This window comes from Microbacterium sp. NPDC055665 (assembly GCF_053618035.1).
In genome coordinates this window covers 391,157-500,981 of record NZ_JBSHGY010000002.1, presented here as the reverse complement: position 1 = coordinate 500,981, position 109,825 = coordinate 391,157, and the positions used below count along the sequence as shown (strand labels likewise).

Sequence of the window (109,825 nt, the reverse complement as noted above, 5' to 3'; positions counted from 1 at the left end):
CCACGGTGTCGAGACCGTCGAAGACGAGCTCGTGGCGGTCGGCCGCCTGCTCCTGCGACTCGAGGACGAAGCTGCCCTCGTAGGTCCAGTCCACCAGGCCGATCCACGCCAGGGCGGACTCGTTGTCGTCGAGGTACGGGTCGGGGATGAGGCCCGCGCGCAGCAGGTCGAGATGCACCACACCTGGGACGACGGCGGGGATCCAGGCATCGGGCACCTGTGCGGGACCGGCGCTCGGACGGACCCGCCAGCGATCGGTGAGCGGGCGGCGGATGAGGGGAAGGGCGGACGCGACGCTCACGGGACGGCTCCTGCTTCGAGGCCCCTGCAGTTCCCGCTCTGGAAGGAGCATGAAGGCGACGGGGGTGGGGGATGACGACGGCTCCAGCTTCGCAGCTTCGTCGACCGGGAGAGGGATTTGCGGCACGCGTCGGGTGAAGTCGTCGATGTCTGCGCCCAGCCGGTCCACGCCGGCACCATCGTTCCGCGTGGGCTACCCGGCGACCCTGGTCGTGCCTTCCCGGAAACGGATGCGGATCACCGGGAGCGGGCCTGCCGGCCGAGCCTGCGGGATCGAGATGACCAAGTTGCCCAGGGGGTCGTCGTCCCGGGCGTGCCCGGGATCGACGATGGCTCGGAAGGGGAGGTCTTCTCCCGTCGTCAGGAGCTCGACGCCGAGCACGGAATGAGTCCGGACGCCCCGCACGGTGGCGGTCTCGTCCGGCCAGGCGACGAGGTGCAGGTACAGGTCGTCCGCGTTCCTGGTCGACGGGCCGTAGAACTGCCAGGGCTCGAGCCCCGGTCGCGCGCCGATCACGCTTTCGCGGTGGGTGCGCATCCAGTCGGCGATCTCGTGCAGCGTCGCCTCTTCCTTCGCCGGCAGAGCGCCGGTGATGCTCGGCCCCACGTTCAGCAGGAGCGAGCCGCCGTTCGCGACGCAGTCGACGAGTGTGCGGATGAGATGCGCGGTGGTCTTGTAGTCCTGGTCGTCCGGATCCCAGCCCCACGTGTCGTTCATGGTGATGCACGCTTCCCATGCGTCGTGGAGAAGCTCGGCAGGGATCGACTGCTCCGGCGTGACGTAGTCGCCGATTCCGGGGAGGCGGTCGTTGAGGACGACATCAGGCTGAAGGGACCGGATGTGCCTCTCCAGATCCGCGCTGTCCCATTCCTCTGCCGTGCGCTCCCACCCGCCGTCGAACCACAGCAGATCGATGCGCCCGTAGTTCGTGAGCAGCTCGGTGAGTTCCGCCTTCATCCGTTCGCGATATCCGGCCCACTGCGCGGGCGTCGCGCGCGGGTACTCCTCGAACCCGTACGGTGCGAAATCCGCGCGCCAGGCCGGGTAGTCGGGGTCCGACCAGTCGGAAACCGAGAAGTAGAGCCCGATGCGCAGTCCCACCTCCCGGAAGGCATCCACGTAGTCGCGGACGAGATCGCCCCCGCGCGCCCCATAGGGAGACGTGGAGATGTTGAGCGGCGTCGCCGCACTCGGCCAGGACGCCCAGCCCGAGTGATGCTTCGTCGTGAAGACGGCGTACTGCATCCCCGCCTCCCTCGCCGCATGGGCGATCGCCCGAGGATCCCACTCCCGTGGATCGAATCGGTCGGCCTCGGCGAAGTAGTCGACGGCCCGTCGTGCGTGCACACCCGAGCCGTCGTCGCTGGTGAGCCCGACCATCGGCCAGGACAGGTCGACTCCGAGCTGACTCGCCTGATCGAAGTGGATGAACAGTCCGAACGAGGCGGAGCGGAACCACTCCAGGCGGGAACGGTGGGCGGAACTCGCGGCGTGAGGTGCCGGAGTGGCATGCGTGGCGGTGGGCATCTGCTCTCTTCGTCCAGGGCGTGGTCGGGGTTTCGCCGCCCGCAGATGCGAGCACTTGACAAGGCGACGCGCATCAATTTACGCTCGCCAGCAACGTTTAGGCAACCGGTTACCTAAATATCGGTTGGGTCATGAGACAACCCTCGACGATGTCCTCGCTTCCCGATAAGGAGATCCTTCGATGAAGAAGCCGCAGCAACGAATGATGCGTTCCGCCAGTGCCTTCACCGCCGTCGTGACGGTGCTGGTTCTGGCCGGATGCACATCCGGCAGTCCGTCGACGACGACCGCAGACGGTCGGACCGTCCTCAAGGTGTACGGCTGGAAGGGCGGCGAAGGTGAGCCCGCGAATGTCGCCGAGATCAACGCGGCCTTCGAGAAGGCCAACCCCGACATCGAACTCGCGTTCGAGGCGATCCCCGCGAATGAGGCCTATTCGCAACGCGTGTAGCCGGAGCTGCTGGCCGGCAACGCTGCCGACGTGATCATGCTCGACAGCAACCTTCTCGCGACCTGGGGGAAGTCGGGATACCTCGCAGACCTGTCCTCGGCGTCATGGGCCGACGACATCACGCCCGAGGTCGAGAACTTCGCGACCTACGACGGTGATGTGCTCGCCATGCCCATGGAAGCCATCGGGGTCGGCCTGTACTCGAACACGGAACTGCTCAGCGAGGTCGGCGTGACCGAGGTGCCGAAGGACTGGGACGGTTTCGTCGATGCGCTCGCCAAGCTGAAGGCTGCCGGCCATGTCCCCATCACCCTTCCCGACAAGGCGGGGTGGACGGGCGCGATGGCGTTGCTCAATGCCGCGGCGACGACCGTCGACGAGGACTGGGACGAAGAGTTCTACCGGGGTGATGCGAGCTTCTCGGACTGGAAGCCGGCTGTCGAGCAGCTGCTCGACCTGCAGGAGCAGGGTCTGATCGATTGGAAGACCGAGCTCGGCGAAGACGAGTGGTCGCAGGGCGTCGACGACTTCACGGCGGGCGACACGGGCTTCTGGCTCCAGGGCGCATGGAACCTCGGCGGTGTCGCCGAAGCCGGCGTCGACAGCCGGTTCACCGCGTGGCCCGGTGGGGCGGCGGGGGTCGACCCCAACGAGCTGCTGTTCGTCGGCACGATGTGGGGTGTCAACGAGGCGTCCCCCGTGAAGGAGGCCGCCGAGAAGTACGTGGACTTCTGGTCACAGCCCGAGAACCTCGATCTGTTCCTCGAGGCGGAGAATGCGATCTCTCCGTTCACATCGGGCACGAGCCCTCAGACCGACGCGACGGCCGAGTTCCTCGCGTCCTACCAGGCCGGGAACTACCGCTTCATGCAGACGAACACCTGGATGGCGGGAGACGTGCAGACGCAGATGGGCTCTCGCCTGCAGGCGCTGTTCCTCGACGAGATCACCGTCGATGAGTTCCTCGACGAGATGGACGGGATCGCGAAGAAGGCGGAGTAGTCCCGTTCCTGGGTGCGGCCGCCCTGTGTGCGGCGGCCGCACCGCACTCGCTGAAGGTGTGTCATGATCTCCAAACGTCCCCTCGTCGCTCTCGGGTTCCTTCTTCCCGCGCTCGTCGTCTACGGGCTCCTCATCCTCTACCCGCTGGCCAACGGCCTCTGGCTCAGCTTCACCGACAGCAGCGGCGGTCCTCGGGCGGACTTCGTCGGGTTCGAGCAGTACTCGCGACTGCTCACCGACGGGGAGGTGCTCCGAGCGGTGGGCACCACCGTGATCTACGCCGTCTTCGTCGTCGTCTTCCAGAACCTGTTCGGGCTGCTTCTGGCCAGAGCGCTCTACAACCGGCCGCGCATCCGCAAACCGGTCAGCGTCCTCATCCTCATGCCGACGCTCGTCGCCCCGGTGATGGCATCGTTCATCTTCTCGTACCTCTATGCACCCGATGGAACGATCAACGAGGTGCTCCGCGCCCTCGGGCTCGACTCCCTCACCCGAATCTGGCTGGGGGAGCCGGGCACGGCACTGGGCGCCGTGGCCCTGGTCAACATCTGGATGTTCGCCGGATACTCCGCGGCCATCTTCCTGGCCGGATACCTCGCGTTGCCCGCCGACGTGCTGGAAGCCGCCGACCTCGACGGTGCGACGGGATTCCGCCGCTTCCGCACGATCGAGTGGCCCCTTCTCGCACCGTCGCTCACGGTGAACATCACGCTCTCCCTCATCGGTTCGCTGAAGGTGTTCGAGTTCCCGTTCGTGCTCACCAACGGCGGTCCCGCGGGGTCGACCACCACGCTCACCCTCCTCGTCTATCGCAAGGTCTTCGGCGGGGCGGGCGAGTTCGCCTACGGAGTGACGATCGCGGTCCTCCTTCTCGTCATCGTCGTCGTGCTCAGCAGTGTCGCCACGTCGGTGCTGCGCATGCGCGAGAAAAGGATCTGAGCCCATGTCCGCATCTCTCCCCGCACCGACCGGTTCACGCGACCACCGACTGTGGAACGCCGGTAAACGGCGGCTCGGCGACATCGGGCTCATCATCGGAGTCGCCCTGCTCGTGACGCCGTTCGCCTTCGCGGTGCTGACCGCGATCCGACCGGCCGCTGACGTGTCGGCGAATCCACTCGGCTGGCCCGAGCACCTCACCCTCGACAACGTCGTGGATGCCTTCCAGCGCATCAACTACGCGCAGAGCGTCGCGAACACCCTGATCATCCTGGTGACCTCCTGCGTGCTGACCGTCGCCTTCGGGGCCATGGCCAGCTACCCGCTGAGCCGGATCGGACGCTCCTGGACGAACACCACATACCGCGTGTTCATCATCGGGACCACGATCCCGATCTACGTGCTCATCGCGCCGCTGTATCTGCTGGTGCGTGATCTGCACATCCTGGGCACGCATCTCAGCGTCATCCTCGTCTACACGGCCATGAACCTGCCGATCGCCGTGTTCTTCTACACCAGCTTCATGCGCCAGGTGCCGACGGAGCTGGAGGAAGCCGCAGCGATCGACGGTGCGGGTCCGCTGCGCATCTTCTTCGTCGTGATCTTCCCGCTGCTCGCTCCCGTGACGGCGACCCTGGTGACGTACATCAGCCTCGTCGTATGGAACGACCTGATCGTGCCGCTCGTGTTCCTCCAGGGCGAGCAGAACCGCACGATCATGGCCAATGCCTACGCCCTGATCGACCCGAACACGGTGGAGCCCACGACCCTGTTCCCGGCAGCGCTGCTCGGTGTCCTGCCTCTCGTTCTGGTGTTCAGCTTCCTGCAGCGCTACGTCGTCGCCGGCATGTCGGCGGGTGCCGTGAAGACCTGACCTCCGGTCCGAGCGCCCGCTCGGACCTCTGAAGAAAGGAAGAGAAAATGCATTCTGCTCCAGCCGCCATCGCGGCAACACGACAGAAGCCGCGTCACGTGAGGACCGCAGCCGCAGCGGCGATCGCTGCCGCCGTGGCGTTCCTGGCCCTGATCGGGCCCGGAGCGCCTCCCGCTCAGGCCGATGATGCGTCGTACTTCGTCGACTGCGCAGCGACGGCCAACGGGACCGGCACGCAGGACAGCCCGTGGAACTCGCTCGCCGCGATCCAGGCTCCCGGTGGGTCTTTCGCCGCCGGGGACTCGATCAGACTCAAAGCCGGCACGACCTGCACGGGTTCTTTCACCGCGTCGGGAAGCGGCACTTCTGCGAAACGGATCGTCCTGGGCAGTTACGGCACCGGAGCGAAGCCGATCATCAACGGGGGAGGCGCTGTGGAAGCACCCGTCACCCTGCGAGACGTCAGCTACTGGACGGTCGAAGGCCTGGAGGTGACGAACATCGCTGCGGAGGAAGGGAAGCGCAGCGGCGTGCTGGTGGAGAACACCGGCAACGAGGTGGAGGCCGGCATCACCATCAAGAACCTGGATGTCCACGACGTCACCGGCCGCTCGGACCGAGACGCCGCCGACCGCTACGTCTCGGCAGGAATCCAGGTTCGTCTGCCGGCCAAAGCCAGCGGACTCACGGGATCCTTCGATGGGGTCACCATCGAGGACAACGCGATCCGGGACGTGAAATCGATGGGCATCGCGGTCGTCGGAGCCCCGAACGGGAACGATACGATCAACCACAACCGCAACGTCGTCATCCGCGGCAACTCCGTGGTTCGCGCGGCCGCGGACTCGATCCTGGTCGGCGTCTCCATCGACCCTCTGGTCGAGCGCAACGTGAGCTATGACGCCGGACAGGGCGCGGTGAACCGTAAAGCCATCGCCGGCATCTGGGCCTATACGAGTGCGAATCCGGTTCTTCAGTTCAACGAGTCGGCCCGCACCCAGCCGGGACCCGACTCGATGGGGTGGGACTGCGATTGGGGCATCACCGGTTCCTGCACGTACCAGTACAACTACAGCCATGAGAACGCCGGAGGGTTCTACCTCGAGTGCCTCACCTGCTTCGGTCCGGCACAGACCGACACCCCCAAGCTGGTCGTGCGGTACAACGTCTCCCAGGGCGAGGGGATCGTCAACGCCGGCAGCGGAGCCAACGCCGATGTCAAGCTCGAGATGTACAACAACACGCTCTACAACCCCGGCGGCGCGTTCGACATCCGGCTTGCCGCGAACTCGCTGGTCGCCAACAACATCTTCGTCGGCTCGAGCCTGACCCGGTTCGACACCGACCGGGGGATCACGGTCGACCGCAACGTCTACCACGGGTTCAACGGCCCCACGGCAGACGTCAACGCCATCAACGCCGATCCGCTGTTCGCCGACCCGGGCAAGGGCGGCGACGGTCTCGGCACCGTCGACGGCTACAAGCTGACGGCCGGATCGCCCGCGATCGCCGCCGGTCGGGTCATCCCCGGCAATGGAGGCCGCGACTACTGGGGTAACGCGGTGCCGGAGACGACAGGCCCGAACATCGGCGCCTACAACGGCGCGGTCGTGCCGAAGGGCGAGTAGTCGCCTCACCGCCGGGTGTTCGAGCGGTCGGAGCATCGATCGTTCGAACACCCGGGGGTATCAGAACCGACGCCGTGACTACGGCCGAGATGGATAGGAGACGACAGTGAGACGACCGTATGTCGCGGCGTGCATCGCCCTTCTCATGGCGCTGGGATTCACTGCGTGTGCTCCCGCCCCCGCACCGCCGGGTTCCACGAAGGACACCGCGATGACGGTGAACGGCACACCGGTTCATGCGGATGAGTTCCGGTACTGCGTCGGGCAGGTTCGCGCCACCGTGTGGGATACCGCGTCCAAGAAGGGATGGGCCGTGGGCGACGCGGACCCGGTGCGCGACAGCCGCGCGGGCGAGCTTCTGGTCGACCGTGCAGCTGCGCGGTGCACCGACGGAGTCGTCCGTCGACAGGGCGCGGTCGCCCTCACGCTCATCGACGATGCGTCCTTCGAGAGCCTGGTCGAGCGGTGGAGCGCCGACAACGCTGCCCGGGAGGCGGCCGCTCAGGCAGGGGAAGTGCTCTACGGGCCGGTGGAGAAGACCCTCGAGCAGTACGAGTTCCAGGAGATGGCTGATGCGGCATCCGAGCAGGAGAAGGCGGACGCCGCGGCGTTGACGGATGATCCGGAGGCCCTGGACGCCGCGATCCGTGCTCGACCTGACGCGGCCGAAGGCCTGGACATGGCCGATACCGCCGATCGCACGATCGCCGCGCAGGTCGTCGCGCGGGAGATGTTCGATTCCGCACTCGCGCAGGCGGTCTCCGACGCCGAGGTCACGATGAACGAATCCTGGCTGTCCGGGCAGTCGATCTCGGACCTCGCCGGGTCATAGAGATGCGCGCTGCTCGGAGGCCCGTGGGATCCTGAGAGGATGAGGAGCGGGGAGGGAGCGCGATGAGGCCAGTCACCTTGAAGGATGTCGCGGCGGAGTCGGGTGTCTCCGTCCCCACCGCGTCGCGCGTGCTCAACGGCGGCGGACACGTCTCCGCCGAGACGAGGCAGCGGATCCACGAGGCCGCGCGCCGACTGGACTTCCGGCCCAATGCGCTGGCCCAGTCGTTCGCGCTCGGCCGCAGCTTCACGGTCGGGGTGCTCGCCCAGAAGGCATCGGGCAACTTCTCGACTCCGGTCATCACCGGAATCATCGGGGAGCTCAGCAAGCACGACGTCGCCGTGTTGGTCTACGACGACGAGGACAATGTCGCCGCCCGGCCGCAGAATCTCCGCACGCTGCAGGCACGCCGTGTCGACGGGATCATCGTGGTCGGTGACGGCACAGACGTTCCGTTCCCCTCGATCTCGGAGTCGTTCCAGACGCCGGTGATCCACGTCTTCGGACTCTCGGACAACCCGGAAGACACCTGCTTCCTTCCCGATGATGTGCAGGCCGGGCGGCTCGCCGCCGCGCACCTCCTGCACCAGGGGAAGAGGAGGATCGCACACGTGACCGCGATGGCGTACTCGCGGGCGGTCCAGGATCGTCTGAGCGGTTTTCGCGCCGAGCTCGGTGACGCGGGCGCGGAGATCGCGTTGTCGGAACCGCTGTTCGGAGACTGGACCATCCCGTGGGGCTACCGAGCGGGTCTCGAGCTGCTCGAACGCCGGGGCGAGTTCGATGCCGTGTTCTGCGGCAACGACTACATCGCTCTCGGCGTTGCCCGTGCCTTCGAACAGGCGGGGGTCCGGGTCCCGGACGACGTCGCGTTGGTCGGCTACGACAATTGGTCGAAATACAGCGGGAGCCCCGATCGATTCCTCACCTCGGTGGACCCTCGGCTGAACAGCCTGGGCAGGATGGCGGCCGAGGCATTGCTGGCGGACGACGCCGCCGCGCGACAGCCCGGCGTCAGCTATCAACCGTGCGTCCTCGTTCCCGGCATGTCATCCGGAGCGATCGCCTCCGACGGGCTGGGTGCGATCGCGCTCAAATGAGTCCGGCGCCCCCACACCATCCGCCATCCCCGAGGAGACCTGCCGTGACGGCGAACCCGACGAGCGACGCGCGTATCCGCGAAGGCTATGCCGCACGGTCGGCGGAGTACACCGAGCTCTTCGGCGACATCGCCCAGATGGATGCGGTCGACCGGGAGCGGATCGGGCGGTGGGCGGACGGCGTCGATGGGCGCATCCTCGATGCCGGTTGCGGCCCCGGGCACTGGACGGCGTTCCTCGCCGAACGAGGCAACGTGGTGGAGGGGATCGACCTCGTCCCCGACTTCGTCGACACGGCACGCGCCCGGTTTCCCGACGTCGCGTATCGCGTCGCATCGCTTGCCGAGACCGGCATCGAACCTGGCTCTCTGGGTGGCATCCTCGCGTGGTACTCCCTGATCCATGCCGCTCCGGAGGAGCTTCCCGCCCTGCTCGCTGCGGCTCGGCTCGCGCTCCGCGATGGCGGTGGTCTGCTCGTCGGATTCTTCGACGGCCCCGACGGGGAGCCGTTCGCGCACGCCGTCACGACCGCGCACTTCTGGTCGATCGACGGGATGTCCGAGAACCTGGAACGGGCGGGTTTCGCCGTCGTGGACAGTGAGACCCGCGTGCAGGAGGGGCGGCGTCCGCACGCGTCGATCAGTGCGGTCGCGGTCTGAGCAGCCTTCCTCCGCGACGAGGAGCCGCGGCCGCTGTTCCGCACCGATCCGCTTGCGCCCACGACAGTCCTCCCGGCTATGCTCGTGATTGCTATAGCAAAACGCGGTTCGCTTCCGAGCCGCTACAGCGCCGAGAGGACACGTCATGACCGAATCCGCACGCAGCGTCGTGGTCACCGGCAGCGGAAAGGGCATCGGCCGCGCCATCGCCGAGCGACTCACCGCCGACGGATGGATCGTCGTGGGGCTGGAACGGTCGCCCGGATCGGGGACCCTCGAGGAGGGGATCGTGGCCGAGGTCGTGCTCGGCGACGCCTCCGACCGCGCCGTCCACCAGCGGGCGGCAGAGGCAGCGCTCGCACGGGCGCCGCTGGCCGGTTGGGTGAACAACGCCGGCATCACCAAGCACACCCCGCTGCACGAGCTCGATGAGAGCGTCGTGCGCGAGATCCTCGACATCAACGGCTTCGGCTACATCTGGGGCTGCTCGACCGCGGTGTCGGCGTTCATCGATCAGGGCATCCCGGGGGCGATCGTCAACGTCGGCTCGATCCACGGTCGCGCCAGCCACCCCCACCACGCGGCATACGAGTTCACGAAGGGCGGCATCGATGCGCTGACCCGAAGCGTGGCGGTGAGCTACGGCCGTCTCGGCATCCGTGCCAATACGGTGGCCCCGGGCGGCGTGCGCACACCCCACCTCGAAGCGATGATCGCCGCAGCGCCCGACCCGGACGCTGAAGAGCGCGGGCTCGCCGAGGGTCCGCCGATGGGACGCATCGCTCGGGCCGAAGAGGTGGCCGCGGTGACCGCCTTCCTGCTCTCGGACGAGGCTCCCTACCTCAGCGGCGAGTCGATCGCGGTGGACGGTGCGTGGACGGCATCCTTCGGCGATGTCGCCGTCGACCCGGCACTGGCCGCGCGGTTCGCACGGGAGTGAGGGACTGCGCGGGTGTCGCTCGGCACGTCAGAGGATCGGCACCGCGCGGTCCGCGCCGAGGCGCTTCATCACCATCGTCGAGGTGAGCCGCTGCACCCCGGGAAGCGCGCCGAGGGTGTTGTCGTAGAGCTCCTGATACGCGCCCATGTCGCGGGTGAGGATGCGCAGCATGTAGTCGGGGTCGCCGAACAGGCGCTGCGCCTCGACCACCGCCGGGATCGCCACCACGGCCTCCTCGAACGCGACGATGGTGTCCTTGTCGGTGCGCCCGATCGTCACGAACACGATCGCCTCGAACGTGAGGCCGACCGCCTTCGGAGCCACCACCGCGCGGTAGCGCTCGATCGCCCCGGACTGCTCCAGCTCCTTGAGCCGTCGATGACAGGCGGAGAGGCTCAGGCCGACGTGCGAGGCCAGGTGGGTGGCGCTCATCCGGCCGTCGTCCTGCAGCAGCGAGAGAATCTCCCGGTCAAGTGTATCCATGGCGACAAGTCTTGCAGGAACCAGCCCGCCTGACGCGAAGAATCGAAGCACCTTTCGCGAGATCCTTCGTAGTCTCTTCCTCGGATTGAGGAGGACCGATGGATATCGCACTGGTCATGCAGTTCTGGCTGGTCGCGGTCATGCTCGCGTTGACCCCCGGCGCCGACTGGGCGTACGCGATCTCGGCCGGCCTGCGGGCCCGCTCGATCGCTCCGTCCATCCTCGGGATGCTCGCCGGCTACACGGTCGTCATCGTCGCCGTCGCGCTGGGGCTCGGCGCGCTCGTCACCGCGTATCCGGTCACGCTCACGACCCTGACCGTGGTCGGTGCGCTCTATCTGATCTTCCTCGGCGCCACGACGCTCGCCAGCCGTCCTGCACCCATCGCCGAGAGCGGTGAGCCGATCGCGACCGGAGGATGGTCCCAGTTCCTGCGCGGGTCGGGGGTGAGCGGCATCAACCCCAAGGGACTGCTGCTCCTGCTCGCGCTGCTGCCGCAGTTCACGAGCCCTGACGGCTGGTCGTCGACGACGCAGATGCTCGCGCTCGGCGGACTGCACCTGCTCAACATCGCCGTCGTCTACACGACGGTCGGACTCCTCGCCCGCCGCCTGCTGCGTACCCGCCCGCGCGCGAGTTCGCTGGTCACCCGCCTCGCGGGGATCGCGATGACCGTCATCGGCATCGGGATCCTCGTCGAGCAGGTTCTCGAGTGGCTGTGACGGTCGCATATCCCCGGCCGTCAGCCCCGCCCGCACCGGTCACGCGGAGATAGCGTCGAACGCGGAACCATCCACGTGCGAAGGGAACCGGTGACTCGCATGGCACGCACGACCACGGCGCTCCGTCTACTGTTGCCGGCGTTCCTGCTCGGCGCGATCATCGCCATCTCTTTTCTCGAAGCGCCGCTGAAGTTCCTGGCGCCCGGTGTCACCATCCCGATCGGACTGGGCATCGGGCGGCTCGTGTTCACCGCGTTGAACGTGCTCGCCGGCGTCGTGCTGATCCTGCTCACGGCGGTGAGCGTGCGCGCGCGGACGGGCCGCGCGACGCTGAGCATCCTCGGTGCGATCTGGCTCCTCTACCTCGTCGAGGTCTCGGTCATCCGCCCCGTGCTGAACCAGCGCAGCGATCTGGTGATCGCGGGAGCCGCGGCGCCGGGGACCAACTGGGCGCACTACGCGTACATCGCGGCCGATGTGAGTCTGGTTGGCCTGCTGATCGCCCTGATCGTCGTGACCGTGCGGAAGGTTCTGCCGGGCGACGCGGGCTGAACTCCCGCGTCAGGGGCGGACGCGCACCGTTCGGCCTTCGAACGACACCAGGTCACCGTCGCGCAGCTGGCGTCCACGGCGTCGGTCCACCTCGCCGTTGACGGTCACGTATCCGTCGATGATGACCTCTTTGGCGTCGCCGCCCGAGTCGAGGAGGCCGGCGAACTTGAGGAACTGTCCGAGGCGGATCACTTCGCCGCCGATGGAGATGTCGTCGATCGGTCCGGAGTTCGTCATCCCTGAATGCTATCCGCCGCTGCGTCCGCCGCCACGCATGACGATGCCGCCGCCCCCGGGGGTGGGGCGGCGGCATCGGGAGTGTCGGACGTCCAAGGACCGCCCGGGGTGAGGCCCCGGCTCAGTCGATGTCGGTTCCGACGACGGCGAAGTCGGCGCCGAAGTCGATGTCGATCGAGCGGTTGTCCGACGTGAGGACCGACGCGTCGTACGGGCTCACGTCGTCGCCGTCCACGTCGAGGTCGGTGATCATGCCGTCGGCCTCCGCGAGCGCGGCCTCGACCAGCGAGCGGATCGTCGCTTCGTCGAGGGTGAGCGCGGGGCCGGTGTCGTCGCCGTCGGCGGGATCGGTCTCGATGACGGACGCCGCGAGACTCTTGTCCACGCGGACCTCGGTCTCGGTGCCGTCGGCCGTCGTGAGCTGCACCTCCCAGGTGCCGTCGCGCTTCGCATCGATCGATGTGACCTCGCCCTCGGCGGCGCCGCGTGCGGCATCCGCGATCTCGATCAGCTCATCTGCCGATGCCGTGCCGATGCCGGTGACCGGACCGCGGTCGTTCGACGAGCCGCTGTCGTCGTCGTGTCGATCGTCGTGATCGCCCTGGGGTGCTCCCTCGTCGTGTCGGGGGCTGTCGGACATCGAGGACCGGTCGTCATCATCGCCGAACTCGTCGCCCATCGCCGCGCCGACCGCGATGCCGCCGCCCGCGAGGATCACGGCCGCGGCGATGCCGCCGCCGATGAGGAGAGCGCGCTTGCGTCCGGGCTTCGCTTCGGATGCTGCGGGGGTGGCGACCGGGTCGGCCGCGGGGAACGTCGGGTGTTGCCCGGCACCGGCTGTCGGGGCTGCCGCGTGCGGAGCCGGGGCGACCGGGACGGTCTGCGCATCCGGGGTGCTCGCGGGGGTGTGGTCGGGAGTCTGGTCCGGTGTGGGTGTCTTGTCGTCCATGTCCCGATGGTCTCGCGCGGGCGCTGAAGCCTCCCTGAAGCCTCCTGAAGGATCATTCAGCAACCGGTGTATCGGCGCGATTCCCGGCACAACTTCGGAGATGAGCCGCGCCACGCCGCGCGGAGGGCCGAGCCGTCGGCGTGTCGCTACGGATCTCCGAAGTTGTGCTGCGCGGGCGCGGCTGCGCGGGCGCGGGCGGGGGCGAAGGGACGGGGGCAGAGGCTGCGGGGAAGGGGGGGAAGGGGCGGGAGGATGCCGTCAGCCGAGCGGAAGCGTGAGGACGAAGCGCGCGCCGCCCCAGCGGGAGTCGTCGACCGCGAGAGTCCCTCGGGCGGAGGAGGCGATGCCGCGGGCGATCGCGAGACCGAGCCCGCTGCCGCCCGCATCGCGGCTGCGCGCTTCATCGAGGCGGACGAAGCGCTCGAAGATGCGCTCACGCTCCTCGGCGGGCACGCCGGCGCCGTCGTCCTCGACCGTCACGAACACATGCCCACCGGAGGGGATCACGCCGATCGCGACCCGGTTGCGGCTGTGGCGCGCGGCGTTGTCGGCGAGGTTGCGCACCAGCTGGCCGAGCAGGCGGGGATCGCCGTGCACCCTCGCCGCCTGGATGCCGGAGCCGTCGACCTCGTGCCCGGCCGCGCGCAGCCGGCGCACCTCGCCGAGCGCGATGTCGTCGAGGTCGATCGGCTCGTCGTGCGTGCTCGCGCCTTCGTCGAGGCGGGCGAGAAGGAGTAGAGACTCGACGATGCCCTGCAGGCGGAGTCCCTCCTCCGAGACGACCTCCGCGAGTTCGCCGATGCTCGTCACGTCGGGGTGGGCCTGTGCGAGCTCGGCGTGCTGACGGATGGTCGCGAGCGGCGAGCGCAGCTCGTGCGAGGCATCCGAGACGAAACGCCGCTGCGCGGTGGCGGCGGCATCGAGTCGGTCGAGCATGCCGTTCATGGTCGTCGCGAGCGCCGCGATCTCATCGGCCGTCTCGGGCACCGGCACTCGCTGGTGCAGGCGCTCGGCGGTGATGCCGTCGACCTTCTCACGGATGCGTTCGACCGGACGGAGCGCTCGTCCGACCACGAGCCAGGTGGTCACCGCGACGAGCAGCAGGAGCAGGGGGACGGCGATGGCGAGCAGAGTCGCGATCGTCGTCAGGGTCTCGGCGTCGTCGTCCATCGACACGGCCAGCACGAGCGTCTGGTCATCATCGAGGTCGTCCGAGACGACGAGCATCTGCTCACCGTCGACGGTCGTGGTCTGCGGATCGTCGGACACCGGCAGGGCCGTCGAGCCGAGCGCCTCGCGGGCGTCCTCGCTGGCCGCCCGCACCGACCCGTCGGCGCCGATGAGCTGCACGAACTCGTCCTCGAGGGTGTCGACCCCGCCGCGGCCCGGTCCGTCGCTGCGCTCGGCGAGCTCATCGAGGCGCTGCTCGGCCGCGCGCTCCGTGCTGCCGTGGATGCTGGCGCTGAGCACGCCGTAGAACGAGAAGGCGCCGATGAGCAGTGCCACCGCGACGACGACGGTCGCCCCGAGCGTGGTCCTGCTGCGCACCGAGCGCCAGCTGCGACTAGCCACCGTCGGCCGCCAGTCGGTAGCCCGCACCGCGGATGGTCTCGATCGCGTCACGGCCGAACGGCTTGTCGAGCTTGCGGCGCAGATGCCCGACGTAGACCTCGACGATGTTGGGGTCGCCGTCGAAGTCGTCATCCCAGACGCCCTCGATGAGTGCGCGCTTCGACAGCACCTGGCCGCGATGGCGCATCAGGTACTCGAGCACCGAGAACTCCCGCGCGGTGAGGGTCACGGGGGTGTCGCCGCGCCAGACGCGGTGGGCGGCGGGGTCGAGACGCAGATCGCCGGCTTCCAGGATCGCCGGCCGAGCCACGGCCCCGCGGCGCACGAGGGCCCGGAGGCGCGCGACCAGGATCGCGAACGAGAACGGCTTGGTCACGTAGTCGTCGGCCCCGGTCTCGAGCGCCTCGACCTGGTCCCACTCGCCGTCTTTCGCCGTCAGCATCAGCACGGGAGTCCAGTTCTCCTCGGCGCGCAACGCCTCGCACACCTTCCAGCCGCTCATACCCGGCATCATCAGATCGAGCACGATCGCGTCGTACCGCGTCTCCCGTGCACGCCAGAGTCCATCGACGCCGTTGTGCGAGACGTCGACCGCGAAGCCTTCGGCCTCGAGGCCCCGGCGCACGCCCTCGGCGAGGCGCACCTCGTCGTCCACCACCAGGATCCGCATTCCTCCAGTGTGCCGGTCCGCCGCTGAATCGGGGCTGAAGCCGATTCGAAAGTGTTCAGGGGAGAAGCCGCAGGTGCTGCTGGATCTCGCGGATCACCTCGCCCAGCGTCCCGGCGGCGAGCAGGCCGGGGCCGAGCGGACCGGCGGAGTCCTCGCCGAGAGGCGGAAGCGTGCGCAGGGCGGCGGATGCTTCGGGGGAGAGGGCCGCGAGTTGCCAGCGCACTTCGGCGGCGCGCGCCTCGCGCACCGAGGGATGCGCCAGCTCCACGGCCTTCGCCGCGTAAGCCGCAGCCCCGAGCGCATGGGCGCCCATGTGCGCGACGCCCGCGGCCTGAGCGGCGGACCGGGCGGCAGCCACCCCCGCCGGTGAGGTCGCGCTGTGAGCGGCCCTGCCCGCGACGAATCGCCGACGGATCTCTCCGGCAGCGGTGAGCTCACCCCGCGCGAAGGCTCGCGCCCTGGCGATGGCATCGCGTGCACGGCCGTCGTCCGGCGCCTCCGCTTCGAACAGGGGCAGCACCCGCTCGGCGCAGTCGGCCGCCCACACCGCGACGATCCGACGGTCGGCCTCGGTCATGCCCTGCACGGTGGTCATGGTCACCCCGCCCGCCGTTCGGCACGCTGCCGGGCGGCCTCGTGCGCTTCACGGAGCAGGGCGAGAACGGCATCCGACGTCCGCTCCGCCGGGTCGACCACGCACACCCACCCGGACGCGCCGTACAGCGGATGCCGATGGAACACGTCCTTCTCCGTCGGCTCGCCATCCGAGGGGACGAGCGTCTGCACCTGCTCCCGCCGGACATGGATGTTCACCCGGAAGCGCCCCGGAGTGTCCAGCGCGGACGCGATGTCGTCGGGATAGTTCTTCGTGATGATCGTTCCGTACGGCTGGGTGCGCTCGGGCATCCGCCCATCGGGTGCGTAGTAGAAGTAGGCGTCTCCCCAGGACAGCGCCGGGAACTCGCTGCCTTCTTCGGGGGTGACGACGAGGACGCCGCCGAAGCCTCGGACTGTTTCGATGATCTCCTGCATCTCCATCCCTCAATGATGAGCTTCACGTGCTTATGTGGACTCGGATGCCGAAGAAAGCGGGAACACCATGGCAAACCCTCCAGAGCAGGTCATGACCACGGTCGCGCTCGGCCGACGCGTGGGGTATTCGACGCAGCAGGTGCGCGACCTCGAGCGGCTCGGGGTCATCCCGCCCGCCGCCCGCGGATCGAACGGGTATCGGCGCTACGGGGCGCGGCACGAGGTCGCCGTGCGTGCGTATCGGGCGATGGCTGCCGCCATCGGGCCGGTGCCCGCCCGGCGGATGATGCCCACCCTGATCGACGGTTCGGTGGAGCAGGCAGCCGAGCGGATCGACGATCTCCACGCGGATCTCGCCCGCGAGCGCTCGCGGGTGCGCGAGGCGTTGCGTGGGCTCGAGGTCGCGGTGGCTGAGGCTGACGATGACTTCGACGACGCGGATGCGATGAGCATCGGCGAACTCGCGCAGGCTCTCGGCATCCGCCCGTCTGCGCTGCGGCACTGGGAGAGCGAAGGGCTGGTGCATCCGAGGCGGGGTACGGCGTGGTCGCGGTCGTACGGTTCGGCGGCGATCACGGAGGCGCGGGTCGCTGCCGCCCTTCGCTCAGGAGGCTACGGCATTCCCGCCGTCTCACGGATCCTCGACCAGGTGCGCGCGCACGGCCGCACCGAGGAGGTGCAACGCATCCTCACGGCGCGATTGGCGGACCTCGCGGGTCGTAGCGTCGCGCTCCTCGGGGCCGCGGGACACCTTCACGACCTGTTGGCAGCCCGGGTCGAGGTCGTCTGATCCGCCGTGCACCGCGAGGTCGGATGGCTAGCTTTTGGCGGCTCGGACAGGCGGTCGCCTCAGCCGATCGATCGGAAGAAGTCTCGGCGCGCGGCGTTCACGTCGGCGCCCTCCCGTGAGGGATGCACCCGATTGGTCAGCAGTACGCCCCAGCCCTTGGAATCGAGCTCGACGGCGAAGGCGGTGCCGGTGAACCCGGTGTGGCCGACGGCGAGTGCATCGCCCATCCACGCTCCATCCCGCACTCGCAGACCGAACGCTTGGCCGTAGCCCGCCGCCGCGTCGACGACCGGTGTCACCATGAGCCGCACGCTGTCCGCAGAGAGGACACGCTTATGAGCCCCCTGGCCCCCATCGCGAATCGTGCGGGCGAGGGCAGCGACGTCGTGCACTGTCCCGAAGAGTCCGGCATGGCCAGCAGGGCGACCAAGCGCGTGTGCCAATTCGTCGTGGACCTCGCCGCGCACGAGGCCTCGATGCGGCTGCACCTCGGTCGCCACCGCGCGGGTCGCCGAAGGGTTCCAGGTGAGGTTCTCGGCACCCATGGCCGCGGTCGCGTCCGCCACGAGGGCTGGGAGAGAGTCACCCGAGACCCGCTCGACCAGTTCGCCGACCGCGATGAATCCGACGTCCGAGTAGAGGTGGACCGCACCGGGATCCGCGCGCAGCTCGCTGCGCAGCACCGTCGAACGCAGCTCGTCTCCCACGAGCCCCGAGCGCCACGCGCCGCCTTCGGCCGGAAGACCGGACGTGTGCGTGAGCAGGTGCCGTGGCGTGATGAGTGCGGCACTTGTGCCCGTGCCGACCGGGAGCACGGACGCGACCGGCTCATCCAGATCGAGTATCCCGGCATCCGCCAGGCGCAGCGCGGCCACGGTCGTGAAGATCTTCGTGAGCGAGGCCAGGTCGAACAGGTGCTCTGCGCCGAGCGGCTCGGGATCGTCTTCCGCGGTTGTGCCCAGCAGCGTCAGCTCCTCGGCCTCCCCTCCATGCGTGCTCCGAAGCGAGGCCCACGCCGAACCCGGAGCCCCGTTCACCACGGGCGCCTCACTTGCTCATTCCGGAGGTGAGCCCGTTGATGATCTGCTTGGTCGCGAGCAGGAACAGCACGATCAGAGGGATCGTCGCGATCGTGAGCCCGGCGAACAACTGCGGCCAGTCGGTGGAGTACTCGCCGAAGAAGCGGGTCAGGCCGACGGGCAGCGTATAGGAGTCGCGGTCGCGCAGGAGGATCAGCGGATAGAAGAAGTCGTTCCACACCGGCACGAAGCGGAAGACGATCACGGTCGCGAGGGCGGGTCGCACGAGCGGCAACAGGATCTGGATGAAGGTGCGGAACGGACCTGCGCCGTCGATGCGGGCCGCTTCCTCGAGCTCGATCGGCAGCGCACGGAAGAACACCGTCAGCACAAAGGTCGTGAACGGGATGCCCAGCGCGCCGTACACGAGGATCAGGCTGAACACGTTGCTGGTCATCTTCAACGAATCGAGCAGGTAGAACAGCGGCAGAATCGCCAGGTGCACCGGCAGCATGAGTCCGGAGAGGAACACCGCCTCGATGCCCCGGAAGAACTTCGCCCTGGCCCGGGCGAACGCGTACGCCGCGAGCACGGACACGACCGTCGTGACGATGACCGACCCGACCGTGACCGTGATCGAGTTGAGGAAGTACGTGTCGAAGGATGCCGTGATCCACGCGCTCTGGAAGCTCGTGAACGTCGGCGGCACCGGGAGGCCCAGCGGCTCGGTCGCGATCTGCTGCTGGGTGCGCAGCGAGTTGTTGAGCATGAGCAGCAGAGGGCCGATCGCGATGAGAGCGTAGCCCCAGAGGAAGATGTTCGCGAACAGTCGCCCGATGAACGGAGTGTCCGAGGTGCGGCTCGTGCGGCGACGCGGTGCGGAGGGGCGGCCCGAGACGATCGCCTCGGTCGTCGGCTCGGTGCGGGGTTCGGTGGCGGTGCTCATCAGAACAGCTTTCGTTCGGCGCGACGCATCGTGGAGGTGATCGCGACCGAGATCACCATGATGAAGATGAACAGGACGGTCGCGAGCGCGGAGGAGACGCCGATCGAGTTCGGGTTCCCCGACTCGAACGCGGTGCGGTAGAAGAGCAGCATCATCACGTCGGTCGATCCGGCCGGGGCGCCGTTCGAGCCCGCGAGCGCGAACGGGATCGCCATGGCCTCCATGCTGCCGATGAACGTGAGCACGGTGATGATGCCGATTGTGGGCGTGAGCATCGGGAGGGTGATGTATCGGAAGCGCTTGCCCGCGGTGGCGCCGTCGAGGGCGGCGGCTTCTTCGATCTCCTCGGGGATGCCGCCGAGCGCTGCGCCGTAGAGCAGGATCGGGAAGCCGATCCACTGCCAGGCACTCACGAGCACGATCACCCAGATCGCGAGCTGCGGATCACCGAGCCACGGGAGCGCGAGGCTCTCGAGCCCGACACCGCGGAGGATCGCATTGACCGGACCGAACAGCGGGGAGAGCATGAGCGACCACAGGTAGCCGATGACCATCGGGCTCACGAGGTAGGGGAGCGCGAAGATCGTCTGGAAGAACCGCTTGGTGCGCTTGCGGCGGTGCAGCAGCGTCGCGATGCCGAGGCCGAGCGAGTTCTGGAAGACGAGTGCACCCGCGAAGAGCAGGAGGTTGTGTCCGAACGCGTTCCAGAGCTCGGAGGCGTAGGGCTCCTTCGTGAGGAGGGTGATGTAGTTCGCGACGCCGGCGAATCCGCCCTGCTTCGTTCCCTGCCAGTCGAAGAACGAGTAGCTGAGCGCGGCGAGCATCGGATAGAGGATGAGCACGGCGAACAGCACCGCGGCGGGGAGGACGAACAGCGTCGCGGTCGGGGTCGACAGGGCGATTCCCGCGCGCGAGCGCCGTGTCTTCTCCCGGCGGAGAGGGAGGGTCAGGGCCATGATGCCTCTTTCGCTGCGTGAGGGGCGCCGAGACCGGCGCCCCTCACGGTCGGGTCAGGATGCGGGGGTGAACCAGGTGGAGATCCCGGTCTGCAGGTCGGTGCCGAGCTGCTCCGGGGTCTTGTCGCCGAGGAACATCGCCTGGATGTCCGGGCCGAGCACGGCGGTGCCGGTCGGGTCGCCGTAGCGGAAGTCGACGAGCAGCAGGTAGGGCGCCGGGTTGGCGGTGTACTGCTCGTTCATCTCCTGCATCAGCGGGTCGGAGTACTTCACACCGGGCAGAGCGGAGAACTGGTCGACCTCGTCGGCGACGAGCTGGCCGAACTCCTTCGTGGTCATCCAGTTCAGCAGCTCGGTCGCGGCCTCCTGCTGGTCGCTCGACGCGTTGATGCCGAAGCTGCCGTCGGCGTAGCCGGGGGTGACGGCGTGGTCGAGCGCGCTGCCCGGAGCCGGCGGCACCTCGTAGACGCCCCACTCGGTGTCGGGCGCCGAGTTCTGGAAGGTCGGCAGGTCGAACGAGCCACCGGGCCACTGCGCGGCCTGGCCCGACGTGAACTGCAGCACGGCATCCGCCACGGCGATCGCGTTGACGTTCTTGTCGAGGTACTTCTGCATGTCCTTGACGATCCCGAGCGACGACACGTAGGCCGGGTCGGTGAAGTCGACGTCGCCGGCGAGCACCTTCTCCTCGAAGTCGGCACCGCCGTAGTTCGCCGATCCGACGATGTCGTGGAACATCGGCAGCACCCAGTCCTCACGGGCGCCGAGGGCCATCGGGGTGACGCCCTCGTCGAGGAGCTTCTCCTGGAGTGCGATGAACTCGTCCCAGTCCTTCGGCTCCTCCAGTTTCATCTCGTCGAACATCGTCTTGTTGTAGAACATCTGCATCGTCTGGTACGCGAAGGGCACGCCGTAGGTCTTGCCGTCTTCCTTGCCCTGAGCCGCGCGCAGCACGGTGGGATCGAACTGGTCGAGCCCGTCGACGATGTCGTCGATCGGGACGATCTGCTCGGACTGGATCGCCGCTTGGATGCCGCCGTAAGCACGGAGCATGGCGATGTCGGGGCCGTCGCTGCCCTCGAGTCCGGTGGCGAGGATCTGGTTGTACTCGGTCGGCTGGTAGCCCTCGAACTCGATGGTCACGCCGGGGTGCGATTCCTCGTACTTGTCGAAGACGGCCTCCCACTTGGGGGAGGAGGAAGCCTGCCACGACCAGACCTTCAGAGTGATGTCCTCGCCGCCGGCCTCTCCGCTGGAAGCCGCGGGTGCACATCCGGCCACGGCCAGCCCCGTGACCAGGAGACCTGCGGTGAACGCGAGTGGGGTGGTGCGGTATCGCATGGTGTTCCTCTCGATTGTGAGAGCCGTCGGCGGGACCGGGGCATCTCTGCTGTGAAAGCCTTCGCCCACTTTGGAGAATTTGTTACAGAAACTCAAGCCCTTTCCGAAAATTACTTCCATTCGTAACATGGCCATGCCATCCTGGTGCCGTGTCCACCAGTGCGATGACCGCCATCCATCAGCGCCTCTCCGCGCTCACGCCCACAGAGCGCCGCATCGCCACGCACGTGCTCGCCGATCCGCAGAGTGTGGTCGACAACTCGATCACCCACCTCGCCGCGGCCTGCGGCACATCGGTCGCCAGCATCGCCCGCTTCACCCAGAGTCTCGGGTTCTCCGGATACCCGGATCTGCGCCTCGCTCTCGCCACCGAACTCGACCGCAGCGCCTCGGATCGTGAGCGGTTCCAGGTGTCGGAGAGCGACGTCAGCCGACACGACGACGCACTCACCACCGTGCGCAAGATCGCGTTCGCCGAGGCGTCGGCCATCGAGCGCACCGCGCGGCAGATCGACATCGACGAACTCGAGCGCTGCGTCGAGGCGGTGCGCGCCGCCCGGCGCATCGACATCTACGGTGCGGCGTCCAGCGGCCTCGCCGCACAGGACCTGGAGCAGAAGCTGCACCGTGCGGGTCTCGTGGCCCAGGCGCGGACCGATCTCCACCTCGCACTCACCGGTGCCGCACTCCTCGACGAGCGGGATGTCGCGATCGCGATCTCGCACTCCGGTCGCACCCTCGAGATCGTCCAATCGGCCGAGGTCGCCGCCCGCGCCGGGGCGACGACCATCGCCATCACCAACAACCCCCGGTCCCCGCTCGCGCGGGTCTGCTCGCTGGTCCTCGTCACCGCCGTCTCCGAGTCGACCTTCCGATCCGGCGCGATGGCGAGTCGGATCGCGCAGCTCGCGGTGCTCGACTTCCTCTTCACCCGCATCGCGCAGGCCGATTACGACACCATCGCCGACAACCTGCAGCGCACCTACAACGCCGTCACCGACCACAGAATCGACTGATCCCATGCTTCTCGGCATCGACCGCCTGATCCGACGCGACATCCGGCCCGATCTGCTCGCGCGCCTGGAAGGGGGGCGCATCGGGATGGTCACGAACGACCTCGCGCTGACCTCCGACCTCCGCCGCGGGCGGCAGCCGCTGGCCGAGACCGGCTGGCGGTTCACTCGGCTTTTCGGGCCCGAGCACGGGCTCAGCGGACGCGCGCGAGAGGGCGAACTGGTCGAGGACCTCGTCGATCCGGTCACCGGCGTCGAGGTGCGCAGCCTCTACGGCGACGCGGTGCGCCCTGCCGCGTCCGACCTCGCCGATCTCGACGTGCTGCTGATCGATCTGCCCGACGTCGGTGCCCGGTTCTACACGTACATCTGGACGATGAGTCATGTGCTCGAGGCCTGCGCCGATGCCGGTGTGGCGGTCGTGGTGCTCGACCGTCCGAACCCGATCGGTGGCCGGCTCGACCGAGCGGAGGGTCCGATGCTCGACGAGCGGGCGCAGTCCCTGGTGGGGCGCTGGAGCATGCCGATCCGTCACGGGCTCACGATCGGCGAGCTGGCCCGCCACTGGGTGCGGACGCGCGGGATCGATGTCGAGCTGGAAGTCGTCACGGTGGAGGGGTGGTACCGAGATGCGGCTCGCCGCGTGGATGAGGGCACCTGGATGCCGCCGTCCCCGAACCTCCCCAGCCCCACGACGGCCCTGCTCTACCCCGGCACCTGCCTGGCGGAGGGCGTGAACGTCTCGGAGGGACGAAGCACCGCCGTGCCGTTCCGGGTGATCGCGGCGCCCTTCATCGACGCGGAGCGCTACGCCGCAGCCATCGTGGCAGCCGAGCTTCCCGGTATCGCCGCGGTTCCTTACGGCTTCACGCCGCTGGTGCGTGATCACGCCGGAGACGCCTGCGAGGGAGTGATCCTGCACGTCACGGATGCCGAGGCGCTGCGTCCCGTGCGCACGGGTGTGCGTCTGCTGTCGCTGATCGAGGAGGTCCACCCCGGGGCACTCGAGGAGCGCTCTCTCGTGCCCATGCCCGGGGAGTCCGACTGGACCCCGCTCGAGAAGCTCTTCGGAGTGAAGGGGGCATTCGCGCAGATCATCGGCGGCGAATGGGATGATCCCGCACGACTCGCCGTTCCCGGGTGGAGGGATGCCGTCGCCGAGGATCTGCTCTACGTCTGACGTTCTCGGACGCTTCGCCCCCGTCGGTCAGAGCGCGATGGTGTCCAGTCGTGTGCCGACCTCAACGGTGCGCTCGTCGGGCAGACCCGCCTCGGCCGCGAACTCGGGCCAACGCTTCACCGCAGCCTCGATTTCGCGGACGATCCTGCGGTGGCCGGGGACCTCGAAGGTCTCGCCCACGGCATGGAGATCATCGCGGGTGATCGCATCGAACTTGCCGTTCACGCTCATCAGGTGCTTCGCCGTCCAGGGCGAGGTCGGGTCGTAGGCAAAGGTGATGTCGTACGCCGGCGACGCCGTCCAGGCGCCGCTCTGATCCATGAGGAAGGAGTGGTTCTTGGAGTGGTCGTCGTTATTGCTCGCGAGGACGTTGAACACCATACGGCGGAACAGTTGTGCGGTGTTATCGACGCCGAGTTCGGCGGCGACCGTGAACAGCGAGGCATAGTCGTTGGTCTCGATCGCGTTGAAGTCGATCGCCGCGATCGCGCAGAGCGACTGCATGTGCAGGCGATCGCCGCCCGTCCCCGGTCGGTCGAACCGACGTGTGATGAAGTGCGCTCGTCCGCCTTCCTCGAGGAGGCGGCATTCGCTCATCTCCACGCCTGCGGCGGTGGCCATCAGGTAATACGCGAACTCAGTGCGGCCGTAGCTCCTGGCCTGGCCGAGCTGGTTGTCCACTCCGACACCGTCGAACTTCAACAGCCACTGCTCGAACCCGGGAGGCGCGGTGATGCCACCGGCGCGCATCTCGCCGGTGGCGGTGTTCCAGGCAATTACTGCTTTGGCTCGGGCGCCACCAGCGGACGTGCCGACCTGGATCAGCTCGTTCAGCGACTCGGTCGTCACGGCCGGGCTGTCGAGTTCTCCTCGGAGGGCTGCGCGGGCGGCCTCGACGAGGTGATTCATCTCCACGGCGGTGTGCTGCGCGCGTGGGGAGGAGTCAGGGGCGAAGGTGAGTGCGCCCATCCCTCGCTTGCCGACATAGGCGAGGCGGTCGATAGCGCTGATCTCGCTGGGAAGCACACCTTCGCGGGCGAGGACGCTGTCGATGATGCCGTTGCCGAAACGGTCAGGCACGGAGTCGGCCAACATCGGTGGCAGTCCCTGGTATGTCTGCTCGTTGAGGCCAGGGAAGCTGAAGACGCGCTGCGCCCTCCGCGGTAAGGAGGTCGGCATGAGGATGGGAGCGAGTTCGATGCCGCGGCGGCGCCAGGACGGGGCGTACTCGAAGGCGTAGGCGCGACCGGAGGGGGCCACGGCGCCGACGAGTTCATCCCAGATGTAGACGCGGAGAACCTCGACGCGCGTGTAGGTCACGAGGTCTTCCTCGAGGCCCGCTGGGGCTCCTGGCGTCCTTCTGCTTCTCGAGCGAGAGCCAGCGGACTCACCGCGGGCGCGGGCTCCAGGGTCTCGAGCCAATCGTCACGCCCGAGGGCACGGAGCACCTTGAACAGCGTGGTCAGGGTCGACCCCTGGCCCTTCTCGAGCTTCATCAGCGTCGTGGGGCTGATGTTCGCGGCATCCGCCAGCGCGCGTTGGTCGATGTCTTCGAGCAGTCGCGCGCGCCTGATCTGTGCGCCAAACTCCGCTTCGTTCATAATCACCGCATTTCCGTTGATTAATGACGATTCTACTCATAAACCACAGAAATATACTGATTATGCCTGGGGAAAGAGCCTGAAGTGGTCGCGACGTCGATCCGGCGCGCGCTGTGTCACATCGCCTGGACCCTGGAGCCGGGGTCAGCCTTGGCCGGTCAGTGCAGTGACCTCCTCGATGAGCGGGTTGGTGTCGGTCGGGTCGGTGATGATCGCGGTGACGGTGTCGAGCGCCAGGACGGGATAGCGCGCGACGGCGCCGATCTTCTCCTCGCTCGCGAGCACGATCGTCGCGGTACAGCGCGAGGCCAGCGCTCGCTTGGTGACGGCATCGTCGAGTTCGCCGGTGGTGATGCCGCGTTCGGGATCGATGCCGGTGGCGCCGAGGAAGAACGTGTCGGCTGCGAGGTGCTGGATGGCCTCCATCGCCAGGCCGCCGCCGGCCACGAGTGAGTGTCGGGAGAGCTCGCCGCCGATCATGATCACCCGGGCGTCCGAGTGCTCCGCCACTGCGAGGGCGACGGCCGGGCTTGCTGTGATCACCGTGAGGCCCGTGCCTGTGGGCAGCATCCGGGCCATGGCGAGCGTGGTCGTGCCGGCATCGAGGACGATCGTCGAGCCGGGCCGGATGGTCGCCACGGCCGCACGTGCGACGCGCTCCTTGCTCTCGGTCGCCAAGTCGGCGCGTTCGCGAACCGGGGGCTCCGGGGCGGGGATCGGGAGGGCGCCGCCGTAGACGCGTAGGAGCTTTCCCTCGTCGGCGAGTTCCCGCAGGTCGCGTCGGATCGCGTCCTCCGACACCCCGAGCTCATCGGCGACGGTCTTGGCCACCACTCGTCCGTCACGGTCGAGGAGGGCGAGCAGGTGGTCTTTGCGTTGCGCGGCCAGCATATGTTTTCTCCCGAAGTTGCACGTTCTTGCATGATTCAGACTACAGTCATCTCCATGACAAAACCACTCCTGATCCTGATCGCCGGCCCCTACCGCTCTGGGACGAACGGCGACCCCGACCTCATCGCTCAGAACCTCGCTCGACTCGAAGAGGCCTCCGGCCCGATCTTCCGCCTCGGCCATGTGCCGATGATCGGGGAGTGGGTCGCGCTTCCGATCCTGCGCACGCTCGATGCCACCGAAGCCGGCGACGGCGACGTCATGTACGAGACGGCGCACCGGCTGCTGCAGCACTGCGACGCCGTGCTGCGCCTGCCCGGCGAGTCGGCGGGCGCAGACAAGGACGTCGAGATCGCGCAGCGGCGCGGGCTGCCCGTCTATCGGTCGCTCGACGAGATCCCGGCAGCGTGACTCCGTAGGCTGGAGGTATGACCAAGAACATCTGGACCATCCTCGGCGTCGTCCTCGCCGTCGTGATCGCCTGGTGGATCGTGAGCGCGCTGTTCTCGGTGCTCGCGTTCATCTTCAAGCTCGCGATCGTCGCGGTCGTCGCCGTGGTGGTGTTCCTCGTTCTGCGCGGGATCTTCAGCCGCAGCGACGACTGACGGCGCGGCCCCCGTCGGACGCGTTCTCGGCGAGAGTCTCTAGCGAAGGACGCGGTAGCGAAGGTGGGTCTCGCTCGCGAAGGCCGACGTCTCGAGGCGTTCCAGTTCGATGCGCTGCCCGAGCCCGGCGAACAGCGAGATGCCGTCGCCCAGCAGGACCGGCGCGACGTCGAGGTGGAGTTCGTCGACGAGTCCGAGCTGGAGACACTGTCGCGAGATGCTCCCTCCGAGCAGGCTGACCCACTTGTCGCCGGCCGCCTGTGTGGCTGACTCGACCGCCTGGGCGATGTCGTCGACCACGAAGGTGTACGTGATCCCGTCGCGTTCGATCGGCGGGTGATCGGTGTGGGTCATGAGGTACACCGGCACCTTGAGCATGCCGCCGTAGGGGATCTCTCCGTCGTCGATGGTCTGCGTCTTGTTCGCCCCGCCGACGATGGCGCCGATGTTCTTCATGACGTTCTCGACGACGACATCGTCTTCGGGAGCAGAGGGGCGGCCGAACATCCAGTCGACTCCGCCGTCCGCATCCGCCAAGAACCCGTCGAGGGTCACCGTCGCATGGACGATCACTCGAGCCATGGCCTGCTCCTTCCGTGGAGGTGCGTCAGGTGACTTATCTACGGAGGGTATCGAGTCGGGAGTCCGGTGTCAGCGAACCCTCAATCGGAGCACTGCGATCAGGCGCTCGGTGCGAACGCTCCGACGCGGTACTTCGCGGCGCGGTGCGTGTCCTGCACGCGGTCGCCCTTGCCTTGCAGCTTGTTGCGCAAGGTGCCCGGTGCGTACTCGTCCGGGTAGACGCCGCGCTCGCGCAGCACCGGGATCACGTGCTCGATGACGTCCTGCCAGGTGCCGGGGGTGACCGCGTAGGCGAGGTTGAAGCCGTCGATGTCGGTCTCCTCCACCCACGACTGCAACTCGTCGGCGATCTCGACGCCGGAACCGACGATCGTGGGACCGAGGCCGCCGATGGCGTTGTGGCGCCCGAAGTCGCCGACGGTCCATTCGCGGCCGAGGTCGGCCTCTTCCTTCAGGTGCTGAAGCACCGACTGGATCGCGTTCGACTCGACGTTCCCGACCGGCTCGTCCTCGGCGTACTGCGAGAGGTCGACGCCCATCCAGCCCGACATGAAGGTGAGCGCGCCCTCGGGGCTCGCGTACGAGAGGTACTCGGCGTGCTTCGCGGTCGCCTCCTCGCTCGTCGCAGCAGTGATCACCGTGAGCAGTGTGTAGATGCGAGCGTCGTAGCGGTCGCGTCCGGCCGCTTCCAGGGCGTCGCGGATGCGCTTGACGGTGCCGGCGAGCACCTCCTTCGACGGCGCCGCGACGAAGATTGCTTCGGCGTTCTCGGCCGCGAACTTCACTCCGCGCGGGCTCGCGCCGGCCTGGTAGATCACCGGCGTACGCTGCGGCGACGGCTCGGAGATGTGGATGCCGGGAACGCTGAAGTGCTTCCCCTCATGCCCGACCGGGTGCACCTTCGACGGGTCGGTGAAGATGCCCCGCTCGCGGTCCTCGACCACGGCGTCGTCTTCCCACGAGCCCTCCCAGAGCTTGTAGAGCACCTCGACGTACTCGTCCGCGTGGTCGTAGCGGTCGTCGTGCGCGAGCTGATCCTCCTGGCCCATGTTGCGGGCGGCACTGGGCAGGTATCCGGTCACGACGTTCCAGCCGATCCGCCCCTGGGTCAGGTGGTCGAGCGTGCTCAGCCGACGGGCGAACGGATAGGGGTGCTCGAACGCGGTGCCCGCCGTGATGCCGAAGCCCAGGTTCTCGGTGACCGCGGCCATCGCGCTCACCAGCAGGATCGGGTCGTTCACCGGCACCTGGGCGCCGTTGCGGATCGCGGCTTCGTTCGTGCCGCCGTAGACGTCGTAGGTGCCGAGGACGTCGGCGATGAAGATCCCGTCGAAGGTCGCGCTCTCCAGCAGCTTCGCAAGGTCGGTCCAGTACGAGATCGTGTTGTACTGCCGGGACCGGTCGTCGGGGTGCCGCCACAGGCCGGACGACTGGTGGGCGACGCAGTTCATGTCGAAGGCGTTGAAGCGGATCTGACGGGTCATGCCCCCATGAAAGGCGAAGGGTGCCGGGTGGGTCCAGGGCCGCCGACACGCACGGACACATTCCGGGGTGGATGTCGGGGAGGCTGGTCAGCGCTCGTAGACGTCCCGCCGATGGCCCAGCGTGACGACCGCGGCGACGACGAGCACGTCATCGTCGATCGTGTAGATGATGCGGTAGTTCCCGACGCGGACGCGGAGTCCGTTGCGTCCCTGCAGAGCCTTCGCTCCTGGCGGGCGGGGGTTCTCGCCGAGCAGGGCGATGGCACCGCGGATCCGGTCGCGATCCTGATGGTCGACCTTCTTCAATGCTCGAACGGCAGCGGGGCGCAGTTCGATCCGATAGCTCACGTCCAGCCCAGGTCGGCCTTCACCTGATCCCAGGGGATGTCCGGGCCTTCTTCTGCCATCGCCTCGTCGAACGCGGCCACGTCTTCGGCGTCTTCGAGTGCCTCGATCATCCGCTCGTACTGCTCCGGGCTGACCACGACTGCGGCACGCTGACCGCGTCGCTCGATGAACACGGCCTCCTCCTGGGAGCGGGCGATGACCGTCGAGAGGTTGTTGCGCGCGTCGGCGACGCTGATCGTGGACATGGGCTAATTGTACATCTCAAGGTGTGAGATGTACATGACGGGCTCACGACCCATCCCCGCGGGCTCTACCCTTGACTGGTGACCGACGAGACCGTGACCGCCCAGCGTCTGGTGCGCCGCTTCGCCCGCGACACCAACCTGCTCGTGTCGGGTCGGGACTTCGCGGTCGTCGGGACGGATGCCGTGCGGAGTTCCTCGCGCGCGTCCGGCACTGAGCGCCGGCGGCGGTTCCGGCGACGGCGTTCTCAGGCGAGCTCGTCGTCTTCCGGGCGCCGCGGATTCGGATCGGGCGGCAGGATCACGACCGGATGCGCGGCACTGCGCTGCGCCCGCCACCAGATCACGAACCCGATCGCGGTGAAGACGCCGTAGAAGACGTACATGAAGCCGGTCGCGTAGTAGCCGGAGCTGAACAGCAGCGGCACGCCGACGACGTCGACAGCGATCCAGATGAGCCAGAACTCGGTCCAGCCCTTGGCCATGCCGTAGGTGGCGAGCAGCGAGCCGACGAAGGTCCAGGCGTCGGCCCACACCGGCTCCCACGAGCCCAGCGCGCGGAACAGCGGGGTCAGCGCGACGGTGCCGACGACCATCCCGACCACCAGACCGATGCGTGCCCCCGTCGGCGCCCACCTCGGCACGATCTGTCCACCGTCGGCCTTGCGCCAGCGCACCCATCCGTAGATCGCGACGGCGATGAACATGATCTGCCGCCCTGCTTGACCCAGCAGATGCGGCAGCGAGGGGTCGGGGCTGAGCGCGGACCCGAGGAAGACGGTCAGCAGCAGCAGGTTGCCGATGATGCCGACCGGCCAGGCCCAGATCTTCCGACGCATGCCGCCGAGCGCACTCGCCAGGCCGAACGCATTGCCCACGACCTCACGGACGAGGAGTGTCTGCCCGCCGGGAAGCGTCCAGTTCGAGTTGAAGGCGTCGACGAACCACTGCAGCAGATCCATGGTCAGGATGCTGCGCCGGGTTCGGCGCGGTCGTCGAGCACGAGCTGGAGCATGCTCAGGTCGAGCCAGCGCCCGAACTTGGCCCCGACCTGCGGCATCCGTCCGACCTCGACGAAGCCGAGGCGCTGGTGCAGCGCGATGGAGGCGGCGTTCCCGCTCTCGATGCCCGCGATCATGACGTGCAGCCCCGCGGCGCGGGCGCGGTCGACGAGCGCGGCCATCAGCGCGGTGCCGATACCCCGGCCGTGCTGACCGTCGAGGACGTACACGGAGTGCTCGACCGTGTGCCGGTAGCCGCTGTGCGGACGCCACTGCGCATACGACGCGTACCCCAGCACCCCGGAGTCGTCGACGGCGACGATCACCGGGTAGCCGCGGGAGGTGCGGTCGGCGAGCCAGGCGACGCGGTCGGCGAGGTCGACGGCGTCCTCGTTCCAGATCGCGGTGGTGTGCAGCACCGCATGGTTGTGGATCGCGGTGATCGTCTCGAGGTCTGCGGTCTCCGCGTCCCTGATTCGGACGGCTGTCATCGGCGGGTGGTCTCTCTTCTGCTGCGTCAGACGTGCACGTCGGCGGGGGATTCCTCGCCCTCGTGGAAGTTCGGCTTCTTGCCGAACAGCTTCGCGATCCCCAGGATGATCCCGACGATGAGCAGCCCCAGGATGAGACCGGCGATCGCGGAGATGATCGTGTCGACGATCCAGACGACGACCGGACCGAGGTTGTGGAGCGCGTGCTCCACTCCGTGCAGCACGTCGACCGGGAAGTGCCAGCCGACCTCGCCCAGGTTCACGAGCACGAGGTGTCCACCGACCCAGAGCATGGCGACCGTGCCGAGGATGCTGATGAAGCGGAACACCGCGGGCATGGAACGCACGATCCGGGTGCCGGTGTGCCGTACGCGACGCACCGGGTTCTTCGCCATCTTCAGCCCGATGTCGTCGATCTTCACGAGCAGCGCGACGGCGCCGTAGACGACACCCGTCATCAGGAGTGCGATAACGGCGAGGATGGCGAGCGTCGCCCAGATGTCGAGACCCTTCTCCAGGCTCGCCAGCGAGATGAGCATGATCTCGGTCGAGAGGATCAGGTCGGTGCGCACCGCACCCAGGACGAGCTTCTTCTCGTCACGGGCGCCCTCGTCGGCGTGGCCGTGCTGCACGCCGAACCACTCCAGCACCTTCTCGGCGCCCTCGAAGCACAGGTACGCGCCGCCCAGGATCAGCAGATACGGCAGCACCCACGGGGCGAACGCGGTGAGGAGCAGCGCCGCCGGGATGATGATGAGGAACTTGTTCGCGAGCGAGCCGAGCGCGATCTTGCCGACGACCGGCAGCTCACGCGCGGGCGTGATGCCCTGCACGTACTGCGGGGTGACCGCGGCATCGTCGATCACGACACCCGCCGCCTTGGCCGAGGCCTTCATCGCGGCGCTCAGGATGTCGTCGACGACGGCGAGCAGTCCAACGGACATGTGATTCCCCTCGGGCGGTGTGCAGTGCGGAGGCAACTCTATCGAGTCCGCAGAAACTCACAGCGCGCTCCCAGCCCTGAGGGACCAAAACAGCGCCGTCCGCGGTTCTTCTCTGTGACGCCGCAGCCAGCGACGTCGGACAAGGAGTCAGATCATGTCGAACGACTACGGCAAGACCCCCGAGGCCGTCAGTGGCCTCACGAACCTGCAGTACGAGGTGACCCAGCAGGACGCGACCGAACCGCCGTTCCGTAACGCGTACTGGAACAACCACGACGACGGCATATACGTCGACGTCGTCTCGGGCGAGCCGTTGTTCTCGTCGACCGACAAGTTCGACAGCGGAACCGGATGGCCCAGCTTCACCAAGCCCATCGAGGCGGATGCCGTCACGACGCGCACCGATCGCTCGCTGTTCATGAAGCGCACCGAAGCGCGCTCCGCGAACGCCGACAGCCACCTCGGCCATGTCTTCGACGACGGACCCCGCGACGAAGGCGGGCTCCGCTACTGCATGAACTCCGCGGCCCTGCGCTTCGTCCCGGCTGACAGGCTGGAGGAGGAGGGGTACGGTCGCTACAGTCCCCTCTTCGCGAAGACGCCCGAAACCCCCACCACCGACATCTCTGAGGAGCAGTCATGACCGACACCGGAACCATCACCCGCACGCCCGGGACCGAGACGGCCGTCCTCGCCGGCGGCTGTTTCTGGGGCATGGAAGACCTGATCCGCCGCCAGCCCGGCGTGATCAGCACCCGCGTCGGGTACACCGGCGGCTCGAACGACCACGCGACCTACCGCAACCACCCCGGCCACGCCGAGGCCGTGGAGATCGTGTTCGACCCGACGAAGACGACGTACCGCGACATCCTCGCGTTCTTCTTCCAGATCCACGATCCGTCCACGAAGGACCGTCAGGGCAACGACATCGGCTCGAGCTACCGCTCGGCGATCTTCCCGCTCTCCCCTGAGCAGGAGACGGTCGCGCGTGACACGATCGCCGACGTCGACGCCTCGGGCCTGTGGCCGGGCAAGGCCGTCACCACGATCGAACCTGAGGGTCCGTTCTGGGAGGCCGAGGAAGAGCACCAGGACTACCTGATCAAGTACCCCAACGGCTACACCTGCCACTTCCCGCGCGCGGGATGGGTGCTGCCGAAGCGCGCGGAGAGCTCCGCCGTCTAGGCCTGCGTCCCGAGCCTGGCGGGCATCCGTTCCGGCCTGGGCGCTGACCTCGTGTGAGGTGTATGGCCTGCCGACGGGTGTCCGTCGCTCACACGGAGTGAAGGAGAACTCACGGAATGAAGGAGTGGATGCCGCATCCGCTCCTTCATTCCGTGCGAACTCCTTCGCAACGGGCGGAGGGGCGGACGGACGGACGGGCGGACGGGCAGACGGGCGGGCCGGCGGCTACGCCTCGCCAAGGAAAGCCAGCGCCGCTTCCTTGAAGTCCCGCGAGCCCGGAGCGTTGAAGTGGTTCCGGTTCGGGATCTCGAAGAAGCGACCGTCGGGGGCGGCGGACGCCAGCGCCCGTGAGCCCTCGATGATGGCATCCTTCGACCCCGTGGCGAACAGGATCGGCCGGGTCGGGGCATCCGAAGGGTCGGGGTCGATCATGCCCGACGACCGCATGCCCTCCGCGAGCGCGACCAGCGCCTGCAGGTCGTTGCCGGGCACCCGCTCCGTCAGCGCGATGTAGTTCTGCGTCGTGGGGTCTTCGACGGGAGTGCCGTCGGCGATGTACGCGCGGACCTGGTCCAGGTCGAGACGGGCCAGGGGGATGCCGTCCGGCACTCCGCCGAGTACCGCCCGCCCGATGCGGTGCGGCAGCTCGCGCACCACCTCCCAGCCCACCCGGGCGCCCAGCGAGTAGCCGACGTAGAACGCGTCGTCCACGAGATACGTGTCCATCACGGTCTCGACATCCGTCACCAGAGTTCGGATGCGGTAGCCCTCCGGGTCGTGCGGCTTCTCGCTGCGCCCGTGCCCGCGCTGGTCGAGCGCGAGCACGCGGTAGCCGGCGCGCGTGAGTTCGCGCACCCAGCCCGTGAGGACCCAGTTGTCGCGGGCGCTCGACGCGAAGCCGTGCACGATCACCACGACCGGGGCGTCGAACTCGCCCCAGGTGTAGGTCGCCAGCCGTGTGCCGTCCGCGGCGTACACGTGCTGAGGGTCGGGCATGCTGGTCAGGTCGGAGAGGGGGGTGGCCACCCCTCCATCTTGGCCCTGTTCCTGCGCGGTGGCCCCGGTGCAACCCCGAGACCCCGCCCTGACGCCGAGACCCCCTCCTGCCGACGTGGGCAGGAGGGGGTCTCGGCGCGAAGACGGGGTCTCAGCGGATGACGCGGATCAGACCCGATCCCGCAGGGCTGCGCCGAGCTCGGCATCCACGTTGGTCCAGTACTGGAAGAACCGCTCGCGGATGTCGTCGACAGTGATCGAGCGGCCCTGACCGGTCAGGGTCTCCAGGAAGCGGGCGCGCTGCTCCCCGTCGAACACCTCGCGGTAGAGCGTTCCCGCCTGCCCGAAGTCGTCGTCCTCGGCGTGCAGGGTGGCGGCGGAGCGTACGAGCTCTCCGTCGGCCTCCCAGTTCGCCTCGTGCGCCACGGTCGGATCTGCTTCCGGGCCCCCGGCCGTGCCGAACGAGTTCGGGTGGTAGGTGCGGTGCGCGGCGTCGTTGAACTGGTACCGCATCGAACCCTCGTGCTGGTAGTTGCGCGACTCGGCGGCGTGCGGCTGGTTCACCGGCAGCTGGTTGTAGTTCGGGCCGATGCGGTGGCGCTGCGCATCCGGGTAGGCGAAGATACGACCCATCAGCATCTTGTCCGGCGACAGGCCCGTGCCCGGCACCTGATTGCCCGGCGTGAAGCCCGCCTGCTCGATCTGAGCGAAGAAGTTCTCCGGGTTCCGGTTGAGGGTCAGCGTGCCGACCTTGATGCGCGGGTAGTCCTTGAGCGAGATGGTCTTCGTGAGGTCGAACGGGTTGAAGCGATAGTCCTTCGCCTCGCCGTACGGCATGATCTGCACGTAGAGGTCCCAGGAGGGGTGCTCGCCGCGGGCGATCGCGTCGAACAGGTCGCGACGGTAGTGGTCGGCGTCGGATCCGGCGAGCTGCTGCGCCTCTTCGGCACCCATCGCCTCGACGCCCTGGTGGGACACGAAGTGGTACCGCATCCAGAACAGCTCACCGGCGGCGTTCACCCACGAGAAGGTGTGCGAGCCGTACCCGTTCATGTGCCGCCAGCTGCGCGGGAGGCCGCGGTCGCCCATGAGGTAGGTCACCTGGTGTGCGGTCTCGGGCGAGAGCGTCCAGAAGTCCCACTGCATGTCGGGGTCGCGCAGGCCCGAGTCGCCGAGGCGCTTCTGCGAGTGGATGAAATCGGGGAACTTCATCGCATCGCGCAGGAAGAACGTCGGGGTGTTGTTGCCGACGATGTCGAGGTTGCCCTCTTCCGAGTACAGCCGCAGCGAGAAGCCGCGCACGTCGCGCCAGGTGTCGGGGGAGCCCTGCTCGCCGGCGACCGATGAGAAGCGGATCAGCGCCTCGCTCTTCGCGCCCGGCTGGAACACGGCCGCCCGCGTGAACTGCGACACGTCTTCGGTGACGACGAACTCTCCGAACGCGCCGCCGCCCTTCGCGTGCGGGTTCCGCTCCGGCACACGCTCACGGTTGAACGCCGCGATCTTCTCGACCAGGTAGTGGTCGTGCAGGACCGTGGGGCCATCCGGGCCGACCGTCAGCGAGTGCTCGTCGCTCACGATCGGGGTGCCGGCCTGGGTCGTGGTGGCCGGACGGCCGGGAACAGGGTTCGTCATGGTTCTCTCCTTCTGCGCGCAGGCGCGACGAATACACCCATCCGCGGATGGGCGATCGGCGAGCGGCTATTGCGCGGCGTTCTGGCAGCTGGGGCAGAGGCCCCAGAAGGTGACCTCGGCGGTCTGGACGGTGAATCCGCCCGTCGAGGACGGGGTGAGACACGGCGCTTCGCCGACCACGCAGTCCACATCGCCGACCGCACCGCAGGAGGTGCAGACGACGTGGTGGTGGTTGTCGTCGATGCGCCGCTCGTAGAGCGCCGCGGAGCCTGCCGGTTCGATCCGGCGGATGAGGCCCGCCGTCGTCAGGTCCGCGAGGATGTTGTGCACCGACTGGATCGACGTGGTCGGCAGCACTTCGGACACGGCGCGGTAGACCCGCTCCGCATCCGTATGGGCCATGGAGTCCAGAGCCTCGAGAACGGCGACGCGGCCCGCTGTCGCACGCAGCCCGGCAACGCGAAGCGCCGAGTCGAGTTCCGTCTCCATGGTTCGAGCATACCCGTTCATTTGAATAACTCAAAAGAACGCATATCGGGATGCTGCCCCGCGCCGGTGATCTCGCGGCTCAGGCGCGTCCGGCCCAGTCGAGCACGCGGGTGCCGATCAGCGTGAGCCAGCGGGAGGGGTGGCCCTCCCCGACGTCGACGGGAAACCAGGTGCGACCGGCGAGCGGAGTGCTCTGCACCCACGTGCCGTCCGCCCGTCGCGCGGCCCGCACCAGCTCGACGGCATCCGCGATCCGCTCGTCGGGGTCGACGCCCTCGACGAGCGACACCTCTCGGAAGTGGTCCAGGGCCGTCAGCGCGCTGTATCGGTGACGACTCGGATACACGAAGCGCCCCACGAACGGACCGACCTGCTCGCCGGTCGACTCGCGGTACAGCAGCCGCCGCCGCAGCAGGTACTCCTCGCCCGAGTGCCGCGCCTCGCGCAGCGACGTGTCGCCGGTGAGCCGCTCATAGGCGAGCATCCCGCGCAGGGCGTTGAGCGTGGAGTGGAACGACGACCGCACCGAGTCGCCCTCCTCCGCCTCGCAGTTCCACCCGCCGTCCTCCAGGCGGTGGGCCGGGAACCAGCGGGCGAGGGCTGCGACGTCCGCTCCCAGCCACGCGCCGTTCGCCAGCGTGTACGCGTTGATGCACACGTCGACCTCGCCGCCCCAGTAGGGCAGGTCCTCGTACTCCCACCGGCTGTTCCGCGCCAGACGCTCCGCGGTGTCGCCGAGCACATCGGCATCCACTCCCCACTCGCGCAGAGCGTTCAGCGACCAGGTCGTGGCCGTCCACGGCTGCCCCGGCTCCTCTGCCTCCGGGCTGCCGAAGAAGCCCGCCGGGAAGTAGGCGCCTCCTGCCCACTGGCCGTCGTCGTCCTGCCGCGCGAGGAGGGCGGCGCCGAATCCCTCGGTCGCCACCCGGGCGCGCGTCGCCTGCCACACCTCTTCGGGCTCGTGGAGCAGGTCGCGCTCCACCTGCCAGCGCAGCGCGGGGTCCCCGTCGAGCAGCCAATCCGTCGTCTCGGTCGCGATCGCCATGCGGGCACGCTACTCCTCGGTGCGACGGACCGACACCCGTCCGATCAGGATTCGGCCGGTGCCGAAGGCAGCTCGGGGCCGTAGTTCCACGACAGGATCGCGGGCTGCTCGCGCGCGAAGCCGAGCACCGAGACCGATCCGGCATCCAAGCTGATCTGGGCGCCGAACCGCGGAGCGAGTCGCAGGTACACCGCCGTCAGGATGCGCAGGAAGTGGCCGTGCGCCACCAGCGCGACATCGCCCTGCGCCATCGCCGGCAGCACCCGGGTGAGCACCCGCGACGCCCGCGCGGCGACCTCTTCCACGGTCTCCCCGGGGGTGCTCCCGGGGATCACACCGTGGGAGAACGTGCTCCAGCCGTAGCCGAGTTCCGCGCGGATGTCCTTCGTCGTGCGGCCCTCGTATCCGCCGTAATCCCACTCCACGAGGAGGGGGTCGATCTCGGCGTGCAGGCCCGCGAGCTCCGCGGTTCGCTGCGCCCGCACGAGGGGAGAGGTCAGGATGAGCGAGAAGTCGTAGTCCGCCACCAGGGCGCCGGCGCGGCGGGCCAGATCCTCCCCGCGCGCCGTGAGGGGGATGTCGGTGAGCCCGGTGTGTCTGCCGGCCCTGGACCATTCGGTCTCGCCGTGGCGCAGGAGGACCAGCTTTCCGGACGGTGCTTCGGAGACGGGGTGTTCGACGATCGATTCGCGTGCAGGCACAACGACACCGTAACCCGCGCCGGCCCCCTCCGCGGCCTCAGCCCCGGTCAGGTGCGCAGCGCCCGGCCCCACGGCTCGGCCGGATCGTGAATCGCCACGGCCAGCGTCGTGTCGGACTGACCGTAGTACGCGAACCACTTGTCCTGGAACTTCACGAGCCCCTCCACGAAGGTCACGTTCGAGACGAGCCCGTGCATGTCCTCGAACGTCTGTGGGCGCAGCCAGGGCTCCTGCAGCCGCGCGATGACCTTGGTCGGCTCATCCGGATCGATCGCGATCTGCCCGCAGCGGTAGTCGACGTCGACTGTGCCGTCCTCGTGCACGACCCGGGTGGCGCCGTTCGTGAGGAACAGCAGCAGGCCGTTGTCGGTGACGACGGGTGAGGTGCCGATCTCGACCAGCGCCTCGTCCCAGGTGCCCGGCGTGGGCGAGTACATCGGCTCGGTGTCGGCGGTGCCCGGAGTCCAGTGGATCAGGTCGTCGCTGGTCGCCCAGTAGATCGCGCCCTCGCCGAAGTACATCCACCACTTGCCGTGCATCCGCTGCGGCACGATCACACCCGCCTTGGACCAGTTGAACCCGCGCGGGTCCATGGTCTTGAAGGTGTCGAAGTCGTCGAACAGCGGACCGTGCTTGGTCCACGTGCGCAGGTCGGTCGAGGTCGCCAGGCACAGCTGCGCGCTCCGTCGATCCCAGCCCGTGTACGTGAGGTAGTAGGTGCCGTCGATCAGCGCGATACGCGGGTCTTCGCAGCCGTACGTCTCGTAGTCCTCCGAGGGGGAGAGGATCGGCGCATCCTCGCGCGTGAAGTTCACGCCGTCGCTCGATCGGGCGATGCCGATGTGGGAGATGATGTCGTCGGCGTGCGCCCGGTAGAGCAGCACCACCTCGTCGCCGTCGACGAGCGCCGCCGGGTTGTAGAGGTTGGCCGACTCCCAGCTGGCGCCGCGCGGACGCAGGATCGGGTTGCCCTCGAACGGGACGAACGGACCGAGGGGGAAGGATGCTCCGGTGAACATGGATGCCCTTTCTGGCTGAGTTGCGGGGTCAGCCCTTGACGGCTGCACCGAGGTCGGTGGCGCGGAAGAACCGCTGGAAGACGATGAACAGGATCACGACGGGGAATGCGAGCGCCGCGGCACCCGCGAGGATCGCGCCGTTCGGGTTCGCGGTGGACTGCGCGACGTTGGAGATGTAGTTCGCGAGGGAGACGGCCAGCGGCTGCAGGCTCGCATCCTTCGTGATGAGGAAGGGCCAGAGGAACTCGTTCCACGGCCCGATGAAGGTGACGAGCACGACGGTCACGAGCACCGGCTTGATCAGCGGGATCGCGACCGACGTCAGCAGGCGGATCTCGCCGGCGCCGTCGATGCGCGCGGCCTCGAAGATCTCCACGGGCAGTGCCTTGAAGAACTGCACGAAGATGAACACCGCCGTCGTGTTGATCAGGAACGGCAGGATCATGCCCAGATACGAGTCGCCGAGGCCGTAGCTTCGGGTGATCTGCACGTAGAGCGGGATCATCAGCAGCTGGAACGGCACCATCTGCACGAGCAGCATCAGCACCCAGATCACGCCCCGCCCGCGGAAGTCGAGGCGCGCGATCGCGTAGCCGGCGAGCAGGCCGAACACGACCGTGCCCAGCAGCACGCCGGCCGTGAAGATCAGCGAGTTCAGCAGCGAGCCGACCAGATCGATGCGCGAGTCGATCGCGACGAAGTTGTCGACGGTCCATCCGCCGGTCGGGAACAGCTCGCTCGGGGAGTTCGTCGGACTCTCCTGGAACGCCCCCACGATCATGAAGTAGAACGGGAAGGCGAAGCCGATGGCCGCGATCGTGAGCAGGATGATGCTCAGGATGCGGGGCAGTGAACGCTTCTTTCGCATCATCGCTCCCTGGTCGCGCGGTTGGCCGCCAGCGACAGCATGCCGACGAGGACCACGAGGATCATGCCGATGGCTGCTGCGGTGTCGGGGTTCTGCTGCTGGATGCCCAGCTGGTAGATGAGCAGCACCGGCGTGGTCGATGCGCCGTCAGGGCCGCCGCCGTTGGTGAGCAGGTAGGGCTCGGTGAACAGGTTGGCCCCGGTGATGATCGACAGGATCAGCACCAGGGTCGTGGCGCTGCGCACGCCGGGGATCGTCACGTGACGGAACCGCGAGAGCACCCCGGCGCCGTCGGTCTCGGCCGATTCGTACAGCTCCCTGGGCACGTTCTGCAGCGCGGCCAGGTACAGCAGGATGTAGAACCCGAGCTGCTTCCAGGTCACGTAGAGCGCGATCATCGGCATCGCGAGTCCGCTGTTCACGAGCCACGACGGATCGGGGGCGAGCGGCCCGAGGATCGTGTTGATCAAGCCGTTGCCCGAGAACAGCAGCATCCACACGCCCACGAGCGAGACGCTCGCCGTCAGGTACGGCACGTAGAACGCGACCCGGTACGCCGCGACCCACCGGATGCCGGTGTTCAGGGCCGCCGCGAGCACGAGCGCGAGCACGGCCGTGAGCGGCACATTGATGACCAGGAAGATCAGGGTGTTGCGGAAGGATCCGAGCACCCGGGGGTCGGTGAGCACCGTGACGAAGTTGTCGAAGCCGACGAACGGCCGCTCGACCTCGGTGCCCGGTGCCGTGAAGAAGTAGTCGTGGAAGGCGATGTAGACCGCGAACGCGAGCGGGTACGCGAAGATCGCGAGCACGAACACGAAGTACGGCAGCGCGAACAGGCCGCCGATGGGTTGCGCACCCAGCCATCGGGTGCGCAACCGCTTTCGGTCGGTCATGACGTCACTCGGCGACGAGGTCATCGATCTTCGACGCGGCGTTGCCGAGGAAGTCGTCGATCGACTCCTTGTCGAAGATCACGGCGGAGGAGTACTCGTCACGGAAGGCCTGCCACGCCTCGACCGAGTTAGGGATGCTGGGCACGTCGGCCGTCTTCTCCGCCTGCTCGGCGAACGCGACGTAGTTGGGGTTGGCGTCGAAGTAGTCGCCGTAGGTGTCGGTGAGATCGGTGCGCATCGGCATCTGCCCGGTGGCCTCGAGAAGCTGTCCGTCGCTCTCCTCGCTCGTCGAGAACTTCAGGAACTCCCACGCCGTGCCCTGGTTCTCGCACGCCGTGAACATCGACACGCTCTTGGAGTCGGCGAAGGTGGTCGGGTTCTCCCGACCGTCGCTGGTCGGCACCGGCATGAAGCCGACGTCGACCGTCTCGGCGTACGACGGGATCGCCCACGGGCCGGCGAGCTGCATCGCGGTGGTGCCGGCCGACATCGCGTCGTCGGTGGAGGCCTCGTTCGGCGAGAGCTTCTCGTCGTAGAAAGTCTTCCAGAACTCGGACACGGTGCGTCCGGCATCCGAATCGAACGTGGACTTGCCGTCTTCGACCAGCATCGTGCCGTCGGTCTCGGCGAGATACAGCGGGTAGAAGTCGAACCACGGCTGATAGAACTCGCTGGTCGGCGCGGGCCAGATGGCGCTCTGCACCCCGGAGTCGACGATCGCGCGCGATCCCTCCAGGAAGGCGTCGTACGTGTTCATCTGCGGGTTCTCCGGGTCGATGCCCGCCGCCTCGAACAGTGCCTTGTTGTACATGACCATGACCGGGTTCGACTTCCAGGGCAGCTGGTAGAAGCTGTCGTCGGTCGCGTACGCGTCGACGTCGCCGCCGCGCTCGGTGATGTAGTCGCTGCCGCCCTCGATGCTGCTGAGGTCGACGAGTCCACCCTGCTTGACCCAGCCCGAGACCGCAGCCGGTGCCACGTTGTACACGAGGCAGGGCGCGGTTCCGGCGGTGATCGCGGCGGTGATGGCCTCTTCCGACGACGAGCCGGCCGGGATCTCCTGGGCGTTCACCTTCTCGTCGGGGTGCTCCTTGTTCCAGGCGTCCACGACGGCCTTGCCCCAGGCGACCTCCTGCTCGTTGTTCGAGAGCCAGACGTCGATGGGCCCGGTGCCGGACGCTTCGCCCTCCCCTCCGCCACCTCCTCCGCCGGAGCATCCGGTGGCGATGAGCGCGACGGCGCCGATGAGTGCGACAGCACTGATCTTCTTGTTCATGGTGTCCTCCTCGACACGGTGGGTGATGACTGGGCGAGTTATGCGGTTGCGGGTGCCGCTGTGCTCTCGCGGAAGTGCACGACGTTGCAATCGACGATCTCGGTGCGCGGCTCCGCCCCGAGGATGTCGGCCTGCAGCAGTCGGGCAGCGGCGCGACCTCGCGCGGCCGGATCCGATGAGACGCTGGTCAGCGCGGGGGAGAGATGGGCGGAGAGGTGGTCGTCGTCGAACCCGGAGATCGCGAGGTCGCGCGGGATCGCGAGACCCTGCGATCGCGCGTAGGACAGCCCGGCGATGGCCATGGTGTCGTTCGAGTAGAGGATCGCGGTCGGGCGTTCTGGCAGGGCGAGGAGCTCGGCCGTGCGGGTGCGTCCGCTCGCCGCGGTGAAGTCGCCCTCGCGGAGCAGCTCGTCGTCGCCGATCGCCTCGACGAACGCCTCTGCGCGCGCCTTCGAGTGCACGTAGTCGAGCGGCCCGGAGACGTGGGCGATGCGCTCGTGGCCGTCGGCGCGGAGCCGGGCGATGATCTCGCGCACCGGCGCGGCGTCGTCGGTGCGGACGCACGAGAACCGGGTCGGCTGGTCGTAGGCGCCGACCAGCACCGTAGGCAGGCCCAGGTCGTCGAGGAACGGCACGCGCCAGTCGTCGGTGCGCAGGTCGAGCAGCAGGGCGCCGTCGGCGCGGCCGTGGGTGAGGGTGCGGTAGGCCCGCTCCTCGGCGGCGCGGTCGGGCACGACCTGGAGCAGGAGCGCCGTCTCGGTCGTGGCGAGCACGGACTCGACGCCGGCGATGAAGGCGGGGAAGAAGGAGTCGTTCGCAATGACCTCGGGGTCGCGGGCCAGCACCACGGCGATGGCGTTGGCGCGTCGGGTGGCGAGGGCGCGTGCGCTCTGACTCGGCACCCAGTTGAGCTTCTCGGCGGCGGCGAGCACCTTCGCCCGGGTCTCCTCGGAGATCGGGCGATTGCCGCTGAGCGCGTGGGAGACGGTGGCCTTGGTCACGCCGGCCTCGCGGGCGACATCGGCGATGGTCGTGCGGCTCACAGCCACCTCCTCGTGGACCTGGACGCACCGAGATGTTCATCGGTGAACCGGTTTGATGAGTGTAAACCGGTTTGACGGTGACTGTCAACGGATGTCGCCGCCGGACCGGTCGGTCGACAGTCCGGGTCGGCGGCGGACGATTCGCCGATGTGGTGACGATTCGCCGAGGAATCCCTCCGGATCTCTCGGTGAATCGTCCGGGACTCCGCGGATCGTCGGGGCCGGCCGGGGCCGGCCGGAGTCGGGCCGGGCCGGAGTCGGGGCCGGGGCCGGGGCCAGGGCCGGGTCAGACGAAGCGGACGGTCTGCTGCAGCCGGGTGCGCACGTCGAACAGCTCGTTGCCGCCGATCGCCCGTGCCTGCGGAACGCCCTGACGCAGCACCATCGCCAGCGCGCTGCGCCGCACCACCACGACCGGGACGCCCCGGGTCGTGCCCAGCGGGGTGACCGCCTGGGAGAGGTCATCGTCGGGCAGCGCGATGATCGCTCCGCCGAACTTGACGCGGGCGGCCTTGGCGACCGTGCGCATGCGGCCGAGCGCGGCGGTGACGGGCGCGCGGGTGCCGAGGCTCGGGCCCGTGATCTCACCGCGGCGGAAGCCGACCATTCCGCCGAAGTCCTCCGACATCACGCCGTACAGTCCCGAGGGGCCGAGCACCACGTGGTCGAGCTTGTCGTCGGCATCGGCTCCGGCGGCGACGTCGTGCCACACCGTGTAGCCCATACCGAGGTCGGAGACCGTGCGCGCCGTGGCCTCTTCCGCCAGGGCATCGGCGAGGAGCCGGCGCAGATCCCGCGGCGCCGAGCGCACGAGTGCGGGGTCGTAGGGGTCGGGGACCTCGACACCGCGGCCGGCCCATTCGCGGATGAGGGTGAGATAGCGCTCGCGCCGCCAACCGCCGGGGTGGCCGTACGACCGGGCACGGGGCCGGGTGTCGGTGCGGGTCGGCGGTGGCCGCCATCCGCTCCACTCGGAGCCGGCCTCGTGGGTCACACCCGTCCGGCGGTCGTAGGCGGCACGTCCTTCCGCGGTGCCGACCAGTTCCCAGGCGCGCTGCACCTGGATGAAGACCGCCGCGTCGCCGCCGGTGTCGGGATGCGTCTGACGCAGGCGCAGACGGTAGGCGCGGCGCAGCTCGACGTCGTCGACGCCGGGGTCGACCTCGAGGATCTCGTAGGCCGAAGCCGAGAGCGGACTGTCGAACATCGCTCTCCCTCCGCGACCGCGGCATCCAGGATATCCGCCGATCCTTGTGGTTTCGCCGATCCCGATTCGAACGCGATGGTGTCAGTCGGGGACGTCGACGATGCGCTCGAAGCCGAGGATGGGGACGACCGAACCGGCGGATGCCGCGGCCAGGTCGGCGGTGAGGCGAGCGAGCTCGTCCTCGGGCGCCCACAGCTCGAGGGTGACGGTCGCCGCGTATGTCGGCTCGCCCAGCGTCGCGCCGTGATGCGACGCCCAGTCGCGCAGCAGGTTGTCGAAGCGCCCGGCATCCGCATGCGGAACCTCGAGCGTCACCTGCCGGAGCGCCGCGCGACGCACGAGAGCGGCCAGGTCGAGAGCCTCCGACACCGCCGAGGAGTACGCGCGCACGAGGCCGCCCGCCCCGAGCTTCACGCCGCCGAAGTACCGGGTCACGACCGCGACGACGTCGGTCAGCTCGCGGCGACGCAGCACCTCGAGCATCGGGACACCCGCGGTGCCGGAGGGCTCGCCGTCATCCGACGACCGCGCCTGGTCGCCGAGCAGCCCGGTGACCATCGCGGTGCAGTTGTGGTTCGCATCCCACGCGCGCTTGCGGATGCCGGCGATGACCGCCTCGGCCTGTTCGACCGACGAGACGGGCTCGATGCGGGTGAGGAAGCGCGACTTGCGGATGACGGTCTCGTGCTCGACAGCCGCCGCGATGGTCGCGGGGTAGCTGCGGGCGGAGGTCACCCGCCTCACGATACCGAGGCCGCCGGGGGCTCAACGGTCGACGAAGGCCATCTGCTGCGGGTTGTAGCGGTCGCCTGCCACGCCGATCCGCGTGGCGAGTGCCGACAGATCGGCGACCTCGTCGGCGGAGAGCGCGACGGCGGTGCTGCCCGCGTTCTCGGCGATGCGCGCGGTGCGCCGGGTGCCGGGGATGGGCACGATCCACGGCTGCTGCGCGAGCAGCCAGGCGAGAGCGATCTGACCGGGGGTGGCCTCCTTCGCTGCGGCCAGCTCGGCGACGTGTGCCACGAGCGCCTGGTTCGCCGCCCGGTTCTCGGCCGTGAAGCGCGGGATGGTGGCGCGGATGTCGCCGGCCGCGAAGTCTGCCGCGGTGTCGACCGTGCCGGTCAGGAACCCCTTGCCGAGCGGGCTGAAGGGCACGAATCCGATGCCGAGCTCGGCGAGCACCGGAAGGATCTCTGCCTCGGGCTCGCGGGTCCACAGCGAGTATTCGCTCTGGAGCGCCGTGACCGGGTGCACGGCGTGAGCGCGGCGGATGGTCGCTGCCGAGGCCTCGGAGAGCCCGAAGTGGCGCACCTTGCCCTCGGCGATCAGCTCGCCCACGGTGCCGGCGACGTCTTCGATCGGCACCGCCGGGTCGACACGGTGCTGGTAGAAGAGGTCGATCACGTCGGTGCGCAGACTCCGCAGCGACGCCTCGGCCACGCGGCGGATCTGCTCGGGGCGGCTGTTCAGCCCGACGCTCTTGCCGTCTTCGATGTCCCACCCGAACTTGGTGGCGATGACGACCTCGTCGCGGATCGGCTCGAGCGCCTCGCCGACGAGTTCCTCGTTCACGTACGGGCCGTACACCTCGGCGGTGTCGAAGAAGTCGACACCGTGGTCGACCGCCGAGCGCAGCACCGCGATCATGTCGTCGCGGCTGCCGGGGTTCGGACCGTAGCTCTGCGACATCCCCATGCAGCCGAGTCCGATCGCCGAGACCTGGAGTCCCTGTCCGAGAGTGCGAGTGTGCATGAGCTGTCCCTTCGTCGTGGCCGCGAATCCGATCGGCGGCCGTGGAACCGACGCTACGCGCGGCGTCCGCGGCGAGGGAGGGCCTGACGGAACCCCGCTGGCCGGAGCCTCCCTGGCCACCCGGATCGATCGAACGATGGAGGCGCGCGTGGCCCGTCGGGGGAAGAATGTCAGCATGCCGCCCGCCGAGTCGCCGTCCACCGCGTCGCCGGTCCGCGGCACCCCGCGCACGTGGGCGAGCCTGGTCGGATCCATCCGCATCGGTCAGGCCGTCATCACGGTGGTGCTGCTTATGGTCGGCGCATGGCGTGCGGCCGTCGACGGTGTGCCGCTGCCGTGGGTCCTCGCGCTCTCGCTCGTCTTCCTCGGTTGGTACGGCGGAGGGCTGCTGCTCAGCGAGCGCATTTCCGACCGCCGTCTGGCCACCTGGTGGTTGCTCGGGCTCACGCTCATCTGGCTCGGAGCGGTCGTCGTCTCGCCGGAGTTCGTATGGCTGGCTTTCCCGCTCTGGCTGCTCGCCGGATTCGTGATGCGGCTGCGATGGGCGCTGCTGCTGAGCATCGCGATCCTCGCGGTCGTCGTGACCGCCCCGCTGCTCCACACCGGCGGGACGAGCTACGCGAACGTGATCGGACCTCTGGTGGGCGGCGTCTTCGCCCTCGGGATCTCCCGCGGGTACCTCGAGCTCGTGCGCGACGGGCGCGAGCGTCGTCGGCTGATCGCCTCGCTCGTGGCGACGCAGGAGGAGATGGCCGCCCTGCAGGATGAGCTCGCCCGCACTCAGCGCGAGTCCGGGGCCAGTGAGGAGCGCACCCGGGTCTCGCGCGACATCCACGACACGGTCGCCCAGAGTGTGTCGTCGATCGGGATGCTGGCGCGCTCGGCGCTGGAGGCGGACGATCCGGCGCAGCGCACCCGCGCCCTCGAGCAGATCGGGGCGCTCGCCGCGGAGGGGATGGCCGATGTGCGACGCATCGTGAACGCGCTGATGCCGGCCGAACTCGAATCCACGGCTCTCGGCGACGCCCTCGCCCGGATGCTGGACCGTCTCGCCGACGAGACCGGGATCGCGACGACCCTGCACGCCGACGATGACCTGCCGTCGCTTGGCCTCGACGTCGAGGTGGCACTGCTGCGGACGGCGCAGTCGGCTCTCGCGAACGTCCGCTCGCACGCATCCGCGTCGCGCGTGGTGGTGACCCTGGCCGATGCCGGGGATGCGGTGCGACTCGACATCGTCGATGACGGGATCGGCTTCGACGCGACGCGGTGGGATGCTCAGGGTGGGGTGGCCGGGCAGGGCGGCGGCTACGGGCTGCGCTCGATGCGCGCGCGGCTTCGGGAGCTCGGCGGCGGGCTCGACGTGGAGAGCGCCCCGGGCGACGGGACCGCGCTCTCGGCGCACGTTCCGTTCGGCGGCCCTGCGCAGGCGCGATGGAGCGGAGGGGAGGGGTGACCGCGGTGCGTGTGCTGCTCGTCGACGACCACCCCATCGTCCGCGCCGGAGTGCGCTCGCTGTTCGACCGTCGCGATGACGTCGAGGTGGTCGGCGAGGCGACATCCGGCGAAGAGGCCGTCGCCCTCGCGCGGCACCTGCACCCCGACGTGGTGCTCTGCGACCTGCGGCTCGGCGAGGGTATGGACGGCGTGCAGACGACGGCGGCGCTGCGCGCGCAGCATCCGGCCCCCGCGGTGCTGATCCTGACGACGTTCGACCGCGACGCCGAGATCCTCGGCGCGATCGAGGCGGGAGCCGCCGGCTACCTGCTCAAGGACGTGGCGCCGGACGAGATCGTGCGGGCGATCCGGCAGGCAGCGTCCGGCGGACTCGTGCTCAGTCCCGAGCTCAGCGAGCGGGTCGTGCAGGTCATGCGCGCACCGCGGGTGCGGCTCACGGACCGGGAGCTCGACGTGCTGCGGCTGCTCGACACGGGCGCATCGAACCGCGAGATCGCGAAGACCCTGTTCGTGACCGAGGCGACCGTGAAGACGCACCTCGTGCACGTGTTCGAGAAGCTCGGCGCCGACAGCCGCGCCCGTGCCATCGCGATCGCCCGCGACACCGGGCTCCTCTGAGGCGAGTTTCCTCAGTCCCAGGATCGCCGCGCATCTCAACCGTTCGATGGATCCCGGCCGAGGCCGCTGCGCCGAGGCTGGAATCAGACCGAAAGGAACCCGATGCGCCGCCTCTTCTCCGCTGCGTTCGCCTACATGCTGGTGGGCGTCGCCTCCGGACTCTTCTACCGGGAGTTCACCAAGATCAACGACTTCCCCGAGGGGGAGTCGACGCAGCTGGGGCTCGTGCACACGCACCTGCTCGTGCTCGGCTTCGTCGTGCTGCTGATCGTCCTGCTGCTGGAGAAGGTGTTCGCGCTCTCCGAGAGCCGCCTGTTCAGCTGGTTCTTCTGGCTGTACAACGCGGGCCTCGTGCTGACGTCGGCCATGATGGTCTGGCACGGCTGCCTCACGGTGCTCGGCCAGGAGTCGTCGAGCATGATCGCCGGCATCGCCGGGATGGGGCACATCCTGCTCAGCGCCGGCATGGTGCTGCTGTTCCTCGCCCTGCGCAAGCGCCTGTTCGCCGCCGCACCCGCCGCACCCGCCGCCGTCGCGGCCTGACCTGACTCGAGGCCGCCCGAGCTCAGTCCGTGTCGGCCTCCACCGAGTCGTCGCGCAGGTGGGCGATGTGCGCCGCATGACGTGAGAGGTGGTTCGGCGACTTCCGCACGAACAGCCACGCCACGAACAGCAGCACGAACCAGATCGGCGTCACCAGCAGCGCGGTCAGCGTGTCGGGCTGCGTCGTCAGCGCCCACAGGATGAACACGAAGAACGCGAGCACCACGTAGACCATGAACACCCCGCCCGGCATCCGGAACGTGGATGCCGCGACCTTGTCCTTGCGGGTGCGCCGGTACACGAGGTAGCTGCACAGGAAGATCGTCCACACGAACATGAAGCACAGCGCCGAGACCGTGGTCACCATGTCGAAGGCGGTGCCGATGTCCTTGCCCGCGTACAGCAGCACCACGCCGGACAGCAGCAAGATGCACGAGAGGAACAGGGCGTTCTGCGGCACGCGGCGGCGCGAGAGCCGGCCGAAGATCCGCGGGGCGTCGCCGTCCTGCGCGAGGCCGAACACCATGCGCGAGGTCGAGTAGATGCCGGAGTTGGCGCTCGACATGGCCGAGGTGAGCACGACCAGGTTCACGACCGTCGCCGCGATGCCGAGCCCGGCGAGGGCGAACATCGCGATGAACGGGCTCTCCCCGGCGACGTACTCGGTCCACGGGGTCACCGCCATCAGCACGATGAGTGCGCCCACGTAGAACAGCAGGATGCGGATCGGGATGGCGTTGATCGCCTTCGGCAGGTTGCGCTTCGGATCCTTGGTCTCGGCGGCCGCGGTGCCGACCAGCTCGACGCCGACGAACGCGAACACGGCGATCTGGAAGCCGGCGACGAAGCCCATGAAGCCGTGCGGGAACATGCCCCCGTGGTCCCACAGGTTCGAGAAGCTGGCGGTCCCCGCGTCGTGCTGGAAACCGGTGAAGATCATCACGAGTCCGGTGATGATGAGCGCCACGATCGCGACGATCTTGATCAGGGCGAACCAGAACTCCATCTCGCCAAACGCGGCGACGGTCGGCAGGTTCAGCGCGAGGAGGATCACGATCACGAGGACGCCCGGGATCCACAGCGGGATGCCGGGGATGAGGGCATCCGTGTATCCGGCGATCGCGATCACGTCGGCGACGCCGGTGACCACCCAGCAGAACCAGTAGGTCCAGCCGGTGAAGAATCCCGCCCACGGCCCGAGCAGATCGCTCGCGAAGTCGCTGAACGACTTGTACTTCAGGTTCGACAGCAGCAGCTCGCCCATGGCCCGCATGACGAAGAACAGCATGAAGCCGATGATCATGTAGACGAAGATCACCGACGGTCCTGCCACCGAGATCGTCTTGCCGCTGCCCATGAACAGGCCGGTCCCGATCGCCCCGCCGATCGCGAGCAGCTGGATGTGGCGGTTGCTCAGCGCTCGCCGCAGATGCTCCTCCTCCTCAACGGCTCCCGTATCGCTCCGGCTTCCGGTTCCCCCCGAATACTGCTTCGTCACTCTCGTCCTCCGGTCTACGTCGACGGTGTCGCTCCGACGGTACCTTTCACCATGCCGAGCGACAGAATCGAGATCCGGGATACCACTTCGCCGAATCGATTCGATAGTCTGGTTCGGCCCCGATCCATCCCCTCAGTTCTGCGAGCCGCTTCTTCATGGCCACCTCCCTCACCACGGGCCGCCCGTGGCGCGTCATCCTCGCCTTCTCCATCCCGCTGCTCCTCGGCAACGTGGTGCAGCAGCTGTACCAGTTCGCCGACGCGATCGTCGTCGGACGGCACCTCGGCGTCACCTCCCTCGCGGCGGTGGGTGCGACCGGCAGCCTGCTGTTCCTGCTGCTCGGTTTCGCCTGGGGGCTGACGAGTGGGTTCGCGATCCCCATCGCCCAGGCCTTCGGAGCGCGGGACGACGCGGCCGTGCGCCGCTCGGTGGCCACGGGAGTGCTCCTCAGCGCCATCACGAGCGTGATCCTGACGGTGGCGGCTCCTCTCCTCGCCGGCCCGATCCTCACCCTGCTGCAGACACCGCCGGAGCTGATGGCCGAGGCCACGATCTTCACGCAGATCAGCTTCCTCGGTGCCAGCGCGACGATGTTCTTCAACTACCTGTCCGCGATCATCCGCGCGATCGGCGACTCCAAGACCCCCCTGGTGTTCCTCACCGTCTCGTGCGCGCTGAACGTCGGGCTCGTCGTGCTGATGGTCGGCCCGCTCGAGTGGGGAGTGGGCGGAGCCGCGCTCGCGACGGTCGTCGCCCAGGCCGTGTCGGTCGCCCTGTGTCTCGAGTTCGTGCGCCGCCGCCTGCCGATGCTGCACCTGCGTCGGGCCGACTGGCGGATCACCGGGGACGACATCTCCGAGCACCTGCGCCTCGGCCTGCCCATGGGCTTCCAGGCGTCGATCATCGCGATCGGCACGCTCACGGTGCAGGTCGCGCTGAACACCCTCGGGGCGGACGCGGTCGCCGCCTACACGACCGGTTCCCGGGTCGACAGCCTCGCCGTCGCGCTGCTGTCATCGCTGGGCCTCGCGGTCTCGATGTACGCCGCGCAGAACCACGGCGGCCGCCGGCCCGATCGCATCCGTCGCGGGGTCGTCGAGGCCACCTGGATGGCGGTGGGCGCCGGTGTGGTGCTCGGCGGCCTGCTGATCGCGTTCGGCGCACCCATGGTGCGACTGTTCATCGGCGCCGGTTCGGACGAGGTGGTCGACATGGCCCACCGGATGCTCATCATCAACGGCTGCGGCTACTGGGCGCTCGGGATGCTGTTCGTGCTGCGCGGCGCGCTGCAGGGGCTCGGGCACACGCTCGTGCCGACCGTGACCGGCGTGATCGAGCTGGTGATGCGCGTGGGCGCGGCCATCGTGCTGGGCGCGTGGATCGGGTTCGACGGCGTCGCGCTGAGCAACCCGCTCGCCTGGATCGGCGCGATCGTGTTGCTGGTCCCGGCCTATGTGCGTGCGCACCGCGAGCTCGGCCGGCTTCCGGTCGCACCCGCCGAGGCCACCGAGACCTCGGCGATCGCGATCGTCGGCCCGACCGACGGCTCGATGGTCGTGGATGCCGTCGTCACCCAGCCGGTGCGCGTGCTCCGCGCCCGTCGCCTGCGGTGGCCGAGCCGCCGCTGACCCCTCGCCGCCCCCGATTCCACGCCGCGAGATCTCCGTCTGCAGGATGATGCGGATGGGACTTGAGACGGATGGCCTTTCCACGACACACTTCTAGTGTCGAGGTAGCGGAGTTTCCGCTGGACCGGGGGGTCGTCATGACGACAATGAGAGTGGCCAACGATTTGGCCGAGGTGATGGTGCCGATCGGGTACGTGGGCGCGGCGATCGCCGGTGCCTGCGCGATCGTCGCCGCGGTGGCCGTGATCCGCGGGTCCGGAGGGCTCGTGGGGGGCGCGGTCGGCGTGTGGATCGTGGGCGCGCTGATGAGTGTCACCGCGTCGTTCGCACAGCAGTGGCTGCCGCTGATACTGGCGTGCGCCTCACTCGTGGGGATGCTCGTGATCGGTGGGGTCGTGCGGGCCATCGTGAACGCGGCCGGAGTCGGGCGGACCGACGATCTTGCCGTCGGCACGCTGCCGCGTGTGGCCTCCACGGCCAAGCCGGCCGTGGTGTCGAAGTCGTCGCTCGCGACGAAGTCCGCCGCGACGGCGTCGATACCGGTCGTGCCCTGAGCGCTCAGCGATAGTCGCGGTCGCGGTGCTGTCCGGTCTCATCACCGGATTCGACCCGCGCCGCCTCTCGTGCGCGCAGCTCGACGCGGCGGATCTTGCCGGAGATCGTCTTCGGCAGCTCCGGCACGAACTCGATGATCCGCACCCACAGGTGCGACGACAGGCGGTCGTGCGCGTAGGCGAAGATCGCGCGGGCGGCATCCTCCGCGCTCGCGGCGGCATCCGGGGTCAGGCACACGTACGCCTTCGGTACGGCCAGACGCGTCGGGTCGGGGCTCGGGATCACGGCCGCCTCGATCACCAGGTCGTGCTCGAGCAGCACCGACTCGAGTTCGAACGGCGAGATCTTGTAGTCGGAGGCCTTGAACACGTCGTCCGAGCGACCGATGTACGTCAGGTAGCCGTCGTCGTCGCGCACCGCGATGTCGCCGGTGTGATGGAAGCCACCCGCGCGGGATTCCGCGGTCTTCTCGGGGTCGTCGTAGTAGCCGGCCATGAGTCCGAGCGGCGGCTGCGACAGGTCGAGGGCGATCTCCCCCTCGCTCTCGACGACCACTCCGGTGACCGGATCGAGCAGCACGACGGGGTAGCCGGGCAGCGGGCGTCCCATCGAGCCGACCTTGACCGTCTGACCGGGGGAGTTGCCGATGCAGGCCGTTATCTCGGTCTGCCCGAAGCCGTCGCGGATCGTGCCGCCCCAGGCATCGCGCACCCGGTCGATGACCTCGGGGTTCAGCGGCTCGCCCGCGCCGACCAGTTCGCGCGGCGGGTGGGTGAGACGGGCGAGGTCGGCCTGGATCAGCATCCGCCACACGGTCGGCGGCGCGCAGAAGGTCGAGACGTGATGCGTGTCCATCACCTGCATCAGGGTGTTCGCGTCGAACCGGTCGTAGTTGTAGACGAACACGGTCGCCTCCGCCAGGAACGGCGAGTAGAAGCTCGACCAGGCGTGCTTCGCCCAGCCGGGGGATGAGATGTTGAGGTGCACGTCGTCGGGCCGCACCCCGAGCCACCACATGGTCGACAGGTGCCCGATCGGGTACGAGACGTGCGTGTGCTGCACCAGCTTCGGCCGGTTCGTGGTGCCCGAGGTGAAGTACAGCAGCGCGGTGTCGGTCGCGGGGGTCGGTCCGTCGGGCTCGAAGGTGGTCGGCGCGGTGGCCGAGTCGGCGAAGCGTGCCCACCCCGTCGGGATGCCGTCGCCCACGCCGATGCGGAGGATGCCGGGGGCGATGTCCGCGAGACGGTCGGCGAGCGGGCCGAGGGTCACCACCGCGCTGGCGCGACCGTGTTCGACGCGGTAGGCGAGATCGGAGGCGGAGAGCAGCGTCGAGGTCGGGATCGATACGGCGCCGATCTTGGTGATCGCCAGCATCACCTCCCACAGCTCGATCGTGTTGTTGAGCATCACGATCACGTGGTCGCCGCGGCGGATGCCGAGGGTGGTGAGCCAGGCCGCGACCTGGTCGGAGCGCGTCGAGAGCTCGCCGTACGTCCAGGTGCGCAGGCTCAGGTCGGCCTCGACGATCTGCACCGCAGGACGATCGGGGTTCTCGCCGGCGATGACGTCGAACCACTCGAGCGCGAAGTTGAACTCCGGGGCCTCAGGCCAGGCGAAACCGGCGCGGGCCGCGGTGTAGTCGGTGGCGTTCGCGAAGAGGAAGTCGCGCATCTCGCGGATGGTGTGCGTGGCGGCGGTGGCGCTGCGGCTCATGGTGCTCCCTTGCTGGCGTGCGTTCCATCTTCGCGCACAGTCCGTCGCGCTTCGCCCGTTCCGGTCGCGCTTCGCTGGTTCCGGTCGCAGTCTCTGCCGCCTCGTGTTGAGCTTCGCCCGTTCCGGTCGCAGTTCCTGCCGCCTTCGCGCGCGCGGGGCGACAGAAAGTGCGACCGGAACGCAGGCGGTGGCAGGGCGACAGAAAGTGCGACCGGAACGCAGGCGGTGGCACGGAGGGAAGGGTGCGACCGGAACGAAGGCGAGGCAGGTCCGGGGTCAGCGGGGGAGCACGCCGGGGCCGTCGCGCAGCTCGAACACGAGCTGGGTCTCGGTGCCCCGCACGACCGGGTGCACCGTGATGTGCTCGAGCACGATGTCACGCAGTGCCGTCGCATCCTGCACGGCCACGTGCACCAGGAAGTCGTCGACGCCGGCGACGTGGAAGACCTGCAGCACCCGCGGGATATCGGCGAGCGCGTCGAACAGCGCCGTCACCTTGGCGCCGGTGTGGTTGGCGAGGCGCACCTTGATGATCGCCTGCAGGGGGAAGCCGAGAGCCGCCCCGTCGATGCGGATGCGGGTGTCGCGGATCACGCCCCGCTCGCGCAGCGCCCGCACACGGTGCGCGCACGTCGACTCGGCGAGGCCGAGGCGATGCGCCAGAGCCTTGTTGGTCGTCTCGGCATCCCGAGTGAGGATCGCCAGCAGCTCGAGATCCGTCTCGTCGAGTTGTGCTTTCGCCAATGTGCTCCCCTTTCGGACGCCGGATGCTGCACAGAATAGCGTTGAATGCCGAATCGATTGCGTGTTCTGTCGACTTCCTGCGCCGATGTCGTGATTCCGGCAACGTGGAGACATGACTGCACCGCTGCATCCCGACACCGTCGCCGTCCACAGCGGGCGCTCCGATCTCGAGGGTCTCGGGGTCCACGCGCTGCCGATCGACCTGTCGACCACGAACCCGCTGCCCGACATCGAGCGCGGCGGCGACTCCTACGAGGCGATGGCCACGGGTGGCCGCCCGCCCGCCGACGGCAGCATGGTCTACGCGCGGCTGTGGAACCCGACGGTCGCCCGCTTCGAAGAGGCGCTCGCCGAGCTCGAGCACGCGGAGGCCGCGGTGGCCTTCGCCTCGGGGATGGCCGCGATGACGGCGGTGATCCTCGCGCACACGGGGGCGACGGGCGCACGCCACGTCGTCGCGGTGCGTCCGCTCTACGGCGGCACCGACCACCTGCTCGGGTCCGGACTGCTCGGCGTCGAGACGACGTACTGCCACCCCGATGAGGTGGCCGCGTCCATGCGGCCCGACACCGGGCTCGTGGTCGTCGAGACCCCCGCGAACCCCACGCTCGACATCGCCGACATCGCTGAGGTGGTGCGTCAGGCGGGTTCGGTGCCGGTCGTGGTCGACAACACGTTCGCGACCCCGATCCTGCAGAACCCGATCGACCTGGGCGCCGCGATGTCACTGCACAGCGCGACCAAATACCTCGGCGGCCACGGCGATGTGATCGCCGGAGTCGTCGCCTGCAGCGAAGAGACCGCGGAGGCGCTGCGCCGCGTGCGGGCGGTGACCGGGGGGCTCCTGCATCCGCTCGGGGCGTACCTGCTGCACCGCGGTCTCACGACCCTGCCGGTGCGGGTGCGGCACCAGCAGGAGAGCGCGCGGCGGGTGGTGCAGTGGCTGATCGACCGTCCCGAGGTCGCCGAGGTCTTCTATCCGGGGCTCGACGGTGACCCGCGGGGCATCCTGGAACGGCAGATGCGCGGCACGGGCGCGATGATCGCGATGCGGATGCGGGGCGGCTTTGCCGCAGCATCCGCCGTCACGACCGCGACGAGCCTGTTCACGCACGCCGTCTCGCTCGGCGGAGTGGACTCGCTGATCCAGCATCCGGCCGCGCTCACCCACCGCCCGGTGCCGCCCGAAGCCCGCCCGTCCGCCGATGTGCTGCGTCTGTCGATCGGCCTCGAGGACGTCGACGACCTGATCGCCGATCTCGCCCAGGCGTTCGCGGCGGCGTCTTCGTCCGTCGAGCCACCCCTCTCCGTCCGAGCCACCCCCATGAGTGACGCGCGCAGGGGGGCCGTTCGCACATAGCGGGGTGGTTCGGGCGGTTCGCGGTCGCGGCAGTCAGAGCGAGGGGAGTCGGATCGTCCCTGTCGCGCTGTGCTCGGTCGGCATCCGGTCACGGTCGTAGGTGATCTCGCGGTAGCCGTGCGGGGTCGGCACTCCGTCCTCATCGAGGCTGACGAACACGATCTTCTCGATCGTCAGGATGCGCTTGCGCGTGATCATGTTGCGGGCGACCGCGCGCATCGTCAGCGACGTCGTGCCGAAGTGCGTGGCCTGCAGGCCGATCTCGATCAGGTCGCCCTGCACCGCCGATGCCTCGAAGTTGATCTCCGAGATGTGCTTGGTGACCGCGCGGTAGTTGCCCAGCTGCACGATCGCGTAGATCGCCGCCTCCTCGTCGATCCACTTCAGCAGGCTCCCACCGAAGAGGGAGCCGTTCGCGTTGAGATCCTCGGGCCGCACCCACTTGCGGGTGCGGAAGTTGAGTCCGTCTTCCGACCACTGCCAGGCCGGTGCCTTCTGCTTCGCCATGGGCACGAGAGTAGGCGGGGCGTGAGTCCGCGATGTTACGAGGCGTTTTCGGGGCGACGACGGACCGCCACAGGCTCCGTTTGTGGACTCACCACAAGAAACTGAGTGCCAGCGTCGCTGAGACTTGGTTTCGAGCGGCAAATCCGCGGGTCGTGTACCGGCGCGCCCATACAGTCACCCGTGGCAACGACGCCACTGACCCCCGGGAGTCCTCGATGACGAGTACGAAACCCCACGCGCACGGCAACGGCATGCGCATCGCCGTGATCGTGCTCAGCCTGCTGCTGGCCGCGATGGTGATCCTGTTCTTCGTGGTGACGAACAAGATCGCCGCCGGCGCCTCCGAACTGGCCGACGGCACGACCTCGGCGAAGGGCGGTTCGGCCGAACTCGCCGCCGGTGCCACCGATCTCTCGGACGGCGCCGACCGACTCGCCGAGGGCAGCGACGACCTCGCGTCCGGTGCTGCCAGCGCGAAGGACGGATCGCAGAAGGTGAGCGACGGTGCGACGAAGGCGGCAGCCGGCGCGACCACACTCGCGGAGGGCGCCGGAAGTCTCGCCGCAGGTGCCGCCTCGGCCGTCGACGGCGCGGGCAGGATCAGCGGGGGAGCCCAGACCGCACTCGCCGGAGCGCAGGAGCTCGCGTCGAAGCTCGTGAAGGCGGATGCCGGAGCGCAGACCGTCGCGACGGGAGCAGCGAAGCTCGCGGCCGGGGTCGACGGTGCTCATCGGTACACGAACGCCGTGCTCGACGGTGCGACCAAACTGAGGGACGCGTTGACGGCGGGCGTGACCCCCTCGGTGCAGACCCTCGCCCACCCCGACACGAAGACCGCCCTCCAAGGCCTCGCAGCCACCGCACCGGGCAACTCCCAGCGGCTCGCCGACGGTCTCGCCGGACTGCTCGCGGCCGACCCCGAGAACCCGACGCTGCAGGCGCTCGCGCGCCTCGCAGCCGGCGTGGATCAGCAGGTGGACGCCATGGCGGCACCGACGGCGGCGGCCCCCGCCCTCGCGCAGGGGCTCATCGGCGCCGCAGACGGTGCGACGCGCGTCACGGCCGGAGTGGGCGCGATCGTGAACGGCGACCCTTCGAAGGGATGGCCCGGAACCGTCGCCCTCGTCGACCCCGCAGCGGCCCCCGCCCTCGCCGCAGGAGCGCAGACCCTGAAGTCCGGCACCGCGCAGCTCTCGGCCGGTGCGACGAAGCTGGCCACGGGATTGCAGACGCTGTCCTCCGGAGCCTCCTCGCTGTACGCCGGCACCTCGAACCTCAGCGCCGGTGCGACCCGGCTGAACGACGGCGCGACCACGCTCGCCACGGGGGTCGGCACCCTCCAGTCCGGTGCCGGCGACCTCGACGAGGGCATCGGAAAGCTGGCGACCGGAGCCGATGCCGTGGCGCAGGGCTCGGGAGACCTCGCGGCCGGCGGCGACAAGCTCGAAGCCGGCGCCGCCGACCTGGCCGAGGGCAACGGCCTGATCGCGGAAGGATCGGGCACGCTCGCGACCGCCACGGCCGGAGCCGCCCCGTCGATGCTGCCCTGGATCCTCGGCATCGCGCTCGCCGGCCTGATCGCGATCGGCTTCTGGGTCGGTCATCGCGTCAGCCATCGCCGCTCCCTCGCCCTCGCCGCCTGAACCCACCCCTCCCCACCCCTGCCTGAGCGGATGCCGTCCCGCCGGCATCCGCTCAGGGCAGAGCGGCTCAGGGCAGAATCCGGCCGATCGCGTGCGGCGGCGACGGATGCTGGGGGCATGAGCGAAAACAACCCCTCCATCCCGCAGTTCGGCCCCGAGGCCCGGCGCGCGCTGTTCCACGAGCGGGTGCTCGTGCTCGACGGTGCGCTCGACGACGACAACGGCACGCTGCTGATGACGCAGCTGCTCGCACTGTCGGCCGAGGACCCGGTCGCCGACATCGCCCTCTGGATCCACTCGCCCGGCGGCTCGGTGCCGTCGATGCTCGCGATCCGCGACATCATGCGGCTGATCCCCAACGACGTCGCCACCCTCGCCCTCGGACTCGCCTGCAGTGCGGGGCAGTTCCTGCTCTCCGCCGGCACCCCCGGCAAGCGGCGGGCGCTTCCGCACGCGCGCATCCTCATGCATCAGGGTTCGGCCGGCATCGGCGGTTCCGCGGGCGAGATCGAGACGCAGGCCGACGACCTGCGGCACATGCGCGACACGGTGCTGGGTCTCATCTCGGCAGACACCGGGCAGCCCCTCGACCGCATCTTCGAGGACTCGCTGCACGACCGCTGGTACACCGCGGCCCAGGCGCAGGAGTACGGGTTCATCGATGGGATCGTGGCCTCGATCGCCGAGGTGATGCCGCGACAACGCGCGCGCGTCGGGCTGGGGGTGAACGCATGAGCACGTACTCGATCCCGAACGTCATTGCGCAGCATCCGCGGGGCGAGCGCATCATGGACGTCTACTCCCACCTGCTCGCCGAGCGCGTCATCTACCTCGGCACGGGCATCGATGCGGGGGTCGCGAACGCCCTCATCGCGCAGCTGCTGCACCTCGACGCGGACAGCCCGGAGAGCGGCATCCAGTTCTACATCAACAGCGAGGGCGGCGATCCGGGGGCGGCGCTGGCGATCTATGACACGATGCAGCACATCCGTCCGGCCATCGCGACGACGTGCGTCGGGCAGGCGATCGGCCCGGCCGCGCTGCTCGTCGCCGCCGGAGAATCAGGGCAGCGTGCCGCCCTGGCCCACGCCCGCATCGTGCTGCATCAGCCGGCCGGGCAGTCGCGCGGCGCGATCCCCGACCTGATCCTCGCGGCCGACGAGGTGGTGCGGGTGCGTTCCGACATGGAGGAGATACTCGCCAGGCACAGCGGTCGCACGGTCGCAGAGCTTCGCGCCGACACCGACCGCGACCGGGTGTTCACGGCATCCGCGGCGCTGGACTACGGGCTGATCGACACGGTGCTCGGCCCGCGGGCGGTGTGAGTCGGACGCTTCCCTCGGACGGATGTCGGGAGGATGCACGGATGTCGGGAGACACGCCGTGGTTACTCCCGACATCCGTGAATTCTCCCGACAGGTGGCACCGAAAGGGCGGGTCAGGCGGTACCGAAAGGGGCGGGTCGGGCGGGTCGGGCGGCTCAGGCGGCGAGTGCGAAGGAGCCGCGCGACACAGACGCCGAGACCGACAGCGCAGCGGATGCCGGCTCCGCGGCCGCGCGCAGGTCATCGGCCACGGCGCTCGTGAGGTCGATCAGGCTCGTATCGAGTGCACCGGCGATCGCTGCGATCATCTCGCTCGACGGCTCCTTCAGTCCTCGCTCGACCTCGGAGAGGTACTGCGGCGAGACACCAGCCTTCTCCGCTGTCTCGGTGAGGGTCTCGTCGCGGTCGTGTCGGCGGCGACGCAGCTGGTCGCCCAGCAGTTGACGCCACAGCGGCTCGGGACCGTTCGACTTCGGGCGATCGGTGCGAGGGGTGCGCGGGAACGAGATCAGGTCGGCCATGCCTCACGATAAACCGCGGCATCCGGCGGGTTCGAGCGGTTCTGCTCAGAGCAGAACCGTGCGCTCAGGCGTCGGCGCGGCCGGCGGTGCGTTCGGAAGCGGTGCGTTCGGAAGCGGCGTCGGGTGCCGGCGCCTCGGATGCCGCCGCCTCGGTCGCCGCCCAGCTGGCGAGCATCCGCAGCTTGTCAGCCGATGCCGTCCCCGGCTCGGCCGTGTACGTCGAAAGGTGCAGTCCGGGGTCTGCCGGCAGCGCGAACGCCTCGTAGGTCAACTCGATCTCGCCGACCACCGGATGCGCGATGCGTTTCACGCCCGTCCGATGGAAGCGCACATCGTGGGCGGCCCACAGCGTGCGGAACCGCTCGCTCCTCGTCGAGAGCTCGCCGACGAGGTCGGTCAGCTTCCGGTCGAACGGGTCGCGTCCCGCCTCGCCCCGCATCGCCGCGACCAGCTCCCGGGTGTTGCGATCCCACTCGGGGTAGAAGTCCTGCGCGGCCGGGTCGAGGAAGGCGAAGCGTGCGCTGTTCGGCTTCGGCTGCGCGAACACGGGGGCATAGAGAGCGCGGCCTAGCGCGTTGGCGGCCAGGTAGTCGAAGTAGTTGTTGCGCACCACCGCCGGGGCCTCGGTCATCGCATCGAGCAGACGGAGGATGCTGGCGCGCAGCTCACCGGACTTCTTCCGCGGAGTCCGCACGATCGGTGAGGCGTTCGCGGCGCGGGCGAGGTCGAACAGGTGCGCCGTCTCGGCTTCGTCGAGCTGCAGCGCCCTGGCGAGGGCGTCGAGCACGCTGTCGGAAGCCCCGGACAGGTCGCCGCGTTCGAGGCGCGTGTAGTAGTCGACGCTGACGCCCGCGAGCAGCGAGACCTCTTCGCGGCGCAGTCCCGGAACGCGGCGGTTGCCGCCGAATACGGGCAGGCCCGCCTGGTCGGGGGTGATGCGGGCGCGCCTCGTCGAGAGGAATTCGCGCACCTCGCTGCGGGTGTCCATGCTCCGACGCTACGCCTTCCACGTCGGACGAGGGAGGTACTGGCGGTACCGGGCAGAGAGGGGGTATGCCAGGCCCTCCCTCCGATCTCGACGGCGGCGCACACTGGAGGCATGACCATGAATCTCACCCTCAACAACGGCGTCACCATGCCGGCTCTCGGCTTCGGCGTCTTCCAGGCAGCTCCCGAGGAGACGGTGGATGCCGTCGCCACCGCGCTCGAGACCGGCTACCGGCTCATCGACACCGCCGCGGCGTACGGCAACGAGCGCGAGGTGGGGGAGGCGATCCGTCGCTCCGGTGTCCCGCGCGAAGAGGTCTTCATCGAGACCAAGGTCTGGATCAGCGACTACGGATACGACGAGACGCTGCACGCGTTCGAGAAGTCGACCGGCAAGCTCGGAGTCGACCAGCTCGACCTGCTGATCCTCCACCAGGCGCTGCCGACCCGGTTCGACCTGACCGTCGGGGCCTACAAAGCGCTCGAGACGCTGCTCGCCGACGGCCGCGTCCGCGCGATCGGGGTCAGCAACTTCATGGTCGACCACCTTGCGCGTCTTGCCGAGCAGACGAGCATCGTGCCGGCGATCAACCAGATCGAGGTGCATCCCTATTTCTCGCAGCGCGCCGTGCAGGAGGCGGATGCCGCGGCCGGCACGGTCACCCAGGCGTGGTCGCCGATCGGCGGGATCACCGCGTACCGCCCCAACGGAGCCTCCGTCTTCGACGACGAGACCCTCCAGGAGATCGCCGTCGCGCACGGCAAGTCGCCCGCCCAGGTGATGCTCCGCTGGCACCTGCAGCAGGGCCGCTCGGCCCTGCCGAAGTCGGTGCGTCCGGCACGGATCGCCGAGAACTTCGACGTCTTCGACTTCGAGCTCACGGCGGCGGAGCTGTCTTCGATCGACGAGCTCGACACGGGCGAGCGTCGCGGCCCGGAGCCCGAGGACGTCACCCTCGAGACCTTCGGTCGCGCGATCCCGGAAGCATGATCCGGATGCGGTCGCTCCGGGGCTGAAGCGGCCGCCGGCTACAGTGCCGCGGTCACGCCGGGCAGGAGCTTGCCGAGGATCGCCCCGAGCTGCCCGCGCTCCTCGTCCGTGAGCGGGTCGAGCACGAGCTCGCGCACCTGCTCGACGTGCACCGGCGCGGCCGTGCGCAGCATCTCGCGGCCCTCGGCGGTCAGGGCGGCCGAGAGCGTGCGCTTGTCGGAGCTGCAGGATGTGCGTTCCACCCAGCCGCGCTCCTCGAGCGAGTCCAGGGCATGGCTCAATCGCGAGCGGCTGAGTCCGGCGATGCGGGCGAGCTCCGTCATCGTGACCGTGCCTTCACCCCGCCCGGCGAGGGTGATGAGGATCGCGTAGCGGGCGTGGTTCAGCCCGACCTCTTCCTTCAGGGTGCGGTCGAGCACCTGCGGGAGCAGTTGGACGAACCGGATGACGGGGAGCCAGGTCGCCATCTCGCCGTCGTCGAGTCGACGCGGATGCTGCGGCTCCGCGGTCATGGCGCCCTCCTCGAGTGTCACTCCTGTGTCACGCCGCCGACAGGTCGAGTGTGTGCGCGGTGTGGTCCCGCTTGGCCTGCAGGTAGCGGGAGTTGGCCTCCGACAGGTGCACCTCGGTGCGCACGCGCTCGGTCACGCGGATACCGAGTGCCTCGAGCTGCACGGCCTTGTCGGGGTTGTTGCTCAGCAGACGGATGCCGTCGACGCCGATCGCGTTCAGCATCTGCGCGGCGACGGTGTAGTCGCGCTCGTCCTCGCCGTGACCCAGGGCGACGTTCGCCTCATAGGTGTCGAGTCCGGCATCCTGCAGCGCGTACGCGTCGAGCTTGGCGTACAGACCGATGCCGCGACCCTCCTGGCGCAGGTACAGCAGGAAGCCGCCTTCGTCGGCGATGCGCTCGACGGCCTCGCGCAGCTGGGGCCCGCAGTCGCAGCGCTCCGAGCCGAAGACGTCGCCGGTCAGGCACTCGCTGTGCGGGCGGACCAGCGGTGCACCCCCGCCGTCGACGGCGCGTTCGAGTGCCGCGCGCCAGTCGCCGAGGCCGAGCAGCAGGTGCTCGCGGCCGTCGACCAGGCCGTCGAAGGTGACGACATCTGCGGTGGTGGAGAAGCCGTCGCCGAAGCGCAGCGGCACGCGGACGCGGGTGCGTTCCGTGGCGACCGGAGCGACGGTTGAAGTTTCAATCATGTCGGGTGCAACGCGCCGCTCGACGAACTATTCCCGGGGATCGCGATCCGAGGGGTGCCCCGACAGAGCCTCCCACCCGGGACGGAATGGGCGTTGACTGGATCCACACGACAGAAGGAGCAGCACGAATGCGTGGAGTAGTCATGTACGCCCCCGGCGACGTCCGGGTCGAGGAGCGCGAGAAGCCGACGATCACCCGGCCGACGGATGCCGTCATCCGGCTCGCCGCGACCTGCATCTGCGGGTCGGACCTGTGGCCGTACCGCGGTGACGACAACGTCGACCACGCGCCGATGGGTCATGAGTACGTCGGCGTCGTCGAGGAGATCGGCGACGAGGTGCAGACCCCGAAGGTCGGCGACTTCGTGGTCGGTTCGTTCATGGCCTCGGACAACACCTGTGAGATCTGCCAGGCGGGCTACCAGTCCCGCTGCGTACACGTCGTCCCGATGGGAAAGTACGGCACGCAGGCCGAGTACTCGCTGATCCCGCACGCCGACGGCACGCTCGTCGTCACGCCCGGGCAGCCCGACGCCGACCTGATCCCCTCGCTGCTCGCGGCATCCGACGTTCTCGGCACGGGCTGGTTCGCGGCGGTCGCCGCGGAGGCGGGACCCGGCAAGACGGTCGCCGTCGTCGGCGACGGAGCGGTGGGCCTGCTCGGCATCCTCGCTGCCCGCGAACTCGGCGCCGAACGGATCATCGCGATGAGCCGGCACGCCGACCGGCAGGCACTCGCGCGCGAGTTCGGCGCCACCGACATCGTCGAAGAGCGCGGAGACGAGGGGGTGGCGCGCATCAAGGAGCTCACGAACGGGCTCGGCGCGCACTCGGTGATCGAGGCGGTCGGTACGCAGGAGTCGATGATGCAGGCCATCCGCTCGACCCGCCCCGGCGGACATGTGGGTTACGTCGGCGTCTCGCACGACGTGGCGCTGCCGGGCGAGGAGCTGTTCTTCTCCGGCGTGCACCTGCACGGCGGCCCCGCCCCGGTGCGGCGCTTCCTCCCCGAGCTGATCCAGCTCATCTGGGACCGGAAGATCGACCCCGGCAAGGTGTTCGACCTCACCCTCCCGCTCGAGGACGCCGCCGAGGGCTATCGCGCCATGGACGAGCGTCGCGCGACCAAGGTGCTGCTCACGCTCTGACGACGCGGGCATCCGCGCGTCCGCGACCCTCGCCCCGCGCTTCGCCCCGCGCTTCGTGCGGTGAAAAACAGTTCTGACGGCCGGATCCGCCAGATCCGGCCGTCAGAACTGCGATTGGCCGTCGGAAGGTGCGGTCGTTTCGGTGCCCGCCTGCGCCGCCCGCCGCCGCCGACGAACGAGCTTCAGCTCGCTGGCCAGGATGCCGAGCACGACGAGCGCACCGCCGATGAGCGCTGTCGCGGGCAGGCGTTCTCCGGCGATACGGCCGATGACCCCTGCCCACACCGGCTCTCCGGCGTAGATGATGGTCGCGCGCGTGGGGGAGACCGACTTCTGGGCCCAGTTCATGGTCAGCTGGATCAGGCAGCTCGCCGCACCCAGCCCCACCGCGCAGCCGACCCAGATCCACGAGAACTCCGGCACGCTCTCACCCACCACCGGCATCGTGAGCAGCCCCAGCACCCCGGCGGTCAGCAGCTGGATGACGGTGATGCGGCCGAGGTCGATCTTCCCGGCGAACAGGCTGATCAGGATGATCTCGGCCGCGATGGGCAGAGTACTGATCATGGTGACGATCTCGCCCGTGCCGAGGGTGAGCGCGAAGGCGTCGGGCCCGGCGATCAGCAGCAGCCCCACGAACGCCAACCCCGCGCCCACGAAGGCCATCGCCGGCGGGCGCTTGCGGAACACGGCCCACTGCGCGAGCGGCACCAGCGGCACGTACATCGCCGTGATGAACGCCGAGGTGCTGCTGTCGATCGTCTGCAGCCCGAGCGTCTGCAGTCCGTAGCCGAGGTAGATCATGATGCCGATCGCGACGCCGGCGCCGACATCGCGCCAGCGGATGCCGCGCAGCACCCGGCGGAAGATCACCACGCTGATCAGCCCGGCGATCAGGAACCGGATGCCGACGAAGAACCAGGGCCCCGAGTGCTCCATCGCCCAGTGCACGAGCAGGAACGTGCCGCCCCACACCGCGGTGATCGCGATGAGCGCGGCCTCCTGCGGGCGGAACCGCATCCACCGAAGACGAGAGGGCATCGCTGGCCCTTTCTCGACGTTGCCGGATCGAGCATAGTCGCCCACCCCCACCCTTCGAATCGCGCAGAGGGTTCGACTCGGCCGTCGGATCGGGCCATTCGCGCGATTCGAAAGTGACACCGGAAGACGGCCACGGACCGGATGCCGCTGCGGACTCGGTAGCCTCGCAGGATGAGCGACTTCGTGAGTGCATCCGAGCTGGACGACCTGCTGAGCGGAGGTGCGCCCGTGCGTGTGATCGACGTGCGGTGGCGGCTCGATCGACCCGAGGCCGGGCATGACGACTACCTGACGGGCCACATCCCCGGTGCCGTGTTCGTCTCCCTCGACACCGAGCTCGCCACGCACGGCGAACCGTCGGAGGGGCGGCATCCGCTGCCGTCGACCGCCACGCTCCAGGCCGCGGCCCGTCGCTGGGGCGTCCGGGCGGGCGACACCGTCGTGGCCTACGACGACTTCAAGGGCATCTCCGCGGCGCGCGCCTGGTGGCTGCTGCGTCAGGGCGGCGTCGATGTGCGGGTGCTCGACGGCGGCATCCGCGGCTGGCAGGCCGCGGGGTTCGAGGTCGCGACCGACGACGTGGTGCCCGAGCAGGGCGACGTCGTGCTCGACGAGATCGGCGGCGACGCGCTGTCGATCGACGAGACGGCCGCGTTCCCGCAGTCGGGCGTGCTGATCGACGCGCGAGCGGCAGACCGGTACCGCGGCGACTCGGAGCCGTACGACCCGGTCGCCGGACACATCCCCGGCGCGCGGAACCTCCCGGAGCCCGTGCACTTCGATGCTGCGGGCCGGATCCTCGACCGCGAGACGATCCTCGCGTCCTTCGCCGAGATCGGGGTGACGCCCGGCACTCCGGTCGCCGCCTACTGCGGATCCGGTGTCACGGCCGCGCACACGGCACTCGTCCTGCACGAGGTGGGCATCGACGCCCGGGTCTTCCCCGGCTCGTGGAGCCAGTGGTCCAACACGCCTGGCCGCCCGGTCGCCACGGGCGATCAGCCCGGCTGATCCTCCCGCGGGCCGTAGCCCCAGTGCAGCCCGAGCGCGCCGGGGCCGAACGCGCGACGCACCAGGTGCACCGACGTCCCTCGGGTGAGTGGCACGTCGGTGACGGTGACGCCGTCCGGAGTCTCGACCCGTTCCTCGCACCAGTCCGGCACAGCATCCGGGTGGAAACGCGTCCACACCAGCAGCTCTCTGGCCTTCTGCGCCAGGGCATGGCCGGTGTCGCGCATCGGCGGATAGTCGGGCGGATACGTCACCGACCACTCGACCATCGCGGTGTCCGGTGCGGTCAGCGGCACGTCGAGTTCGAAGAGCACCCCGTGCACCTCGCCGTCGGGGTGCGAGTATCGGGCGGTGATGCGTCCGCCCGACACCGCGCTCAGAATCGGCGCGGGGGTGCTGACGCCCGGCGTGATCTCGAGGAACGGGATGGCCGTGATCGTGCCGATCGTAGACTGCACGATGCTGCGCGTGATGCTATAGGCGACGTTCCCGTCGGCGTCGACGTCGGTCACGGAGTGGGTGGTCAGCTCGCGCGAGGTGTCGGGGTACGACGCGCCCAGCGCGCTGAAGGCCATCATGACGGCGCGCTCGAGCTCCTTCTCGTCGAGGGGGAACTGGTTCGGTCCGAGCGGACCGGTCCTGTTCGTGGGGCCGAGGTGTCGGCGCAGCGCCCCGGCGTCGAGACAGAGGAGATCCTCGATGTCGACCAGCGCGGCGAGCGACTGCGCACCTTCCGGGCGACGCGCCCCCGAACGCCAATAGCTGAGCGTCGCCATCGACACCCGGTTCCCGCGCATGTTGAGCTGCTGATGCAGCCACGACAGCGTCACGTGCCTCGCGTTGATCGCGTCGCGCAGAGTCGCCGCGAAAGCATCGGAGCCGGACCTGCGTTCGTCATACTCGTAACTCATCACAGCCCCCGTCCGGTATGTGAATACCACCGTCCTAAAGTGAGCATACGACCGCACGCGCACACCTCAGGGGACCGGGTGGGCATGTGGGGTCACTTGGTCGTCATCGCAGGCAGGGTGCCCGACCCTGCGAGACCGACCTGACGCAGTGATGCCCCCCGTGCTGCGTACGTCGTGAAGCCCGGCAATCGATCTGGGGAGATCCGCCGGGCTTCACGAATCCTCCTCGGCACGCCCGTCGGCGTCGCGGCTCCGCGCCCCCGCGTAGACTGGGAGGAACACCCCGGAGGACTCTGGACCGTCATGTCTGCCCCTGCTCGCGCATTCACCATGCGCCACGTGCAATTGCTGCGCGCGCTGTTCGCCGCCGTCGCCGCACTGATGATCACGTTCTCATCGGACCACTCCGCCCCCGTCGGCCTCTCGGTCTTCAGCGGCTTCGTCTTCACCACTGCTCTCGTCCAACTGCTCGCGGCGTGGCTGGTGCTCCCGGCGGGTTCGCGCTGGTCGTACATCCTGCTCGCCGCGCTCGGCATCGTCGCCGGCGGTGTGAGCGGCATCCCGGCCTGGCGTTCCGACGACCTGTTCTTCATCGTCGTGTCCACCTGGGCGATCGTGAGTGGCGGCGTCGAGATCCTCGCCGGCATCCGCTCGCGTCGTACCGCTGATCCGCTGTCGCGCGACGCGATCACCGTCGGCGCGCTGGGCGTGCTGCTGGGAATCGTTTTGCTGCTGATCCCGGCCGACTTCCTCCAGGAGTACACGATCGACAAGGCCGGCACGTTCGTGCTGTCCGGCATCATCCTCGGTGTCGGCATGTTCGGCGGCTACGCGGCGATCGTCGCGGTCTTCCTTGGCATCGCCGGACTCACCCCGAAGCGGGTGGATGCCGCCGCCACGGCCACCGAATCGAATGACAGTGCCGCCCCCGCGGAGCACGGAGGAGAGCGATGAGCGACGAGAAGCCCACCCGTCGGGACATCCTGCGCCCGCTGCACCTGCTGCTGATCGCGCTGGGCTGCGGCGTCTTCGCCATGGTGGTCACGCTCGTCTCCACCGGCGCTTTCACCGCGCGTGTGAACACGGCGATCGCGAACGGCACCTACGACGGTCTGACTCCCGTCGCGCTGGGGCTCGTCGTCGGCGGAGGAGCGTTCATCGTCACGCTGCTGATCCTGGCGATGCTGATCCTCGCGGTCGACCCCGCCGACGTCACCAAGACCATCGACCGTCCGGTGCTGTACGACCCGGAGCCCGAGGGCGAGGCGCTCGAGGGGGAGACCCCCGATTCCGAGGCGCCGGGTCGTCCGGCATCCTCCTGAGCAGCTGAGCATCGGGCCCGCGCGCTCGGTTGCTCGCGCTGAACATCGGATTAAAGCATGATCCGAACCCGCTCATCGGCGGTACTTTCGGCTGCCCCTCTGGCCGATCGTCTCTAGACATCCGATGTCTGGTGTCGCACACTGGCTCCTGTCGCGTCCCGCAGCAGTGACCGGCGGGACCGCACGGCACCAGATGATCAACGATGCTCCGGAGGTTTGCTGTGATGATGGACCCCATTTCCCGCCGACAGGCTCTACAGGTGGGCGGCCTCGCCCTCCTCGCCCCGCTCGTCCCTCAGTTCCTTGCGGCTCGGCCCGCCGGCGCGAGTGGAATCTCGGCTCAGGCGCCTCTGCGCGGGGTTGCCGACCGCGCGATCCCGCGACCGCAGCTGTCGCCGTACGCGCTCTGGTACGGGACGCCGGCGACGAACTGGGAGACGCAGGCGCTCCCGATCGGCAACGCCAGACTTGGCGCGAAGCTGTTCGGCAACCCCGATGCGGAGGTCATCCAGTTCAGCGAACAGAGCCTGTGGGGCGGTGTCAACGACTACGACAACGCCCTCGCCGGACAGCCCGACGGCGCATACGACACCAGCGTCACCGGGTTCGGCTCCTTCCGCGACTTCGGAGAGGTGACGGTGGCGTTCGGCGCCCGCAGCAAGGTCTCGTCCCCCGGCGGGCCCTACGAGGTCTCGGGTGGGGAGACCGTCGAGAAGACCTTCGACGGGAACCCGTCGACCAAGTGGTGCCTGATCGCACCGCCGGCCGAGGTGATCTGGCAGGCTGACCTCGCCGAGCCGGTGGCGGTGTCGTCGTATGCGCTCACGAGTGCCAACGATGTCCCGACACGCGACCCGCAGGACTGGCGGGTCGAAGGATCCGCCGACGGGACGACCTGGATCACCCTCGACACCCGCGCCGAGGCGCCTTTCCCGCAGCGGCTCCTCACCAAGAGCTTCACGTTCGCCAACACCACGGCCTACGCGCACTATCGGATCGTCTTCGCGCCCAAGGCGGGTGTCAGTCACTTCCAGGTGGGTGAGATCGCTCTCGGCGGCGTCGACCTCGCGCAGGGCAGTGCGGTCTATGTCTCCTCCCCGAGCGGCCATGCCGACTCCCTCGTCGGCAGCATCGACGCCGACCCGACCACCGTGTGGGCGGTTCCGGCCGCCGGATCCGGGGCGGTGTGGCAGGTCGAGCTCGGGGCGAAGCGCGTGCTCGGCGGATACGTGCTCACGAGCGCGCCGGATGCTCCGGACCAGGATCCGCGGGACTGGGTCGTCTCCGGTTCGGACGACGGCCTCGACTGGAAGACGCTCGACACCCGCTCCGGGGAGACGTTCCCGCAGCGCGGCACCGGTCGGGCCTTCTCGTTCGCGAACTCCACCGCCTTCGCGATGTACCGCATCTCGTTCTCGGCGCCGGGCGCGATCCGCATCGGTGGCATCGCCTTCACCGGGAGCGGCTTCAGCACGGCAGGGGCCAAGGCGGTCGTCGACTACCGTCGTGCGCTCGACATCGCCGACGGCACCCACAGCACGCACTTCGCGACGGCACAGGGCACCGTGCTGCGTGAGGCCTTCGCGAGTCGGGATGCCGACCTCATCGCGGTGCGGTTCACGACCGATCGGCCCGGCGCGCTCACCGCCCTGATCACGATGACCTCGAAGCAGGAAGGCGTCGCGACCGCGGTGGACGCGACCGGCCGACGGCTGAGCTTCTCCGGCACGATGGCGAACGACCTCACACATGCCGCCGTCGTGCGCATCGCGGAGACCGACGGCGAGGTGGTCGCGGCGGAGAGCGGACTGCAGATCTCCGGTGCCGCATCGATCACGCTGCTGCTCGACGCACGCACCGACTACCGGCTGAGCGCCGCCCACGGCTGGCGCGGCGCCGCCCCGCAGCCGGCGATCGAGAAGGCGCTGTCCGCGGCATCCTCCCGATCCTGGAAGAAACTCCGCTCAGCGCACGTCGAACAGGTCAAGAGCCTCATGCAGCGCGCGAAGGTCGAGTGGGGTCTGACCGACGACGCTGTGCTGGCCCTGCCGATGGACCGCCGACTGCTCCGTTACGGGAAGGGCGAGGCCGACCCGACCCTCGAGCAGACGCTGTACGCCTACGGCCGCTACCTGCTCCTCAGCTCGTCGAAGCCCGGCGGGCTGCCCGCGAATCTCCAGGGACTGTGGAACAACAGCAACCAGCCGGCGTGGGCCAGCGATTATCACACGAACATCAACATCCAGATGAACTACTGGGGGGCCGAGACCGCCGACCTCCCGGAGTCGCACGAGGCGCTCGCCGCCTTCATCCGCGAGGTGGCGGTGCCCAGCAGGATCGCCACGCGGAACGCGTTCGGGACGGATGTGCGCGGGTGGACGGCGCGGACCTCGCAGAGCATCTTCGGCGGCAACGCCTGGGAGTGGAACACGATCGCCAGCGCCTGGTATGCGCAGCACCTCTACGAGCACTGGGCGTTCACGCAGGACAAGAAGTACCTGCGCGACCTCGCTTACCCGCTCATCAAGGAGATCTGCCAGTTCTGGGAGGACCAGCTCAAGGAGCTCCCGGACGGCACACTGGTCGCACCGATGGGTTGGTCTCCCGAGCACGGCCCTCGCGAAGACGGCGTGATGCACGACCAGCAGATCATCTGGGATCTGTTCCAGAACTACCTCGAGTGCGCGGAAGCACTCGGCGTCGACAAGAAGTACCGACGGACCGTCGCCGACATGCAGGAGCGGCTCGCGCCGAACCGGATCGGACGCTGGGGGCAGCTGCAGGAATGGCAGACCGACCGGGATGACCCGAACGACATCCACCGGCACACCTCGCATCTGTTCGCCGTGTACCCGGGGCGCCAGATCACCCCGGAGACCCCCGACTTCTCTGCAGCGGCCCTGGTCTCGCTGAAGGCGCGCTGCGGCGAGAAGGACGGGGTGCCGTTCACCGCCGCCACCGTCTCCGGCGACAGCCGTCGCTCGTGGACCTGGCCGTGGCGCGCCGGCCTCTTCGCCCGCCTCGGAGACGCCGAGCGGGCCGGGATCATGGTCCGCGGGCTGCTCACCTACAACACGCTGCAGAACCTGTGGGCGAATCATCCGCCCTTCCAATTGGACGGCAACTTCGGCATCGTCGGCGCGATCGTCGAGATGCTGGTGCAGAGTCACGGCGAAGTCATTCGTCTGCTTCCCGCGCTTCCGGCGGACTGGTCGGCGACAGGGTCGTTCGAGGGGCTCCGCGCACGCGGCGGCTACCGCGTCGACTGCGAGTGGCGCGACGGGAAGGTCGTGACCTACGACGTCGTCGCCGACCGGGCGCCGAGCATGAGCAACGTGATCGTGGTCGTGAACGGGCAGCGCCGCAAGGTGAAGCCGGGCAACCCGAAGAACGGAAAGCCGATGCGCGACCTCGGCCCGGCCGACTGAGCACGCGTCGACGACGCTGTGTCGCGGTGCCGGCGTCTTCGGGCGTCGGCACCGCTGCCCGCGGATCCGGAATAGAGCCGCGGCGGATCGGCTTGTCCCTGAAGTGACTGCCTCCGTCGACCGCGCCTCCATCGGACTCCGGTCGCCGAGAGGCCCCATCCTCGGTGCGCTGATGCTCGCGACCGGGCTGATCGCGATCGACGCGACTATCCTCGCGACCGCGGTGCCCAGCATCGTCCGCGATCTCGGCAGCTATCAGCAGTTCCCGTGGCTCTTCTCGGTGTATCTGCTGGCGCAGGCCGTGAGCGTCCCCATCTACTCGCGGTTCGCCGACACGGTCGGCCGCAAACCGATCATCCTGCTCGGCATCGCACTCTTCCTGCTCGGGTCGATCCTCTGCGGCTTCGCGTGGAGCATGCCGGCGCTGATCGTGTTCCGCATCATCCAGGGACTCGGCGCCGGCGCCGTCGCACCGATGGCCATGACGATCGTCGGTGACATCTACACGGTCGCCGAGCGCGCCAAGGTGCAGGGTTACATCGCGAGCGTGTGGGCGATCTCGTCCGTCGTCGGGCCGGCGCTCGGCGGTGTCTTCGCGCAGCTCGACGCGTGGCGCTGGATCTTCTGGGTCAACATCCCGCTGTGCCTGATCGCGGCCTGGATGCTGCAGCTCAAGTACAAGGAGCAGAAGCAGACAGAGCGCCACCGGATCGACTACGCGGGAGCCGTGCTGCTCACCGTCGGGTTGACCGGCCTGATCCTCGGGATGCTCGAGGGCGGCAATGCCTGGGCGTGGATCTCCGTGCAGAGCGCGCTGTGCTTCGGGATCGGCATCGTGGCGCTCACGCTGTTCGCGATGGTCGAGCGCCGCGTCGCGGAGCCCATCGTCGACCTCCGCCTTGCGGCCAGACCGCTGATCCTGACCACCACCCTCGTCTCGCTCGGGGTGGGGGCGCTCATGATCGGCGTCACGAGCTTCGCGCCCGCCTACCTCGAGGGCTCACTGGGCATCGCGCCGCTGCTGTCGGGCCTCGCGGTCGCGGCGTTGACGCTCGGGTGGCCGATCGCCGCAGCGAACGTCGGACGCCTGTATCTGCGCATCGGGTTCCGCCGCACCACTCTGATCGGGATGAGCATCGCCGCGGTCGCCGCGATCGTCCTCGCGTCGGTGTCGTCGTGGCCGAACCCCTGGGTGCTGTCGCTCATCGCGTTCGTCCTCGGGTTCGGACTGGGGTGGAGCGCCGCGCCGACCCTGATCGCGGCCCAGTCCTCGGTGGGCTGGGGCGAGCGCGGAGCCGTGACCGGCATGAACGCGTTCGCGCGGTCAGCGGGCAGCGCCGTGGGCGTCGCGGTGTTCGGGGCGATCTCGAACGCGGCCATCGCCCAGGGCGCCGGGCCAGACGATCCGGACACGATCATCCACGCGTCGGTCTGGGTGTTCGTCGCGGTCGCCGTGACCGCCCTGCTCACCCTGCTCGCCGCCGCGTTCATGCCGAAGGACAAGGTCGAGGACCACTCCGGCGAGCCCGCCCCCTAGCCCGCGCTCATCCTGCCCATCCCGCGCCCCGTCCGTCCCACCCCCCCCGTCCGTCCCGCCCCTGTCCCGCGCCGCGGTCGCCCGTCCCATGCCGCGGTCGCCGAGTGCACGGGTTCGTGTCGAGCGCACGGGGAGTTCGCGTGAATACGCCGTCCGCTCGGCAACAACCCGTGCGCTCGGCGGCTCTGCGCGATGCGAATGCCCCGAGCAGGCGCTGGTCTGCCCGCCCCGTCCGCCATCCTCGAGTGCACGGGATCGTGTCGAGTGCACGGGATCCCCGCGTGAATCGGCCGTGCACTCGGCAACAATCCGTGCACTCGGCGACCCTGCGCGGCGCGGGAGTGGCGCGGGGAGCGGCGGGGAGAGGGAGAGAGGGAGAGTGGGAGGGGGAGGGGGAGCGGGGCTAGCGGGCGAGGCGCTCGGCGATACCGGTGTACGTGGCGGGGGTCAGAGCGAGGAGGCGCTGCTTCGCGGCATCGCCGATCTCGAGACCCTGCACGAACTCGGCGAGGTCTGCGGCGCCCACCCGGTGACCGCGCGTGAGCTCCTTGAGCAGCGCGTACGGGTCGGTGATCGTGGACCGACCGGCGACCACCTCGGCGCGGATGACGGTCTGGATGGCCTCGGCGAGAACCTCCCAGTTCACGTCGAGGTCGGCCAGCAGCACGTCACGCGAGAGCGAGATGGCGTTCAGGCCACGGCGCAGGTTGTCGAGCGCGAGCAGCGAGTGCCCGAACGCGACGCCGATGTTGCGCTGTGTGGTCGAATCGGTGAGGTCGCGCTGCAGGCGGCTGGTGACGAGGGTCTGACCGAGCGAGGCGAGCAGGGCGCCCGAGATCTCGAGGTTCGCCTCGGCGTTCTCGAAGCGGATCGGGTTGATCTTGTGCGGCATCGTCGACGAGCCGGTGGCGCCGGCGACCGGGATCTGTGCGAAGTAGCCGAGCGAGATGTACGTCCAGATGTCGGTGGCGAGGTTGTGCAGGATGCCGCCGGCGTGACGCACGCGGTCGTAGAGCTCGACCTGCCAGTCGTGCGATTCGATCTGCGTGGTGAGGATGTTGAAGCCGAGCCCGAGACCCTCGATGTACTCGCGGGCGATGGTCGGCCAGTCGGCATCCGGGTCTGCCGCGAGGTGCGCCGACCAGGTGCCGGTCGCGCCGGAGAACTTCGCGAGGTAGTCGGATGCGGCGATCTGGCCGCGCACGCGCTCGAGGCGCCACGCGAAGACCGCGAGCTCCTTGCCCATGGTCGAGGGTGTCGCGGGCTGGCCGTGCGTGCGGGAGAGCATCGCGGCGTCGGCGTGCTCGACCGCGAGTTCGCGCAGCTTCGCGATCACGGTGTCGAGGGCCGGCAGCCAGACTTCCTCCACGGCGCGCTTCACGGTGAGCGCGTAGGAGGCGGAGTTGATGTCCTCGCTGGTGGCGGCGAAGTGCGTGAGTTCGGCGATGCCGTCGAGCCCGAGCGTCGAGAGCCGATCGCGCACGAGGTACTCGATGGCCTTCACGTCGTGCTGGGTGACGGCTTCCTTCTCGGCGAGCCAGTCGATCTCGTCCTGCCCGAAGTCGCGGTACAGCGCACGCAGGCGCTCCTTGTCGGCATCCGACAGCGGGCTCGTCTCGAACAGCGAGCGGTCGGTGAGGGCGATCAGCCACTCCACCTCGACCTCGACCCGTGCGCGGTTGAGCCCTGCCTCGGAGAGGAAGTCGGCGAGACCGGTGACGGCGCCGCGGTAGCGACCGTCGAGGGGGCTCAGGGGCTGCGGCGGGAGCGAAGGCTGGAAAGTCAGGGGAGTCCTCCTGATGAGGCCCCGAAGGTTCGGGGCGAGCGGGGGAGACGAAGAGCAGGTTCGAGCTGGCGGAACAGGCCCTGAGTCGCGGCCTCAATCATACCGAGCACCGAATCGAACATCGCCGCCCCCGCGTAGTACGGGTCGGGGACGTCGTGCGTGGAGGCGTTCGGATCGAACGCCAAGAGGAGCGTGACCTTGCCCTCTTCGTCTTCGTCGTGCGCCCACTCCCGCAGGATGCGCTCGTGGGTGCGGTCGAGGGCGACCACGAGGTCGTTGTCGGCGAAGGCCGCGGCGGTGAACTGGCGGGCCCGATGCCGCGAGCCGTCGTAGCCGCGCCGGGCGAGGGAGTCGATCGTGCGGTCGTCGGCGCGCTCGCCCAGATGCCAGTCGCCGGTGCCGGCGCTGCGCGAGACGATGCGAGAGCCGAGTCCCTGCCGCTCCGCGAGGTCGCGGAAGACGACCTCGGCCATGGGAGAGCGGCAGATGTTCCCCGTGCAGACGAAGATCACGCGGAAGGGATCCGGGGATGTCACACATACATTCTGCCCGCCTCCGCCGATCGTGCACAGCGGAAGTGGTCAGGCGCGCTTCCTCTGCACACTGAAATCCGGCTTTCCTCTCTCCACCGACCGCGGGAATCCGGTCGGTCGCAGTCCCACCGAACGCGGAGGCTGAGGGGCATGTACTCCCTCGCGCACAATCACGCCATCGCCTCCGACGCCAGCTGGGTCTGGATGCTGACCAGTTCCGAAATCGGCACGGCGATCTCGCTGCTCGAAGACGTCGGAGCCATGCTGGTGTCGCTCGTCGATGCGTCGGACTGGCAGTCCGAGGGGTTCCGCGCTCTGCATGAGCGGCTGGCGCGACTGCGCGAAACCTGCGGCGCCGAGATCGGGCATCTTCAGGTGCGTCAGTGGGAGCTGAACGCCGGGGGTGCGGAATGAGCGGGGTGGAGATCGAGCACGGCGGGGTGATCGCCGTCGACACCGAGCAGCTGCGCGATGTCGGGCGCCGGATGCGGACGGTGGCGATGCAGTGCGAGGAGGCTCAGGCCGCGATCGTCCGCGCCGGCGCGCTGCTGGCCACTGAACCCGAGGTCGCCCCGCAGGTCGATATCGGCGCGTTGCACCGCAGCGGGGAAGGCGTCGGCGTGCTGCGGGCGGAGCTCGAGGAGGCCTGTGCCGGCACACTCCTGATGGCGGACGCGTTCGAGGTGGTGGAGCTCCGCGCGCAGGCCGACGCCCTCGCTCTCGCAGACGACGCAGCTGCGAAGACGATCCAGGCGCGAATCGATCGGCTCATCGACGGCGACGCGCGCGTCGGAGTGATGGCCGATTGGCTGGTGGCCGACTGGGTGGGGCGCCGCCACGGAGGTCTGCCCGAGCCGATGGGAGTCTTCGGGATGCTGCCGTCGCTGCTCCTGGCCGGCGGGTTCGCCGGCATCACCTCCTTGCTCGGGAAGGTGCCCGCCGGGACCGTCCTGAAGGGGGTGGCCGACCCGGTGCGCGTGACGCCCACCGCCACGTCGACCCCGGCCGGTGCGCCCAAGGGAGTGGCCGGCGCGCTCACGCGCATGCCGTCGACGAGTGCGCAGGTGGCGGTCGAGAAGTACACGATGGCCGACGGCGCGACCCGGTATGTGACCTACGTCAAAGGCACGCAGAACTCCGTGCCGTGGGAGGCCGGCGAGGAGGACCCGTGGGACATGAAGTCGAACCTGGAGCTCTATCAGGGGCAGCGGTCGGCGTCGTATCAGGCGACCGTCGACGCCCTGGCCGCCGCGGGCGCAGAGCCCGGAGACCGGGTGGATGTGGTCGGGTACTCGCAGGGCGGGATGATCGCGGCGCGCCTCGCGATGGAGAGCGACTACGACGTGGCGATGCAGCTGACCGCGGGCAGTCCCCAGGAGTCCTCACTCGACGACGGCCAAACTCTCATCCAGCTCTCGCACTCGGATGACGTCGTCGCCAGGCTCGCCGCGGGGGGATCGGCCGAGGGGACCGGATCGCCCGACAGCTTCACCGCGTCACGAGAGGTCGACCCGCAGGACGGCCTGTACGACCTGTCGCTGCAGCCGCACGCGCTCGAGGCCTACATCGAGACCGCGCAGCTGGTGGACGCCTCGTCCGATCCGCGTGCCGAGGCGCTCGACGCCTACTGGAGGGAGCTCGGCGACGCCGTCGAGATCGAACGCACCGAGTTCCATGCCGAGCGGGTGCGGAAGCCATGAACGTGGGGGGTGGTGTCTCGGAGGTGTATCGTGCGTGCATGACTCGCACGAACATCGACATCGACGACGATCTCGTCCGTGAGGTCATGCGCAGATACGACCTCTCCACGAAGAAGGAGGCGGTCGATCTCGCGCTCCGCAGGCTGGTCGGCGTGCCCCTGACGAAGGACTTCCTCCTCGGTCTGAAGGGCACGGGATGGAGCGGAGACCTCGACGCGATGCGCGACGATCCGCCGTCCCCGTGGGGCGACGCGTGATCCTCGTCGACGCGTCCGCGTGGATCGCCTACCTTCGCGGCCTCGACGCGCCGGTCGTCGAACGACTCGATGGACTGATCGGCGCGGGCGCGGACATCGCGATCACCGAGCCGGTGGTCATGGAACTGCTTGCCGGGGCGCGGCGACCGCAGGAGCTCGCGAGGGTGGAGGCGCTCGCGAACGGGTTGCCGCTCGCGCCGCTGCGCACGGTCACCGACTTCCGAGATGCGGCAGAGCTCTATCGAGCCTCGGCGGCGAACGGGCACCCGGTCTGCAGCATGGTCGACTGCCTGATCGCCGCCGTCGCGATACGCCGCGACATCCCGCTCCTGCACGCTGACAGGGACTTCGAGTTCCTCGCCGAGATCAGTCCGCTCCGGCTCGACGTCGAGGCGTAGTCGCCGGGCTCAGTCGCGGCGCGAGCGATTCTTCTGCGGGCGGAGGATGAAGCCGAAGATGCCGTTGATCACCGAGATGATGAGCGCGGCGAGCACGCCCCACCAGAAGTCGCCGACCGTCAGGCCCCAGCCGAAGCCGCTCGTGATCCACGCGGTCAGCCACAGCAGGAACCCGTTGATCAGGAAGCCGATCAGGCCGAACGTGATGATGTAGAGCGGGAACGCGACGATCTTCACGACCGTGCCGATGATCGTGTTGACGATGGCGAAGATCGCGGCCACCGCCAGCAGCGTCAGCACGACCTGCAGGGTCTCGCCGGGCGGGAAGGCCCGGATCGTGACCTGGAGGGCGGGGATCAGCGTGACGACCCAGATGGCGAACGCGTTGACGACGACACGGATGATGAAGCGCATAGTCCGACCAGTGTCGCACGGACGCCGGTGAGAGTCAGCCTGCGGCGTCGCTCACGGGAATTCGGTTCGCGCGGATGCGCTGCTCCGACTCGTCGAGATCGATCGCGCCGGAGGCGATGCCGATGACCAGGTCGAATGCGTCATCTGTCGTGAAGCGGTGCTTCCATCCGTTGATCCACAGGAACGCCACGAAGCTCGTCCACGCTGTCCGCTTGTTGCCGTCGAACAGCGGGTGGTTGCGTGCGAGAGATTCGAGGAGCGCTGCGGCCTTTCGATCGATCGTTTCGTAGGCGTCGTCGCCGAACAGTGAAGCCGCGGGTCTCGCGAGGGCCGAAGCGAGCAGGCCTGCATCCCGAACGTGAAATCCGAGCCTTTCGACGATCTGGAGACCGTCTTCCAGGGTGAGGTACTCGGTCATGCGTCTTCGAGGCGCTCGAGCAGAACCTTGTCATTGTCGAGAACGAAATCGACCGCAGAGTTCACGAGGGCCGAGCGGCTGGTGCTGTTCGCGAACCGCTCCACAGCTTCGATGATCACCGCATGCTTTGACATGTGCCGCGCACGCGCGATCGCCTCGAGCCGTGCGTCGAGTTCTTCGGGAAGCCGCACCGTCATCGCCATACCAAAATGGTACCACCGCCGATGTCGCGGGACCAGGGCCATCCCCGCCTCCGCCCCCTCGTAGACTCGACCCGTGACCGAGCCGATCCTGCCCCGTATCCGACCCGCCATCGCCGCCCTCGCGCCGTACCGGCAGGGCAAGCAGGCCGGACCCGACGCGTTCAAGCTCTCCAGCAACGAGAACCCGTTCGAGCCGTTGCCGTCGGTGCTCGAAGCTTTGCAGCGCACGACGCCGATCAACCGCTATCCCGACGCCACTGCCGGCCGTCTGCGCGAGCGCCTCGGTGCACGCTACGGCGTCGAGCCCGAGCAGGTGCACGTCGCCTCCGGCAGTGTCTCGATCCTGCACCAGCTGATCCTCGCAACCGCGTCCGTCGGTGACGAGGTCATCTACGCCTGGCGCTCCTTCGAGGCGTACCCGAGCCTTCCGCTGGTCGCCGGTGCGACCGGGGTCCAGGTGCCGCTCACCGCCGACTCCCGCCACGACCTCGACGCGATGGCGGATGCCGTCACCGAGCGCACCCGCGCGATCATCCTCTGCACCCCGAACAATCCGACCGGGCCGATCATCACCTCGGCGGAGTTCGCTGCCTTCGTCGAACGCGTCCAGAGCGACATCCTGATCATCCTCGACGAGGCGTACGCCGAGTTCGTGACGGCGCCGGATGCCGTCGACGGCCTCGCCGAGCGCGTGTTCGAGCAGCACCCGAACGTGGTGGTGCTGCGCACCTTCTCGAAGGCCTACGGTCTCGCCGGCCTCCGCGTCGGGTACGCGATCGGTCACGAGAAGGTGCTGGATGCCGCACGCACCACGGGCATCCCGCTCTCGGTCACGTCCGCCGCCGAGAACGCCGCCATCGCGAGCCTCGACGCCGAACCGGAACTCCTCGAGCGCGTGGCTGTGATCGTCGAGCGGCGCGGGCGCCTGGTGGAGGGGCTTCGCGCGCAGGGGTGGGACGTCCCGGACTCCCAGTCGAATTTCGTGTGGCTGCCGACCGGTGAGCGCACCGACGAGGTGGCTGCTGCCTTCGTCGAGAACGACCTCATCGTGCGTCCGTTCTCGGGCGACGGCATCCGCATCTCGGTCGGCGAGGAAGCCTCCCTCGACCGCGTGCTCGAGGTCGCCGCCTCGGTTCGCTGATCCGCGCTCGCCGCGGCATTCCGCGGTTTTCTCCGGCTTCCGGGCAGTTACAAGGGGCCCCTAGGTATGCGTGACCGGGCATGCCGACGCGGGTAGCGTGAGAGCGTGACCACCCCCGAGACCCCCCTTGTGAGCGTTCTGGATGAGACCGGACGGTTCGCGCCGTCCGCCGCCGCCGAGCGATATCTTCCCCTGATCGAGGCGATCGGCGATGCGGAGCTCGAGCAGTTCTACCGCGACATGGTCGTCATCCGCGCGATCGACACCCAGGCCACGAACCTGCAGCGGCAGGGGCAGCTCGCCCTGTGGCCGCCGAGCCGTGGACAGGAGGCGGCGCAGGTCGGCTCCGGTCGTGCCGCTCGCGCGCAGGACACGATCTTCCCCTCGTACCGCGAGCACGCGGTGACGCGCATCCGCGGCGTCGACCCGGTCGACATCATCAAGCTGATGCGCGGCGTCTCGCACGGCGGATGGGATCCGACCGACCCGAAGAACGGCAACACGCGTCTCTACACGCTCGTGCTCGGATCGCAGGTGCTGCACGCGGCCGGCTACGGGATGGGTCTCGCGTTCGACGGTCGCACGGGCACCGGTGATGCGGACCGCGATGAGGCCGTGATCGTCTACTACGGCGACGGCGCCTCCAGCCAGGGCGACGTGCACGAGGCGATGGTCTTCGCCGCGAGCTACCAGGCGCCGACCGTCTTCTTCCTGCAGAACAACCATTGGGCGATCTCTGTGCCCGTGTCCACGCAGTCGCGCGTCCCGCTCGTGCAACGCAGCGCCGGCTACGGCATCCCGAGCGTCCGGGTCGACGGCAACGACGTGCTCGCCAGCTACGCCGTCTCCCGAGTCGCGCTCGATGATGCCCGCAGCGGCAAGGGCCCCCAGGCGATCGAGGCCGTGACCTACCGACTCGGCGCGCACACCACGAGCGACGACCCGACGAAGTACCGCGGCAGCGACGAGGAGCAGTACTGGGCCGGCCGCGATCCGATCGTCCGGATGCGCGCCTTCCTCGAGGGGCGTGGAGCATCGGCGCAGCTGTTCGCCGACGTCGAGGCCGAGGCAGCGGATGCCGCGGAGGACCTTCGCGCCCGCAGCGTCGAGCTCGGACCCCCCAGCGTCGACAAGATGTTCGACCACGTGTACAGCGAACCGCATCCGCTGATCGACCAGCAGAAGGCCTGGCACGCGCAGTACGAGGCGTCCTTCGAAGGAGAAGCCCGATGACCCTCGAGACGATGCCGCTCAGCAAGGCCCTGAACGCGGGCATGCGCAAGGCGATGGAGAACGACCCGAAGGTCCTGCTCATGGGCGAGGACATCGGCAAGCTCGGCGGCGTCTTCCGCGTGACCGAGCACCTGCAGCGGGACTTCGGCGACCGCCGGGTGCTCGACACCCCGCTCGCCGAGTCCGGGATCGTCGGCACCGCCATCGGCATGGCGATGGTCGGATACCGCCCGGTCATCGAGATCCAGTTCGACGGTTTCGTGTTCCCGGCGTTCGACCAGATCACCACGCAGCTCGCGAAGCTCACCAACCGGCACGAGGGCGCGCTCAGCATGCCGATCGTGATCCGCATCCCCTACGGCGGGCACATCGGCGCGGTCGAGCATCACCAGGAGAGCCCGGAGGCGTACTTCGCGCATACTCCCGGCCTGCGCGTGGTCTCGCCGTCGACGCCCAACGACGCCTACTGGATGATCCAGGAGGCCATCGCCTCGAACGACCCCGTGATCTTCATGGAGCCGAAGAGCCGGTACTGGCAGAAGGGCGAGGTCGAGCTCGACTCCTCCGCCGTCCCGCTGCACTCCTCGCGCGTGGTCCGCACCGGGAGCGATGTGACCCTCGTCGGTCACGGCGCGATGGTCACCACGCTGCTGCAGGCGGCCGCGCTCGCCGAGGCCGAGGGCACGAGCTGTGAGGTCGTCGACGTGCGCTCGCTCTCTCCGGTCGACTACGAGCCCATCCTCGACTCCATCCGCAAGACCGGACGCATGGTCTACGCGCAGGAGGCCCAGGGCTTCGGGAGCATCGGCGGCGAGATCGCGGCCACCGTCATGGAGCGCGCGTTCTATGCGCTCGAGGCTCCGGTGCTGCGCGTCTCCGGCTACGACACCCCGTTCCCGCCGGCGAAGCTCGAGGGCGCATATCTCCCGGATGCGGACCGCATCCTCGAAGCCGTCGACCGTTCACTGGCCTACTGACATCCCCGCTCGGCCGAAAGGACTCGTCATGAGCACGCAGAACTTCAACCTCCCCGATGTCGGAGAGGGCCTGACCGAGGCGGAGATCGTCGCCTGGAAGGTCGCCCCCGGTGACACGGTCGCGATCAACGACGTCATCTGCGAGATCGAGACGGCCAAGTCGCTCGTCGAGCTGCCGTCGCCGCACGCGGGCGTCGTCGGCGAGCTGCTCGCCGAGGAGGGCGCGACGGTCGAGGTCGGGTCGCCGATCATCACCTTCGTGACCGATGCTCGTGACGATGCAGGGCCCGGGGTCGTCACCACGGCCGAGGCCCCCGCGCCGGAAGAGGGCGGCGGCTCGGTGCTCGTCGGGTACGGCACGGGCGGCGGTGCGACCTCGCGCCGTAAGCGTCCGGCCGAGCGCCCGGTCCGCTCCTCGGTGGGCGTGATCGCCAAGCCGCCGATCCGCAAGCTCGCCCGTGACCTCGGCGTCGACCTCACCGCAGTCGCCGCGACCGGCGCCGACGGCGAGGTCACCCGTGACGACGTCGTCAAGCACGCATCCCAGGCCAGCGTCTTCCGCAACATCGAGACCCCGGAGTGGGGCGACGTCCGCGAGGAGACGGTGCCCGCGCCGCAGGCCGCTCCCGCCGGACTCGCGCGCGGTCTCACCGCGACCCGTCCCTCGGCAGCCGGCGACGACCGCACCGAGTCCATCCCGGTCAAGGGTGTGCGCAAGGCCACGTCCTCGGCCATGGTGCAGAGCGCGTACTCGGCCCCGCACGTGACGGTGTGGAAGGAGGTCGACGCCAGCCGCACGATGGAGCTCGTGAAGCGACTCAAGGCCTCGCCCGACTACGCCGACATCAAGGTGTCGCCGCTGCTCATCGTGGCCCGCGCCGTGATCTGGGCGGCCCGTCGCACGCCGATGGTGAACGCCGCCTGGATCGAGACGGACGCCGGCGCCGAGATCGCCGTGCGCCACTACGTGAACCTCGGTATCGCCGCCGCCACCCCGCGCGGCCTGCTCGTGCCGAACATCAAGGACGCGCAGGACCTGAGCATGAAGGACCTGGCACGGGCGCTGAACCGCCTGACGCTCACGGCGCGCGAGGGCAAGACGCCGCCGGCCGATCAGCAGGGCGGCACGATCACGATCACGAACATCGGCGTGTTCGGGATGGATGCCGGCACCCCGATCATCAACCCCGGCGAGGCCGGCATCGTGGCGATGGGCACCATCAGCCAGAAGCCGTGGGTCGTCGACGGCGAGGTGCGTCCGCGCTGGGTGACCACGGTCGCCGGATCCTTCGACCATCGCGTGATCGACGGCGACGGCATGAGCCGCTTCATCGCCGACGTGGCATCCGTGCTGGAGGAGCCTGCGCTGCTGGTGGAGTGATATGAGATGACCTTGAACCCGCGCCAGTGGAGCCTCCAAGTTGCTCCTGAAAACCAGATCTGCTCCAGATCCGGTAGTTGCTCCATGGGATCACTGGGATCGCCACCAGACGCCACAGGAGGGCGCTGATGTCAGAACGAGTTCCTCGTAAGCCGCCCGCGGCTCTCGTGGATCAGTGGCCGGACACGCCGACCTCCGATCCAGCTGGTGAGGCTGTGAGACGCTTCGTAGTCAACCTTCGCGAAGCACTCGGAGATCGAAGCGTACGAGCCGTGGCACGCGATGCGGGCTTGGACGAGCGCACCATCCGGCACGTGATGGCCGGATCCGTCTGGCCCGACCTCTTGACGGTGTCGCGACTTGAACACGTTCTCGGCGTGAACCTGTATCCCGGGGCCAATTAGCTGCGCTTCGCCCCCGAGTCACCTGCGGTTCCCTTTGGCCCTTGCGTTGGAGGCTTGGCGGGCTGGTTCGGCTTCATCATGGTGGGCTTTGCGCCGAACTGACCGTCACTCTTCGGCGGACGGCGCTGCTGAGGATCGTTAGCCATGGCTTCTACTTCTTGGAAGCGCCGGAGTCGCCGGCTCCACCGGACGGTCCGCTCGACGGAGGCTTGACTGCCTGGTTAGGGTTGCTGCCGTTCGTCGGCTTTGCGCCTTCACCACCGCGGCGGGGCGAGCTGCCTTTCGAGAACGGCTCTGATTGGCGACCTTTGTCGGGCATAGCTATCCCTCTTCCTTCTGTGGTGGAGCTGCAATCCACTCCACGTGGCAATCGTCGGTGATGGGAACCCATACGCCGAGCGAGTCGTGAATGGGTTCCAGGAACTGCCCCCGTTTGCCCATGCGCCATTGATGCGCGATGAAGATGTCCCTCTCATACGGATACGTGCTCACGTACCCTTCGACATCGAACCATCCACCTACGTAGACGCCGGAGCTGGTCTTCACCCGGACAAATCGCGGTGTCTCGGCGCCGTACGCCGACAGGTCCCATGCCCTGGGCAGACTCTGGTTTCGATTCACGCGACGTCGCTTGCGGGTGACCTTGCCGTCGTCGTCCACCTTCGTGATGAGTCGGCTCCAGCTCATCAGTGCGGCTACGCCACCCGGGATAACCACGAGCAGCACAACGGTGACGAGCCCGATCCACCATGCGGGTGTATCTCGCCACCCATCGTTGACCCAGCGTTCGAACGATCCGAGCGTGACCATCCCGGTCCACTCGCTCGCGAGTCCGAATACAGCGAGTCCCAGTCCCACGTAGACGATGACGAAGATCGCGCTCACGTAGAGGGCCTCGAGAATACGAGAACCCGCTCCATAGTCCGGGGTCCGCCACCCGACGTACCAGGTGCGGACACTTACGAAGCTGACCCCCGGCACCAGCATGGCGATGAAGATCAGCACCTGCGGCAACGACTCGGGCACGGTCACAGCGTCAGGGTACACGCGACCAGCGACGTTGGGCCTCAAGGTCATCGACGCCCTTGAGTTGACGCGCAGCGTCGGGGAACGCTGGGCCTTCTCCAGTGGAGATCTCGCCGATTGCACGCAACTGGTTGCCGATATCGACACAATTACTGGATACGGGTGTACTCTGACCTTGTGATGAACCGAGATGACGTCCTAGAAGCCCTCCACGGCACCAACGCTGTCGCTGGCCTCTCCTGGGCCTTTGGCGTCGCATGCGAGCAGATCCTTGAAGACTTCACCCGAGGCTCCGGCTACGGGGCACTCACTGCTGGTGTCGGCCGTTACGAGGTGCTCGCGAACCGGCTCGACCGTGTCTTCTCTTGCGGTGACTACTCAGTCGACGCAGGCATGGAGTCCACCGGACTGGACTTCCTGTTCGAGGGGCTTTCTGAAAGGGCCCGCACGACGATGCCCCTCATCCCGGCAGGCGTCGTGACTCGCTCCAACCTCAACGGGAGCAACGGTTGGAGTGTCGGAGGTTTTCGGTTCATCACCCACGCCTTCGAAGTCGGAGAGCGAGCCAAGCTCGACTGGACTCGTGCGACCCCCACCGTGAGAGCCGTGTCGCGCCAGATGCCCGGGGTGTTTGTCCCCTCCACGCTGCTCGACCAGATTCTGCCGGCCGATGAGCGAGAAGAACTCGCCGCGCAAGACGCGCTCCCCGTCATCGGGATGCCCACCTATGTCCTCGGCCATGCACTGAATCTCGCGACGTTCGAGCGGGAGCTCATCATCGGGCATTCCCGGTACAACGACGATCTCGGTAACCCCTGGCACTGGGCAGAGCCGCTGAGCGGCGGCGTTGACGGAGACCCCATCGCCCGCCCGAAGCCCGGGTCAGTTCCGCCTCGTGTCGACGAGCCCGACGTCGCGGTTCGTCTGCGCCCGGCCGCCGCGTCGGAGAACACCAAGTGACGCTCTTCGCACCAGAACGACTCACCCTGGCGCGCCAGCTCGAAGGTCTCCGTAAGAGTGAGCTGGCAGCGCAGATCGGCAAGAGCTCGACGGCGCTTGCTGCCTGGGAATCGGGGGCGAAGCGTCCGACGCCGGCAAACGTTGCTGAGCTCGCCATGAGCCTGGGCGTGACCCCGGACTTTTTCAGTCCTCGGGGTGCGTCCAGACAACATGAAACCGCTGTTCCTCACTTTCGCTCTCTTCGCTCCACGAGCCAGCGCGCCCGCGACCAGGCGTTCGCGTTCGGGCTTCTTGCCGTCGACATCGCCGAGGCGGTGGAGAAGCACGTCGAGTTCCCCGAAGTGAACGTTCCATCCTTCGAGGTGTCATTCGATGATGAGGTCGATGCGCCGGAGGAAGCAGCTCGCCGTCTGCGACGCGAGTGGGGCCTGGAGGCATGCCCGCTGAAGCATCTGGTCCGCCTCCTCGAGTCCCACGGTGTTCTTGTCGTGTTTAGTCCGCCGCAGACCTCGGCGGTGGATGCGTACTCGTTCGAGTCCACCGAGCGGCCGGTGGTTGTCCTCAACCCGACGAAGCGTGACTACTACCGTCAGCGGTTCGATGTGGCTCATGAGCTCGGGCATCTCATCATGCACCGGGATGCGGAACCGGGAGGTCGAGTCGTCGAAGAACAGGCCAACAGGTTCGCCGCTGAGTTCTTGATGCCGGAGGATGAACTTCGGCCGCTACTTCCTACCGCGATGAACTCGCGCGCCTGGGACACACTCGGGGCGCTGAAGGAACAGTGGGGTGTCAGCATTCAGGCCCTGCTGTTCCGCGCTCGGCGACTTGGATCCATCAGCGATGTGACCTACCGGAATGCAGTCATCACACTGACGCAGCGTGGTTGGCGGCGTCAGGAACCTGGTCTCATCAGTGCGACGGAGCAGCCTTCGATGCTGCCTCGGTCGGTTGAGCTGCTGGATTCCGCTGGCATCGAACGTGAGTCACTCATCGACCAGGCTCGCGCCCCGCGCGACCTCTTCGAGGTTGTTGTCGCGCGAACGCCTTCGGCTGCGGGGAGTGCACCGTCGGAGGCTGTGCGGCCGTCGAATGTAATCCCACTGCTCACCGGCTCACGCACGTAGGCGGCGCGCGGGGCGCCGAGGGCTATACCCCCGGCGGGAGCTGGATCTCTGGATCGCTGTGTTCCTTCGCGGTGAACTCTCCACCGTGCCCGCCGATGGAACCCTGTGGCCGTCGACCTTGGTTCGCGTTCTGTCGAGGCAGCGGGGTGGGGCGGGGAGGCTCCGTGCCCGCCATCTTCGCGGCGTAGAGCGAAGCTCGCCTCAGCGCCTGGGCTGCTTCCAGGCGAACGTCCTCGCGTCCTGTGGTGAGAGTCATGCTGTCTTCGCCGAAGACGGAGTATGCGAGTTCGACAATCTCGTCGGGGTCCGTGATCTTCATGTCCAAGAGGAGGCGGCTGATGTCGCTCTGGTCCTTCTGGCGCGCCGCTGCGATCTTCATGGCCAGGAGTACTCGCTTGGAGGCAACGGCAACGCGGTGGCCGCCGACGTGTGTCACCAGCGCGTCGCTGTCGTCGGCTGGGTCGAACGCGATGAACCCCGCGGCATGTGTGTTGACCCAGTCCGGGTGCAGGCCGAGTTCGTCCGCCATCGCCTGAGCCTCTGCGAGTACTTCCGCGCGTGGCTGGAAGAACCCATCCACGTCAGGGGTCAGTTCGTTCCGGCCCAGCTGGATGGCAATGGCTGCACCGCCGATGATGTACGCGTCTACATCGATCTCACGCGCGGCGAGTCGATCCAGCAGGATCTCGAAGTAGCCGGCCAACTCGTCAGCGGTCAGCAGCTGTTTGGGAATGCTCACAGGATCCTCAGGTCGCGGTCGCGGAGCAAAAGCCCCTTGGCGAGGAACATGGGAGGAGTCTGCCTGCGGATGTACTCGCGATACTCGGGCAGAGGGTCAGGGTCCTGGTCCCAGACCCATTCCACGCTGAGCGGGGGGACTTCGTCCATCCATGTGGCGGGAGGGAGACCATGGGTCTTGAGTGCGTAGGCGAGTCCGACCGCGAGAAGGGTGTCGTAGCGCGCGTCGCCAGTGCTCCCCGGGCGGGCGAGGGCTTCGGCGGGGATCTCTCCGGATGCGTTGATGACGCGACCGAACAGCTCCGTGATGAGGCGGTCGGCGGCCTCGATGTTGTTCTGCCCCAGCGCGGTCCGGATCGCCGCGGCGGTGTTCGGAGCAGTGGGGAAACGTCGTTCAGACATCTCGTGCCTTCCTTTCCTCGGTAGTCTTTCACTCCTATGCGCGGTCCATCCGAATCTCAAGGACAGCGGCGATGGTGGTCGGGGGTCGCCCGAGCGATCTGCCATGGTCGTCGCTCACGCCAGGATGACTATGCGGTTGAACCCGAATCCTCGGATGCCGCCGTCGCCGATAGCGCGAAGGATCGCGTCGTCGCTCACGCCGAGCTGCGAGAGTCTGCCGACTACAAGGCGCAGATCACTCGCCTCGAACGTGTCACACGAGCCCTTATCGACATCATCCGCATGTCGTGGGCGGAGTCGAGTCGGAGCGCTCCGATAGTCGACGGACTGCTGCTGTACACATCGACTGACGACACCCTCGAGTCTGTCGTCGCCATCCTTGATCTCGTGAAGGTCGGGGTCCATAACGCTGCCCGACGAGAACTGCGCTACCTCATAGAGTCATCGGTCAAGCATGTGTATGTGGACCAGCAGCTTCCTGATGTGAAGACGCACAGCCGGGAGGACCGGATCGCTTACCTCGCTTCCGCCGTGCCCCGTTCGTCCATCGACGTCGTGAAGCAGGTCGATGTGCTCTTCGGCAAGCCGGACGACCTGTCGAACTACCAGAACGATGTGAAGTCTCTCTGGTCTCGGATGAGCGGGTACGTCCACCCATCCGTGGCTCAAACGTCACAGCGACTGCAGCGGGCAGAGCGCGGCGCCTTCATCGGCTTCGAGGACGTGAAGGCTCTCCGCCAGATCGTCGACGACATCGTGAAGGCCTACGACATGCTCGGGGTCATGTGGCTGACCGGTGCCGGACCGTCGGCCGCCGGCGACATCCTCACCGCGTTCGAGACGCCGGACTGGGCATTCGCCAGGACGAAATGGCTTCCGGCGATGTCCCGCTACTACGACTACAAGAGCGAACGGAAGAAGTCGACCTAGAGCTTCGCCGTGCGCTCACTCGTCCAGCGGGGTCAGCCCCTGCTGGACTCGGGGTCGTTGCCGTAGGAGTTCTGCTGAGTGACCGCGCCATCGGTGCGGGTGATTCGGTGCTCGACCTTTCGCTCGCGCGCCATGTCGCGTCCAACGGCCGACTGTTCGGCCTTCGTTCCGCCGACGTGCGCGGCGCGGGAGCTGCCGTCCACCTTCGACTTCCACTGACCGTCTTCGTAGTACGTCCGGATGTCTCCGTTTGCCATTGCTGATCCTTCTCGAAGGCCGGCCTCGTTGCCGACATCGTCAGTACTAGCACCAGGCACCGACATCGACGACCTCAGTCGTCGTCGACGACGGTCACGGCGTTCCCCCAGACCCAGCAACGGAACACCCGCTCTTCTGCATAGAACTCGATCCCCGCGGTGAGTGGTGTCGACCTCGCGAGCTTCGCGTTCACGCGGATCGTATCTGCCCCGAAATGCACCCAGGCACGAACCGCCCGGTACGGCTGCGGGTAGGTGGTCAAGGGGAGTTGGGTGTGGCTCACGCTTGCCGGTTCAAGCGAAGAGTGCGTCGGATCCGATCCGAGTCCCTGGATAGCATCAGGTCGTGAGAGAACAAGAAGGCCTCACGTACCTGGCCGAAACCATCTGTGTTGAGCATCTAACCGATCCAGGGCTCACGTCGTCTGTAGCGTCCAGCGTCGAGGAACGAGAGTGCAGCTACTGCGGTCGACAGGTCGACGAAGGCGAGGCGCCGTTCGCGGTCTCGATGAACGTCGTCGGAGGGATTGTGTTCGACACCGTAACCTGGCTCTTCACTGAAGGAGAGGACGGTGAGCCTGAGTATTTTGGTGACTACTACTTCGAGGCGTATGACACCGACGTGGTCGTGGACACGGTTCTCGCAGGAGCGCTCGATGACAAGGTCGCGGCAAAGGTCATAGCCGATATCAGCAATGCCATAGCCTCGCCCACCAAGTGGGCGGACGCTCAGCTCCACGACGAGTTCCTCTTCTCGTGGGACAGCTTCGCTGACACCGTCAAGCACCGGTCACGATTCGTCTACATCGGGGCGGAAGAACGAAAAGGGCGGGAGAACGAGCCTCCTGCGCGAGTGTCTCAGTTCCTCGAGGGGCTAGACGCCTTCGTGCATGACGACATGCTCAGCGAGTTCGCTCCCGGAGACTACCTGTACCGCGCGCGTATGGTCGATGACGGCTTCGGTTTCATCGAACGCGCGCGGAGTGACCCAGCAAAGCACCTCGGACCAGCTCCAGCAGGCAAAGCATCTGCGGGACGTCTGAACCCTGAGGGCGTCGGGTTGTTCTACGGTGCAACAACAGCGGAGCTGGCAGTAAAGGAGACAGCGCTCCATAGTCAGTTTGACGACGCGGTCGTCGGAGGCTTTCAGGTGAAGCGTCGACTCACGATTCTTGATTTCACCAAACGTCCGAGCCTCCCGAGCGTTTTCGACGAATCTCACCGCAGGCAGTATGTGTACGCGACCTTCGCCGACGACTTCGTCGAACGACTTACTCAGTCCGTGCGCCTTACAGGAGCGGAGCGCGTCGAGTACGTCGTGACCCAGGTCATCTCGGAGTACTTCCGCTGGGCCCCGAAGCGCAGGCTTGACGGCATCGCGTGGGGCAGCCATCTTGTTGACGAGGAAGAAGGCGGGAAGAACGTCCTCGTCTGGGCGAGCGCGGATGATGTTCAATCTGACCCGCCCGCGAAGGACGACCTCAGGGCCTCGCGACTATGGAACCGCTCGTTCGAGACGCCCGTGCCGACGCTAACTCTCGCTCGTCGGGACGTGACCGCCTACACGGCGAAGCGGTCGGTGAAGGCACTCTACGCCGGGATCCCGGGTGACGATGACCCGGACCCAATGTTCATGTCGGCATAATGACGAGAGCGCGAAGGTACCGCGATCTCGCCACCTGACTCACGGTGACCGCGTCACACTCCACTGATGACGGTCGCGCCAGCGGCGTGTGCGGTAACAACGGCTGCCGAGTCCGCAGCGCCATCCGTGACCAAGATCGCGGCAGCGCTGAGAGGCGCGATGTTCAGCACCTTGGTTGGCATTGGATCTGGAGTTTTCTGAGATCCGCTGAAAAGGGCCCTGATCTGACGCAGGGTATGACGTGAGAAACAGTCGCGGAGAACACATCCCCGGCCACGCAGTCTGTGAGCTGCTGGGCGGCCGCGACGCCCGCAGGAGGGCTACCTCGCGCCGGGGCCCGTGTTCACCCCCTGAAAACTACAGAGAGACTTCAGCTGCTCCACGACCAGGCGTCATGACGTGCATCGCGCAGCGCCTCCTCGAGGCGGCCTTCGTAGAGCAGTGTGATGTTGCGGGGTGGATCCTTGTCGGGCAACGCGACGTTCAACCACTGCGCCCACGTCCATCTGCCCGCGGTCCCGGTCTCGAGAACACGGAGGACGTCCTGCAGCCCGTCGACGATCTTCCCGCCCTGGAACTGGAACGACGGGAATAGGTCCACGTCGTCGTCGGTGGTCAGCATGAGGAGGCGGAGATCCTTGCTGGCATCAAGTACCTCGTTCTCGGTCCAACCGAGGGCGCCGGCCATGCTAGCCACGGTGAAGCAGGGCCCGACGACCTTGGCCCACGGGTTCGGTTGCGTCTCGGTCATGGCCTCTCGTCGGGGTTGCGGGTGTGGCGTCGGCGGACGTCTTCGAGGATCTCGTCGAGGCTGCGGAGTCCGTCGATGTAGTCCTGGGCATCGCGGAGGGCCCGAGGTGTGGGCTTGAGCCCGTCCGGGACTCCTGAGTACAAGGACTCGGCAACGCTACTCGCACGCTGCTCTCGAGTGCGACGAGAACCGTCGTCGTCGTTGGCGTATCCGCGGAGGGTCGCCAGGCTCGGCGTGGTCATCCTCAGGGTGCGCATGTCGAGGATCGTGAGATTCCCCTCGTGACCTTCACGCCCGAGACTCGCCACCCGCCGGCCGTCCTCAGTCATGCCGCCCGCAGCGACGTGCATGTGACCATGCGCAAGCAGCTCGGGGCGCACCGCATCCCAGACCTGGCCGACCCGCGCGCGCGAAGCTGCGGACGCCTCCAGCGCCGCCTTGGTGAACCAGTGCGGGTTCGAGCGGAGAATCTCCCGGACCGCGCGCACAGGAGTACCGGCGGGCGACTCATGGGTGAGCATGAGGTCTGCGGGGCCGCCCGCCTCGGCCGCCTTAACACTCTCGTCACTGACGGCTTCCTCAGGCCACCAGGTCACCCCTTCGGTCCTCGACTCACGGTCGACAGACGATGCGCCTCCGAGCGAGAGAACACTCCGGTCGCCGATGGACAGACGAGCGGGTCTCGGCAGGATCCAGGTCAGGCGCGACACGCGAACGGCTGCGCCCGGATGCTTGTCGAGCAGCGGCACGAGCTTCCCATACGGTTCGTGGTTTCCCAACGTAACGAGGATCCGCTCGACGCCGGTGTCGGCGAAAGCGTCATCGACGTCATCGCCGTTCATCCAGAAGTCCCCGAGGTGCAGGATCGTTGTCACATCAGGGGCGAGACGCGGCAGCGCGCGACCAATCATCCGCGCCCAGCCAGCGTTGCCATGCCAGTCTCCGCAGACTGCGACACGCGCGTCAGGTAGCACGATGCGGTCAGTGTGCTCGCGTGCCTTCATCGGGCGCTTCCTCTCGCGTAGCGGTGTGCTTCTGCCGGCCTACGGTGGCTAGCACCATACTCCGAAACGGTCAGGGCGGCAAATACTCCGCATGCCGTCGTCTCGTCACGGGAGAGGTGTCACCTCGAACGGACTCAAGCCGCGCATGTAGATGCTGAGAGGGCATGCGCTCGGCGGCCCTCATGATCAGAAAGTCGTCATGCGTCTTCACATCACTCCCATCTCTCAGATCTCGGCCGACGGCACCCCCGCGTGGACGAGGTTCCACGGGCCGCTCGACACGGAGGTGACCTCCGACGGGGACATCGTCATGGACCTCCTCGACCTCATCGAGATGGGGAACGCCACCGCCCGAATCCGAAGCTGGGTACGAGCCCGTGGTCTCCGCGTCCAAGGGGCCGACATGACCACGGCGGTTCTCGTCCTCTCGGCGTGCTCGGTCGGGATGGCTCTCGATGAAGAAGCTGGCCAGGACCAGATCCATGACGTCGCCGAAGCGATGATGGAATCCGGCATCGACTTCCGAGTGCTCATGAACGGCGATTTCGCCATCGCGCAGTTGAACGACTACTTCGATGGACGGTTCGCCACCCCCGAGGGTCAGGCGGCGAAGGGCGCGCGGCGTCTCGGACGTGTCAGTCAGGAGAGGCTCGCCGAGTACGTCGCCGCGGCCTAAGCCAGATGCTGGCCGAGAGCTGACTCCAGGTCGGCCATGGACGAAGCGCCATCCATCGTCGCGACGACCTGGCCGCCGCGGAGAGCGACGAAGTGGGGGACGACGTCGTCCACGTACTGGCCGTTGAGCCTCGGGTTCTCGTCCGACGTCACGGTGAGCACCTTGACGTTCGGGGAGTGCTTCGCGGCGAAGGCCTCCAGCATGCGCTGAACGTCCTCCCAGTGTTCGCCCTGCCAACTCGGTGCCAGGCCTACGACAACGACGCCTTGATGTGCATGGATGAGCTCGTCGAACGTGGCGTCCGTGGCCTTCTGCGAGTACCTCTTCGGGGATGGGCCTCCGGTGTGCGGATTCAACTTCGGGTCACGTGTCCGCTCAAGGAACCGGAGCTGCTTGCGGCCGGTCAGCCGTTCGGGCTCCGCGCTAGCGAAGCGGAGTCGAGGCGGCCACACATAGGTGACGGACTCGTCGCGCCAGGGGAACAGCGGCGACAGCCATTGCACCGTGACGAAGAACCCGTCACCGCGTTGCAGCGGAACCCGAAACTCATCGGCGCGAGCAGGGGATCCGAAGTGCGTCGTTCCGGCTTCGAAGGCCTGCACCAGGAGTGAGTCTCCACGGTTGAGAGGATTCGACACAGGGTCGCCGGAACCCCACATGGCGAACCCGTTGTCATCCACGGCTCCGTAGGAGATGGTGGCATTCCGCACAGCAGATGATCCACTCGACGTCGCCACGATGTTCAACGACGGCGTGAGCGACGCCATCACGGACACCGAGAACGCCAGTTTCGGCCGGCCAGCGATGGCCCAGGCAACGCCGGCGATGGCGATGAGCCCGGCGATGACGGTGATGATGTTCGCGATGAGGCCGAACCAGAACATGAAGTCGTTCATGGCTCGAGCCTGGCATATGACGTGTGCCGCCAATCGGAGAGACGGTTCCGGGGCTATCCGGTGGGGTTGGTTCTCCCGCCAAGCTGCGCGAGCGCCGCGAACTGTTCAGGGACGAGCGCGGCGTCATCTGGATGGTGGAATACTCGCTCGCTCGCGTTCATCACGGTGCGAAGGTTGAACTCGCCCTGGTGATGGGGGTGACCGGAGATCGAGGTGTCGCGCGCGCCGCCGATGACCTCTTCTAGTACGCCGGGGCGAAAGTGTTCAGGCCGCGGCCGGAACATCTGCAGGCCCAGACGGCGATTCAACGGGAAGAGCAGCGCGTACGCGTTCTCCAGGCCGAGCGGACCGTCGTCCTCGGACATCGGGTCAGGCATCGGTGTGACCGGCGCGTCCGACGTGATGAGGGCAGGTTCGTCGAACCGCACCAGCCGCCAGCGACGGATGACGAAGAGGTAAGCGATCTCAGCCAGTCCGGTGGACATCTGGCTCAGGTGGCCATCGAGGGCCTGGGACTCGTCCAGGCCCTCGGTCAAGAACCCCAGCCCATCGGGCGCGCCTCGGAGGCTCATTAGCCGGGCGAGCTCGTCTGGGTCTGTGGCTGCGAGTTGGCGAACGACAGTGTTCATGGCCTGATGTAATTGACGGCGGTGGTCGGGACCACGCATGAACTGCAGGGCGAGGTAGGCGGCGAACACCGCGCGCTCCTCTGGCGCGAGTGGCCAGAGTCCGTTGTCGATCTTCGTGAGGAGCGGCTTCGCCCGGTCTTCAACGGTGGAGAGGGCGTCCTCGAACCCGTTTGGATCCTCGGCGCTAGGCGACGAGTAGAAGTACCTCTGGGTCGTCGCGTCCTTGATGGATATACCGTGAACCTTCGAGGTTCGGACGTTGATGGCGGTCATCCTTAGGCCATCTGCGAACCCTTCGAGGTACATTCGCGGCACCGTGTGGTGCTGGATCTGTCCAGGCATCGAGCCACCTCCATCTGTCCCGTTTTTACGCCGTAATCCTGCCGACGTTCAGGTCGGCGCGTGTGCGTCAACGACGGCATGCTAACGGCGAACTGACGAAAAGAGGGGCTTGCGCGTGTCGCAAGTGCGGCATAAATTCCGCTCATGATAATGACGACGGCTCGACCAGAGCTGCTAGTCGGTGCGAGGGGGTGGCTGGGGCGATCGCTGACCGGCCTCCATCCTCGCGCGCCGTTCCTGCGTCATTCGGTCCTCGATCATGCGCACGACGTCGGCGGATTGGCCTCGAAGCATCCAGTAGTCCAGACGCGCACCGATCAGGACTCGCAGTCGACCGATGTCTTCGAGTTGCATGACGACCCGCCCCGACAGCATCTTCTGGAGACGGTCGTAGGTCATGTCCAGCGCCGCCGCGAGCTTGATGATCCGAGTGTTGCTCGACTCCGGCATGTAGAGCTTCAACACCCCACGGCAGAGCAGGTGCTGGAGTTCCGCGGCATCCCTCTGAGCCAGCTCGCGAGGTGTGGCGTCTGCGGGAACGGCGGTCCACTCGAGGTTCTTCTTGCGCCCGAACTCGCCCGGATCCACGGCAAAGTCGCGCGGAATGTAGCGGGGATTCGTCACCTGATTCATCCTAACGAAACTGGATCGAGCCAAAAGACATGATTCCTCTACAGGCCTCGAAGGTGCCGCGCACACGACGATACGTGAGCAAGAAAAAAGGAATCTCCCGGACCGTCGGAGACGGATTCGACCGCATCGAGTGGCTTGATGCCGAGCAGCGCAAGCGCTCCATCCGCGCCTATGACCCCGTCGCGGCTGACGCCGTCGTCCCCGGCAACCGTACCCGGCGCCCGGGCAAGGGCGTGGGACAGAAGACGTTCCAGGGGCACTACTGGTGCGCAGGTTCGGGAAAGCACGTCTTCCACGAGTCGATGCTCGAGTTCACCAGCATGATGCTCATCGACCACCTGAACGACATCGTCGCGCTGTTCGCCCAGCCGATGCTGCTCACCTTCGCTGACGGGACGTTCCACTACCCCGACTTCTTCGCGATCCTCGTGGGCGGCGAGCGGCTTCTCATGGATGCGCACTCCGAGTCCCTGACTACGGACGAAGACCGCCACAAGTTCGAGCTCACGCGGTCGATGTGCGAACGACTCGGCTGGCGCTACGTCCTCCTCAACGACCTGACCACCATCGTCAGCTGGAACCTCGAGTTTCTCGCCCGGTATCACCACCCGCGGTTCGCGCCCTCGGAGAAACTGCGGACCACGGTCCTCGGGCTCGCCGCCTCGCACGCGACCCTCGGCCGCCTCATGGGCGCCCTGCGAACGACGAAGCCCGGCGAGAACATCCCTGCGCTGATCCACATGTTCTGGAAGCGCGAGCTCTCCTTCGACCTAACCCTCCCCCTCACGCCAGAGACGCCCATCTGGGTGGCGTGACCTTCCCTGACCCGCAACACAACCACGCCAAGAAATCGGAGCACCACAATGTCCGCGCCCATCACCATCACCATCGGCCAGACCATCCACCTCGACACCGGCGACTTCACCGTCGTCGGATGGGGCGGCGGCAACTTCCGACTCCGCAACGAACTGACCGACGAGTACGAGATCGTCGACCAGATCGACCTCGCCCGTCAGATGCGCGTTGAACTGAAGCTCGCCGCCCCGACCTCGACCGAGGAGAAGCCGAAGGCGAAGCACACCCTCAGCGAGATCGTCGATGACCTCGACGAGGCCACCCTGTTCCTCATCCCGCACCTGCAGGAACTCGTCGACGGCACCCCGGCCGTCGGCGACGAGCCGCGGGAGAAGTACGCCGCAGGCGTCCCGATGACCTCCAAGCTGCTCTCCAAGGCCAAGGAGCTCAAGGAGGAGCACGGGTTTCTCATCAGCGACGGAACCCTGAAGCGGCGCATGCTCCACTTCCGCAAGGGCGGCATCGCCGCGCTCCGCGACGGACGCACGGTCCGACAGGAACGGCCCCTCCGACGCGCGGATGAGAAGGTCACGGAAGCCCTCGCTGAACTCATCGCGAGCTACGTCGGCCGCTCGAGCCCCACGTACACCCGCATCCGCGCAGAACTGCACCGGAAGCTCATCAAGCAGTTTCCCAACCCCGAGGGGCGCCCTCAGCTGCCGTCGCTGAAGACGGTCGAGCGTTACGTCATCAAGCTCGCAGGCAACCAGAACCCGGTGAAGCCGGCCCGCCAGCGTGAGACCGCGGCGCTGTCGCCAACGAACCAGCACCGTCCCCGTGCGGTGAGCGCCCCCGGCGACGAGTGCCAGATGGACAGCACCATCCTGGACTGCCTCGTGCGGTTCCCGAACGGCAACATCCGCCGTCCGCACCTGACCATCCTCGTCGACAAGCGTACGCGGACCATCATCGCGCACAACTTCACCGAGGGAGCCGCCAAGGGCTTCGACCACGCGACGCTCCTGGCCAACGCGCTCGTCCCGCGGCGCCTGCGCTCCTGGTCGACGTACTACGACACGCTCGGTCTGCCTCAGATGCCGTGGTCGGCGCACCTCGACGTCGAACAGCTCAAGGAGTTCGACACGCACCGACCGTACATCTTCCCCAGGCGCATCCTCACCGACAACGGCACCGACTACCGCTCCAACGTCTTCCGGCTCGCGTGCGAGCGGTACGGCATCCACCTCACGGAAGCGCCCAAGAAGTCGCCGGCGAGCAAGCCCATCGTCGAGCGCACGTTCCACACCATCAAGACGCACTTCACCCAGTACCTCGAGGGGTACACGAGCGGCAACATCGAGTCCCGCGGCGAGAAGATCGCCTCCGAGGCCGTCCTCGACCTCGATGTTGTCCGAGAGCTCTTCGACCGCTGGGTCGGGGTGGTTTACCAGAACAAAACACACCGAGGCCTCGTCGACCCCATCAACCCGGACCAGCGTCACACCCCGAACTCCATGTTCGCCGCGTCCATCGAGATCTCCGGTCACTTCGTGCTCGCCTGGGAGGAGGAGGACTTCATCTCCCTGATGCCGCGCGAGACCCGCACGGTCCAGGCGAACGGTGTCGAGATCAACAACCGCAAGTACGACAGCCCGCACCTCGCGCTGCTGCGCGGCAAGAAGACTGCCGAAGGCGAGGGCAAGTCCGTCGATGTCCACTACGACCCGAACGACCTGAACCGCGTGTGGGTGCGGGCCGCGAACGATAGTTGGATCGAGTGCACGTGGAACCGCCAGGCAGGAATGTCTCGGCCGCTCGAGCGCCTTTACAACCAGCGCGTGAACGACTTCACCCGCGACAACGTCGCCTTCAACGCGGCTGAAGCAGACGACCAGATGCTCGAGCTCCTGGACGCGATCATCTCCGAGAACGAAGAGCTCAAGCGGCAGGCGGCCGAGGAGGAGAAGGCCCTTCAGGAGGACGAGCGACGACAGCGTCGGAAGAACACCATCGCCAGCGCGAAGGAGCGAGCCGACGACGGCTTCGGCGACTTCGGCGACGACGTCCCCGACCTGCGCATCGTCTGAGACCTCACGCCCAAAAGGACCATCATGAACACCACACTCGACTTCGAGCTCGGACACTTCGACCGCGTCGAAGCACTCGAGCATCTGCTTGAGAACCACGCGCCGTCCGCGCCGGAGACTGCGACCATCGAGGAGTACCTGAGCTGGACGCTGAAGAAGCGCCTCGAGTTCAACGACCGCCGGAGCCTGCGCATCGCTGACTCCATCGTCGTGGAGACCCCATCGATGCAGCAGCTCATCAAGCAGTGCCGGCTAGCGGCACGCTTCTCGCACCGTGACGTGGGCCGGACTGGAGTTCTGCTGTCGGGGAAGGCCACGGCGGGAAAGACGACGGCAGCGATCCGTGCGATGGTCGACGGCTTCCACCGGCACACCGCGAGGTACCCCGAATGGAGGGACCTCAAGCACCACCCGGTCGTGTACGTCGAGGTCCCCACCGGATGCAACGGCAAGAAGCTGATGGGGCGCTTCCTTTACTTCTTCGGTCAGCCCGTCCTCGACCGGATGACGCTGGAAGAGCGCACCCAGAGGGTCACCGAACTGCTTCAGGACCACAGGACGTCCCTCATCGTCATCGACGAGATGCAGAACCTCGCCGGAGTCGCGAGCACGGGGCGGTGGGAGTCCGCGCAGGCCATCAAGAACCTCCTCAACTCCGTGAAGGCCGTCCCGCTCTACGTCGGTATGAATCTCGACCGTTCTTCGCTGACGACAGGGGACCTCGGTGCGCAGCTCGCAGGCCGGAGCACGCTGGTTCAACTGGGGAAGATGGAGATCCGAACCGAAGAAGGCCAAAGGTTGTGGATCGCCGTCATCGACAGCTTCGAGAGGCAGCTCGGACTCATGAACCATCCGGAGCGTACGCTCCGGCCCCTGGCGCGGTACCTCCACACCCGGACGCGCGGCTACATCCGGGGCCTCTCCAGGTTGTTGACGGTCGCGGCGCTCGAACTCATCGACAACGACGACCCGCACAGCGAGACCATCACGAAAGAGCTCTTGGTCGGCATCCAGCTGGACCTGACAACCGAGCGGAAGGTCGACCTCGCGGAAGCCGTCGAAACTGAGCAGGGGGCGCGTCGTGCTGCCTAAGCTCCGCGTCTTGCCGGCGCGTGTGCGCCCGATGCAGTACGAGACGGTCGAGAGCTACGCGACGCGAGTCCGCGACGCCAACCGCATCAGCAAGACTGTGTGGGTCCAGTGGCTAAAGCCTTACGCGCTCGTGCTCGGGCACGATCCGCGCCGGACCTCCGCAGACCTGCTCGAACAAGTGACCGGTATCGCCCGCGGCCACTTCGCGCGTACCGCGGAGATGCTCCCATCCCACGAAGACGGCGCTAGCTGTGTTCACTGCACCACCGGGCTGAACGACCGATACGGCTGCACTCGCTGTTCGGGAGGAACTGAGGTGATCGAAGAGGCTCACGACGGTTCGCGTGTCTGCCGGCGGCATTCTCGATGGGTCGGTCCCGGTACTGTGTCGGACGCACAGTTTCAGGTCGGCGCGAACATCATCAAGGCGGACCGGGTCTACCGGAAGCTGCGCGCCGACGGCGTTCTCGACGCGCACCGGCTGGCGGAGATTCTCGGCTGGGTCGACCTCTGGGTCGAAGCGGAGACGCTGGCGCTCGACGCTGCTCAACGCTTCGAAGTTGCCGTTCGACTGGCGGCGAGAGTGCTCCGTCCTGGCCGTATCGCTGCAGCCGAGCGCGACCCCGCGACACGATACGCCGAGCTCGACGCCGTCGTCTCCACGGTCGTGAATGAATCCGCCGCCGTGCTCGTGGACGGGATCTGGCATCTCCTGCGGACCGCCGCCCACGCCGGAGCCGACCTTCCTGTGGAACCCGGGGACCCCGCCGATTGGCGCCGAACAGCCGAGAACCACACCTCGTTCGAGGACCAGGGCGACGTGAACGCCGACATCGCCAACGGAGCGATTGCCATCGCGGGGCACTTCGAGCTTGGCTACTCCAGTCAAGACTGGGTAGAGACTTTCGAAGGGCGCATCGTTCTGCTCGACGTAAACCCCTCGGGTCAATGGCTGTTCCTCCCGGAGCGCGTCGGGGAGGAGGTGGCGATGGCGCTCGCAGACCGGATCGCAGGAGCGATATGACGTCCGATGCCCTCATCGAGGGACGGATGATGCTGAGCACGATTGCCGGGCTATGGTTCGGGCGGAAGGTTTGGTTGCCGAAGGACCCGAAGCCGACTGACAGCAGTTGGGTGGATGGAACGCACCGCAGGAACATCGACGGAATCACTGACCTCTACCGAGGACGTCTAGCGAGTGAGCGGGCCGGCATCGAAGCAGTGCGACGACGGGCCGAGTTCGCCCTCACCGCCGTCATCGCTGCCGCAGGACTGAGCGCCAGTGGATTCGAACGTCTGATGGCCGCATCGGCGTTCAGCTCGCTTCCGCTCCTTTTGTGGCTTGGCGGTCTCGCGGTCGAGATCTTCGCGGTACTGGTTTTCGCAGGGGTCGCGGTATCGAGCAAATCGATAGGCGAGGTGGACGTTACCGCGTACAGCGCCATGAAACACGGAACGAGAGAGGAGCTTCGACAGTACGTATTGGCCACCCAAGTGACTTCTCGTACCCGTCGCGCTGTAGTGACGGTGTTCAGGGATGCGTTCCTTGTGGCCTTGCTCGGACTGATGCTGTTCGGTGGGGCTCACCTCGCAGCGTGGATGACGCCCGTTCCCGCTGACCCTCCCGTGGTCGTGAACATCGTGACTCCCTGAGCGTGGCAGGGGGCTTGGCTTGGGCGCTGGAGTCCGCTCCAGCGGGCTCGCCGTCAGAGTTTCGCACTGGAGCATCTTTTCTGACGCGAAGGCCGCGTACCCAGTTCGACGGTTCTCACTGATTGCATAGAGCAGGCGCTACTTAGTTGGTGCAGGTCGGAGGTCACCTCATAAGTGAGGGCGGAGCGTCGGACCTGAGCCGCAGCATCCGGAACGAAGGAGATCTCGCGTTCTGAAGGACCCCATCCCCAGGATGCTCCTTCACAACGCGAGATCTCCTTCGCGTTGTGCGAGGCCGGGCGGGGCGGCGAGACCGGCGGACGAGTCGCCGCGGACTGACCCTGCGCTACGCGGTCGCGCGCAGGCGTTGCTCGGCGAGGAGCGGCACGGTGCGTTCGCGGGCGGCGCGCCGCGCGGTGGCGACCGCGCCGACAGAGACGACCTCGGCGCCGAGCGTGGAGGCGAGGATCTCGGGCGCGGGGAGGTGCAGCTCTTCCGGGAGGATGCGTCGGGCGGCGGCGAGCACGGGCTCGATGCTCTCGGCCACCGCGCCGCACACGACCACGCGTGCCGGGTCGTACATGCTGCCGAGCACGCCGACGATACGAGCGACCACTGCGCCCACGCGTTCGGCGACGAGCAGGGCGTCGGGGTCACCGGACGCGGCGAGAGTCAGCACGAGGCGCGGGTCGATGCGCTCCGCCTCCACCAGGCGGCCGAGCGCGCCGTCGGCCGGAACGGCGCCGGAGGCCACAGCCGCTCGCGCCGCCTCCTGCAGGGAGTACGGCAGTCCGTTGGCGGAGCCGACTCCGACGATGTGGTCGAACACGACGCCCTCGCCCACCCCGCCGTGGGCCCCGTGGAGCACGTGCCCGTCGACGACGACCCCGCCGCCGTAGCGCTCGCTCGAGAGCAGGGCGACGTAGTCCCGGCATCCGATGGCCGCGCCGAGTGCTCCCTCGGCGACAGCGGCGAGCTGTGCATCGTTCTTGATCTCGACGACGGGTGCCCATGCGCCCAGCGCCTCGGCGAGGCCGGGGTTGGTGCGTTCCCAGAAGCCGTCGGGGTGCGGGGGTGAGATGCCGTCACGATCGACGGGTGCCGCGACACCCACGCACACGGCCAACACGCGGTCGCGGGCGACTCCCGCCTCGTCGAGTGCGGCGCCCAGGCATTCGACGATCAGCGCGCGCCGTGCGGCCGCGGACTGCGTCTGGTCGGCCGCGACGCGGTGATGAACCAGGGTCTGGTCGAGCGGATCGGCCACGGTGACCGCGATGTGGGTGTCGCCGGCGTCGATGCCGACCACGACGCCGAGGTCGGGGGAGAGCGCGAATCGGCGGGCGGGGCGCCCCGAGCGGTAGCTTCCGGCCACGCGGGCGTTCGGGAGCTCACGGAGCACCTCCGCGCCGACCAGGGTGTCGATCGCATCGATCGCGGTCGAGCGGGTCAGCGAGGTGCTCGCCATGACGTCGGTGGCGGTGAACTCGCCCGCGTCCCACGCGAAGCCGAGGATGGCGCCGACGCTCGCGCGCCCGGTGCCGAGTCCCGCGGAGACTTCTGTCACGCCCCTTGCCTTCCTGTCGCCCGAATGAGAGAGTACCGTTCATCAGAGTAAATTCGCTCACTAGATTTACTTTGCGGATCTACCCATCGAAAGGACGACGGTGTCTGTTGAACGAACACGCGCGACGCGGCTCGTAGCCGCAGCCCTCGGCGCGACGCTGGTCGGCACCGCCCTCGCAGGCTGCTCCGCCGACTCGGGGGCGGAGACCATCCGCTTCACCTTCAGCAAGCGCGAGGCGATCGAGTTCATGACCGCCCTCGTCGCCGACTACAACTCCTCGCAGAGCGACGTGAAGGTCGAGATCGACACTTCGGGAGTCGACGTCGTCTCCGCCAGCTTCGTGCGCGGCAACCCGCCCGACATCATGCTGGCGAACTACAACTACGAGGTCGCGAGGTTCGTGCAGCGCTGCGCACTCACCGACCTTTCCGAGACCGACGCCGCGGCGAGCATCCGCGACGACCTGCAGCCGCTGATGGATCAGTACGGTTCGTGCGAGGGGCGGCAGAGCGCCCTGCCGTACTCGGTGATGGCCGCATCCGTCATCTACAACAAGGACATCTTCGAGGAACAGGGCCTCGAGGTCCCGCAGACCTGGGACGAGCTGCTCGCCGTCTGCGACCAGCTGAAGGCCGCGGGCATCGACCCGTTCTACGGCACCTTCAAGGACGACTGGACAGTCGGTCAGGGCTGGTACGACTACACGGCGGGAGGCTCGGTCGACGTCATCGAGTTCTTCGACGCGCTCGCCGAGGAGGGCACCGCGGTCGGACCGGATTCCGAGGTCTCGTTCGAGAAGGACTTCGCCGAGCCCATGGACCGGATGCTGCAGCTCGCGAACGACTACACCAACGCGGATGCCGCGAGTCGCGCCTACGGAGACGGGAACCTGGCCTTCGGGAAGGGCGAGGCGGCCATGTACCTGCAGGGCCCGTGGGCGTTCAGCGAGATCGCGAAGACCGCGCCCGACCTGGCCCTCGGCACCTTCCCGCTCCCGATGACCGACGACCCCGCCGACCTCGAGGTGCGGGTCAACATGGACCTCGCCGTGATGATCCCGGAGGAGTCGCAGCACCAGGAGGCCGCCCGCGATTTCCTCGAGTACCTGTATCTGCCTGAGCACATCGAGGAGTACAACGCCTCGCAGCTCGGCTTCACCCCGACGAAGGATGCTCCGGCTCCGGAAGACCCTCGAATCGAGGGGATGATCCCCTACTACGAGGAGGGACGGATCTATCAGGGGCCCTCCGTGCTGGTGCCCAAGACCCTCCCGATCTTCAACTACGCACAGGCGATGGTGCTCGGGGCCTCCCCGGCGGGCATCCTTCGCACCATGGACGCGGACTGGGCGCGCATCGCCTTCCGCGCCCCCATCCCTTCCACCGGCGAAACCTCGTCCGGCGACGCTTCCGCACCCGGCGAGACAGAGGAGTCCGCGCCATGACCACCACGACGGCCCCGACCGACACGACCGCGATCGTCACCGGCGGTGGCGCACGCACGCTCCGTCGGCGCAGCCGCCGGGTCGAGCCCATCTACTACCTGTTCCTGTTGCCGACCCTCGTGATCTTCACCCTCGCGATCACGGTCCCGGGTGTCATCGGCATCTTCTTCAGCTTCACCGATTCGATCGGCATCGGCGCGTGGAGTTTCAACGGCTTCACGAATTACATCGCCCTGTTCAGTGATCCGGCGATCCTGCAGAGCTACCTGTTCACGTTCGGCTTCTCGATCGCCACGGTCATCGTGGTCAACGTGATCGCGTTCCTGCTCGCGGTCGGCCTCACCTCCCGCATCCGCTTCAAGACGGGGCTGCGCACGATCTTCGTGATCCCGATGGTGATCTCGGGCATCATCATCGCGTACGTCTTCAACTTCCTCTTCTCGAACTCGATCCCCGCGGCGGGCGCGGCGGCCGGCATCCCGTGGTTGGAGACGAGCCTGCTCGCCAACCCCGACCTGGCCTGGGTGGCCATCGTGATCGTCACCGCCTGGCAGGCCGTACCCGGCACCCTGCTCATCTACATCGCGGGACTCCTGTCGGTGCCCGGCGAGGTCTACGAGGCGGCCAGCATCGACGGCGCCAGCAGGACGCAGCAGCTGACCCGCATCACGATCCCTCTCGTCGCGGGCTACGTCGTGATCAACGTGATCCTCGGATTCAAGGGTTTCCTCAACGCCTACGACATCATCGTCGGCCTCACCAACGGCGGACCCGGAACCTCCACCCGGAGCGTCGCGATGACGATCATCGCGGGCTTCAACGGCGGCGACTACGCCTATCAGATGGCCAACGCGACCATCTTCTTCATCGTCGCCGTGCTCATCTCCCTCCTCCAGCTGTCGCTGACGCGCGGAAGGAACGCCCTCTGATGTCGACGCAGACGATCACCACGCAGACCGCTTCCGGCAAGAAGCCGCGCACCCGTATGGAGCGCGTGAACTGGTCGGGCACGATCATCCTCATCCTGTGCGCCGTCACGGTGCTGCTGCCGCTGTACGTCACGATCTCGATGGCATTCAAGACGACGGGGCAGGCTGTCGACGGCAATGCGTTCTCGCTTCCCGCGCCGTTCAGCATCGACGGCTTCGTGGAGGCCTGGAACCTCACGAAGTTCCCGGTCGGAGCCGGCATCTCGCTCCTCGTCACCGCCGGGACCGTGGTCGCGACCATCGTGCTCGCGGCCTTCGCGTCGTACGCGATCGTGCGCAACTGGGACCGACGCCTGTTCCGCTACTCGTTCTTCTACCTGCTCGCGGCGATGTTCATCCCGTTCCCCGTCGTCGCCCTGCCGCAGATCCAGCTCACCGGACGCGTCGGGCTCGACAATCCGCTCGGTGTGATCATCCTGGCGACGATGTTCCAGCTCAGCTTCAGCGTGCTGCTGTTCACCGCGTTCCTGCGTTCGATCCCGATCGAGCTCGAGGAGAGCGCCCGCATCGACGGAGCCACCACGTGGCAGACGTTCTGGAGGCTGATCTTCCCGCTGCTCGCTCCGATGAGTGCGACGGTCGGCATCTTCGCCTTCCTCTACGCCTGGAACGACTTCATGATGCCGTCGCTGATCATCTCCGATCCGGCGATGCAGACCCTGCCCGTGCGGCAGAACCTGTTCCAGAACCAGTTCAGCAACAACTACAACGTGTCCTTCGCCTCGTACCTGATGGCGATGGCCCCGGCGATCCTGGCGTACCTGTTCACGCAGCGCTTCGTCATGGAGGGCGTCACGCAAGGCGCCGTCAAGGGCTAGGGATGCTTCGACAGGCTCAGCAACCCAACACTGGGTCCCTGAGCTTGTCGAAGGGCCCACCACGAGAACCACCGCAACAACAGAAGGAGTACTCACCCCTCATGACCGATTCGCTTCTCACCGAGACCCGCGAAGACGACAGGACGGCTGCATGGTGGCGCCAGGCCGCCGTGTACCAGATCTACCCCCGCAGCTTCGCCGACGCGAACGGCGACGGGATCGGTGACATCCCGGGCATCGTCTCCCGTGTCGACTACCTCGCCGAGCTGGGCATCGACGCGGTCTGGCTGAGCCCGTTCTACCCCTCGGAGCTCGCCGACGGGGGCTACGACGTCGCCGACTACCGCGACGTCGACCCGCGCCTGGGGACCCTCGCCGACTTCGATGCGATGGTCGAGGCGCTGCACGCGCGCGGCATCCACGTCGTCGTCGACATCGTCCCGAATCACACCTCGGATCAGCACGCCTGGTTCCAGGAGGCGCTGGCCGCTGGACGGGGGTCGGCGGCGCGCGGACGGTACATCTTCCGCGAGGGCACCGGCCCCGACGGGTCCGAGCCGCCCACCGACTGGGTGTCGGTGTTCGGCGGCAGCGCATGGGAGCGGGTCGAGGACGGCCAGTGGTACCTGCACAACTTCGCGAAGGAGCAGCCCGACCTCGATTGGGACAACCCGGAGGTGCGCGAGGACTTGCTGAAGACCCTGCGCTTCTGGTCCGATCGCGGCGTCGACGGGTTCCGCATCGACGTCGCCCACATGCTCACGAAGGATCTGAGGGATCCGCTGCCGAGCCGGGTCGAGCTCGACGCGATGGACCGCACCTCGGGGACCCATCCGATGATCGACCGCGACGACGTGCACGAGATCTACGCCGAGTGGCGCCGGGTCTTCAACGAGTACGATCCGCCCCGCACGGCCGTCGCCGAGGCCTGGGTCGACACTCCGGAGCGCCGCGCGCGCTACGCCTCCGCCGAGGGGCTGGGGCAGGCGTTCAACTTCGATCTGCTGGTCGCCGACTTCGATGCGACGCAGTTCCGCGAGATCATCGTCGACAACCTCGAGCAGGCGCAGGCCACCGGGTCGTCGACGACCTGGGTGCTCTCGAACCACGATGTCACCCGTCACGCCACGCGCTACGGGCTCGCTCCGCTGCACGGGCGCGCGGTGAAGCAGGGCACCGAGTGGGTCAAGGCGGGCGGTCCGGCAGAAGGCCTCGATCGCGAGGGCGGACTCCGCAGGGCGCACGCCGCGACCCTGCTGCTGCTCGGCCTGCCCGGCAGTACATACCTGTACCAGGGAGAGGAGCTCGGTCTGCACGAGGTGGCCGAGATCACACCGGAGCAGCGTCAGGACCCCGGATTCTTCCGCGGCGCCGACTTCGACGGCCTCGGCCGGGACGGATGCCGCGTGCCGCTGCCCTGGACCGCCGGCGGTTCCTCGTACGGCTTCGGCGCGGAGGGCGCGCACCTCCCGCAGCCGGCCTGGTTCGCCGAGTACGCCGTCGACGTCGAGGCCGCCGACCCGTCGTCGACACTGTCGCTGTACCGCGAGGCGCTGCGCCTGAGGCACCTGCTGCAGACCGGCGAGACGCTGGAGTGGATCGACACCGGACGCGCCGACGTGCTGCGCTTCGCCCGCCCGAACGGATGGCAGATCGTGACGAACTTCGGCACCGAGCCGTTCGACCTCGGTGCGGATGCCGCGGGCGTCGTGCTTTCGAGCGCTCCGCTCTCCGGCTCCGCTCTTCCCGGTGAGGCCACCGCGTGGGTCGCCCCGGCGGCGCTGCTCGGCTGAGCTGATCCCGCGATTTGATAATGGTTCTCATTAGCGTTTAGAGTGAGACCATGAAGAAGCCCGTCGTCGCCCTCGCCCTCGCATCCGTCGCCGCTCTCGCGTTGGCCGGATGCTCCACCACCCCGGCAGCGGGAGAGGGCGACGACGGCACCATCACGGTCGTCGCGAGCACCAACGTCTACGGCGACATCGCCGCGACGATCGGCGGGGACCGCGTCGACATCGAGTCGCTCATCACCTCCGCGTCGCAGGACCCGCACTCCTACGAGGCGACCGCGCGCGACCGCCTCACGGTGCAGAAGGCCGATCTGGTGATCGAGAACGGCGGCGGGTACGACGCCTTCGTCGACACGCTGCTGCAGGACGCGAACGACCCGCACGTCGTCACGGCGGTCGAGTTCTCGCACGACTTCCCCGGCAACGAGGGGCACGAGGGCGAGGCCGAGCACGACCACGCCGAGGATGAGTCCCACGACCACGATCACGCCGAGGGCGAAGAGGGTCACGAGGGCCACAACCACATCGAGGGCTTCAACGAGCACGTCTGGTTCGACCCGCACACCATGATCCATGTCGTCGAGGCGATCTCCGACGAGCTGTCCGAGCTCGACCCCGATGGGGCGAAGGAGTTCGCCGCCAACGCCGACGACCTCATCGCCGACCTGGAGGGCTTCGAGGCCGACCTCGAGACCATCAAGACGGATGCCGCAGGGGCCACGGTCTTCATGACCGAACCGCTGCCCGGCTACCTCGCTGCTGCCGCCGGCCTGACCGACGTCACCCCCGAGGGATTCGCCGAGTCGGTCGAGGAGGGCAGTGATGTCGCGCCTGCCGTGCTGCTCGAAGCGCTCACGGTGATCGAAGACGAACAGGCCACTGCTCTGCTGACCAACGCGCAGACCGGAGGAGCGGAGACCGAGCGGGTGGAGGCCGCCGCGAAGGATGCCGGCATCCCCGTCGTCGCCTTCACGGAGCTGCTCGAGGACGGATCGTCGTACTCTGAGTGGATGAGTGACGCGAT

120 protein-coding genes (2 of these 120 cut by a window edge) are annotated in these 109,825 nt (G+C 68.0%); 58 read left to right on the top strand and 62 right to left on the bottom strand.

From position 1 onward, the window contains the following. Both ACWGO6_RS08135 and ACWGO6_RS08130 read right to left on the bottom strand, forming a co-directional pair. Nucleotides 1-301: the beginning of a glycosyl hydrolase 2 galactose-binding domain-containing protein gene (locus tag ACWGO6_RS08135; protein WP_452326415.1), read on the bottom strand. It extends 2,189 nt beyond the left edge of the window; the window shows 301 of its 2,490 coding nt (coding positions 1-301); it begins with the start codon at nt 299-301; its stop codon lies off the left edge, out of view. A 192-nt stretch (nt 302-493) separates the two neighbouring features. After that, the gene (locus ACWGO6_RS08130) at nt 494-1,828 is read right to left on the bottom strand and encodes an alpha-L-fucosidase (protein WP_452326414.1); all 1,335 of its coding nucleotides are present in this window, start codon (nt 1,826-1,828) and stop codon (nt 494-496) included. Between the two features lie 181 nt (nt 1,829-2,009). On the opposite strand from ACWGO6_RS08130, the gene ACWGO6_RS08125 reads away from it, so the two are divergent. From ACWGO6_RS08125 to ACWGO6_RS08085, 9 genes are all read left to right on the top strand, one after another. Then, a complete protein-coding gene (locus ACWGO6_RS08125; protein WP_452326413.1) occupies nt 2,010-2,279 on the top strand; it encodes a hypothetical protein in 270 nt (89 codons plus the stop codon). A 6-nt stretch (nt 2,280-2,285) separates the two neighbouring features. Further along, nucleotides 2,286-3,281: an ABC transporter substrate-binding protein gene (locus tag ACWGO6_RS08120; RefSeq protein ID WP_452326531.1), complete on the top strand. Its 996-nt coding sequence runs from the start codon at nt 2,286-2,288 to the stop codon at nt 3,279-3,281. Nucleotides 3,282-3,344: 63 nt separating this feature from the next. Next, nucleotides 3,345-4,220: a carbohydrate ABC transporter permease gene (locus ACWGO6_RS08115; protein WP_376101546.1), complete on the top strand. Its 876-nt coding sequence runs from the start codon at nt 3,345-3,347 to the stop codon at nt 4,218-4,220. Nucleotides 4,221-4,224: 4 nt separating this feature from the next. Further along, nucleotides 4,225-5,094, top strand: coding sequence for a carbohydrate ABC transporter permease (locus tag ACWGO6_RS08110; protein WP_136041962.1), 870 nt, complete (start codon nt 4,225-4,227; stop codon nt 5,092-5,094). A 47-nt stretch (nt 5,095-5,141) separates the two neighbouring features. Then, nucleotides 5,142-6,722, top strand: a complete 1,581-nt coding sequence (locus tag ACWGO6_RS08105; RefSeq protein WP_452326412.1) for a hypothetical protein — start codon at nt 5,142-5,144, stop codon at nt 6,720-6,722. A 106-nt stretch (nt 6,723-6,828) separates the two neighbouring features. Further along, nucleotides 6,829-7,554: a hypothetical protein gene (locus ACWGO6_RS08100; protein ID WP_452326411.1), complete on the top strand. Its 726-nt coding sequence runs from the start codon at nt 6,829-6,831 to the stop codon at nt 7,552-7,554. Between the two features lie 62 nt (nt 7,555-7,616). Then, nucleotides 7,617-8,654 (top strand): LacI family DNA-binding transcriptional regulator, encoded by a 1,038-nt coding sequence (locus ACWGO6_RS08095; protein WP_452326410.1) that lies wholly within the window; start codon nt 7,617-7,619, stop codon nt 8,652-8,654. A 44-nt stretch (nt 8,655-8,698) separates the two neighbouring features. Beyond that, nucleotides 8,699-9,313: a class I SAM-dependent methyltransferase gene (locus ACWGO6_RS08090; protein ID WP_452326409.1), complete on the top strand. Its 615-nt coding sequence runs from the start codon at nt 8,699-8,701 to the stop codon at nt 9,311-9,313. 145 nt (nt 9,314-9,458) lie between these two features. Continuing rightward, nucleotides 9,459-10,253: an SDR family NAD(P)-dependent oxidoreductase gene (locus ACWGO6_RS08085; RefSeq protein ID WP_452326408.1), complete on the top strand. Its 795-nt coding sequence runs from the start codon at nt 9,459-9,461 to the stop codon at nt 10,251-10,253. 27 nt (nt 10,254-10,280) lie between these two features. Here ACWGO6_RS08085 and ACWGO6_RS08080 read toward each other — a convergent pair whose 3' ends face one another. Then, on the bottom strand, nt 10,281-10,736 hold the full coding sequence (locus tag ACWGO6_RS08080) for an Lrp/AsnC family transcriptional regulator (RefSeq protein WP_452326407.1): 456 nt from the start codon (nt 10,734-10,736) through the stop codon (nt 10,281-10,283). A gap of 98 nt (nt 10,737-10,834) precedes the next feature. On the opposite strand from ACWGO6_RS08080, the gene ACWGO6_RS08075 reads away from it, so the two are divergent. Together ACWGO6_RS08075 and ACWGO6_RS08070 are read left to right on the top strand one after the other, a co-directional pair. Then, the gene (locus ACWGO6_RS08075) at nt 10,835-11,458 is read left to right on the top strand and encodes a LysE family translocator (RefSeq protein ID WP_136041945.1); all 624 of its coding nucleotides are present in this window, start codon (nt 10,835-10,837) and stop codon (nt 11,456-11,458) included. Between the two features lie 99 nt (nt 11,459-11,557). After that, nucleotides 11,558-12,010, top strand: a complete 453-nt coding sequence (locus tag ACWGO6_RS08070) for a hypothetical protein (RefSeq protein WP_452326406.1) — start codon at nt 11,558-11,560, stop codon at nt 12,008-12,010. Between the two features lie 9 nt (nt 12,011-12,019). Here ACWGO6_RS08070 and ACWGO6_RS08065 read toward each other — a convergent pair whose 3' ends face one another. From ACWGO6_RS08065 to ACWGO6_RS08040, 6 genes are all read right to left on the bottom strand, one after another. Further along, complete coding sequence (locus ACWGO6_RS08065; RefSeq protein ID WP_136041943.1) at nt 12,020-12,247, bottom strand: RNA-binding S4 domain-containing protein; 228 nt, start codon at nt 12,245-12,247, stop codon at nt 12,020-12,022. A 121-nt stretch (nt 12,248-12,368) separates the two neighbouring features. Then, complete coding sequence (locus ACWGO6_RS08060; protein WP_452326405.1) at nt 12,369-13,196, bottom strand: PepSY domain-containing protein; 828 nt, start codon at nt 13,194-13,196, stop codon at nt 12,369-12,371. Between the two features lie 258 nt (nt 13,197-13,454). Next, nucleotides 13,455-14,768: a sensor histidine kinase gene (locus ACWGO6_RS08055; protein ID WP_452326404.1), complete on the bottom strand. Its 1,314-nt coding sequence runs from the start codon at nt 14,766-14,768 to the stop codon at nt 13,455-13,457. Then, nucleotides 14,761-15,438 carry a response regulator transcription factor gene (locus ACWGO6_RS08050; RefSeq protein WP_452326403.1) on the bottom strand — a complete coding sequence of 226 codons (678 nt, stop codon included), beginning with the start codon at nt 15,436-15,438 and terminating at the stop codon, nt 14,761-14,763. The genes ACWGO6_RS08055 and ACWGO6_RS08050 overlap by 8 nt, the downstream gene beginning before the upstream one ends. A gap of 55 nt (nt 15,439-15,493) precedes the next feature. Further along, on the bottom strand, nt 15,494-16,033 hold the full coding sequence (locus ACWGO6_RS08045) for a putative immunity protein (RefSeq protein ID WP_452326530.1): 540 nt from the start codon (nt 16,031-16,033) through the stop codon (nt 15,494-15,496). Between the two features lie 2 nt (nt 16,034-16,035). Next, nucleotides 16,036-16,476 (bottom strand): DUF6194 family protein, encoded by a 441-nt coding sequence (locus ACWGO6_RS08040; protein ID WP_452326402.1) that lies wholly within the window; start codon nt 16,474-16,476, stop codon nt 16,036-16,038. A gap of 61 nt (nt 16,477-16,537) precedes the next feature. Between ACWGO6_RS08040 and ACWGO6_RS08035 the strand changes: the two genes are divergently transcribed. Then, nucleotides 16,538-17,260 carry a MerR family transcriptional regulator gene (locus ACWGO6_RS08035; RefSeq protein ID WP_452326401.1) on the top strand — a complete coding sequence of 241 codons (723 nt, stop codon included), beginning with the start codon at nt 16,538-16,540 and terminating at the stop codon, nt 17,258-17,260. 59 nt (nt 17,261-17,319) lie between these two features. Here ACWGO6_RS08035 and ACWGO6_RS08030 read toward each other — a convergent pair whose 3' ends face one another. Genes ACWGO6_RS08030 through ACWGO6_RS08015 form a run of 4 tightly spaced genes read right to left on the bottom strand, consistent with a single transcriptional unit; the run spans nt 17,320 to nt 21,522 of the window. Next, nucleotides 17,320-18,297: a serine hydrolase domain-containing protein gene (locus ACWGO6_RS08030; protein ID WP_452326400.1), complete on the bottom strand. Its 978-nt coding sequence runs from the start codon at nt 18,295-18,297 to the stop codon at nt 17,320-17,322. 10 nt (nt 18,298-18,307) lie between these two features. Then, the gene (locus tag ACWGO6_RS08025) at nt 18,308-19,225 is read right to left on the bottom strand and encodes a carbohydrate ABC transporter permease (RefSeq protein ID WP_136041938.1); all 918 of its coding nucleotides are present in this window, start codon (nt 19,223-19,225) and stop codon (nt 18,308-18,310) included. Next, nucleotides 19,225-20,181 carry a carbohydrate ABC transporter permease gene (locus tag ACWGO6_RS08020; protein WP_452326399.1) on the bottom strand — a complete coding sequence of 319 codons (957 nt, stop codon included), beginning with the start codon at nt 20,179-20,181 and terminating at the stop codon, nt 19,225-19,227. Before ACWGO6_RS08020 ends, ACWGO6_RS08025 begins: the two co-directional genes overlap by 1 nt. A 54-nt stretch (nt 20,182-20,235) precedes the next feature. Then, entirely contained in the window at nt 20,236-21,522 is a 1,287-nt protein-coding gene (locus tag ACWGO6_RS08015; protein ID WP_136041937.1) for an ABC transporter substrate-binding protein, read from the bottom strand. A gap of 149 nt (nt 21,523-21,671) precedes the next feature. Here ACWGO6_RS08015 and ACWGO6_RS08010 point away from each other — a divergent pair, with 149 nt between their 5' ends. Both ACWGO6_RS08010 and ACWGO6_RS08005 read left to right on the top strand, forming a co-directional pair. Then, complete coding sequence (locus ACWGO6_RS08010; RefSeq protein ID WP_240745060.1) at nt 21,672-22,538, top strand: MurR/RpiR family transcriptional regulator; 867 nt, start codon at nt 21,672-21,674, stop codon at nt 22,536-22,538. Between the two features lie 4 nt (nt 22,539-22,542). Then, entirely contained in the window at nt 22,543-23,715 is a 1,173-nt protein-coding gene (locus ACWGO6_RS08005; protein ID WP_452326398.1) for an exo-beta-N-acetylmuramidase NamZ family protein, read from the top strand. 27 nt (nt 23,716-23,742) lie between these two features. Here the strand turns inward: ACWGO6_RS08005 and ACWGO6_RS08000 are convergent, their stop codons facing one another. The 3 genes from ACWGO6_RS08000 to ACWGO6_RS07990 all read right to left on the bottom strand — a co-directional run bounded on the left by ACWGO6_RS08000 (nt 23,743) and on the right by ACWGO6_RS07990 (nt 26,207). After that, nucleotides 23,743-25,035 (bottom strand): type II toxin-antitoxin system HipA family toxin, encoded by a 1,293-nt coding sequence (locus ACWGO6_RS08000; protein ID WP_452326397.1) that lies wholly within the window; start codon nt 25,033-25,035, stop codon nt 23,743-23,745. Further along, nucleotides 25,032-25,316 carry a helix-turn-helix transcriptional regulator gene (locus tag ACWGO6_RS07995; RefSeq protein ID WP_136041985.1) on the bottom strand — a complete coding sequence of 95 codons (285 nt, stop codon included), beginning with the start codon at nt 25,314-25,316 and terminating at the stop codon, nt 25,032-25,034. Before ACWGO6_RS07995 ends, ACWGO6_RS08000 begins: the two co-directional genes overlap by 4 nt. Before the next feature lie 144 nt (nt 25,317-25,460). Next, nucleotides 25,461-26,207 carry a DeoR/GlpR family DNA-binding transcription regulator gene (locus tag ACWGO6_RS07990; RefSeq protein WP_452326396.1) on the bottom strand — a complete coding sequence of 249 codons (747 nt, stop codon included), beginning with the start codon at nt 26,205-26,207 and terminating at the stop codon, nt 25,461-25,463. Between the two features lie 54 nt (nt 26,208-26,261). Between ACWGO6_RS07990 and ACWGO6_RS07985 the strand changes: the two genes are divergently transcribed. Continuing rightward, complete coding sequence (locus tag ACWGO6_RS07985) at nt 26,262-26,618, top strand: DUF4406 domain-containing protein (RefSeq protein ID WP_452326395.1); 357 nt, start codon at nt 26,262-26,264, stop codon at nt 26,616-26,618. 17 nt (nt 26,619-26,635) lie between these two features. After that, nucleotides 26,636-26,812: a hypothetical protein gene (locus ACWGO6_RS07980; protein ID WP_166804669.1), complete on the top strand. Its 177-nt coding sequence runs from the start codon at nt 26,636-26,638 to the stop codon at nt 26,810-26,812. 39 nt (nt 26,813-26,851) lie between these two features. Here ACWGO6_RS07980 and ACWGO6_RS07975 read toward each other — a convergent pair whose 3' ends face one another. From ACWGO6_RS07975 to ACWGO6_RS07945, 7 genes are all read right to left on the bottom strand, one after another. Further along, nucleotides 26,852-27,394 carry a dihydrofolate reductase family protein gene (locus tag ACWGO6_RS07975; protein ID WP_136041932.1) on the bottom strand — a complete coding sequence of 181 codons (543 nt, stop codon included), beginning with the start codon at nt 27,392-27,394 and terminating at the stop codon, nt 26,852-26,854. A gap of 98 nt (nt 27,395-27,492) precedes the next feature. Next, on the bottom strand, nt 27,493-28,878 hold the full coding sequence (locus tag ACWGO6_RS07970) for an LLM class flavin-dependent oxidoreductase (protein WP_136041931.1): 1,386 nt from the start codon (nt 28,876-28,878) through the stop codon (nt 27,493-27,495). 87 nt (nt 28,879-28,965) lie between these two features. Beyond that, on the bottom strand, nt 28,966-29,226 hold the full coding sequence (locus tag ACWGO6_RS07965) for a type II toxin-antitoxin system RelE family toxin (RefSeq protein WP_136041930.1): 261 nt from the start codon (nt 29,224-29,226) through the stop codon (nt 28,966-28,968). Then, complete coding sequence (locus ACWGO6_RS07960) at nt 29,223-29,471, bottom strand: type II toxin-antitoxin system Phd/YefM family antitoxin (RefSeq protein ID WP_029264316.1); 249 nt, start codon at nt 29,469-29,471, stop codon at nt 29,223-29,225. Before ACWGO6_RS07960 ends, ACWGO6_RS07965 begins: the two co-directional genes overlap by 4 nt. 245 nt (nt 29,472-29,716) lie before the next feature. Further along, a complete protein-coding gene (gene pnuC, locus ACWGO6_RS07955; protein WP_452326394.1) occupies nt 29,717-30,430 on the bottom strand; it encodes a nicotinamide riboside transporter PnuC in 714 nt (237 codons plus the stop codon). Between the two features lie 2 nt (nt 30,431-30,432). Then, nucleotides 30,433-30,960 carry an N-acetyltransferase family protein gene (locus ACWGO6_RS07950; RefSeq protein ID WP_452326393.1) on the bottom strand — a complete coding sequence of 176 codons (528 nt, stop codon included), beginning with the start codon at nt 30,958-30,960 and terminating at the stop codon, nt 30,433-30,435. A gap of 26 nt (nt 30,961-30,986) precedes the next feature. Continuing rightward, nucleotides 30,987-31,904, bottom strand: coding sequence for a DUF808 domain-containing protein (locus ACWGO6_RS07945; RefSeq protein WP_136041927.1), 918 nt, complete (start codon nt 31,902-31,904; stop codon nt 30,987-30,989). A 154-nt stretch (nt 31,905-32,058) separates the two neighbouring features. Between ACWGO6_RS07945 and msrB the strand changes: the two genes are divergently transcribed. Together msrB and msrA are read left to right on the top strand one after the other, a co-directional pair. Then, nucleotides 32,059-32,547, top strand: a complete 489-nt coding sequence (gene msrB, locus ACWGO6_RS07940) for a peptide-methionine (R)-S-oxide reductase MsrB (RefSeq protein WP_452326392.1) — start codon at nt 32,059-32,061, stop codon at nt 32,545-32,547. Further along, nucleotides 32,544-33,089, top strand: a complete 546-nt coding sequence (msrA, locus tag ACWGO6_RS07935; RefSeq protein ID WP_452326391.1) for a peptide-methionine (S)-S-oxide reductase MsrA — start codon at nt 32,544-32,546, stop codon at nt 33,087-33,089. The genes msrB and msrA overlap by 4 nt, the downstream gene beginning before the upstream one ends. A 225-nt stretch (nt 33,090-33,314) precedes the next feature. Here msrA and ACWGO6_RS07930 read toward each other — a convergent pair whose 3' ends face one another. From ACWGO6_RS07930 to ACWGO6_RS07870, 13 genes are all read right to left on the bottom strand, one after another. Further along, entirely contained in the window at nt 33,315-34,115 is an 801-nt protein-coding gene (locus tag ACWGO6_RS07930; RefSeq protein WP_452326390.1) for an alpha/beta fold hydrolase, read from the bottom strand. Nucleotides 34,116-34,253: 138 nt separating this feature from the next. Further along, the gene (locus ACWGO6_RS07925) at nt 34,254-35,720 is read right to left on the bottom strand and encodes a catalase (RefSeq protein ID WP_136041872.1); all 1,467 of its coding nucleotides are present in this window, start codon (nt 35,718-35,720) and stop codon (nt 34,254-34,256) included. 66 nt (nt 35,721-35,786) lie between these two features. Continuing rightward, a complete protein-coding gene (locus tag ACWGO6_RS07920; protein WP_029264333.1) occupies nt 35,787-36,209 on the bottom strand; it encodes a Fur family transcriptional regulator in 423 nt (140 codons plus the stop codon). A 79-nt stretch (nt 36,210-36,288) separates the two neighbouring features. Continuing rightward, entirely contained in the window at nt 36,289-37,254 is a 966-nt protein-coding gene (locus ACWGO6_RS07915; RefSeq protein ID WP_452326389.1) for a squalene cyclase, read from the bottom strand. A gap of 44 nt (nt 37,255-37,298) precedes the next feature. Continuing rightward, nucleotides 37,299-37,955, bottom strand: coding sequence for a histidine phosphatase family protein (locus tag ACWGO6_RS07910; protein ID WP_452326388.1), 657 nt, complete (start codon nt 37,953-37,955; stop codon nt 37,299-37,301). Between the two features lie 47 nt (nt 37,956-38,002). Further along, nucleotides 38,003-38,974, bottom strand: a complete 972-nt coding sequence (locus ACWGO6_RS07905) for a glycoside hydrolase family 130 protein (protein ID WP_136041874.1) — start codon at nt 38,972-38,974, stop codon at nt 38,003-38,005. A 28-nt stretch (nt 38,975-39,002) separates the two neighbouring features. Further along, nucleotides 39,003-39,845, bottom strand: a complete 843-nt coding sequence (locus tag ACWGO6_RS07900) for a carbohydrate ABC transporter permease (protein WP_376101483.1) — start codon at nt 39,843-39,845, stop codon at nt 39,003-39,005. Then, a complete protein-coding gene (locus ACWGO6_RS07895; RefSeq protein WP_376101481.1) occupies nt 39,842-40,738 on the bottom strand; it encodes a carbohydrate ABC transporter permease in 897 nt (298 codons plus the stop codon). Before ACWGO6_RS07895 ends, ACWGO6_RS07900 begins: the two co-directional genes overlap by 4 nt. Nucleotides 40,739-40,742: 4 nt before the next feature. Beyond that, a complete protein-coding gene (locus ACWGO6_RS07890) occupies nt 40,743-42,014 on the bottom strand; it encodes an extracellular solute-binding protein (RefSeq protein WP_136041877.1) in 1,272 nt (423 codons plus the stop codon). Between the two features lie 38 nt (nt 42,015-42,052). Then, nucleotides 42,053-43,057 carry a LacI family DNA-binding transcriptional regulator gene (locus ACWGO6_RS07885; protein WP_452326387.1) on the bottom strand — a complete coding sequence of 335 codons (1,005 nt, stop codon included), beginning with the start codon at nt 43,055-43,057 and terminating at the stop codon, nt 42,053-42,055. A gap of 286 nt (nt 43,058-43,343) precedes the next feature. Continuing rightward, nucleotides 43,344-44,264 carry a J domain-containing protein gene (locus tag ACWGO6_RS07880; RefSeq protein WP_452326386.1) on the bottom strand — a complete coding sequence of 307 codons (921 nt, stop codon included), beginning with the start codon at nt 44,262-44,264 and terminating at the stop codon, nt 43,344-43,346. Nucleotides 44,265-44,345: 81 nt separating this feature from the next. Beyond that, nucleotides 44,346-44,999, bottom strand: coding sequence for an IMPACT family protein (locus ACWGO6_RS07875; RefSeq protein ID WP_452326385.1), 654 nt, complete (start codon nt 44,997-44,999; stop codon nt 44,346-44,348). A gap of 30 nt (nt 45,000-45,029) precedes the next feature. After that, nucleotides 45,030-46,016: an aldo/keto reductase gene (locus tag ACWGO6_RS07870; RefSeq protein WP_452326384.1), complete on the bottom strand. Its 987-nt coding sequence runs from the start codon at nt 46,014-46,016 to the stop codon at nt 45,030-45,032. Nucleotides 46,017-46,191: 175 nt separating this feature from the next. Here ACWGO6_RS07870 and ACWGO6_RS07865 point away from each other — a divergent pair, with 175 nt between their 5' ends. The 3 genes from ACWGO6_RS07865 to ACWGO6_RS07855 all read left to right on the top strand — a co-directional run bounded on the left by ACWGO6_RS07865 (nt 46,192) and on the right by ACWGO6_RS07855 (nt 48,635). Further along, nucleotides 46,192-47,472, top strand: coding sequence for a sensor histidine kinase (locus ACWGO6_RS07865; RefSeq protein WP_452326383.1), 1,281 nt, complete (start codon nt 46,192-46,194; stop codon nt 47,470-47,472). Further along, complete coding sequence (locus tag ACWGO6_RS07860; RefSeq protein ID WP_452326382.1) at nt 47,469-48,092, top strand: response regulator; 624 nt, start codon at nt 47,469-47,471, stop codon at nt 48,090-48,092. The genes ACWGO6_RS07865 and ACWGO6_RS07860 overlap by 4 nt, the downstream gene beginning before the upstream one ends. 102 nt (nt 48,093-48,194) lie before the next feature. Next, entirely contained in the window at nt 48,195-48,635 is a 441-nt protein-coding gene (locus ACWGO6_RS07855) for a DUF2871 domain-containing protein (RefSeq protein ID WP_452326381.1), read from the top strand. 22 nt (nt 48,636-48,657) lie between these two features. Here the strand turns inward: ACWGO6_RS07855 and cycA are convergent, their stop codons facing one another. Further along, nucleotides 48,658-50,133, bottom strand: a complete 1,476-nt coding sequence (gene cycA / locus ACWGO6_RS07850) for a D-serine/D-alanine/glycine transporter (protein WP_136041885.1) — start codon at nt 50,131-50,133, stop codon at nt 48,658-48,660. Nucleotides 50,134-50,288: 155 nt separating this feature from the next. Here cycA and ACWGO6_RS07845 point away from each other — a divergent pair, with 155 nt between their 5' ends. Both ACWGO6_RS07845 and ACWGO6_RS07840 read left to right on the top strand, forming a co-directional pair. Next, complete coding sequence (locus tag ACWGO6_RS07845; protein WP_136041886.1) at nt 50,289-51,761, top strand: MATE family efflux transporter; 1,473 nt, start codon at nt 50,289-50,291, stop codon at nt 51,759-51,761. A 137-nt stretch (nt 51,762-51,898) separates the two neighbouring features. Then, nucleotides 51,899-52,315, top strand: coding sequence for a hypothetical protein (locus tag ACWGO6_RS07840; protein ID WP_136041887.1), 417 nt, complete (start codon nt 51,899-51,901; stop codon nt 52,313-52,315). A 4-nt stretch (nt 52,316-52,319) separates the two neighbouring features. Here ACWGO6_RS07840 and ACWGO6_RS07835 read toward each other — a convergent pair whose 3' ends face one another. Together ACWGO6_RS07835 and ACWGO6_RS07830 are read right to left on the bottom strand one after the other, a co-directional pair. Continuing rightward, entirely contained in the window at nt 52,320-54,029 is a 1,710-nt protein-coding gene (locus ACWGO6_RS07835; protein ID WP_452326380.1) for an AMP-binding protein, read from the bottom strand. 276 nt (nt 54,030-54,305) lie between these two features. After that, nucleotides 54,306-54,773 carry an Lrp/AsnC family transcriptional regulator gene (locus ACWGO6_RS07830; protein WP_452326379.1) on the bottom strand — a complete coding sequence of 156 codons (468 nt, stop codon included), beginning with the start codon at nt 54,771-54,773 and terminating at the stop codon, nt 54,306-54,308. Nucleotides 54,774-54,885: 112 nt separating this feature from the next. Between ACWGO6_RS07830 and ACWGO6_RS07825 the strand changes: the two genes are divergently transcribed. Next, nucleotides 54,886-56,133 (top strand): trans-sulfuration enzyme family protein, encoded by a 1,248-nt coding sequence (locus ACWGO6_RS07825; RefSeq protein ID WP_452326378.1) that lies wholly within the window; start codon nt 54,886-54,888, stop codon nt 56,131-56,133. Between the two features lie 33 nt (nt 56,134-56,166). On the opposite strand, the gene ACWGO6_RS07820 is transcribed toward ACWGO6_RS07825, so the two are convergent. After that, a complete protein-coding gene (locus ACWGO6_RS07820) occupies nt 56,167-56,640 on the bottom strand; it encodes an acyl-CoA thioesterase (protein WP_452326377.1) in 474 nt (157 codons plus the stop codon). 215 nt (nt 56,641-56,855) lie between these two features. On the opposite strand from ACWGO6_RS07820, the gene ACWGO6_RS07815 reads away from it, so the two are divergent. The 3 genes from ACWGO6_RS07815 to ACWGO6_RS07805 all read left to right on the top strand — a co-directional run bounded on the left by ACWGO6_RS07815 (nt 56,856) and on the right by ACWGO6_RS07805 (nt 59,608). Beyond that, the gene (locus ACWGO6_RS07815) at nt 56,856-58,283 is read left to right on the top strand and encodes a hypothetical protein (RefSeq protein ID WP_452326376.1); all 1,428 of its coding nucleotides are present in this window, start codon (nt 56,856-56,858) and stop codon (nt 58,281-58,283) included. A 117-nt stretch (nt 58,284-58,400) separates the two neighbouring features. Beyond that, nucleotides 58,401-59,018, top strand: coding sequence for a ClpP family protease (locus tag ACWGO6_RS07810; RefSeq protein ID WP_452326375.1), 618 nt, complete (start codon nt 58,401-58,403; stop codon nt 59,016-59,018). Further along, nucleotides 59,015-59,608: a ClpP family protease gene (locus ACWGO6_RS07805; protein WP_452326374.1), complete on the top strand. Its 594-nt coding sequence runs from the start codon at nt 59,015-59,017 to the stop codon at nt 59,606-59,608. The genes ACWGO6_RS07810 and ACWGO6_RS07805 overlap by 4 nt, the downstream gene beginning before the upstream one ends. 155 nt (nt 59,609-59,763) lie before the next feature. Here the strand turns inward: ACWGO6_RS07805 and ACWGO6_RS07800 are convergent, their stop codons facing one another. Both ACWGO6_RS07800 and ACWGO6_RS07795 read right to left on the bottom strand, forming a co-directional pair. Then, nucleotides 59,764-60,129, bottom strand: a complete 366-nt coding sequence (locus ACWGO6_RS07800) for a helix-turn-helix domain-containing protein (RefSeq protein WP_452326373.1) — start codon at nt 60,127-60,129, stop codon at nt 59,764-59,766. A 64-nt stretch (nt 60,130-60,193) separates the two neighbouring features. Continuing rightward, nucleotides 60,194-61,117, bottom strand: a complete 924-nt coding sequence (locus tag ACWGO6_RS07795; protein WP_452326372.1) for a helix-turn-helix transcriptional regulator — start codon at nt 61,115-61,117, stop codon at nt 60,194-60,196. Nucleotides 61,118-61,234: 117 nt separating this feature from the next. Between ACWGO6_RS07795 and ACWGO6_RS07790 the strand changes: the two genes are divergently transcribed. Further along, nucleotides 61,235-62,107: an aldo/keto reductase gene (locus ACWGO6_RS07790; RefSeq protein ID WP_452326529.1), complete on the top strand. Its 873-nt coding sequence runs from the start codon at nt 61,235-61,237 to the stop codon at nt 62,105-62,107. Nucleotides 62,108-62,145: 38 nt separating this feature from the next. Here the strand turns inward: ACWGO6_RS07790 and ACWGO6_RS07785 are convergent, their stop codons facing one another. Together ACWGO6_RS07785 and ACWGO6_RS07780 are read right to left on the bottom strand one after the other, a co-directional pair. Further along, entirely contained in the window at nt 62,146-62,619 is a 474-nt protein-coding gene (locus ACWGO6_RS07785; protein ID WP_136041897.1) for a MarR family winged helix-turn-helix transcriptional regulator, read from the bottom strand. 28 nt (nt 62,620-62,647) lie between these two features. After that, nucleotides 62,648-63,307, bottom strand: coding sequence for a GTP cyclohydrolase II (locus ACWGO6_RS07780; RefSeq protein ID WP_452326371.1), 660 nt, complete (start codon nt 63,305-63,307; stop codon nt 62,648-62,650). Between the two features lie 128 nt (nt 63,308-63,435). On the opposite strand from ACWGO6_RS07780, the gene ACWGO6_RS07775 reads away from it, so the two are divergent. Further along, nucleotides 63,436-64,455 carry a zinc-dependent alcohol dehydrogenase family protein gene (locus tag ACWGO6_RS07775; RefSeq protein WP_452326370.1) on the top strand — a complete coding sequence of 340 codons (1,020 nt, stop codon included), beginning with the start codon at nt 63,436-63,438 and terminating at the stop codon, nt 64,453-64,455. A gap of 102 nt (nt 64,456-64,557) precedes the next feature. On the opposite strand, the gene ACWGO6_RS07770 is transcribed toward ACWGO6_RS07775, so the two are convergent. Next, nucleotides 64,558-65,496 (bottom strand): DMT family transporter, encoded by a 939-nt coding sequence (locus ACWGO6_RS07770; protein ID WP_168429541.1) that lies wholly within the window; start codon nt 65,494-65,496, stop codon nt 64,558-64,560. A 171-nt stretch (nt 65,497-65,667) separates the two neighbouring features. Here ACWGO6_RS07770 and ACWGO6_RS07765 point away from each other — a divergent pair, with 171 nt between their 5' ends. After that, complete coding sequence (locus tag ACWGO6_RS07765; protein WP_452326369.1) at nt 65,668-66,507, top strand: sulfurtransferase; 840 nt, start codon at nt 65,668-65,670, stop codon at nt 66,505-66,507. Here the strand turns inward: ACWGO6_RS07765 and ACWGO6_RS07760 are convergent. Further along, nucleotides 66,495-67,418, bottom strand: a complete 924-nt coding sequence (locus tag ACWGO6_RS07760) for a hypothetical protein (RefSeq protein WP_452326368.1) — start codon at nt 67,416-67,418, stop codon at nt 66,495-66,497. The genes ACWGO6_RS07765 and ACWGO6_RS07760 overlap by 13 nt on opposite strands. A 303-nt stretch (nt 67,419-67,721) precedes the next feature. Between ACWGO6_RS07760 and ACWGO6_RS07755 the strand changes: the two genes are divergently transcribed. From ACWGO6_RS07755 to ACWGO6_RS07740, 4 genes are all read left to right on the top strand, one after another. Further along, a complete protein-coding gene (locus tag ACWGO6_RS07755; RefSeq protein ID WP_452326367.1) occupies nt 67,722-68,372 on the top strand; it encodes an acyl-CoA synthetase in 651 nt (216 codons plus the stop codon). Further along, the gene (locus ACWGO6_RS07750; RefSeq protein ID WP_136041903.1) at nt 68,369-68,740 is read left to right on the top strand and encodes a hypothetical protein; all 372 of its coding nucleotides are present in this window, start codon (nt 68,369-68,371) and stop codon (nt 68,738-68,740) included. Before ACWGO6_RS07755 ends, ACWGO6_RS07750 begins: the two co-directional genes overlap by 4 nt. Nucleotides 68,741-68,964: 224 nt before the next feature. After that, nucleotides 68,965-72,168 (top strand): glycosyl hydrolase family 95 catalytic domain-containing protein, encoded by a 3,204-nt coding sequence (locus ACWGO6_RS07745; RefSeq protein ID WP_452326366.1) that lies wholly within the window; start codon nt 68,965-68,967, stop codon nt 72,166-72,168. 103 nt (nt 72,169-72,271) lie between these two features. Next, on the top strand, nt 72,272-73,705 hold the full coding sequence (locus ACWGO6_RS07740) for an MFS transporter (RefSeq protein WP_205820301.1): 1,434 nt from the start codon (nt 72,272-72,274) through the stop codon (nt 73,703-73,705). 403 nt (nt 73,706-74,108) lie between these two features. Here the strand turns inward: ACWGO6_RS07740 and purB are convergent, their stop codons facing one another. Together purB and ACWGO6_RS07730 are read right to left on the bottom strand one after the other, a co-directional pair. Then, a complete protein-coding gene (gene purB / locus ACWGO6_RS07735; protein WP_452326528.1) occupies nt 74,109-75,491 on the bottom strand; it encodes an adenylosuccinate lyase in 1,383 nt (460 codons plus the stop codon). Then, nucleotides 75,488-76,027 (bottom strand): low molecular weight protein-tyrosine-phosphatase, encoded by a 540-nt coding sequence (locus ACWGO6_RS07730; protein WP_205820302.1) that lies wholly within the window; start codon nt 76,025-76,027, stop codon nt 75,488-75,490. The genes purB and ACWGO6_RS07730 overlap by 4 nt, the downstream gene beginning before the upstream one ends. 147 nt (nt 76,028-76,174) lie before the next feature. Between ACWGO6_RS07730 and ACWGO6_RS07725 the strand changes: the two genes are divergently transcribed. Genes ACWGO6_RS07725 through vapC form a run of 4 tightly spaced genes read left to right on the top strand, consistent with a single transcriptional unit; the run spans nt 76,175 to nt 78,379 of the window. Beyond that, on the top strand, nt 76,175-76,438 hold the full coding sequence (locus ACWGO6_RS07725) for a hypothetical protein (RefSeq protein WP_452326365.1): 264 nt from the start codon (nt 76,175-76,177) through the stop codon (nt 76,436-76,438). Next, the gene (locus ACWGO6_RS07720; protein ID WP_452326364.1) at nt 76,435-77,724 is read left to right on the top strand and encodes a hypothetical protein; all 1,290 of its coding nucleotides are present in this window, start codon (nt 76,435-76,437) and stop codon (nt 77,722-77,724) included. The genes ACWGO6_RS07725 and ACWGO6_RS07720 overlap by 4 nt, the downstream gene beginning before the upstream one ends. 38 nt (nt 77,725-77,762) lie before the next feature. After that, the gene (locus tag ACWGO6_RS07715; protein WP_452326363.1) at nt 77,763-77,981 is read left to right on the top strand and encodes a type II toxin-antitoxin system VapB family antitoxin; all 219 of its coding nucleotides are present in this window, start codon (nt 77,763-77,765) and stop codon (nt 77,979-77,981) included. After that, entirely contained in the window at nt 77,978-78,379 is a 402-nt protein-coding gene (gene vapC, locus ACWGO6_RS07710; RefSeq protein WP_452326362.1) for a type II toxin-antitoxin system VapC family toxin, read from the top strand. Before ACWGO6_RS07715 ends, vapC begins: the two co-directional genes overlap by 4 nt. A gap of 9 nt (nt 78,380-78,388) precedes the next feature. On the opposite strand, the gene ACWGO6_RS07705 is transcribed toward vapC, so the two are convergent. The 3 genes from ACWGO6_RS07705 to ACWGO6_RS07695 are packed head-to-tail and all read right to left on the bottom strand — an operon-like array spanning nt 78,389 to nt 79,456. Further along, nucleotides 78,389-78,793: a phage holin family protein gene (locus ACWGO6_RS07705; protein WP_136041909.1), complete on the bottom strand. Its 405-nt coding sequence runs from the start codon at nt 78,791-78,793 to the stop codon at nt 78,389-78,391. A 34-nt stretch (nt 78,794-78,827) separates the two neighbouring features. Continuing rightward, nucleotides 78,828-79,211 (bottom strand): type II toxin-antitoxin system death-on-curing family toxin, encoded by a 384-nt coding sequence (locus tag ACWGO6_RS07700; protein WP_452326361.1) that lies wholly within the window; start codon nt 79,209-79,211, stop codon nt 78,828-78,830. Beyond that, nucleotides 79,208-79,456 carry a CopG family ribbon-helix-helix protein gene (locus tag ACWGO6_RS07695; RefSeq protein WP_452326360.1) on the bottom strand — a complete coding sequence of 83 codons (249 nt, stop codon included), beginning with the start codon at nt 79,454-79,456 and terminating at the stop codon, nt 79,208-79,210. Before ACWGO6_RS07695 ends, ACWGO6_RS07700 begins: the two co-directional genes overlap by 4 nt. Before the next feature lie 31 nt (nt 79,457-79,487). Between ACWGO6_RS07695 and ACWGO6_RS07690 the strand changes: the two genes are divergently transcribed. The 5 genes from ACWGO6_RS07690 (at nt 79,488) to ACWGO6_RS07670 (ending at nt 84,550) form a co-directional block, all read left to right on the top strand. Then, a complete protein-coding gene (locus ACWGO6_RS07690) occupies nt 79,488-80,555 on the top strand; it encodes a histidinol-phosphate transaminase (protein ID WP_452326359.1) in 1,068 nt (355 codons plus the stop codon). 105 nt (nt 80,556-80,660) lie between these two features. Further along, entirely contained in the window at nt 80,661-81,788 is a 1,128-nt protein-coding gene (locus tag ACWGO6_RS07685; RefSeq protein ID WP_452326358.1) for a thiamine pyrophosphate-dependent dehydrogenase E1 component subunit alpha, read from the top strand. Further along, on the top strand, nt 81,785-82,765 hold the full coding sequence (locus ACWGO6_RS07680) for an alpha-ketoacid dehydrogenase subunit beta (RefSeq protein WP_136041914.1): 981 nt from the start codon (nt 81,785-81,787) through the stop codon (nt 82,763-82,765). Before ACWGO6_RS07685 ends, ACWGO6_RS07680 begins: the two co-directional genes overlap by 4 nt. A 28-nt stretch (nt 82,766-82,793) precedes the next feature. Beyond that, entirely contained in the window at nt 82,794-84,146 is a 1,353-nt protein-coding gene (locus ACWGO6_RS07675; RefSeq protein WP_452326357.1) for a dihydrolipoamide acetyltransferase family protein, read from the top strand. A 128-nt stretch (nt 84,147-84,274) separates the two neighbouring features. Then, entirely contained in the window at nt 84,275-84,550 is a 276-nt protein-coding gene (locus tag ACWGO6_RS07670) for a helix-turn-helix domain-containing protein (RefSeq protein WP_400847647.1), read from the top strand. Nucleotides 84,551-84,871: 321 nt separating this feature from the next. Here ACWGO6_RS07670 and ACWGO6_RS07665 read toward each other — a convergent pair whose 3' ends face one another. Then, a complete protein-coding gene (locus ACWGO6_RS07665) occupies nt 84,872-85,582 on the bottom strand; it encodes a DUF6338 family protein (protein WP_452326356.1) in 711 nt (236 codons plus the stop codon). A 174-nt stretch (nt 85,583-85,756) separates the two neighbouring features. On the opposite strand from ACWGO6_RS07665, the gene ACWGO6_RS07660 reads away from it, so the two are divergent. Together ACWGO6_RS07660 and ACWGO6_RS07655 are read left to right on the top strand one after the other, a co-directional pair. Then, a complete protein-coding gene (locus tag ACWGO6_RS07660; protein WP_452326355.1) occupies nt 85,757-86,536 on the top strand; it encodes a hypothetical protein in 780 nt (259 codons plus the stop codon). Next, nucleotides 86,533-87,663: an XRE family transcriptional regulator gene (locus ACWGO6_RS07655; protein ID WP_452326354.1), complete on the top strand. Its 1,131-nt coding sequence runs from the start codon at nt 86,533-86,535 to the stop codon at nt 87,661-87,663. The genes ACWGO6_RS07660 and ACWGO6_RS07655 overlap by 4 nt, the downstream gene beginning before the upstream one ends. 22 nt (nt 87,664-87,685) lie before the next feature. Here the strand turns inward: ACWGO6_RS07655 and ACWGO6_RS07650 are convergent, their stop codons facing one another. Continuing rightward, nucleotides 87,686-88,402: a hypothetical protein gene (locus tag ACWGO6_RS07650; RefSeq protein ID WP_452326353.1), complete on the bottom strand. Its 717-nt coding sequence runs from the start codon at nt 88,400-88,402 to the stop codon at nt 87,686-87,688. After that, the gene (locus ACWGO6_RS07645) at nt 88,399-88,803 is read right to left on the bottom strand and encodes a hypothetical protein (protein WP_452326352.1); all 405 of its coding nucleotides are present in this window, start codon (nt 88,801-88,803) and stop codon (nt 88,399-88,401) included. Before ACWGO6_RS07645 ends, ACWGO6_RS07650 begins: the two co-directional genes overlap by 4 nt. Before the next feature lie 483 nt (nt 88,804-89,286). Between ACWGO6_RS07645 and ACWGO6_RS07640 the strand changes: the two genes are divergently transcribed. Next, nucleotides 89,287-89,733, top strand: coding sequence for a hypothetical protein (locus ACWGO6_RS07640; protein WP_452326351.1), 447 nt, complete (start codon nt 89,287-89,289; stop codon nt 89,731-89,733). A 32-nt stretch (nt 89,734-89,765) separates the two neighbouring features. Here the strand turns inward: ACWGO6_RS07640 and ACWGO6_RS07635 are convergent, their stop codons facing one another. Continuing rightward, nucleotides 89,766-89,990 carry a DUF2188 domain-containing protein gene (locus tag ACWGO6_RS07635; RefSeq protein WP_400847623.1) on the bottom strand — a complete coding sequence of 75 codons (225 nt, stop codon included), beginning with the start codon at nt 89,988-89,990 and terminating at the stop codon, nt 89,766-89,768. A 74-nt stretch (nt 89,991-90,064) separates the two neighbouring features. Beyond that, nucleotides 90,065-90,274 carry a hypothetical protein gene (locus ACWGO6_RS07630; protein ID WP_452326350.1) on the bottom strand — a complete coding sequence of 70 codons (210 nt, stop codon included), beginning with the start codon at nt 90,272-90,274 and terminating at the stop codon, nt 90,065-90,067. A gap of 62 nt (nt 90,275-90,336) precedes the next feature. On the opposite strand from ACWGO6_RS07630, the gene ACWGO6_RS07625 reads away from it, so the two are divergent. Then, complete coding sequence (locus tag ACWGO6_RS07625) at nt 90,337-91,635, top strand: RES domain-containing protein (RefSeq protein WP_452326349.1); 1,299 nt, start codon at nt 90,337-90,339, stop codon at nt 91,633-91,635. 370 nt (nt 91,636-92,005) lie between these two features. Here the strand turns inward: ACWGO6_RS07625 and ACWGO6_RS07620 are convergent, their stop codons facing one another. Both ACWGO6_RS07620 and ACWGO6_RS07615 read right to left on the bottom strand, forming a co-directional pair. Beyond that, nucleotides 92,006-92,386, bottom strand: a complete 381-nt coding sequence (locus ACWGO6_RS07620; RefSeq protein ID WP_452326348.1) for a hypothetical protein — start codon at nt 92,384-92,386, stop codon at nt 92,006-92,008. Then, nucleotides 92,383-93,390, bottom strand: a complete 1,008-nt coding sequence (locus tag ACWGO6_RS07615) for a metallophosphoesterase (protein ID WP_452326347.1) — start codon at nt 93,388-93,390, stop codon at nt 92,383-92,385. The genes ACWGO6_RS07620 and ACWGO6_RS07615 overlap by 4 nt, the downstream gene beginning before the upstream one ends. Nucleotides 93,391-93,589: 199 nt before the next feature. Here ACWGO6_RS07615 and ACWGO6_RS07610 point away from each other — a divergent pair, with 199 nt between their 5' ends. After that, nucleotides 93,590-94,066, top strand: coding sequence for a hypothetical protein (locus ACWGO6_RS07610; RefSeq protein ID WP_452326346.1), 477 nt, complete (start codon nt 93,590-93,592; stop codon nt 94,064-94,066). Here the strand turns inward: ACWGO6_RS07610 and ACWGO6_RS07605 are convergent. The 3 genes from ACWGO6_RS07605 to ACWGO6_RS07595 form a co-directional block, all read right to left on the bottom strand. Next, nucleotides 94,063-94,962, bottom strand: a complete 900-nt coding sequence (locus tag ACWGO6_RS07605; protein ID WP_452326345.1) for a thioredoxin family protein — start codon at nt 94,960-94,962, stop codon at nt 94,063-94,065. The two genes, ACWGO6_RS07610 and ACWGO6_RS07605, sit on opposite strands and share 4 nt — an antisense overlap. Nucleotides 94,963-95,015: 53 nt before the next feature. After that, nucleotides 95,016-95,933 carry a DUF4238 domain-containing protein gene (locus ACWGO6_RS07600; RefSeq protein ID WP_452326344.1) on the bottom strand — a complete coding sequence of 306 codons (918 nt, stop codon included), beginning with the start codon at nt 95,931-95,933 and terminating at the stop codon, nt 95,016-95,018. 174 nt (nt 95,934-96,107) lie between these two features. Next, a complete protein-coding gene (locus ACWGO6_RS07595) occupies nt 96,108-96,557 on the bottom strand; it encodes a hypothetical protein (RefSeq protein ID WP_452326343.1) in 450 nt (149 codons plus the stop codon). A gap of 83 nt (nt 96,558-96,640) precedes the next feature. On the opposite strand from ACWGO6_RS07595, the gene ACWGO6_RS07590 reads away from it, so the two are divergent. From ACWGO6_RS07590 to ACWGO6_RS07570, 5 genes are read left to right on the top strand one after another with little or no spacing between them, the layout of a single operon-like run. Next, on the top strand, nt 96,641-97,381 hold the full coding sequence (locus ACWGO6_RS07590; RefSeq protein WP_452326342.1) for a TnsA-like heteromeric transposase endonuclease subunit: 741 nt from the start codon (nt 96,641-96,643) through the stop codon (nt 97,379-97,381). Nucleotides 97,382-97,429: 48 nt separating this feature from the next. Next, nucleotides 97,430-99,448 (top strand): Mu transposase C-terminal domain-containing protein, encoded by a 2,019-nt coding sequence (locus ACWGO6_RS07585; RefSeq protein WP_452326341.1) that lies wholly within the window; start codon nt 97,430-97,432, stop codon nt 99,446-99,448. 24 nt (nt 99,449-99,472) lie between these two features. Continuing rightward, on the top strand, nt 99,473-100,540 hold the full coding sequence (locus ACWGO6_RS07580; RefSeq protein WP_452326340.1) for an ATP-binding protein: 1,068 nt from the start codon (nt 99,473-99,475) through the stop codon (nt 100,538-100,540). Between the two features lie 31 nt (nt 100,541-100,571). Further along, complete coding sequence (locus ACWGO6_RS07575; RefSeq protein WP_452326339.1) at nt 100,572-101,564, top strand: hypothetical protein; 993 nt, start codon at nt 100,572-100,574, stop codon at nt 101,562-101,564. After that, the gene (locus ACWGO6_RS07570) at nt 101,561-102,193 is read left to right on the top strand and encodes a hypothetical protein (protein WP_452326338.1); all 633 of its coding nucleotides are present in this window, start codon (nt 101,561-101,563) and stop codon (nt 102,191-102,193) included. Before ACWGO6_RS07575 ends, ACWGO6_RS07570 begins: the two co-directional genes overlap by 4 nt. Before the next feature lie 346 nt (nt 102,194-102,539). Here the strand turns inward: ACWGO6_RS07570 and ACWGO6_RS07565 are convergent, their stop codons facing one another. Then, complete coding sequence (locus ACWGO6_RS07565; protein ID WP_452326337.1) at nt 102,540-103,760, bottom strand: ROK family protein; 1,221 nt, start codon at nt 103,758-103,760, stop codon at nt 102,540-102,542. A 100-nt stretch (nt 103,761-103,860) separates the two neighbouring features. Between ACWGO6_RS07565 and ACWGO6_RS07560 the strand changes: the two genes are divergently transcribed. The 5 genes from ACWGO6_RS07560 to ACWGO6_RS07540 all read left to right on the top strand — a co-directional run. Next, nucleotides 103,861-105,204, top strand: coding sequence for an ABC transporter substrate-binding protein (locus ACWGO6_RS07560; RefSeq protein ID WP_452326336.1), 1,344 nt, complete (start codon nt 103,861-103,863; stop codon nt 105,202-105,204). Beyond that, complete coding sequence (locus tag ACWGO6_RS07555; RefSeq protein ID WP_205820304.1) at nt 105,201-106,133, top strand: carbohydrate ABC transporter permease; 933 nt, start codon at nt 105,201-105,203, stop codon at nt 106,131-106,133. The genes ACWGO6_RS07560 and ACWGO6_RS07555 overlap by 4 nt, the downstream gene beginning before the upstream one ends. After that, complete coding sequence (locus tag ACWGO6_RS07550) at nt 106,133-107,011, top strand: carbohydrate ABC transporter permease (protein WP_376101441.1); 879 nt, start codon at nt 106,133-106,135, stop codon at nt 107,009-107,011. Before ACWGO6_RS07555 ends, ACWGO6_RS07550 begins: the two co-directional genes overlap by 1 nt. Before the next feature lie 101 nt (nt 107,012-107,112). Then, nucleotides 107,113-108,804: a glycoside hydrolase family 13 protein gene (locus ACWGO6_RS07545; RefSeq protein ID WP_452326335.1), complete on the top strand. Its 1,692-nt coding sequence runs from the start codon at nt 107,113-107,115 to the stop codon at nt 108,802-108,804. 50 nt (nt 108,805-108,854) lie between these two features. Further along, nucleotides 108,855-109,825: the 5' portion of a metal ABC transporter solute-binding protein, Zn/Mn family gene (locus tag ACWGO6_RS07540; protein ID WP_452326334.1), read on the top strand. It continues 31 nt past the right edge of the window; the window shows 971 of its 1,002 coding nt (coding positions 1-971); the start codon lies at nt 108,855-108,857; its stop codon lies beyond the right edge, outside the window.

Coding starts and splice junctions, on each gene's coding strand:
- ACWGO6_RS07715 (WP_452326363.1), top strand. CDS start 77,763: ATGACTCGCACGAACATCGACATCGACGACGATCTCGTCCGTGAGGTC.
- ACWGO6_RS08015 (WP_136041937.1), bottom strand. CDS start 21,522: ATGCGATACCGCACCACCCCACTCGCGTTCACCGCAGGTCTCCTGGTC.
- ACWGO6_RS07870 (WP_452326384.1), bottom strand. CDS start 46,016: ATGCACACTCGCACTCTCGGACAGGGACTCCAGGTCTCGGCGATCGGA.
- ACWGO6_RS07980 (WP_166804669.1), top strand. CDS start 26,636: ATGACCAAGAACATCTGGACCATCCTCGGCGTCGTCCTCGCCGTCGTG.
- ACWGO6_RS07635 (WP_400847623.1), bottom strand. CDS start 89,990: ATGGCAAACGGAGACATCCGGACGTACTACGAAGACGGTCAGTGGAAG.
- ACWGO6_RS08110 (WP_136041962.1), top strand. CDS start 4,225: ATGTCCGCATCTCTCCCCGCACCGACCGGTTCACGCGACCACCGACTG.
- ACWGO6_RS08070 (WP_452326406.1), top strand. CDS start 11,558: ATGGCACGCACGACCACGGCGCTCCGTCTACTGTTGCCGGCGTTCCTG.
- ACWGO6_RS07995 (WP_136041985.1), bottom strand. CDS start 25,316: ATGAACGAAGCGGAGTTTGGCGCACAGATCAGGCGCGCGCGACTGCTC.
- ACWGO6_RS08085 (WP_452326408.1), top strand. CDS start 9,459: ATGACCGAATCCGCACGCAGCGTCGTGGTCACCGGCAGCGGAAAGGGC.
- ACWGO6_RS08095 (WP_452326410.1), top strand. CDS start 7,617: ATGAGGCCAGTCACCTTGAAGGATGTCGCGGCGGAGTCGGGTGTCTCC.
- ACWGO6_RS07615 (WP_452326347.1), bottom strand. CDS start 93,390: ATGAAGGCACGCGAGCACACTGACCGCATCGTGCTACCTGACGCGCGT.
- ACWGO6_RS07550 (WP_376101441.1), top strand. CDS start 106,133: ATGTCGACGCAGACGATCACCACGCAGACCGCTTCCGGCAAGAAGCCG.
- ACWGO6_RS07695 (WP_452326360.1), bottom strand. CDS start 79,456: ATGGCCCTGGTCCCGCGACATCGGCGGTGGTACCATTTTGGTATGGCG.
- ACWGO6_RS07915 (WP_452326389.1), bottom strand. CDS start 37,254: ATGGCGATCGCGACCGAGACGACGGATTGGCTGCTCGACGGGGACCCC.
- ACWGO6_RS07610 (WP_452326346.1), top strand. CDS start 93,590: ATGCGTCTTCACATCACTCCCATCTCTCAGATCTCGGCCGACGGCACC.
- ACWGO6_RS07805 (WP_452326374.1), top strand. CDS start 59,015: ATGAGCACGTACTCGATCCCGAACGTCATTGCGCAGCATCCGCGGGGC.
- ACWGO6_RS07765 (WP_452326369.1), top strand. CDS start 65,668: ATGAGCGACTTCGTGAGTGCATCCGAGCTGGACGACCTGCTGAGCGGA.
- ACWGO6_RS07770 (WP_168429541.1), bottom strand. CDS start 65,496: ATGCCCTCTCGTCTTCGGTGGATGCGGTTCCGCCCGCAGGAGGCCGCG.
- ACWGO6_RS07905 (WP_136041874.1), bottom strand. CDS start 38,974: ATGTTCACCGGAGCATCCTTCCCCCTCGGTCCGTTCGTCCCGTTCGAG.
- ACWGO6_RS08045 (WP_452326530.1), bottom strand. CDS start 16,033: ATGACCACCGTGCAGGGCATGACCGAGGCCGACCGTCGGATCGTCGCG.
- ACWGO6_RS07575 (WP_452326339.1), top strand. CDS start 100,572: ATGCAGTACGAGACGGTCGAGAGCTACGCGACGCGAGTCCGCGACGCC.
- ACWGO6_RS07675 (WP_452326357.1), top strand. CDS start 82,794: ATGAGCACGCAGAACTTCAACCTCCCCGATGTCGGAGAGGGCCTGACC.
- ACWGO6_RS07645 (WP_452326352.1), bottom strand. CDS start 88,803: ATGTCTGAACGACGTTTCCCCACTGCTCCGAACACCGCCGCGGCGATC.
- ACWGO6_RS07835 (WP_452326380.1), bottom strand. CDS start 54,029: ATGAGCCGCAGCGCCACCGCCGCCACGCACACCATCCGCGAGATGCGC.
- ACWGO6_RS07820 (WP_452326377.1), bottom strand. CDS start 56,640: ATGGCGAAGCAGAAGGCACCGGCCTGGCAGTGGTCGGAAGACGGACTC.
- ACWGO6_RS08040 (WP_452326402.1), bottom strand. CDS start 16,476: ATGGAGATGCAGGAGATCATCGAAACAGTCCGAGGCTTCGGCGGCGTC.
- ACWGO6_RS08035 (WP_452326401.1), top strand. CDS start 16,538: ATGGCAAACCCTCCAGAGCAGGTCATGACCACGGTCGCGCTCGGCCGA.
- ACWGO6_RS07750 (WP_136041903.1), top strand. CDS start 68,369: ATGAGCGACGAGAAGCCCACCCGTCGGGACATCCTGCGCCCGCTGCAC.
- ACWGO6_RS07545 (WP_452326335.1), top strand. CDS start 107,113: ATGACCGATTCGCTTCTCACCGAGACCCGCGAAGACGACAGGACGGCT.
- ACWGO6_RS07580 (WP_452326340.1), top strand. CDS start 99,473: ATGAACACCACACTCGACTTCGAGCTCGGACACTTCGACCGCGTCGAA.
- ACWGO6_RS08020 (WP_452326399.1), bottom strand. CDS start 20,181: ATGGCCCTGACCCTCCCTCTCCGCCGGGAGAAGACACGGCGCTCGCGC.
- ACWGO6_RS07570 (WP_452326338.1), top strand. CDS start 101,561: ATGACGTCCGATGCCCTCATCGAGGGACGGATGATGCTGAGCACGATT.
- ACWGO6_RS07755 (WP_452326367.1), top strand. CDS start 67,722: ATGTCTGCCCCTGCTCGCGCATTCACCATGCGCCACGTGCAATTGCTG.
- ACWGO6_RS07700 (WP_452326361.1), bottom strand. CDS start 79,211: ATGACCGAGTACCTCACCCTGGAAGACGGTCTCCAGATCGTCGAAAGG.
- ACWGO6_RS07620 (WP_452326348.1), bottom strand. CDS start 92,386: ATGACCGAGACGCAACCGAACCCGTGGGCCAAGGTCGTCGGGCCCTGC.
- ACWGO6_RS08005 (WP_452326398.1), top strand. CDS start 22,543: ATGCTTCTCGGCATCGACCGCCTGATCCGACGCGACATCCGGCCCGAT.
- ACWGO6_RS07585 (WP_452326341.1), top strand. CDS start 97,430: ATGTCCGCGCCCATCACCATCACCATCGGCCAGACCATCCACCTCGAC.
- ACWGO6_RS07900 (WP_376101483.1), bottom strand. CDS start 39,845: ATGATGCGAAAGAAGCGTTCACTGCCCCGCATCCTGAGCATCATCCTG.
- ACWGO6_RS07775 (WP_452326370.1), top strand. CDS start 63,436: ATGCGTGGAGTAGTCATGTACGCCCCCGGCGACGTCCGGGTCGAGGAG.
- ACWGO6_RS07855 (WP_452326381.1), top strand. CDS start 48,195: ATGCGCCGCCTCTTCTCCGCTGCGTTCGCCTACATGCTGGTGGGCGTC.
- ACWGO6_RS07705 (WP_136041909.1), bottom strand. CDS start 78,793: ATGCGCTTCATCATCCGTGTCGTCGTCAACGCGTTCGCCATCTGGGTC.
- ACWGO6_RS07810 (WP_452326375.1), top strand. CDS start 58,401: ATGAGCGAAAACAACCCCTCCATCCCGCAGTTCGGCCCCGAGGCCCGG.
- ACWGO6_RS07960 (WP_029264316.1), bottom strand. CDS start 29,471: ATGTCCACGATCAGCGTCGCCGACGCGCGCAACAACCTCTCGACGGTC.
- ACWGO6_RS07825 (WP_452326378.1), top strand. CDS start 54,886: ATGACTGCACCGCTGCATCCCGACACCGTCGCCGTCCACAGCGGGCGC.
- ACWGO6_RS07795 (WP_452326372.1), bottom strand. CDS start 61,117: ATGGACACCCGCAGCGAGGTGCGCGAATTCCTCTCGACGAGGCGCGCC.
- msrB (WP_452326392.1), top strand. CDS start 32,059: ATGTCGAACGACTACGGCAAGACCCCCGAGGCCGTCAGTGGCCTCACG.
- ACWGO6_RS07845 (WP_136041886.1), top strand. CDS start 50,289: ATGGCCACCTCCCTCACCACGGGCCGCCCGTGGCGCGTCATCCTCGCC.
- ACWGO6_RS07840 (WP_136041887.1), top strand. CDS start 51,899: ATGACGACAATGAGAGTGGCCAACGATTTGGCCGAGGTGATGGTGCCG.
- ACWGO6_RS07815 (WP_452326376.1), top strand. CDS start 56,856: ATGACGAGTACGAAACCCCACGCGCACGGCAACGGCATGCGCATCGCC.
- ACWGO6_RS07790 (WP_452326529.1), top strand. CDS start 61,235: ATGAATCTCACCCTCAACAACGGCGTCACCATGCCGGCTCTCGGCTTC.
- ACWGO6_RS07785 (WP_136041897.1), bottom strand. CDS start 62,619: ATGACCGCGGAGCCGCAGCATCCGCGTCGACTCGACGACGGCGAGATG.
- ACWGO6_RS07895 (WP_376101481.1), bottom strand. CDS start 40,738: ATGACCGACCGAAAGCGGTTGCGCACCCGATGGCTGGGTGCGCAACCC.
- ACWGO6_RS07990 (WP_452326396.1), bottom strand. CDS start 26,207: ATGCTGGCCGCGCAACGCAAAGACCACCTGCTCGCCCTCCTCGACCGT.
- ACWGO6_RS07865 (WP_452326383.1), top strand. CDS start 46,192: ATGCCGCCCGCCGAGTCGCCGTCCACCGCGTCGCCGGTCCGCGGCACC.
- ACWGO6_RS07680 (WP_136041914.1), top strand. CDS start 81,785: ATGACCCTCGAGACGATGCCGCTCAGCAAGGCCCTGAACGCGGGCATG.
- ACWGO6_RS07985 (WP_452326395.1), top strand. CDS start 26,262: ATGACAAAACCACTCCTGATCCTGATCGCCGGCCCCTACCGCTCTGGG.
- ACWGO6_RS07555 (WP_205820304.1), top strand. CDS start 105,201: ATGACCACCACGACGGCCCCGACCGACACGACCGCGATCGTCACCGGC.
- ACWGO6_RS08060 (WP_452326405.1), bottom strand. CDS start 13,196: ATGGACGACAAGACACCCACACCGGACCAGACTCCCGACCACACCCCC.
- ACWGO6_RS08025 (WP_136041938.1), bottom strand. CDS start 19,225: ATGAGCACCGCCACCGAACCCCGCACCGAGCCGACGACCGAGGCGATC.
- ACWGO6_RS07600 (WP_452326344.1), bottom strand. CDS start 95,933: ATGCCTGGACAGATCCAGCACCACACGGTGCCGCGAATGTACCTCGAA.
- ACWGO6_RS07780 (WP_452326371.1), bottom strand. CDS start 63,307: ATGATTGAAACTTCAACCGTCGCTCCGGTCGCCACGGAACGCACCCGC.
- ACWGO6_RS07880 (WP_452326386.1), bottom strand. CDS start 44,264: ATGTTCGACAGTCCGCTCTCGGCTTCGGCCTACGAGATCCTCGAGGTC.
- ACWGO6_RS07945 (WP_136041927.1), bottom strand. CDS start 31,904: ATGTCCGTTGGACTGCTCGCCGTCGTCGACGACATCCTGAGCGCCGCG.
- msrA (WP_452326391.1), top strand. CDS start 32,544: ATGACCGACACCGGAACCATCACCCGCACGCCCGGGACCGAGACGGCC.
- ACWGO6_RS08105 (WP_452326412.1), top strand. CDS start 5,142: ATGCATTCTGCTCCAGCCGCCATCGCGGCAACACGACAGAAGCCGCGT.
- ACWGO6_RS07660 (WP_452326355.1), top strand. CDS start 85,757: ATGAACCGAGATGACGTCCTAGAAGCCCTCCACGGCACCAACGCTGTC.
- ACWGO6_RS07670 (WP_400847647.1), top strand. CDS start 84,275: ATGTCAGAACGAGTTCCTCGTAAGCCGCCCGCGGCTCTCGTGGATCAG.
- ACWGO6_RS07950 (WP_452326393.1), bottom strand. CDS start 30,960: ATGACAGCCGTCCGAATCAGGGACGCGGAGACCGCAGACCTCGAGACG.
- ACWGO6_RS07975 (WP_136041932.1), bottom strand. CDS start 27,394: ATGGCTCGAGTGATCGTCCATGCGACGGTGACCCTCGACGGGTTCTTG.
- ACWGO6_RS08075 (WP_136041945.1), top strand. CDS start 10,835: ATGGATATCGCACTGGTCATGCAGTTCTGGCTGGTCGCGGTCATGCTC.
- ACWGO6_RS08115 (WP_376101546.1), top strand. CDS start 3,345: ATGATCTCCAAACGTCCCCTCGTCGCTCTCGGGTTCCTTCTTCCCGCG.
- ACWGO6_RS08130 (WP_452326414.1), bottom strand. CDS start 1,828: ATGCCCACCGCCACGCATGCCACTCCGGCACCTCACGCCGCGAGTTCC.
- ACWGO6_RS07920 (WP_029264333.1), bottom strand. CDS start 36,209: ATGGAGACGGAACTCGACTCGGCGCTTCGCGTTGCCGGGCTGCGTGCG.
- ACWGO6_RS07800 (WP_452326373.1), bottom strand. CDS start 60,129: ATGGCCGACCTGATCTCGTTCCCGCGCACCCCTCGCACCGATCGCCCG.
- ACWGO6_RS08080 (WP_452326407.1), bottom strand. CDS start 10,736: ATGGATACACTTGACCGGGAGATTCTCTCGCTGCTGCAGGACGACGGC.
- ACWGO6_RS07745 (WP_452326366.1), top strand. CDS start 68,965: ATGATGGACCCCATTTCCCGCCGACAGGCTCTACAGGTGGGCGGCCTC.
- ACWGO6_RS07605 (WP_452326345.1), bottom strand. CDS start 94,962: ATGAACGACTTCATGTTCTGGTTCGGCCTCATCGCGAACATCATCACC.
- ACWGO6_RS07970 (WP_136041931.1), bottom strand. CDS start 28,878: ATGACCCGTCAGATCCGCTTCAACGCCTTCGACATGAACTGCGTCGCC.
- ACWGO6_RS08125 (WP_452326413.1), top strand. CDS start 2,010: ATGAAGAAGCCGCAGCAACGAATGATGCGTTCCGCCAGTGCCTTCACC.
- ACWGO6_RS07890 (WP_136041877.1), bottom strand. CDS start 42,014: ATGAACAAGAAGATCAGTGCTGTCGCACTCATCGGCGCCGTCGCGCTC.
- ACWGO6_RS07925 (WP_136041872.1), bottom strand. CDS start 35,720: ATGACGAACCCTGTTCCCGGCCGTCCGGCCACCACGACCCAGGCCGGC.
- ACWGO6_RS07760 (WP_452326368.1), bottom strand. CDS start 67,418: ATGAGTTACGAGTATGACGAACGCAGGTCCGGCTCCGATGCTTTCGCG.
- ACWGO6_RS07725 (WP_452326365.1), top strand. CDS start 76,175: ATGTACTCCCTCGCGCACAATCACGCCATCGCCTCCGACGCCAGCTGG.
- ACWGO6_RS08050 (WP_452326403.1), bottom strand. CDS start 15,438: ATGCGGATCCTGGTGGTGGACGACGAGGTGCGCCTCGCCGAGGGCGTG.
- ACWGO6_RS08065 (WP_136041943.1), bottom strand. CDS start 12,247: ATGACGAACTCCGGACCGATCGACGACATCTCCATCGGCGGCGAAGTG.
- pnuC (WP_452326394.1), bottom strand. CDS start 30,430: ATGGATCTGCTGCAGTGGTTCGTCGACGCCTTCAACTCGAACTGGACG.
- ACWGO6_RS07720 (WP_452326364.1), top strand. CDS start 76,435: ATGAGCGGGGTGGAGATCGAGCACGGCGGGGTGATCGCCGTCGACACC.